Source organism: Streptomyces sp. NPDC034086 (assembly GCF_055575515.1).
In genome coordinates this window covers 1,033,531-1,141,131 of the sequence record NZ_JBVISM010000001.1, presented here as the reverse complement: position 1 = coordinate 1,141,131, position 107,601 = coordinate 1,033,531, and the positions used below count along the sequence as shown (strand labels likewise).

General features: G+C 73.2%; 116 protein-coding genes and 5 pseudogenes (1 of these 121 only partly in view). 47 read left to right on the top strand and 74 right to left on the bottom strand.

The window, feature by feature from the left end; all coding sequences use genetic code 11:
* Nucleotides 1–180 precede the first annotated feature (180 nt).
* On the bottom strand, nt 181–582 hold the full coding sequence (locus ACZ514_RS05195) for a RidA family protein (protein WP_468173612.1): 402 nt from the start codon (nt 580–582) through the stop codon (nt 181–183).
* 98 nt (nt 583–680) lie between these two features.
* Here ACZ514_RS05195 and ACZ514_RS05190 point away from each other — a divergent pair, with 98 nt between their 5' ends.
* Nucleotides 681–1,781 carry a helix-turn-helix transcriptional regulator gene (locus ACZ514_RS05190; protein WP_469124153.1) on the top strand — a complete coding sequence of 367 codons (1,101 nt, stop codon included), beginning with the start codon at nt 681–683 and terminating at the stop codon, nt 1,779–1,781.
* A gap of 25 nt (nt 1,782–1,806) precedes the next feature.
* On the opposite strand, the gene ACZ514_RS05185 is transcribed toward ACZ514_RS05190, so the two are convergent.
* Entirely contained in the window at nt 1,807–3,057 is a 1,251-nt protein-coding gene (locus ACZ514_RS05185; protein ID WP_469124152.1) for an outer membrane protein assembly factor BamB family protein, read from the bottom strand.
* 1,237 nt (nt 3,058–4,294) lie between these two features.
* Between ACZ514_RS05185 and ACZ514_RS05180 the strand changes: the two genes are divergently transcribed.
* The 3 genes from ACZ514_RS05180 (at nt 4,295) to ACZ514_RS05170 (ending at nt 6,497) form a co-directional block, all read left to right on the top strand.
* On the top strand, nt 4,295–4,600 hold the full coding sequence (locus ACZ514_RS05180; RefSeq protein ID WP_469124151.1) for a hypothetical protein: 306 nt from the start codon (nt 4,295–4,297) through the stop codon (nt 4,598–4,600).
* 266 nt (nt 4,601–4,866) lie between these two features.
* Complete coding sequence (locus ACZ514_RS05175; protein ID WP_469124150.1) at nt 4,867–5,490, top strand: hypothetical protein; 624 nt, start codon at nt 4,867–4,869, stop codon at nt 5,488–5,490.
* Nucleotides 5,487–6,497, top strand: coding sequence for a hypothetical protein (locus tag ACZ514_RS05170; protein ID WP_469124149.1), 1,011 nt, complete (start codon nt 5,487–5,489; stop codon nt 6,495–6,497). The genes ACZ514_RS05175 and ACZ514_RS05170 overlap by 4 nt, the downstream gene beginning before the upstream one ends.
* 393 nt (nt 6,498–6,890) lie before the next feature.
* Here the strand turns inward: ACZ514_RS05170 and ACZ514_RS05165 are convergent, their stop codons facing one another.
* Complete coding sequence (locus ACZ514_RS05165; RefSeq protein ID WP_468173624.1) at nt 6,891–7,286, bottom strand: hypothetical protein; 396 nt, start codon at nt 7,284–7,286, stop codon at nt 6,891–6,893.
* An 886-nt stretch (nt 7,287–8,172) separates the two neighbouring features.
* Between ACZ514_RS05165 and ACZ514_RS05160 the strand changes: the two genes are divergently transcribed.
* The 4 genes from ACZ514_RS05160 to ACZ514_RS05145 all read left to right on the top strand — a co-directional run bounded on the left by ACZ514_RS05160 (nt 8,173) and on the right by ACZ514_RS05145 (nt 10,643).
* Entirely contained in the window at nt 8,173–8,805 is a 633-nt protein-coding gene (locus ACZ514_RS05160; protein ID WP_468173626.1) for a hypothetical protein, read from the top strand.
* 168 nt (nt 8,806–8,973) lie between these two features.
* Complete coding sequence (locus ACZ514_RS05155; protein WP_469124148.1) at nt 8,974–9,165, top strand: hypothetical protein; 192 nt, start codon at nt 8,974–8,976, stop codon at nt 9,163–9,165.
* A 113-nt stretch (nt 9,166–9,278) separates the two neighbouring features.
* Nucleotides 9,279–9,929 (top strand): TOPRIM nucleotidyl transferase/hydrolase domain-containing protein, encoded by a 651-nt coding sequence (locus ACZ514_RS05150; protein ID WP_469124147.1) that lies wholly within the window; start codon nt 9,279–9,281, stop codon nt 9,927–9,929.
* 189 nt (nt 9,930–10,118) lie between these two features.
* Entirely contained in the window at nt 10,119–10,643 is a 525-nt protein-coding gene (locus tag ACZ514_RS05145) for an isochorismatase family protein (RefSeq protein ID WP_469124146.1), read from the top strand.
* A 327-nt stretch (nt 10,644–10,970) separates the two neighbouring features.
* On the opposite strand, the gene ACZ514_RS05140 is transcribed toward ACZ514_RS05145, so the two are convergent.
* The 4 genes from ACZ514_RS05140 to ACZ514_RS05125 all read right to left on the bottom strand — a co-directional run bounded on the left by ACZ514_RS05140 (nt 10,971) and on the right by ACZ514_RS05125 (nt 14,107).
* Nucleotides 10,971–12,050, bottom strand: a complete 1,080-nt coding sequence (locus tag ACZ514_RS05140) for a serine hydrolase domain-containing protein (RefSeq protein WP_469124145.1) — start codon at nt 12,048–12,050, stop codon at nt 10,971–10,973.
* Complete coding sequence (locus ACZ514_RS05135; RefSeq protein ID WP_468173636.1) at nt 12,047–12,985, bottom strand: DUF6895 family protein; 939 nt, start codon at nt 12,983–12,985, stop codon at nt 12,047–12,049. Before ACZ514_RS05135 ends, ACZ514_RS05140 begins: the two co-directional genes overlap by 4 nt.
* Nucleotides 12,982–13,848 carry a hypothetical protein gene (locus ACZ514_RS05130; protein WP_469124144.1) on the bottom strand — a complete coding sequence of 289 codons (867 nt, stop codon included), beginning with the start codon at nt 13,846–13,848 and terminating at the stop codon, nt 12,982–12,984. Before ACZ514_RS05130 ends, ACZ514_RS05135 begins: the two co-directional genes overlap by 4 nt.
* Before the next feature lie 79 nt (nt 13,849–13,927).
* Complete coding sequence (locus ACZ514_RS05125) at nt 13,928–14,107, bottom strand: hypothetical protein (RefSeq protein ID WP_468173640.1); 180 nt, start codon at nt 14,105–14,107, stop codon at nt 13,928–13,930.
* A 450-nt stretch (nt 14,108–14,557) separates the two neighbouring features.
* On the opposite strand from ACZ514_RS05125, the gene ACZ514_RS05120 reads away from it, so the two are divergent.
* A complete protein-coding gene (locus ACZ514_RS05120; protein ID WP_468694336.1) occupies nt 14,558–14,788 on the top strand; it encodes a hypothetical protein in 231 nt (76 codons plus the stop codon).
* Nucleotides 14,789–14,813: 25 nt separating this feature from the next.
* Here ACZ514_RS05120 and ACZ514_RS05115 read toward each other — a convergent pair whose 3' ends face one another.
* The 3 genes and pseudogenes from ACZ514_RS05115 to ACZ514_RS05105 form a co-directional block, all read right to left on the bottom strand.
* Nucleotides 14,814–15,371 (bottom strand): SMI1/KNR4 family protein, encoded by a 558-nt coding sequence (locus ACZ514_RS05115; RefSeq protein ID WP_469124143.1) that lies wholly within the window; start codon nt 15,369–15,371, stop codon nt 14,814–14,816.
* A 205-nt stretch (nt 15,372–15,576) separates the two neighbouring features.
* Nucleotides 15,577–15,675, bottom strand: a pseudogene (locus ACZ514_RS05110) (IS5/IS1182 family transposase); the annotation flags it as partial.
* Nucleotides 15,672–15,969, bottom strand: a pseudogene (locus ACZ514_RS05105) (transposase); the annotation flags it as partial. The pseudogenes ACZ514_RS05105 and ACZ514_RS05110, both read right to left, overlap by 4 nt.
* A gap of 136 nt (nt 15,970–16,105) precedes the next feature.
* Between ACZ514_RS05105 and ACZ514_RS05100 the strand changes: the two are divergent.
* Complete coding sequence (locus ACZ514_RS05100) at nt 16,106–16,627, top strand: cupin domain-containing protein (protein WP_469124142.1); 522 nt, start codon at nt 16,106–16,108, stop codon at nt 16,625–16,627.
* A 208-nt stretch (nt 16,628–16,835) separates the two neighbouring features.
* On the opposite strand, the gene ACZ514_RS05095 is transcribed toward ACZ514_RS05100, so the two are convergent.
* A complete protein-coding gene (locus tag ACZ514_RS05095; RefSeq protein WP_469124141.1) occupies nt 16,836–17,816 on the bottom strand; it encodes an MBL fold metallo-hydrolase in 981 nt (326 codons plus the stop codon).
* Nucleotides 17,817–17,958: 142 nt separating this feature from the next.
* On the opposite strand from ACZ514_RS05095, the gene ACZ514_RS05090 reads away from it, so the two are divergent.
* Nucleotides 17,959–18,771 (top strand): helix-turn-helix domain-containing protein, encoded by an 813-nt coding sequence (locus ACZ514_RS05090; RefSeq protein WP_468694345.1) that lies wholly within the window; start codon nt 17,959–17,961, stop codon nt 18,769–18,771.
* A 179-nt stretch (nt 18,772–18,950) separates the two neighbouring features.
* Here the strand turns inward: ACZ514_RS05090 and ACZ514_RS05085 are convergent.
* From ACZ514_RS05085 to ACZ514_RS05070, 4 genes and pseudogenes are all read right to left on the bottom strand, one after another.
* Nucleotides 18,951–19,282, bottom strand: a pseudogene (locus ACZ514_RS05085) (GNAT family N-acetyltransferase); the annotation flags it as partial.
* A gap of 157 nt (nt 19,283–19,439) precedes the next feature.
* Nucleotides 19,440–19,589 (bottom strand): hypothetical protein, encoded by a 150-nt coding sequence (locus ACZ514_RS05080; protein WP_468173869.1) that lies wholly within the window; start codon nt 19,587–19,589, stop codon nt 19,440–19,442.
* A 204-nt stretch (nt 19,590–19,793) separates the two neighbouring features.
* Nucleotides 19,794–20,068 (bottom strand): annotated as a pseudogene (locus ACZ514_RS05075) (TetR/AcrR family transcriptional regulator C-terminal domain-containing protein); the annotation flags it as partial.
* Nucleotides 20,069–20,159: 91 nt separating this feature from the next.
* Nucleotides 20,160–20,882, bottom strand: coding sequence for an adenosylcobinamide amidohydrolase (locus ACZ514_RS05070; protein ID WP_469124140.1), 723 nt, complete (start codon nt 20,880–20,882; stop codon nt 20,160–20,162).
* Between the two features lie 184 nt (nt 20,883–21,066).
* On the opposite strand from ACZ514_RS05070, the gene ACZ514_RS05065 reads away from it, so the two are divergent.
* Complete coding sequence (locus ACZ514_RS05065; protein WP_468173654.1) at nt 21,067–21,588, top strand: hypothetical protein; 522 nt, start codon at nt 21,067–21,069, stop codon at nt 21,586–21,588.
* Nucleotides 21,589–21,841: 253 nt separating this feature from the next.
* Here ACZ514_RS05065 and ACZ514_RS05060 read toward each other — a convergent pair whose 3' ends face one another.
* The 3 genes from ACZ514_RS05060 to ACZ514_RS05050 form a co-directional block, all read right to left on the bottom strand.
* A complete protein-coding gene (locus ACZ514_RS05060) occupies nt 21,842–22,876 on the bottom strand; it encodes a YncE family protein (RefSeq protein WP_468173656.1) in 1,035 nt (344 codons plus the stop codon).
* Nucleotides 22,877–23,115: 239 nt separating this feature from the next.
* Nucleotides 23,116–25,164 (bottom strand): NAD-dependent DNA ligase LigA, encoded by a 2,049-nt coding sequence (ligA, locus tag ACZ514_RS05055; RefSeq protein WP_469124139.1) that lies wholly within the window; start codon nt 25,162–25,164, stop codon nt 23,116–23,118.
* Between the two features lie 173 nt (nt 25,165–25,337).
* Nucleotides 25,338–26,558, bottom strand: a complete 1,221-nt coding sequence (locus tag ACZ514_RS05050) for an alpha/beta hydrolase family protein (protein WP_469124138.1) — start codon at nt 26,556–26,558, stop codon at nt 25,338–25,340.
* A 408-nt stretch (nt 26,559–26,966) separates the two neighbouring features.
* Here ACZ514_RS05050 and ACZ514_RS05045 point away from each other — a divergent pair, with 408 nt between their 5' ends.
* The 6 genes from ACZ514_RS05045 to ACZ514_RS05020 all read left to right on the top strand — a co-directional run bounded on the left by ACZ514_RS05045 (nt 26,967) and on the right by ACZ514_RS05020 (nt 30,035).
* A complete protein-coding gene (locus tag ACZ514_RS05045; RefSeq protein ID WP_469124137.1) occupies nt 26,967–27,278 on the top strand; it encodes a hypothetical protein in 312 nt (103 codons plus the stop codon).
* Between the two features lie 330 nt (nt 27,279–27,608).
* Nucleotides 27,609–28,130, top strand: coding sequence for an NUDIX hydrolase (locus ACZ514_RS05040; RefSeq protein WP_469124136.1), 522 nt, complete (start codon nt 27,609–27,611; stop codon nt 28,128–28,130).
* Between the two features lie 103 nt (nt 28,131–28,233).
* On the top strand, nt 28,234–28,830 hold the full coding sequence (locus ACZ514_RS05035) for a barstar family protein (protein WP_469124135.1): 597 nt from the start codon (nt 28,234–28,236) through the stop codon (nt 28,828–28,830).
* A 48-nt stretch (nt 28,831–28,878) separates the two neighbouring features.
* Nucleotides 28,879–29,094 carry a matrixin family metalloprotease gene (locus ACZ514_RS05030; RefSeq protein WP_469124134.1) on the top strand — a complete coding sequence of 72 codons (216 nt, stop codon included), beginning with the start codon at nt 28,879–28,881 and terminating at the stop codon, nt 29,092–29,094.
* The gene (locus tag ACZ514_RS05025) at nt 29,091–29,561 is read left to right on the top strand and encodes a hypothetical protein (RefSeq protein WP_469124133.1); all 471 of its coding nucleotides are present in this window, start codon (nt 29,091–29,093) and stop codon (nt 29,559–29,561) included. Before ACZ514_RS05030 ends, ACZ514_RS05025 begins: the two co-directional genes overlap by 4 nt.
* A 117-nt stretch (nt 29,562–29,678) precedes the next feature.
* On the top strand, nt 29,679–30,035 hold the full coding sequence (locus ACZ514_RS05020) for a hypothetical protein (protein WP_468173670.1): 357 nt from the start codon (nt 29,679–29,681) through the stop codon (nt 30,033–30,035).
* 107 nt (nt 30,036–30,142) lie between these two features.
* On the opposite strand, the gene ACZ514_RS05015 is transcribed toward ACZ514_RS05020, so the two are convergent.
* A complete protein-coding gene (locus ACZ514_RS05015; protein ID WP_469124132.1) occupies nt 30,143–30,643 on the bottom strand; it encodes a hypothetical protein in 501 nt (166 codons plus the stop codon).
* A 384-nt stretch (nt 30,644–31,027) separates the two neighbouring features.
* Here ACZ514_RS05015 and ACZ514_RS05010 point away from each other — a divergent pair, with 384 nt between their 5' ends.
* Both ACZ514_RS05010 and glgX read left to right on the top strand, forming a co-directional pair.
* The gene (locus ACZ514_RS05010; RefSeq protein WP_468173675.1) at nt 31,028–31,174 is read left to right on the top strand and encodes a hypothetical protein; all 147 of its coding nucleotides are present in this window, start codon (nt 31,028–31,030) and stop codon (nt 31,172–31,174) included.
* Nucleotides 31,175–31,342: 168 nt separating this feature from the next.
* Nucleotides 31,343–33,481 carry a glycogen debranching protein GlgX gene (gene glgX / locus ACZ514_RS05005; protein WP_468173677.1) on the top strand — a complete coding sequence of 713 codons (2,139 nt, stop codon included), beginning with the start codon at nt 31,343–31,345 and terminating at the stop codon, nt 33,479–33,481.
* 136 nt (nt 33,482–33,617) lie between these two features.
* On the opposite strand, the gene ACZ514_RS05000 is transcribed toward glgX, so the two are convergent.
* Both ACZ514_RS05000 and ACZ514_RS04995 read right to left on the bottom strand, forming a co-directional pair.
* Nucleotides 33,618–33,986 (bottom strand): PRC-barrel domain-containing protein, encoded by a 369-nt coding sequence (locus ACZ514_RS05000; protein WP_468173679.1) that lies wholly within the window; start codon nt 33,984–33,986, stop codon nt 33,618–33,620.
* A gap of 102 nt (nt 33,987–34,088) precedes the next feature.
* Nucleotides 34,089–34,250 carry a DUF5670 family protein gene (locus ACZ514_RS04995; RefSeq protein WP_467893176.1) on the bottom strand — a complete coding sequence of 54 codons (162 nt, stop codon included), beginning with the start codon at nt 34,248–34,250 and terminating at the stop codon, nt 34,089–34,091.
* Between the two features lie 171 nt (nt 34,251–34,421).
* On the opposite strand from ACZ514_RS04995, the gene ACZ514_RS04990 reads away from it, so the two are divergent.
* Entirely contained in the window at nt 34,422–34,595 is a 174-nt protein-coding gene (locus ACZ514_RS04990) for a CsbD family protein (RefSeq protein WP_468173681.1), read from the top strand.
* A gap of 72 nt (nt 34,596–34,667) precedes the next feature.
* Here ACZ514_RS04990 and ACZ514_RS04985 read toward each other — a convergent pair whose 3' ends face one another.
* A complete protein-coding gene (locus ACZ514_RS04985; protein WP_468173683.1) occupies nt 34,668–34,922 on the bottom strand; it encodes a WhiB family transcriptional regulator in 255 nt (84 codons plus the stop codon).
* 183 nt (nt 34,923–35,105) lie between these two features.
* On the opposite strand from ACZ514_RS04985, the gene ACZ514_RS04980 reads away from it, so the two are divergent.
* Nucleotides 35,106–35,426, top strand: coding sequence for a hypothetical protein (locus ACZ514_RS04980; RefSeq protein WP_469124131.1), 321 nt, complete (start codon nt 35,106–35,108; stop codon nt 35,424–35,426).
* 37 nt (nt 35,427–35,463) lie between these two features.
* On the opposite strand, the gene ACZ514_RS04975 is transcribed toward ACZ514_RS04980, so the two are convergent.
* On the bottom strand, nt 35,464–35,967 hold the full coding sequence (locus tag ACZ514_RS04975) for a DUF5709 domain-containing protein (RefSeq protein WP_469124130.1): 504 nt from the start codon (nt 35,965–35,967) through the stop codon (nt 35,464–35,466).
* A gap of 140 nt (nt 35,968–36,107) precedes the next feature.
* Here ACZ514_RS04975 and ACZ514_RS04970 point away from each other — a divergent pair, with 140 nt between their 5' ends.
* Nucleotides 36,108–36,845, top strand: a complete 738-nt coding sequence (locus tag ACZ514_RS04970) for an alpha/beta fold hydrolase (protein WP_468173689.1) — start codon at nt 36,108–36,110, stop codon at nt 36,843–36,845.
* Nucleotides 36,846–36,853: 8 nt separating this feature from the next.
* Here the strand turns inward: ACZ514_RS04970 and ACZ514_RS04965 are convergent, their stop codons facing one another.
* The 3 genes from ACZ514_RS04965 to ACZ514_RS04955 all read right to left on the bottom strand — a co-directional run bounded on the left by ACZ514_RS04965 (nt 36,854) and on the right by ACZ514_RS04955 (nt 39,482).
* Complete coding sequence (locus ACZ514_RS04965; RefSeq protein ID WP_468173691.1) at nt 36,854–37,201, bottom strand: hypothetical protein; 348 nt, start codon at nt 37,199–37,201, stop codon at nt 36,854–36,856.
* A 4-nt stretch (nt 37,202–37,205) separates the two neighbouring features.
* Nucleotides 37,206–38,936: an aa3-type cytochrome oxidase subunit I gene (gene ctaD / locus ACZ514_RS04960; RefSeq protein ID WP_468173693.1), complete on the bottom strand. Its 1,731-nt coding sequence runs from the start codon at nt 38,934–38,936 to the stop codon at nt 37,206–37,208.
* A gap of 171 nt (nt 38,937–39,107) precedes the next feature.
* Nucleotides 39,108–39,482 (bottom strand): hypothetical protein, encoded by a 375-nt coding sequence (locus tag ACZ514_RS04955; protein WP_469124129.1) that lies wholly within the window; start codon nt 39,480–39,482, stop codon nt 39,108–39,110.
* A 429-nt stretch (nt 39,483–39,911) separates the two neighbouring features.
* Between ACZ514_RS04955 and ACZ514_RS04950 the strand changes: the two genes are divergently transcribed.
* Nucleotides 39,912–40,394, top strand: coding sequence for a DedA family protein (locus ACZ514_RS04950; RefSeq protein WP_468173697.1), 483 nt, complete (start codon nt 39,912–39,914; stop codon nt 40,392–40,394).
* A 32-nt stretch (nt 40,395–40,426) separates the two neighbouring features.
* On the opposite strand, the gene ACZ514_RS04945 is transcribed toward ACZ514_RS04950, so the two are convergent.
* From ACZ514_RS04945 to ACZ514_RS04925, 5 genes and pseudogenes are all read right to left on the bottom strand, one after another.
* Nucleotides 40,427–40,807 carry a hypothetical protein gene (locus ACZ514_RS04945; protein ID WP_468173699.1) on the bottom strand — a complete coding sequence of 127 codons (381 nt, stop codon included), beginning with the start codon at nt 40,805–40,807 and terminating at the stop codon, nt 40,427–40,429.
* Nucleotides 40,804–41,391, bottom strand: a complete 588-nt coding sequence (locus tag ACZ514_RS04940) for a TetR/AcrR family transcriptional regulator (protein WP_469124128.1) — start codon at nt 41,389–41,391, stop codon at nt 40,804–40,806. Before ACZ514_RS04940 ends, ACZ514_RS04945 begins: the two co-directional genes overlap by 4 nt.
* Before the next feature lie 53 nt (nt 41,392–41,444).
* Nucleotides 41,445–41,995 (bottom strand): annotated as a pseudogene (locus ACZ514_RS04935) (SDR family NAD(P)-dependent oxidoreductase); the annotation flags it as partial.
* 86 nt (nt 41,996–42,081) lie between these two features.
* Nucleotides 42,082–43,047, bottom strand: coding sequence for an aminoglycoside phosphotransferase family protein (locus ACZ514_RS04930; RefSeq protein ID WP_469124127.1), 966 nt, complete (start codon nt 43,045–43,047; stop codon nt 42,082–42,084).
* 126 nt (nt 43,048–43,173) lie between these two features.
* Nucleotides 43,174–43,404 (bottom strand): DUF5133 domain-containing protein, encoded by a 231-nt coding sequence (locus ACZ514_RS04925; RefSeq protein WP_469124126.1) that lies wholly within the window; start codon nt 43,402–43,404, stop codon nt 43,174–43,176.
* Between the two features lie 227 nt (nt 43,405–43,631).
* Here ACZ514_RS04925 and ACZ514_RS04920 point away from each other — a divergent pair, with 227 nt between their 5' ends.
* On the top strand, nt 43,632–44,426 hold the full coding sequence (locus ACZ514_RS04920; RefSeq protein ID WP_468173707.1) for a bestrophin-like domain: 795 nt from the start codon (nt 43,632–43,634) through the stop codon (nt 44,424–44,426).
* A 7-nt stretch (nt 44,427–44,433) separates the two neighbouring features.
* On the opposite strand, the gene ACZ514_RS04915 is transcribed toward ACZ514_RS04920, so the two are convergent.
* Complete coding sequence (locus ACZ514_RS04915; RefSeq protein WP_468173711.1) at nt 44,434–45,285, bottom strand: caspase family protein; 852 nt, start codon at nt 45,283–45,285, stop codon at nt 44,434–44,436.
* Between the two features lie 386 nt (nt 45,286–45,671).
* Between ACZ514_RS04915 and ACZ514_RS04910 the strand changes: the two genes are divergently transcribed.
* Both ACZ514_RS04910 and ACZ514_RS04905 read left to right on the top strand, forming a co-directional pair.
* A complete protein-coding gene (locus ACZ514_RS04910) occupies nt 45,672–46,223 on the top strand; it encodes an RlpA-like double-psi beta-barrel domain-containing protein (RefSeq protein ID WP_469124125.1) in 552 nt (183 codons plus the stop codon).
* Between the two features lie 140 nt (nt 46,224–46,363).
* Nucleotides 46,364–49,084 carry an ATP-binding protein gene (locus ACZ514_RS04905; RefSeq protein WP_469124124.1) on the top strand — a complete coding sequence of 907 codons (2,721 nt, stop codon included), beginning with the start codon at nt 46,364–46,366 and terminating at the stop codon, nt 49,082–49,084.
* A gap of 68 nt (nt 49,085–49,152) precedes the next feature.
* Here ACZ514_RS04905 and ACZ514_RS04900 read toward each other — a convergent pair whose 3' ends face one another.
* The gene (locus ACZ514_RS04900; RefSeq protein ID WP_469124123.1) at nt 49,153–50,220 is read right to left on the bottom strand and encodes an alpha/beta fold hydrolase; all 1,068 of its coding nucleotides are present in this window, start codon (nt 50,218–50,220) and stop codon (nt 49,153–49,155) included.
* Between the two features lie 85 nt (nt 50,221–50,305).
* Complete coding sequence (locus ACZ514_RS04895) at nt 50,306–53,116, bottom strand: helix-turn-helix transcriptional regulator (protein WP_469124122.1); 2,811 nt, start codon at nt 53,114–53,116, stop codon at nt 50,306–50,308.
* Between the two features lie 381 nt (nt 53,117–53,497).
* On the opposite strand from ACZ514_RS04895, the gene ACZ514_RS04890 reads away from it, so the two are divergent.
* Nucleotides 53,498–53,941 (top strand): peptidase inhibitor family I36 protein, encoded by a 444-nt coding sequence (locus tag ACZ514_RS04890; RefSeq protein WP_468173721.1) that lies wholly within the window; start codon nt 53,498–53,500, stop codon nt 53,939–53,941.
* Between the two features lie 104 nt (nt 53,942–54,045).
* On the top strand, nt 54,046–54,483 hold the full coding sequence (locus ACZ514_RS04885; protein WP_468173723.1) for a peptidase inhibitor family I36 protein: 438 nt from the start codon (nt 54,046–54,048) through the stop codon (nt 54,481–54,483).
* 103 nt (nt 54,484–54,586) lie between these two features.
* Here ACZ514_RS04885 and ACZ514_RS04880 read toward each other — a convergent pair whose 3' ends face one another.
* The 12 genes from ACZ514_RS04880 to ACZ514_RS04825 form a co-directional block, all read right to left on the bottom strand.
* Nucleotides 54,587–56,011, bottom strand: coding sequence for an FAD-dependent oxidoreductase (locus tag ACZ514_RS04880; protein WP_469124121.1), 1,425 nt, complete (start codon nt 56,009–56,011; stop codon nt 54,587–54,589).
* On the bottom strand, nt 56,008–57,216 hold the full coding sequence (locus ACZ514_RS04875; protein WP_469124120.1) for an MAB_1171c family putative transporter: 1,209 nt from the start codon (nt 57,214–57,216) through the stop codon (nt 56,008–56,010). Before ACZ514_RS04875 ends, ACZ514_RS04880 begins: the two co-directional genes overlap by 4 nt.
* Nucleotides 57,217–57,361: 145 nt before the next feature.
* A complete protein-coding gene (locus ACZ514_RS04870) occupies nt 57,362–58,534 on the bottom strand; it encodes an MAB_1171c family putative transporter (protein ID WP_469124119.1) in 1,173 nt (390 codons plus the stop codon).
* A gap of 2 nt (nt 58,535–58,536) precedes the next feature.
* Nucleotides 58,537–59,136 carry a toxin-antitoxin system, toxin component gene (locus ACZ514_RS04865; RefSeq protein ID WP_468173731.1) on the bottom strand — a complete coding sequence of 200 codons (600 nt, stop codon included), beginning with the start codon at nt 59,134–59,136 and terminating at the stop codon, nt 58,537–58,539.
* 170 nt (nt 59,137–59,306) lie between these two features.
* Nucleotides 59,307–59,981 (bottom strand): helix-turn-helix domain-containing protein, encoded by a 675-nt coding sequence (locus ACZ514_RS04860; RefSeq protein WP_468173733.1) that lies wholly within the window; start codon nt 59,979–59,981, stop codon nt 59,307–59,309.
* Between the two features lie 171 nt (nt 59,982–60,152).
* Nucleotides 60,153–61,325, bottom strand: coding sequence for an MAB_1171c family putative transporter (locus ACZ514_RS04855; RefSeq protein ID WP_468694409.1), 1,173 nt, complete (start codon nt 61,323–61,325; stop codon nt 60,153–60,155).
* The gene (locus ACZ514_RS04850) at nt 61,322–61,495 is read right to left on the bottom strand and encodes a hypothetical protein (protein ID WP_469124118.1); all 174 of its coding nucleotides are present in this window, start codon (nt 61,493–61,495) and stop codon (nt 61,322–61,324) included. The genes ACZ514_RS04855 and ACZ514_RS04850 overlap by 4 nt, the downstream gene beginning before the upstream one ends.
* 204 nt (nt 61,496–61,699) lie before the next feature.
* Nucleotides 61,700–63,124 carry an FAD-dependent oxidoreductase gene (locus ACZ514_RS04845; RefSeq protein WP_469124117.1) on the bottom strand — a complete coding sequence of 475 codons (1,425 nt, stop codon included), beginning with the start codon at nt 63,122–63,124 and terminating at the stop codon, nt 61,700–61,702.
* A gap of 207 nt (nt 63,125–63,331) precedes the next feature.
* Nucleotides 63,332–64,408 carry a DUF8094 domain-containing protein gene (locus ACZ514_RS04840; RefSeq protein ID WP_469124116.1) on the bottom strand — a complete coding sequence of 359 codons (1,077 nt, stop codon included), beginning with the start codon at nt 64,406–64,408 and terminating at the stop codon, nt 63,332–63,334.
* A gap of 146 nt (nt 64,409–64,554) precedes the next feature.
* A complete protein-coding gene (locus tag ACZ514_RS04835; RefSeq protein ID WP_468173743.1) occupies nt 64,555–65,124 on the bottom strand; it encodes a GNAT family N-acetyltransferase in 570 nt (189 codons plus the stop codon).
* A 187-nt stretch (nt 65,125–65,311) separates the two neighbouring features.
* On the bottom strand, nt 65,312–65,743 hold the full coding sequence (locus ACZ514_RS04830) for an ankyrin repeat domain-containing protein (RefSeq protein WP_468173745.1): 432 nt from the start codon (nt 65,741–65,743) through the stop codon (nt 65,312–65,314).
* 79 nt (nt 65,744–65,822) lie between these two features.
* The gene (locus tag ACZ514_RS04825; protein WP_468173747.1) at nt 65,823–66,284 is read right to left on the bottom strand and encodes a hypothetical protein; all 462 of its coding nucleotides are present in this window, start codon (nt 66,282–66,284) and stop codon (nt 65,823–65,825) included.
* A 262-nt stretch (nt 66,285–66,546) separates the two neighbouring features.
* Here ACZ514_RS04825 and ACZ514_RS04820 point away from each other — a divergent pair, with 262 nt between their 5' ends.
* Nucleotides 66,547–66,771, top strand: a complete 225-nt coding sequence (locus ACZ514_RS04820) for a hypothetical protein (RefSeq protein WP_469124115.1) — start codon at nt 66,547–66,549, stop codon at nt 66,769–66,771.
* Between the two features lie 143 nt (nt 66,772–66,914).
* Here the strand turns inward: ACZ514_RS04820 and ACZ514_RS04815 are convergent, their stop codons facing one another.
* The 3 genes from ACZ514_RS04815 to ACZ514_RS04805 all read right to left on the bottom strand — a co-directional run bounded on the left by ACZ514_RS04815 (nt 66,915) and on the right by ACZ514_RS04805 (nt 68,394).
* On the bottom strand, nt 66,915–67,355 hold the full coding sequence (locus ACZ514_RS04815; protein ID WP_469124195.1) for a DUF2267 domain-containing protein: 441 nt from the start codon (nt 67,353–67,355) through the stop codon (nt 66,915–66,917).
* 60 nt (nt 67,356–67,415) lie between these two features.
* Complete coding sequence (locus tag ACZ514_RS04810; RefSeq protein ID WP_468173751.1) at nt 67,416–67,811, bottom strand: DUF2267 domain-containing protein; 396 nt, start codon at nt 67,809–67,811, stop codon at nt 67,416–67,418.
* A gap of 148 nt (nt 67,812–67,959) precedes the next feature.
* Nucleotides 67,960–68,394 carry an Hsp20/alpha crystallin family protein gene (locus ACZ514_RS04805; RefSeq protein ID WP_468173753.1) on the bottom strand — a complete coding sequence of 145 codons (435 nt, stop codon included), beginning with the start codon at nt 68,392–68,394 and terminating at the stop codon, nt 67,960–67,962.
* A 102-nt stretch (nt 68,395–68,496) separates the two neighbouring features.
* Between ACZ514_RS04805 and ACZ514_RS04800 the strand changes: the two genes are divergently transcribed.
* From ACZ514_RS04800 to ACZ514_RS04790, 3 genes are all read left to right on the top strand, one after another.
* Nucleotides 68,497–69,207 carry a type III effector protein gene (locus ACZ514_RS04800; RefSeq protein WP_468694426.1) on the top strand — a complete coding sequence of 237 codons (711 nt, stop codon included), beginning with the start codon at nt 68,497–68,499 and terminating at the stop codon, nt 69,205–69,207.
* 236 nt (nt 69,208–69,443) lie between these two features.
* Nucleotides 69,444–69,719, top strand: a complete 276-nt coding sequence (locus ACZ514_RS04795; RefSeq protein ID WP_468173757.1) for an isoamylase early set domain-containing protein — start codon at nt 69,444–69,446, stop codon at nt 69,717–69,719.
* 386 nt (nt 69,720–70,105) lie between these two features.
* Entirely contained in the window at nt 70,106–71,491 is a 1,386-nt protein-coding gene (locus ACZ514_RS04790) for a M20/M25/M40 family metallo-hydrolase (RefSeq protein ID WP_468173759.1), read from the top strand.
* A gap of 45 nt (nt 71,492–71,536) precedes the next feature.
* Here ACZ514_RS04790 and ACZ514_RS04785 read toward each other — a convergent pair whose 3' ends face one another.
* Entirely contained in the window at nt 71,537–72,808 is a 1,272-nt protein-coding gene (locus ACZ514_RS04785) for a preATP grasp domain-containing protein (RefSeq protein WP_469124114.1), read from the bottom strand.
* Nucleotides 72,809–73,035: 227 nt separating this feature from the next.
* Here ACZ514_RS04785 and ACZ514_RS04780 point away from each other — a divergent pair, with 227 nt between their 5' ends.
* From ACZ514_RS04780 to ACZ514_RS04770, 3 genes are read left to right on the top strand one after another with little or no spacing between them, the layout of a single operon-like run.
* Nucleotides 73,036–74,712: an NAD(P)/FAD-dependent oxidoreductase gene (locus tag ACZ514_RS04780; protein WP_469124113.1), complete on the top strand. Its 1,677-nt coding sequence runs from the start codon at nt 73,036–73,038 to the stop codon at nt 74,710–74,712.
* A 23-nt stretch (nt 74,713–74,735) separates the two neighbouring features.
* Entirely contained in the window at nt 74,736–76,199 is a 1,464-nt protein-coding gene (locus tag ACZ514_RS04775) for an ATP-binding protein (protein ID WP_468173864.1), read from the top strand.
* Entirely contained in the window at nt 76,196–76,549 is a 354-nt protein-coding gene (locus ACZ514_RS04770) for a UBP-type zinc finger domain-containing protein (RefSeq protein WP_468173765.1), read from the top strand. Before ACZ514_RS04775 ends, ACZ514_RS04770 begins: the two co-directional genes overlap by 4 nt.
* A gap of 297 nt (nt 76,550–76,846) precedes the next feature.
* On the opposite strand, the gene ACZ514_RS04765 is transcribed toward ACZ514_RS04770, so the two are convergent.
* Entirely contained in the window at nt 76,847–77,329 is a 483-nt protein-coding gene (locus tag ACZ514_RS04765; RefSeq protein ID WP_469124112.1) for a cupin domain-containing protein, read from the bottom strand.
* A 146-nt stretch (nt 77,330–77,475) separates the two neighbouring features.
* Here ACZ514_RS04765 and ACZ514_RS04760 point away from each other — a divergent pair, with 146 nt between their 5' ends.
* The gene (locus ACZ514_RS04760) at nt 77,476–78,357 is read left to right on the top strand and encodes a LysR family transcriptional regulator (protein WP_469124111.1); all 882 of its coding nucleotides are present in this window, start codon (nt 77,476–77,478) and stop codon (nt 78,355–78,357) included.
* A 7-nt stretch (nt 78,358–78,364) separates the two neighbouring features.
* Here the strand turns inward: ACZ514_RS04760 and ACZ514_RS04755 are convergent, their stop codons facing one another.
* Together ACZ514_RS04755 and ACZ514_RS04750 are read right to left on the bottom strand one after the other, a co-directional pair.
* Nucleotides 78,365–79,069, bottom strand: coding sequence for a VanZ family protein (locus ACZ514_RS04755; RefSeq protein ID WP_469124110.1), 705 nt, complete (start codon nt 79,067–79,069; stop codon nt 78,365–78,367).
* Between the two features lie 88 nt (nt 79,070–79,157).
* Nucleotides 79,158–79,850, bottom strand: a complete 693-nt coding sequence (locus ACZ514_RS04750; protein WP_469124109.1) for a hypothetical protein — start codon at nt 79,848–79,850, stop codon at nt 79,158–79,160.
* A gap of 151 nt (nt 79,851–80,001) precedes the next feature.
* Here ACZ514_RS04750 and ACZ514_RS04745 point away from each other — a divergent pair, with 151 nt between their 5' ends.
* Complete coding sequence (locus ACZ514_RS04745; RefSeq protein WP_469124108.1) at nt 80,002–80,385, top strand: hypothetical protein; 384 nt, start codon at nt 80,002–80,004, stop codon at nt 80,383–80,385.
* On the opposite strand, the gene ACZ514_RS04740 is transcribed toward ACZ514_RS04745, so the two are convergent.
* Genes ACZ514_RS04740 through ACZ514_RS04725 form a run of 4 tightly spaced genes read right to left on the bottom strand, consistent with a single transcriptional unit; the run spans nt 80,351 to nt 84,054 of the window.
* Complete coding sequence (locus tag ACZ514_RS04740; RefSeq protein ID WP_469124107.1) at nt 80,351–80,953, bottom strand: GTP-binding protein; 603 nt, start codon at nt 80,951–80,953, stop codon at nt 80,351–80,353. The genes ACZ514_RS04745 and ACZ514_RS04740 overlap by 35 nt on opposite strands.
* Complete coding sequence (locus ACZ514_RS04735) at nt 80,940–81,353, bottom strand: DUF742 domain-containing protein (protein ID WP_468173779.1); 414 nt, start codon at nt 81,351–81,353, stop codon at nt 80,940–80,942. Before ACZ514_RS04735 ends, ACZ514_RS04740 begins: the two co-directional genes overlap by 14 nt.
* Complete coding sequence (locus ACZ514_RS04730; RefSeq protein ID WP_468173781.1) at nt 81,311–81,715, bottom strand: roadblock/LC7 domain-containing protein; 405 nt, start codon at nt 81,713–81,715, stop codon at nt 81,311–81,313. The genes ACZ514_RS04735 and ACZ514_RS04730 overlap by 43 nt, the downstream gene beginning before the upstream one ends.
* Complete coding sequence (locus ACZ514_RS04725; protein ID WP_469124106.1) at nt 81,712–84,054, bottom strand: sensor histidine kinase; 2,343 nt, start codon at nt 84,052–84,054, stop codon at nt 81,712–81,714. Before ACZ514_RS04725 ends, ACZ514_RS04730 begins: the two co-directional genes overlap by 4 nt.
* Nucleotides 84,055–84,308: 254 nt before the next feature.
* On the opposite strand from ACZ514_RS04725, the gene ACZ514_RS04720 reads away from it, so the two are divergent.
* The gene (locus tag ACZ514_RS04720; RefSeq protein WP_469124105.1) at nt 84,309–85,340 is read left to right on the top strand and encodes a sulfotransferase; all 1,032 of its coding nucleotides are present in this window, start codon (nt 84,309–84,311) and stop codon (nt 85,338–85,340) included.
* Between the two features lie 28 nt (nt 85,341–85,368).
* Here ACZ514_RS04720 and ACZ514_RS04715 read toward each other — a convergent pair whose 3' ends face one another.
* Nucleotides 85,369–85,872, bottom strand: coding sequence for a metallophosphoesterase family protein (locus ACZ514_RS04715; protein WP_468173787.1), 504 nt, complete (start codon nt 85,870–85,872; stop codon nt 85,369–85,371).
* Between the two features lie 147 nt (nt 85,873–86,019).
* On the bottom strand, nt 86,020–86,625 hold the full coding sequence (locus ACZ514_RS04710) for a TIGR03086 family metal-binding protein (RefSeq protein ID WP_468173789.1): 606 nt from the start codon (nt 86,623–86,625) through the stop codon (nt 86,020–86,022).
* A 417-nt stretch (nt 86,626–87,042) separates the two neighbouring features.
* Between ACZ514_RS04710 and ACZ514_RS04705 the strand changes: the two genes are divergently transcribed.
* From ACZ514_RS04705 to ACZ514_RS04695, 3 genes are all read left to right on the top strand, one after another.
* On the top strand, nt 87,043–87,807 hold the full coding sequence (locus ACZ514_RS04705; protein ID WP_469124104.1) for a GNAT family N-acetyltransferase: 765 nt from the start codon (nt 87,043–87,045) through the stop codon (nt 87,805–87,807).
* Nucleotides 87,808–87,887: 80 nt separating this feature from the next.
* The gene (gene infA / locus ACZ514_RS04700) at nt 87,888–88,112 is read left to right on the top strand and encodes a translation initiation factor IF-1 (RefSeq protein ID WP_467893112.1); all 225 of its coding nucleotides are present in this window, start codon (nt 87,888–87,890) and stop codon (nt 88,110–88,112) included.
* A 243-nt stretch (nt 88,113–88,355) separates the two neighbouring features.
* Entirely contained in the window at nt 88,356–89,138 is a 783-nt protein-coding gene (locus ACZ514_RS04695) for an NPP1 family protein (RefSeq protein WP_469124103.1), read from the top strand.
* A gap of 103 nt (nt 89,139–89,241) precedes the next feature.
* Here the strand turns inward: ACZ514_RS04695 and ACZ514_RS04690 are convergent, their stop codons facing one another.
* Entirely contained in the window at nt 89,242–89,550 is a 309-nt protein-coding gene (locus tag ACZ514_RS04690; RefSeq protein WP_468173795.1) for a hypothetical protein, read from the bottom strand.
* 272 nt (nt 89,551–89,822) lie between these two features.
* On the opposite strand from ACZ514_RS04690, the gene ACZ514_RS04685 reads away from it, so the two are divergent.
* Nucleotides 89,823–91,412 (top strand): SDR family oxidoreductase, encoded by a 1,590-nt coding sequence (locus tag ACZ514_RS04685; protein WP_468694455.1) that lies wholly within the window; start codon nt 89,823–89,825, stop codon nt 91,410–91,412.
* A gap of 63 nt (nt 91,413–91,475) precedes the next feature.
* Here the strand turns inward: ACZ514_RS04685 and ACZ514_RS04680 are convergent, their stop codons facing one another.
* From ACZ514_RS04680 to ACZ514_RS04665, 4 genes are all read right to left on the bottom strand, one after another.
* Nucleotides 91,476–91,817, bottom strand: coding sequence for a hypothetical protein (locus ACZ514_RS04680; protein ID WP_468173799.1), 342 nt, complete (start codon nt 91,815–91,817; stop codon nt 91,476–91,478).
* Between the two features lie 411 nt (nt 91,818–92,228).
* Entirely contained in the window at nt 92,229–92,678 is a 450-nt protein-coding gene (locus tag ACZ514_RS04675; protein ID WP_469124102.1) for a PRC-barrel domain-containing protein, read from the bottom strand.
* A gap of 111 nt (nt 92,679–92,789) precedes the next feature.
* Nucleotides 92,790–93,770, bottom strand: a complete 981-nt coding sequence (ppk2, locus tag ACZ514_RS04670) for a polyphosphate kinase 2 (RefSeq protein ID WP_468173803.1) — start codon at nt 93,768–93,770, stop codon at nt 92,790–92,792.
* A 118-nt stretch (nt 93,771–93,888) separates the two neighbouring features.
* Nucleotides 93,889–94,362: a DUF2809 domain-containing protein gene (locus ACZ514_RS04665; RefSeq protein WP_469124101.1), complete on the bottom strand. Its 474-nt coding sequence runs from the start codon at nt 94,360–94,362 to the stop codon at nt 93,889–93,891.
* Nucleotides 94,363–94,528: 166 nt separating this feature from the next.
* Between ACZ514_RS04665 and ACZ514_RS04660 the strand changes: the two genes are divergently transcribed.
* Complete coding sequence (locus tag ACZ514_RS04660) at nt 94,529–95,755, top strand: FUSC family protein (RefSeq protein ID WP_469124100.1); 1,227 nt, start codon at nt 94,529–94,531, stop codon at nt 95,753–95,755.
* 55 nt (nt 95,756–95,810) lie between these two features.
* On the opposite strand, the gene ACZ514_RS04655 is transcribed toward ACZ514_RS04660, so the two are convergent.
* Together ACZ514_RS04655 and ACZ514_RS04650 are read right to left on the bottom strand one after the other, a co-directional pair.
* On the bottom strand, nt 95,811–96,464 hold the full coding sequence (locus tag ACZ514_RS04655; protein ID WP_468694459.1) for a CE1759 family FMN reductase: 654 nt from the start codon (nt 96,462–96,464) through the stop codon (nt 95,811–95,813).
* Nucleotides 96,461–97,564, bottom strand: coding sequence for an LLM class flavin-dependent oxidoreductase (locus tag ACZ514_RS04650; protein WP_468173808.1), 1,104 nt, complete (start codon nt 97,562–97,564; stop codon nt 96,461–96,463). Before ACZ514_RS04650 ends, ACZ514_RS04655 begins: the two co-directional genes overlap by 4 nt.
* Nucleotides 97,565–97,715: 151 nt before the next feature.
* Between ACZ514_RS04650 and ACZ514_RS04645 the strand changes: the two genes are divergently transcribed.
* Entirely contained in the window at nt 97,716–97,910 is a 195-nt protein-coding gene (locus ACZ514_RS04645) for a hypothetical protein (protein ID WP_468173810.1), read from the top strand.
* A gap of 165 nt (nt 97,911–98,075) precedes the next feature.
* Here ACZ514_RS04645 and ACZ514_RS04640 read toward each other — a convergent pair whose 3' ends face one another.
* The 6 genes from ACZ514_RS04640 to ACZ514_RS04615 form a co-directional block, all read right to left on the bottom strand.
* A complete protein-coding gene (locus ACZ514_RS04640; RefSeq protein ID WP_469124099.1) occupies nt 98,076–99,671 on the bottom strand; it encodes an NAD(P)/FAD-dependent oxidoreductase in 1,596 nt (531 codons plus the stop codon).
* Between the two features lie 156 nt (nt 99,672–99,827).
* Nucleotides 99,828–100,367, bottom strand: a complete 540-nt coding sequence (locus tag ACZ514_RS04635; RefSeq protein ID WP_468173814.1) for an EF-hand domain-containing protein — start codon at nt 100,365–100,367, stop codon at nt 99,828–99,830.
* A 142-nt stretch (nt 100,368–100,509) separates the two neighbouring features.
* A complete protein-coding gene (locus ACZ514_RS04630; RefSeq protein ID WP_469124098.1) occupies nt 100,510–101,193 on the bottom strand; it encodes a hypothetical protein in 684 nt (227 codons plus the stop codon).
* Between the two features lie 160 nt (nt 101,194–101,353).
* The gene (locus ACZ514_RS04625) at nt 101,354–101,701 is read right to left on the bottom strand and encodes an ArsR/SmtB family transcription factor (RefSeq protein ID WP_468173818.1); all 348 of its coding nucleotides are present in this window, start codon (nt 101,699–101,701) and stop codon (nt 101,354–101,356) included.
* Nucleotides 101,702–101,875: 174 nt separating this feature from the next.
* Nucleotides 101,876–102,250, bottom strand: a complete 375-nt coding sequence (locus tag ACZ514_RS04620; protein ID WP_468173820.1) for a hypothetical protein — start codon at nt 102,248–102,250, stop codon at nt 101,876–101,878.
* A gap of 118 nt (nt 102,251–102,368) precedes the next feature.
* Nucleotides 102,369–103,031, bottom strand: a complete 663-nt coding sequence (locus ACZ514_RS04615; RefSeq protein WP_469124097.1) for a lysophospholipid acyltransferase family protein — start codon at nt 103,029–103,031, stop codon at nt 102,369–102,371.
* Between the two features lie 636 nt (nt 103,032–103,667).
* On the opposite strand from ACZ514_RS04615, the gene ACZ514_RS04610 reads away from it, so the two are divergent.
* Nucleotides 103,668–104,138 carry a peptidoglycan-binding domain-containing protein gene (locus ACZ514_RS04610; protein WP_468694471.1) on the top strand — a complete coding sequence of 157 codons (471 nt, stop codon included), beginning with the start codon at nt 103,668–103,670 and terminating at the stop codon, nt 104,136–104,138.
* Between the two features lie 14 nt (nt 104,139–104,152).
* On the opposite strand, the gene ACZ514_RS04605 is transcribed toward ACZ514_RS04610, so the two are convergent.
* Nucleotides 104,153–105,184 carry a phosphotransferase family protein gene (locus ACZ514_RS04605; RefSeq protein WP_469124096.1) on the bottom strand — a complete coding sequence of 344 codons (1,032 nt, stop codon included), beginning with the start codon at nt 105,182–105,184 and terminating at the stop codon, nt 104,153–104,155.
* Between the two features lie 79 nt (nt 105,185–105,263).
* Nucleotides 105,264–106,163 carry an NAD-dependent protein deacetylase gene (locus ACZ514_RS04600; protein ID WP_469124095.1) on the bottom strand — a complete coding sequence of 300 codons (900 nt, stop codon included), beginning with the start codon at nt 106,161–106,163 and terminating at the stop codon, nt 105,264–105,266.
* 429 nt (nt 106,164–106,592) lie between these two features.
* On the opposite strand from ACZ514_RS04600, the gene ACZ514_RS04595 reads away from it, so the two are divergent.
* Nucleotides 106,593–107,601, top strand: the 5' portion of a protein-coding gene (locus tag ACZ514_RS04595) for an ABC transporter ATP-binding protein (RefSeq protein WP_469124094.1). 1,001 nt of this gene lie beyond the right edge of the window; 1,009 of the gene's 2,010 nt are visible here — the first part of the coding sequence; the start codon lies at nt 106,593–106,595; its stop codon lies off the right edge, out of view.

Below are 107,601 nucleotides of genomic sequence, written 5' to 3'. Positions count from 1 at the left end.
GAGCGGACATCCCGTCCCTCGCGGCCGCGATCGCCACCGGTGCTCCGTGGACGCCTCTGCCGACGCCGCCCTGCACCGGTCGCGATGACGTCGCGCTCGCCCTCGCCCCGGAGGACTGCCGCGAGGGTTGCACCGGCCGCCCCTCACGCCTGGACGGCCGCTGCCCGCGCACACCCGCCCTCAGCTCCGGACGGCGACCGCCTCGACCTCGAACAGCACGTCCGGCGCGGCCAGGCTCGCCACCCCGAGCAGGGTCTGCGTGGGCGGCTTCCCACCCCAGCCCTCCCGCACCGCCGCCGCGATCGGCCCGAGCTTGCCGAGGTCGTGGTCCACCACGTACGTCCTGAGCTGGACGACGTCACCGAGGCCGAGCCCGTGGGCGGCGAGAGCGGTGCCGATGTTGCGGAACGTCTGCTTCACCTGCTCCGCGAAGTCGGTCGAGACGACCGCGCCGTCCGGGCCTGACCCGTACTGACCCGCCACCAGCACCAGTTCCGAGCCGCCGGGAACGCTGACGGTGTGGCTGTAACCGAACGGGACCGGGTCGTGCAGGCCTTCCGGGTTGACCAATTCGTATGCCATGTCGCTGCACCTCTCCTACGGGAAGGGTCGTTTTCCGTGGCCCAACCCTCCCAACGCATCACGACATCCTCTGTCATGTATTCCGATAGGCTTTCCATATGCGTGCCGACCGGCTGGTGTCCGTGGTCCTGCTGCTGCGGCAGCACGGGCGGCTGTCCGCCGCCGAGTTGGCCCGCGAGCTGGAGGTGTCCACCCGTACGGTGCTCCGCGACATGGATGCCCTTGCGGCGGCCGGCGTACCGGTCTACGCAGAACGCGGCCGGCACGGGGGCTTCGCCCTGCTGCCCGGCTTCCGTACCGAGCTCACCGGGCTCAACCACGACGAGGCACTCGCCCTGCTGGTCGCCGGATCCCGACGCGGCGCGCAGGCGTTCGGCCTCGGGGCGGCTCTCGCCTCCGCCATGCGCAAGGTGGTCGACGCGCTCCCCCACAGTTCCCGGGCCACCGCGGCCGGGGCCGCCCAGCGCCTGCTTCTCGAGCCGGAAACAGACCTCCTCGCGCGCCGCTCGCCCACCGAGGAGGTACCCGAGGCCGTCCTGACCGAGGTCCGGCGCGCGGTGTTCGCGGGACACAAGCTGCGCATCCACTACGCGGCCACGGACAGCATCCCGGTCTGGCGTACGGTCGACCCGGTCGGGCTGGTCACCGCACGCGGCCACGGCTACCTGCTCGCGACGAGGTCCGGCGCGGACCGCACGTACCGGCTGTCCAGGATTCTGGCCGCCGAGGAACTCGCCGAGCCGGCACAGCGCCCCGACCGGGTCGACCTCAACCAGGCCTGGCAGGAACGCAGCGCACGGTTCCGGACCGGCGGTGATCAGGTCACCGTACTGCTCCGACTGGACCCGGCGCGGCGCGAGGAACTGCTCGACACGGCGCTGGCCGTCCGCGCCGACGGCGAGGAGCCGGACGCGGACGCGGACGGCCCACTGCGTTTGGAGGCCACCTTCCAGGACGCCAGACACGCCGAATGGGCACTGTGGCAGCTCGGCACGAGCGCGGAGGCCTTGGCGCCGCAGTGGCTGCGCGACTCCCTGCGGGACCGGGCCACCGCGATCGCCACCCGCTACGGGGCACCGCCGGGCGCAGGCAGCCCTACGGACGACGGGCCGGCAGAGCCGCGCGCACTGCCCGCAGGGCTTTCACTGGATCCGCTCCCGGGCGGGGAGGCGCTGGGGCGTCGGCCATCCGTGGGGTGACGGCGCGGGCCGGGCGGGGGCCCCTTCAGGACCGGGGGAAGGCGGTGGCGAAGGCGACGATCACGCTCTTGCCGTCCGAGGCGCGCGTGCCGACGGACATCACCTTGTCGCTGTCGTACGCGTACAGGGCGCCGGAGCGGTGGAGGTACCCGCCGTCCGGCATGACCATGGTGCCGGCGTAAGCGAGTTTCCCGGTCTCGGGATCGAGGGCGCCCACGCGCGTCCAGTACGACTTCTGCGGGTCGTCCTCGGCAATGACCACGCGCTTGCCGAGTGAGTCGTAGCCGACGAAGGACGCACGCTGCGCCCTCGCCTCCCAGACCGCCTTGCCGGACTTCAGGTCGGCCACGAGGGTGGACCCGTCACGGACCTTGCCGAAGAAGAGCCCCTGGTCGGTGTAGGCGTCCTCCTTGTCGTTGAAGACGAGGTCGGCCGCCTTGCCGGTCAGTTCCACGGAGGTGGCCTTCGCGCCCGCCGTGTCGAAGTGCAGCACGCGGGGCGGGCCGGAGTCGTCCGTGCCGCTGTGCACGGCGATGGTGAGCGGGTGGTCGTTGAGGATCTGGATCGCCTTGCCCGCCTGGTCGGACACGGTGATCGGTGTGGCGCCGGACTGGGTGTCGATGACGACCAGTTCGTTGCGGCACTCCGGCTTGACCGCGATGTGCTGCGCGCTGAAGACGTACGAGTAGCGGCAGCCGACGGTCGTCGCGGCCAGTGGGTCGCCCACCGCGCCGTTCTGCACGTCGAAGGTCTGGATGCGCTCGGTTCCGTTGATCCCGACCGTGATGCTCTTCATGCCGACGTGCAGCTCCGGCGCGTGGGACCCGTGTTCCGTGGTGATCTTCTTCGCCCACAGGACCGAGCCGGTGTCGATGTCGATCGCCGCCAGGTAGGAGCAGTCGTTGCCCCCTGCGTCGAACAGGACCGCGCCCACCCCCTCGAGGCCGGCCGACGGTGACATGGCGCAGGGTTCGCCCGCCCCCTTGGGCGGTTCGACCTGCCACTTCTGGTTGCCGGTGGCCGTGTCGTACCCGCGTACGCCGTGCTCGTCGCCGTAGGCCAGCACCGAACTGTGCATCCAGCGGCCGGGCCAGCGGGTGGCCCGGGTGGACGAGGCGGTGGACCGGGGAATCTGATCGATCTGCCAGGCGACCGGCAGGGCGTCCGACGGCGCCTCCCGAGCGTTCGAGGAGGAGCCGTTGGAGGCCGAGCCGGCGGTGAGGGCGAAGACGATGCCGCCGCCGATGAGCGCCACGACGAGGAGCACCCCGATCACGATCGCGGCGATCTTCCCGCCCGGTCCGCGGGAGGGGGCGGGGACCGGCGCGGGGCCGGGATGTCCCCACGGCGTGGGGCCCCGGGCGGGGCGAGGGGGACGGGCCCGCCGGAGTGCGGCAAGGCGGGCGCGCCGTAGCCGGGCGGGGCGGACGGTCCGTAGCTGGGCGGTGTGGACGGTCCGTAGCTGGGCGGTGTGGACGGTCCGTAGCTGGGCGGGGCGGACGGTCCGCGGTCGGCGTACGGTGGCGGGACGGGTGCGCCTGCGGGTGGACCGTAGGCCGGCGCCGGTGGCTGCGGCGATCCTGGTGCACCGGGTGGCAGGCCGCTCTCGCCGGGCCCGGTCCCCTGCCGGCCTCCGGCCCCCGGCGCGTCGGCGCCCTTGCCTCCAGGCATGCTGCCCTCAGCCACTTGCTGTCCCCCTGCTCGTTCTCTCGTGGTCGGCATACCGCTGGGCCGGTGGCCGTCGGCGCCGCTGGTCGGCGGTCCTCTTGGACTGCGACGGGATCGGACGGTGGCGTCGGCAGCCGAAGCAGCCGGCCGCCTGGCGCGGCTGCCGCTCGGGCCGCGCCACCGACAGGGTCATGCCAAGCGCAGCCAGGGTCTTTCGTACGTGCGTCAGTGGTCCTTTCACAGTCGCCGGCAGGTGGGGTGCCGCACCGGTCGCGGCATGAAAGGGCGAACGGGTCAAACCGGGCGTGCGGGCCTGGTGGCCCGCACGCGTCCTCGTCACTCACGTCTTGCTCAGCCCGCTCATCCGCTGTCCCCTTTCCGGCCGCCTTTCCGTCAGGCCGGCCAGGACGAGAGACTGCCGGGCGGTGACACCGCGCCGCTTGTACGTTCATGCTCATTTCCCGCCCCGCGCCTCAAGGCGGAGAACCAGCCACGAGGGGTGCCGGACATGCCGTGGAGCGCCACGTCCTCCCGCGCACCGACGACGTCCTCCTCGCCGACGAGCGCACTGTTGTGCCGGCCGCGCACGGAAGGTCCGGCTGAGGTGGTGCGGTGAGCAGCCGACGGCCGTGGCGAGACTCCAGGCTCGGTTGACGCCGCACCATGACCAGGCCGAAGGCCGTCGCCTCCCGCGCGGCCGTCCAGCCGCGCGGCGGGCAGCCGCACAGCACGTCGGGCCGGGCGGATCCGTTGGCACCGCGTGGAGGGCCGGACTGGCCCACGGCCTGCACGGCCTGGGCGTCGGTCTGGCCGGGGCGGATCTGACCGTCGGAACGCCGGCCGGTGTGATCGTGGGCGCCGCGTCGCTCAGCGGTCAGGACCTCTCGCGCTTCGCCGGCCCCGCCGCCGGTGGTGAGAACCCCCGGACTCCGGAGGCCGACTCGCAGCTCATGAGCGAGGTCTTCGTGATCCTCGGTGCCGGTCTGCCGCCGGAGGAGGCCCGCTGCCGGGTCGGGTGGATCGCCCTCGACTCCACCGCCCTGGAGGTACTGCGTGCTGGCACCAACCTGGACCGCGCGGCAGGCGCGCGTACGGCGGTGGTCGTGGAGCCGATGGCGCGGGAGGCGACGGAGGTGACGGGCGTGGAGTAGGTGGTGTCTCTGTACCCCGACGATGGCATCGGTGGTGGCACTGCGTTCCGGATCCGTCGGACCAGTCGGCGTGGGTGCCCGCGTTCTGGGCGGGGCCGCGACAAGCCGACACCGCGCGGGAGCAGTTGGCCGGAGCCGGGGCCCGGGGCGATCAATCCCTCAGCTGATCCTGGCCCGGTGGTCGTCTGCCTGCTGATACGGGCGATCGCCCGGCACTGATGACATGTCATGATGCCAGCTCATCACCGGTTTAGGAGCTTGAGACGATGCTGACGGAGACGTCGGGCCGCACGGCCCAGGACCTGGCCGCCGAGCTGGAGGGCCTGCGGGGGGTGGACTGGGCGTCGGTTTGGGCGGGCCCGCCGCAGGGCGGCTCCCCCGAATGCCGCACGTGGTGCGAGCGCTACGGCTGGGAGCCCCTGACGGCCGACCGCAACCTGGCGGTGCGCAGCAGGGCCGGCGGCAGGTGGACCTTCGAAGCAGGGGGCAACTGGCATCCCGTACGCCGCCTGACCCACTGGGCGTGGCACCTCAAGGCGGACGAGGCGTCCGAGAACCCCGGTCTCTTGACCTGCGCGGCCGACGAATGGCCCGAGTTCGTCAAGGCGGCCGAAAGTGTTCTGGGGCCTGCGGTATGGACCGGCCCCTGGGATGCACCAGACTTCCCGGAGCCGATGGAACCGGCGTTCTGGGAGAGCCGTGAATACCGCCTCGAGACCCGCACCCCTTATCGGATGGCGTACTGGAAGCCGGTGGGTGACCACCCCGGGCAGGCCTTCATCGTGCTGGCGCAGTCGGTGTCGTTCGCAGCGTGGGCCACCGACACGCCGGGCGGTTCGCGGATCCAGCTGACCGTGCATGCCCCTGAAGGTTCACGGAGGACCCCGTGAACCCCGACGCTCCTCCGGCCCCGGAGGAGATAGCCCGGGCCTTTGCCCTCCAGCAGGAACATGCCGCGGCGGAACCACGTGACAGGCAGTCCGGGGCCGCGATCGCCCGCAGGCTGTACGGCGACTACCTGTCGACGCTCGATCCGGAGGCGGAAGGTCCCAAGCCCGGTCTTGTGGACTTCATCGAGAACCTCGCGGCGGAGGAGTCGGTCACCAACGAGGACCGCGGCCCCCATCGCGCCTTCTGGTCCTACCAGTCCGAGCTCGAGGGCGTGGACACACCCGTGCCCAACCGCTTTCTGGCCAGGGCATGCGGCCAGTCGCGCGGCCTGCAGGTGCTGGAGGACACGCCCGCCGGGCACCGGCTCAACGGCTACTTCCTCGGCAACGAATTCGTGGTGGATGCGCTCGCCCGGCACTTCGACTTCGATCCGGAGGAACTGGACGCCGCTCACGGTGCCGCCTGGGACACCCTCTCAGACCGCTACGCCATCGCAACCGAGGGACTCGTGATCGGGTTCGCCGCCGACATCACCGCGGACTCGGTCCTCGGCAAGACCGAGATGCCGGCGCTCCTCAAGAACACCGACGTCGGGAAGGAGGGCATCAGGTTCGCGACGCCGTTGCCTCAGCACGCGCACCTTCCGCCCGACATCAACGCGTTCATGGCCGATCCCCCCATCCGCTGCCAACTGCGGATGGGGGACGACGACCCCGGGAAGTCCCCCGAGGTATTCGCCATGAAGCTGCACGCCATCGACGTCCCCGAGGACCAGAAGGAGACCCATGCGGCGATCGTCGACCGGCTGTCGGCGGCCAACTCCTACGAGGAACTGAACCCGACGACGGCCGAGGCGAAGCGGAGGGAGCACATGAGTGCCTTCCTACCCGGTGTGAACCTGGGCCACGGAATCATCCGCGCGCCCCGCAGTGCCCTCACCGGCCACGGAGTCAGCGAGCCCGCACCCCCGCAAATCACGCCGAAGTCCTCCGGAATCGAGCACTGAGCTCGTTCAGAGTGGCCACTGATCGGGTGACGGGCCGGTGTCCCGCAGCACACGAGGCAAGGTGCGGAGTTGGGGGGCGTTGGTGTGTCCTTCGGCCCAGTGTTTGTCCAGGTGGGGCTTGTAGGGGTCGAGCTTGGCGGAACACCGCTGATCGTTCTCACAGAATGTGTGCTGGTCCGAGAACGGACGGCAGATGTTCACGGCTTTGGGAGGCACCGAAGCACACTGAGGGTTTGAACGATGCTTGAGTTTCGACCCGAGAGTCGACTGCCTAGGCACGGCTGGCGGTGTGCGGCGGCCTGTCTGCCGACACCCGTCCGAGCGTAGCCGCGACGTCCCTCGGTCTCGTGTGTGCGGCGCCGACTGCTTCGGGGTCGCGGCGGCCTGGGCGGCTCAGCGGTCGCCCGTGTGCGGGCGGACGGGAGGTGGCAGTGGCCGGCGCCAGTCGCCCAGTGTCGTGAGGAGGAACTGGCGGGCGAGAGAACGTATGTCGTCCCACACGGGATCCGTGGTCAAGGCGTTGTCCCACAGGCCGTCGCGGCCGTCGGCATCGATCTCGCCGAGGCGACGGCCGATGGCCTGAAGGTTGTGCAGATCCTCAGGCTTGAAGACTCCGCGCTCGACGAGTCCTTCTGAGACGCGGCAAAGTAGCTCTGCCTCTTCGACGACGCCCTTCGTGTCCTCCTCACGCTTGCCCAACCAGGCGAGTTGATCCTGGGTGTCGGCTGCCAGGAGGGTCATGAAGCGCATGGTCCAGCCGCGTAGGCGCTCGTCACCGAGATGGTTCACACGTGCAGGATCTCACTGTGTTCGAGGGCACGGAGGGAGGGGGCAGCGGCCGGGCGCGGTGCCCCGTGGAGGTTGAAGCTCGATTGCTGCTGCCGTGGTCGAACAGCACCGGACGGAGGCGCCTCCCGAAGTCGTGCAATCTGCCGTCCGTTCTCATGGACAATGCCAGCGGCGTCAGGACACCTCGTGGACCCGGGCCAGCTCCGGTCCCAGGGCAGACCCGCGCGCTCGCCCGCGGTCACATGACGGCCTACCGCACGCGAAATCGACAATGACGCGCCAGTACCGGCAAAGGGACACCCCGCTCCAGCGGTGCGCCAGCCGGGACCGCGTTGGCCGGCTCACCGGCCGCCGCCGTCCGGGCGCGGGCTCACTGTGGGCAGACCGCCGAGCGTTGCCATGCCAGTGTGCGAGCACCGCCCGGATCTCCGGCGTTACCTCGAAGCGGTCCGCCGACCGGGCGCCTGGTCGGCCCCTTCGCCAGGGAAGGGACTCAGCCTGCCCTGAGCCACCGCGACACCGTCCGCTCCGACGCCTGCCCGCACTCCCCCGCCAGGCGCGGATGCTCTCGCGACAGCGAGCATCCGCCAGCCCTCGCAGCGCAGCCGAAGCCGGGCCGGAAGCAATCAACACAGAGCCAGCTGTGCGAGCTCACCAGCCCGGCTCGCGGCTGTCTGGCACCGTCGGCCGCGACGGCGCGACCGGATGATCTCGAGGCCTGGGGCAGCCCTAACTCGATTCGGATCGACATCAGTTGACCTAGGCCAAGGAATCCAAGGACGAGATCGCGCACATCCGCACCGAGCAGCCGAACGCGGCCGCCGCGGCACTCGCCGCCCAGCGCGGGCTGGGCAATGGGGTCGACACGATCGCGACCGAGCAGGGCTTGGGGTTCAAGAACCGGGACTGGCGGCTCTATTTCTTCGACGGCGGCATAGTCGTGACCGCGCCGGATGGCTACGCAGCCGCGTACGACTGGGGCACCCTGCGCATCCTGCAGTACCGACGCACCGTCAACGGCGGCGATATCGGGTTCGGCAGGCCCCCACTGACCAAGGGCCAGAGGGCGGCTCTCGGGATCACCTCGTGGGTGATCGGCCCCTCGTTTCTCTACCCGCACGCCTGGGGTGACAACTTCCAGACATGGGTCACGCGCACCCAGTTGTCCCGAACGATCGTGCGCGTCCAACAGGGCGAGACGGTCGACTTCGGCGCCTACACAGTTGACCGGCACGGCATCTCGGGCGTGAAAAGGCCGGCGATCCGGGAGGGGTCGGCCGCCTGGTCAGAAATCGCCGAATTCCGCTTCGTCGAAGGGATCGGCGGTCTTCAACGGCTCCTGGGCTCTGAGGAAGGCACCGAACCCCGGCAGCGCGAACGCGTACACCATCCCCAGCCTCGACCTCTTCGTGAAGTTGTGCCACCACCTGAGCCCCAACCTGAACGGCTGACCTCGCCGCTGCCGACCCCGGCCGGGGCAAGGCCCCCTCCCGCACATCAACCCGTACCGCCTCATTGATGAACTCGGATGAGTCGGTGCCTCAGGAGTGGTACATGGCAGGTGCCCCGTGGCTCGCCGTCTCCCCCGTGTGGGGGAGACGGCCGCGACCTTTGGACGATACCCGGGCACCAGATCGCGGCGACGATTGAGGCACATGCCCTCACACGTCAGGAACGGAGCACTATCGTGCTGAAGTGGACCATGCGCGCTGCCGCCGTCCTCGCCATCGCCGCCGCGATCGCGACCCCGGTGGCTGCGCCGCCCCCCGAAGCCGCCCTTGCGGCCCCGGCTGTCACCGCCCTCGCGCCCGCCGCTGGCCCCAACGCCTCGGAGGCCACGCTCGTCTCCACCGTCAAGGAAAGGACGAAGTGGGATTAGCCGTCTCATCGACGGATGCTTACTCAGACCCGGCATGCACAGCGAGGGGAAAGGCACGTCGGAGCCGGGAAAAATGGGTGCCGACCGGGGCCCTGGTGCAGCAGGATCACCGCATGGCAGACATGGGGATGTTCCGGAACGCGGTGACGGACTGGGCGGCGGGCGGTCCCGGCGAGGTTGCCGGGGGGCTGGCCTCGGAACTGGGTGTCGCGGCGGTGGTGCTGGTGGAAGGACCCAGCGACCTCGCCGCCGTCGAGACCCTGGCGGCACGCCTGAACCGGGACCTGGCCGACGAGGGCGTCTGCGTCATATCCATGGGCGGAGCGATGAACGTCGGCCGCTACGTCCGGCTCCTGGGGCCGCCCGGACTGGGACTGCGCGTCACCGGGCTGTGTGACGAACAGGAGCAGCCGTTCTACGACCGTGCCTTCCGCCAGGCCGGTGCTGCCGGCCACGAGGTATTCGTCTGTGTGAAGGACCTCGAGGAAGAGCTCATCCGCTCGCTGGGCGTGCCTGCGGTCGAGGAGATCATCGAAGCCGAGGGCGATCTCGTCCCGTGGCAGACCTTCATCCGCCAGCCCGCGCAGCGGGGCCGCGACCCGCACCACCGGATGCGGCGCTTCCTCGGGACGAAGAAGGGCCGCAAGATCCGCTACGGACACCTCCTCGCCCAGGCCGTCGACCTCGACTTCGTTCCCGCGCCCCTCGACGCCCTGTTGACCGCCTTGCGTCACGTGGAAGGCGCCGACCACGGGAAGCATTGAGTGCTGCGGTCGATGATGGGGTGAGACCCAGTTGGCTCGGCCTTCTGCCCTGCACGGAGCCGGTCCCCGTGCTGCCCGTGCCGCTCGAGGTGGTCGTCGCGATCGACGGCAGCGACTGCCTGGGGTTCGGCCGCTACCAGCGATCGGAAGTCGGCCCCAACGGTGATCACTTCCGGGTACGGTCGGCCCATGCCAGCATTCAGCGCCCAGCGCACCGCCCTGGTCCTCGTCGACCTGATGGAGCGCATCGCCGCCCTGCCGCTCGCCCCGCGGACCGGAGCGGAGGTGGTGGCCGCCTCCGGGCGCCTCGCCGAAGCGTTCCGGGCGGCCGGAGCACCGGTGGTCCTGGTCCGGGCCGAGCGCCCGGGCGTCGATGTCCAGCCGCCCGGCAGCGGGCTGGTTCCCGGCCTGGTCCGCGATGGGGACCATGTACTGGTCAAGCGGACGATCGGTGCTTTCCAGGACACCGGACTGCACCCGCTCCTCGCTCGGCTGGGAATCGACACGCTGGTCTGCGCAGGCATCGCCACCAACCTCGGCGTGGAGTCCACCGCACGCGCCGCCGTCGACCTCGGCTACGAGGTGGTCTTCGCCGAGGACGCCATGACCGGCCTCACTGCCGAGGAGCACCGTGGCGCGGTGGATTTGGACTTCCCACGCCTCGGCACGGTCCTGCCGGCGGCTGCGGTGACCTTCGACGCCTCCCTCGTCTGACACGGCATGCCGTAAGGGACTGAGCAGAAAGATCCGCCACGGGGTGACGCTCCGCAGTCGCGACCCTCCTGGAAACGGACGGAGTGCCGGGGCTCCGTGCCGGTACGGGTGCGCGATCGGCTGGCGCGTCCTGTGGCGGGCGGCGGGTGTCCCGAGCCGTGGCCGCAGGTCCGGCCACCGGCGCTGCGGCGCCGTGTGACCGGATACGGCGCCTGTCGGTTGTCGGGGGCGCCCTTCGCCGGCGTCGTCGTCCAGGCTGACGTCACCCGTGTCCTGCCCGGCCGCAGAACGGCTGTCGCGTCCGGAGGGGACGCCGGTCGGTCGGGGTCAGCAGGTGAGGCGTTTCAAGATCTCGTAGGCGCTCTGGACGAAGCGACTGTGGAGGCTGGGGCCGGTGTTGGCCAAGGCTGCGACGCCGGTGCCGGTGCCGGGGGCGAAGCCGAGGAAGGTGGTGAACCCGCGGGTGCCGCCCGAGTGGAAGAGGTACGTGCGTTCGCCCACCTGGCGCGAGTTCCAGGCCAGGCAGACGTGGTCGCCGGAGCCCCGGGCGCGCAGGCGGGGTGTCTGCACGTCCCGCAGGGCCCGCGCCAGGGGGGTGCCGTCGGGGTGGAGGTGGGCGTGGAGGTAGCGGAGGAGGTCACCGGCGGTGGAGCGCAGCGCGCCCGCCGCGGGCAGGGCCGGCACGGCGAACGGCGGCAGGGGCCTGCCGGCGCGGTGACCGGTCGCCTGGCCCTCGGGTGAAGGGCCGCAATGGGTGGCGCGCAGGCCGAGGGGACGGCAGACGCGCTCGGCGAGGAGCGTCGGGTAGGCGGTCGCGGTGGTTGCGGCCAGGGCTCGGCCGAGGAGCGCCATGCCGTAGTTGGAGTAGGCCAGGCGGGTGCCGGGGCGGTGGCGGGTGCGGGTTCGCCGTAGGGCGGCGAGGAGGTGCTCCTCGCCGAAGGCCGAGTAGGGATTGGTGAACCAGACGGGCAGGGCCCGGGCGATCAGGCCGGGCGGCAGGCGCGGGAGGCCGGAGGTGTGGGTGGCCAGGTGGAGGAGGGTGATGGGCGTGCCGTCCTTCGTCCGCGGCCGGTGGGCCGGCGGAAGGTGGGCGTCGAGCGGGTCGTGGAGGGTGATCCGGCCCTCCGCGGCCAGTTGCGCCAGGAGCAGCGCGGTGAACGTCTTGGTGACGGAGCCGATCTCGTAGGCGGTTGCCGGGGTGATGGGGCGGCCGCCCCGGGATTCACTGCCGTGGCACCGCACGTGGTGGCGTCCGCCCTGGATGACGGCGAGGGTGACCCCGGTGGCACCGGGGACCGCGTCCACGAGGGTGGCCAGGTCGGAGTCGGAAGCCGCCATGGGGGTGCCCGGGCCGGAGTGGGTGAGGCCGAGGTCGACGCCGGTCGCGCCGTGGCCGGAACCGGTCATGCCGCGGTGTGCGCGGTGGTGCCGAGCGCGCGGGACAGGGTGAGGGTGCCGGCGATCGTGGCGACGACGGCGGTGTGTTCGTTGTCCTTGAAGGCGCGGTCGGGATCGTCCGCCACCGGGTCGCTGTCGCGGGGCGTCAGTCCGTCGTCGTGCTGGACCGCGAGGAGTTGGCGCCAAGGCTCGGTTCCGCACACCGGGTGGGTGAGGCACGCGTCGACGATGAGCAGTTCGGCGACGAGGTCCCATTGCCCGACTTCGAGCCAGACATCCACCCATACCGGCAGCCAGTCCCTCAGGTAGGAGGCCATGTGGGCGGGCAGCCCTTCGGGTGCGGCTCCCCAGTCGGTGAGGTGGAAGACGGTGTGGGTGATGTCGTAGCCGGTGCTCCAGTCCACGGCCCAGGGTTCGGGCGTGGCGCCGAGCCAGGTCCGGGCGGCGAGCGCTGTCCAGTCGGTTCGCCCGCCGATGCCGGCGATGCGGCGGGCGTTGGCCACGGCCAGCCGGCGGTTGGGCACCAGCTCCACGGCGTCCGGGGCCCGCAGTGCCGCGTATTCGGTGAGGAGTTGGTCCAGAAGCCGGTGGCGGTATCCGGCGCGGGTGAAGTGGGCGTACAGCTCCAGCGGGTCGGTGATCGTCATGTAGCGCAACTGCCGCTCGTAGAGGAGGTTGCCGTGGTGCAGTTGCTGCCAGCAGGAGTCGATCAGGTCGCGTGCCGCCTGGATGTCGTGGGAGCCTGCGACCCCCTCGCGCAGGACCAGGGAGGCGGCGAGGGCGTTTTCCCCGAGCGGCTTGTAGACGCCGTTCGGGTCGCTGAGGTCGATCGTGGCGTCTGCCGGGAGGTGCCCGTGGCCCTGCTGGTGGGCGGTGTGCAGCCAGTGCAGGGCCCGGGAGGACCAGCGCTGCACGGTGGTGAGGTGGTCGGGGGTGTCGCTCATCGGGGATCCGTCTCCAGCAGGCGTTCGGCGACCGCCAGGTCGAGGGCGGTGCGGGCGCTGCCGTCACCGACCTGCTTCAGGCGGGTGATCAGGGGTCCGATTTCCAGGGGGGTGGTGGAGGGCATCGCGGGTGTGACCGGTGGGAGGGCGCTGGGCGGCGCGGCCGGGCGGGCGGTCCCGGCCGCCCGGGGCGGTTGTGCCGTCCGGGACGTACGGAGGTGAAGGTCCAGCCAGGCCAGCCAGCGGACCAGGCGTGCGGCGGTGCGGTGGTCGCGGCGCAGCATGGCGCGGACGGTTCCGCGGGCGACGGCGAGCGGGTCGGCGCGTACGGCGTGGTGGAGCGGGCCGTCGAGGCCGGGAAGAGCCAGTGGGGCGAGCCGAGCGAGGACCAATGACCGGGGGCGCCAGCCGTCGGCGAACGGAAGACGGTCAGGGACCGGCAGGGGCACCGGTGCTTCGCCCGCCGGTGCCGAGGGGGGTCGCGTCCCTGACCGGGGTCTGGCGGCATCGGGGGAACGGGTACGGGACGCGAGCGCCCAGGTGGCCCAGTCGAGCCACTGGGCCGCCACGTCGCCGCCTTCGGCCGGGGGGAAGACCCGGTACGCCTCCGGCACGGCCGTCGCCGTGTCCTGGGCGGGCATCGTGGTTCCGGGGACCCCCGGGGCGTCTGGCCATGCGGATGGCTGGGCCGCGAAGGCGTCCGGGCCCAGAACGCGCAGGGCGGCCAGGTCCGCTCTGGACAGGGGCTGGGCAAAGCCGCCGCACGTGTCCTCGACGCCCTTCAGGGCGTCGAGGACACGCCCCGCCATCCGCTCGACCGCGGCGCCGTACTCGGCACGCAGCGTCGCATCGGTAACTGACATGCGTGGTGAACTCTCCTGTCACGGCCGGTCGGCGGGCGGGTCGTGCGTCACGGGCGGCGGTGTGGGGCCGCGGCCGCTGTCAGACGGTGTTCTTCGGTTCCTTGGGGGCGAGGAGGATGAGGATGAGGCTGGCCGCGGCCGGGCTGAACACCGGCGCGTCGCTGACCGGTGCCTCGCCTTCGCTGAGCAGGGCGGTCAGAGCGGCCTCTTCGGCGGGAGAGGCGGTCGGCGCGAGCGCCGGGAGAAGTGCGGTGTGCATCAGCTGTCTCCTAGTCGGTCGGACGGCGCTGCGGAAGCAGCACCAAGCTCACTGAACGTTGCCGATAGTGACATTCCGCGATCAATCGGGGTCAACGAACCACTTGGTACCCACACTGGTGGACGACGACAGTCACCCGTTCCGCGCTGCCGTCGGCGGCGAGCGCCGCGTGACCTGCCCCGCGCGCGGGCGTGTGCGACGGGTCGCCCGGGCTGCCCGTGCGCGACGCCAGAACGCGGCCGGACCGGCGCGAAAACGGATACCGCTTACAGCATTTCGAGTTGCCCCAATGCAGCGGCAACCTTACCTTGAAAGGGGAATTCAGGCGCAGCTGCGCGTTCTCTACGCCTCGCCGTTCCTTTTCATTGGTTGCGCGTCGAACATCCGAAATGGCGAGGTTATTGCAGGACCGATTCCCTCTACGCCGAAAGGCAGGAAGGATATTCGATCATGGCAGAATCTCACGGGCGGGAGGAAGCGGCCGAACGTCCCCACCGTCACGGGCCCATCTGGGCAGTGTTCTGCCCCCAAGAACCCGATGCTCCGCTCATCACCGTCTGCCCCTTCAAAAATGAGGCGGAACAGGCAGCAGAAGAGCACAACGCCGAATTCTCTCCCCCGCACTACAGCTCGGCGCAGAAATACATCCCTGACGATCCCAGACCTGACCTCGATGTCTGACCGGAGACGCTGAGCGGCGAGCGGTTCAACAGCGGCCAATTTGGTGACGTGATCCCCTACCGGCACCTGAGGACAGCAGGACGTTCGGCTGATCGCGCAAGTCGGCAGGTGGTGACGAGTCGCGCCAGCTCACGAACCCGTGCGGCCCTGATCCCGCGATCGGCTCGCTGAACGGATCCACCACACCGGTCAGGACGGCCAGGCAGAACGCGGCCATGCCGCCATCGAAGACCGTCCAGCGGTTCGCCCCCCACGGCGCCTGCCTCCGAAAAGTGACCACCCTCCAGCTGTCGGGTGCGCCCTCTCGCAGCCAGAAGGCGACATCGCTGCTCGCCGAGTCCGCGAAGGGCAACAGGCGCGGCAAGCCTTGCCTTCCAAGGAGGGCGCCCAGTCCCTGCCAGTCCCGGTCCGAGAGTGCGGGATCGACTCTGTCGAGGAGATCCCCATACGGCGATCCCGGCACGGGAGGCGTACTGACGGACAGGTACTCGTCGATCTCTCCCCCGCCGTACGACTCCACGAACTCGCGGTAGTCCGCCGGGAGTTCCAACTCCGCCGTGCCGGCGAGCCCTTCCCAGTCCACCGCGTCCCCTCCGGAGACAGGTGGCGGGAGCAGCTGACGCAGGCGAGCGACAGCAGGTTGAGACATGTCAGAGTTCCTTCCTCGTCCCCGTGGGTCGCCGGTTTCGGCGACTGCCAAGAGGTCAGGTCACACATGGCCACCGGTGCGGTTGTCGGCTGCGGTCCGGGGCCCATGAGCGCCGTCCAGCAGCGCACAACAGCCAACACGAGGATTGCACTCGTCGGAAGGTGGTGAGGCAGCAGGCCAGTCTGAGGAAGGCTCATTGGATGTCGGCCCGACGTTCCCAGCGGATCCTCAGGCGTCGGCCAGAAGCACCTCGTGCGGTTGCTGCCACACGCCGGCCTCGTTCCCGTCCCGTAGTCTGCGCCGGCCCGTCATGCCCGAGCCGAAGCCAGCTCCTTCGGCAGGGCACCCGGGTGTGCAGCACGTACAGGATCCCGCACAGACCTGCCGGTCCGGCAGCGGCGTGCGGCCCGGATACCGGAAGCGCCCGCTCGCGTTGAGGCAGGAGCGGCTTCAGGCGGTCCCACAGCTCATCCGACACGGTCCACGGCAAGGTCCCCGTGCCGCGGTGACCGCTCAACTTCCACCCGGGCACTCATGTCAGGGCCGATCCACCTCATTGCACCGGGCGCGGCACTCCGGTGGTACGCCCCGCCTTGACCGTCGGATGAGACTTGTCGTCCGCACCGCACACGGGTGGCGGCGCGACGACGTCGACCGAGGAGCATCGCGTGCACACGGCACAGCAGTGGATCAGCGTTCTGGGGCTCGAGCCGCACGTGGAGGGCGGCTACTTCCGGCGGACGTTCCAGGCCGATCACCGGCCCCCGGTACCGACTCCGGGAGGTGAGCGGCTTCTGCTCACCTCCATCTACTACTTGCTCACCGAGGAGTCGCCCGTAGGCCACTGGCACCTCAACCAGTCCGACGTACTCCACTTCCACCACTCCGGCGGCCCTCTCACCTACCACTTGATCCACCCGGACGGAGAAGCACACACCGTCACCCTCGGCCCCCGTCCCGAACAGGGGCACGTGCTGACCCTCGCCGTTCGCGGCGGGGTATGGAAGGCAACCCACCTCAGCGGCGGTGACCACGCCCTGATCAGTGAAGCCGTGGCGCCCGGCTTCGACTACGCCGATATGACGCTGGGCCGCCCCGACGACCTGACGGCCCGCTTCCCCCACCATGCGGCCCTGATCCGCCGCTACTGCCGTCCGCCCGTCACGCCCCCCGAGCAGCCGGGCGGGTAGGTGCATTCCGGCGCGCATGAAGGTGGGAGGGGCTGGCGGAGATGCCGGGCGGCCTGCGCCGGGGCGCGTGCGCGGGGAGGCGCCCCTCCAGGCGCAGGCCGTGCTTGAAGCCGGACGTCCGGCGAGCACCGCTCCGCGCAACGCCGGGCTGGTGCGGACCCTCCGCCACCGCACGGCCACCTCCCACGCCCTCACCACGGCGGCGGGACTAACGCGCGTGCACGAAGGGGAGGTTGAGGTGGGAGGTGGCCAGCAGCGAACGGTGGCGCCGCGCCTCGGCCAGCAGCCGCTCGCGGGTTTCCCGGGCGGCCGCCGGGTCGTGTTCGAAGCGGTAGGCCACCGCCGGGTTCGCCCACTGCACGGCGTGCACCAGGACGTCTCCCGTGACCAGGATCCGCCGGGAGCCACCCTCGACGAGGACCGACTGGTGCCCTGCCGTGTGGCCCGGGGTCGGGACGAGGGTGATCGCGCGGCCCTGCCCGTGACCGCCGCCCACCAGCCGGGTGCGGCCGTCGACCTCCTGGAGCAGACCGGCCGCCCTCAGCGGCGCCACCACGTACGACAGGGAGGTGTCGTCGGGGTCGAGGGACGCCACCTCGGCGTGCTGGACGACGTGGCGGGCCTCGGGGAACATCGGCGTCCCGTCGGGCCCCACGACCCACCCGTAGTGGTCGCTGTGCAGATGCGTCAGTACGACCGAGTCCACGTCCGCGACGCTGATGCCCGCCTCCGTCAGGACCCTCGGCAGCCGGCCCGGTACGGGTGCCCACCCCGAGGCCGGGCTGCCGACGGGCCCGATCCCGGTGTCGACCAGGGTGACACGTCCGCCCGGCCGCCGGACGGCGTAGCAGCGGAAGTCCAGTTCCCATGTGCCGTGCGGGCCGAACGCCGCCGGGTCGAGCCGCTCCGCCCGCTCCCAGTCGCACTCGGCGGCGCCGGTGAAGTGGTCGCGGGCCCTTCCGGGGAACCGGCCGTGCGCGTCGAGCAGCGCCAGCACCTCGAACGGCCCGGCCTGCCGCGCGACCACCCGCCACCGCTCCGCCCCGCCCGCCGTAGCGCCGGACGTGGCGTCGCCCGAGGTGCCCTCCCCCGCGGCGTACCCCCGGCCCGTCAGGGCGGGGCCCCATGCCGCCAGGGCGACGGCCCCCACGGCGCCCCTCGCCAGGTCTCGTCTGCTCAGCCCGCTCATCCGCTCTCTCCTCCCGGCCGGCCTTTCCGTAAGGCCGGCCCGGAAGAGAGACTGCCGGGGGGCGGCACCGCGCCGCTTGTACGTTCATGCTCACTTCGTGACCCCGCCTCAGGGCGGAGAACCAGCCAGGAGGGTGCCGGACATGCCCGTGGAGCGCCGCGTCTTTCTCCGCACCGACGACGTCCTCCTCGCCGACGTGCTGTGCGGCTGCCCGCCGCGCGGCTGGACGGCCGCGCGGGAGGCGACGGTCTTCGGCCTGGTCATGGTGCGGCGCGGCCTGGTCAGGGGACGGATCCGCGGGCGCGAGCAGCTCCTCGACCCGGCCACCGTGTACGTGGAACGGCTCGGCGCCGAGCAGCAGTTCGCCCATCCCTGCGGTGACGACGTCTACACCGAGATCGTCCTGTCCGAGCCGGTGGTCGCCGCCCTCCTCGGCGGTGATCCGCAGGTCCCGGAGGGCCTCGTGTTCACCACGCCCCAACTCGCTCTGAGCCACCGTCTGTTGCTCACCCGCGCCCGCGCGGGCGCCGACGCCTTCGAACTCGCCGAGCACACCGCCCTGGTCGCCGCCCGGATATTCGGCCAGCTGGCGCCGGACCGGGTGGCGAGCGGCCGCCCCCGCACCGCCGAGGCCCGCCGCCGCCTGGCCGATGACGCCCGCGCCGCGCTGGGCGCCGACGTCAACCAGAGCCTGGACGCTCTCGCCACGGCGGTCGGCTGCTCACCGCACCACCTCAGCCGGGTCTTCCGTACGCAGACCGGTACGACCCTCACCGGCTACCGGGACCGGCTCCGCCTCGCCCGCGCCCTCGACCGGCTCGCCGAGGGAGAGCGTGACCTCGCCGGGCTCGCCCACGAGCTGGGCTTCACCGACCAGTCCCACCTCACGCGCGCCCTGCGCCGCACGACCGGCCGACCCCCGGGCCGGCTGCGCGCCTTGCTGAACCCGGGGTGACGCCCCTCGCGCGGCCGTCCTCGCACCGCCGCCGGTCGCGGCGCGAGGGCGCCGCCGTGTTCCGTTGCAGGTGAGCTTGAAGGCCGCCTGGCTGGACCTCTTGCCCACATTGGGCTCAGGATCTCGATCTTCTCCCAGCCGTCCACGACGGTCCCCGGCGCGTGCGGCCCCCGGCTCCACGTGGCCCGGTACAGCACGCACCGGCGTAGCGGCCCTTCGGGCACGCTCGGGTCCTCGAAGTCGTCCGCCGGGTCCCAGGACATACCGATCCGGCGCATCACCGCCTGGGAACGCGGGGTGTCGACGGTCGTCGAGGCCACCGCCTCCGGCAGCCCGAGGACCTCGAAGGCGGAGTCGAGGCACGACGTCCGGGCGGCCTCGGTGGCGTACCCGTGGCCCCACGCCGAACGCCTCAAGCGCCATCGGAATCGGCGTTCATCGCCGCCCACGGCTCGAGGTCGTACTCCCGCCACCGGCGGAACTGGACACGATCGGTGCACAGTTCAGGCATGCCCCCCAGCTCACGCGATCAGGAGCCGGCTGGCGACCGCTTGTGCCGAGCCGTGCGTTCCTGGCCGACGCCAGACCCTCTGCGGAGATCTTCACCGGCCCCACCACCCGCCGGGACGCCGTCGCCGTCATGCCGAAGCACGCGACCTGCCACAAGATCAACGACCGGACTGCTCGTGCTCGCAGTCCTGCACGGGGTTCGTCACGAAGCGGCTCAGCCGGTAGGTGGTCGGCAGCCCCAGACGCCCGCACAGCGTCTCGATCCGGATCATCGAATCGTCGACGCCCGCCTCGCGAAGACGGCGCAACCGCGTGCGCGTCTCCGTCTGGTCCGCAGTCTCCACGACCACTTGCCACTGCCCCGCGTCCGGCGCGGTACGCGCGGCAAGCCGGTGCCACGCGTCCTCCTGGCGCCGCCTTCTCTTCCCCTGTCCTGGCACCTGCCCAGAATCACCGGCCGGTGCCAGAACGGCAAGAACGGCAAGAACGGCAAGGCAGAGCGCCTGCCGGGCACCGGCCCGCCCCGCCCGCGTACTCGCCGGGAAGCGGCCTGTCGCCAGCATCTTCGTCCCGTGCGGGCCGCGGGCGCGCTGCCAGTCCTGCTTGGACAGGCCCGTGGCGCGCGCTCGGCCCGCAGGTTCGCGATCTCGCGCCTGAGCGCGCCGATGACGTAGGCGCTGACGGTCTCCACGGCGCGCATGACGATGTCGACATGGGTATGGCCGTCGAGGGAGGCCAGCGTGGCCTCGGTCACGGCGAGGCCGTTCGGGCCGAGGGCCGGCCGGCCGAGGCGTTCGACCTCGTGATCGGCGCGGACGGCGCCTGGTCCCGGACCTGCCCGGCCGTCTCGTCGGCGATGCCGCGCTACACCGGCACCATCACCTCGCCACAGTGGCGCCGGGGTTCGCCGGTGACGGTGCGGGTCCGGGTGCGGGCACGGCTTCGCGGACGGCACGGTGGACGGCGCGCGCCAGGCGGGCGCCCCACCGGGACCGCGGACCGGCGAACTCATGGACCTCGGAGCCGGGCCGAGGGGTGCGTGCGGCGATGCACACCGCGTCGGTGGGTGTGCCGGAGCAGTCGTATCCCGCGTCCAGCAGCGCCTGGACCTTGGCTTCGGTGGCGGTGGCGACCGCGTTGACCAGAGCGGCATCCGACAAGGCGACGGGGAGCGCGGCGATGATGTTGACCGTTCCGGGCCCGGCGGGCAGCAGGGTGCCTTCTGCCGGGGAGGCGGCCCAGCCGCGCACCGTGACGCCCGCGGTCGCGACGGCCTCGACGCCTTCGTCGCGGGCGTGGGCGTACGCCGAGACGTCCGCGGCCGTCATCAGCCCCACCCCGCTTCCGTGCGCGCTCACCGCACCGGCCAGCTCGGCCAGGTGCCGGCCGGGGTCCGTGCGCCGGTAGCCGTGGGACACCTGGGCGTTGAGCACCCAGCACCGCTCGCCGAGGCCACCGCCCACCACCGCGCTGCTGATCATCCGCCAGCCCGGACCGGCCGGCCACAGCAGGGCGCGCAGTTCCTCACCGTCCTCGATCCGCGTCGACTGCCGCACGTCGAGCAGGGGAGCGGTGCGGGGCCGGGGTGGCGCGGAGGTCATCGGGAAGGGCTCCTTCAGGGGGCGGCGGACCGGCTGATCGTACGCGGGCCGCGCGACGCGAGGGCGGCGCCGGCCAGAAGCTCAGATTCTGATCAAGAGCGTTGTAGCGCCGATCGCACCGTGGCTAGTTTTGGGAACCGCTCCGCTACTGACCAAGCCGGAGCCTCACAATGGGGGAATCAACATGGGCACTTCTGTCCGCACGTTCATGACGGCCACCACCGCGTCGGCCGTGTTCGCCGGCGGGCTGATCGGGCTGTCGGCGACGCCCGCGTCCGCAGCCGAGATCTGTGACGACGTCTACAAGCGCAAGTACACGGAGATCTCGTCCACGTGGCACAAGGTGGTCGCGCAAGGGGTCATCGACAACCGCCGCAGCGCCGCCACCACGCGCGAGTCCATCACCGGACAGGTGAGCGCCAGCCTGACGGGCAGCGTCAGCGGCGAGATCGGAGGCACGCTCAACCTGGCCGCGGCGGAGATCAGTTCCAAGCTCGGAGTGTCCGTCGAAGCAAGCGCCTCCATCGCGAAGGGCAAGACGGTGATGATCGAAGTGCCCGCCCGCAAGCGGGTGAGCTACAAGATCGGCATCAAGAAGCGGGAATACCAGGTGTTCGTCACGCACCAGTCCCGGAACTGCCGCGTCACCAACTCCTGGGCGAAGGTCACGGTCGCGGACTCGTACTCCGAGACCTGGAACAGCTGAGGCTCGCGCGAGGGCGGCATGGAACGCCGGTTCTCACCTGATGCCGGCGTGACCGGACCGGGTCGGCGCGAGCCATGATGACCGCTCCTCGAGGCGCTTCCGCTTCGTGGGCGACTCCACAGCCCGCTGGAAGACCGCCGCTGCTGCCCGGACCCGTCCGTCCGGGCAGCGGCGGCGGACGCACCATGCGTCGCGCTCCTCCGCCGGCAGGAAGCGGCGTGCCGCCGGGTCTGCCGGGGGGCTCGTGGCGCCGTCACAGCCGGCCGACGGCCACTCCCATGGTGTCGCCGGCGCCGACGGTGATGGGGGTCACCGCGGCGGTCTCGGTGTTGATGGCGAACACCGTTCCCTGGGGTGTCCCGTGGCCGTAGGAGCCGACCACGTAGGCGCTCTTCCCGTCGGGGGTGAGGGCCACCTTCGCGGGGAGGAAGTACCGGCCCGACCCGGTGCTCGGCGGGATGTCGCCGATCGGGACGGTCTTGATGACCTTGTTGGTGTTCAGGTTGATGACGGACACCTTGCCCTGCCTGATCTTGGTGTCGACGCCGACCACGTAGGCCCGGTTGCCGTTGGGGCTGATCGCCAGCCCGCCCGTCCCGACACCGGGAATGGTGCGGACGATCTCCCGCTTCGTGAGGTTGACCACCGAGACGGTGCCGCTGTCCCCGGTCACGTAGAGGCGCTTGCCGTCGGGGGTGACCGCCATGCCGTTGGCCGGTTCGTCGAGGCTCATGGTGGCGATGACCTGGTTGTCGACGGTGTTGATCACGGACAGGCCGCCCTTGCTGTCGGACACGAAGAGCCGCTTGCCACCGGGGTTGATCACCACCTGGTCGGGCCTGTTGACCTTGATGGTGGCGGAGGCCTGGTTGGTGGCGGTGTCGATCACCGACACCTTGTCCCCGTGGAAGGGGTTCTGGACGGCCACGTAGGCGTGCTTGCCGTCGGGGGCGATCGCTTCTCCGTAGAGGATGTCCGGAGAGAGTTCGCTCTTGTCGTAGGGGATGTCCGTGACGGTCTTCTTGGCGATGTTGACCGCCGACACGTACTTGAAGGCGTTGGTGACGTAGAGACTGGCGCCGTCAGGGGTGACCACCACCTCCTCGGGGCCACCGCCGACGGCGGTGGTCCCGATCCCGAGGACGCTGTTGCTCCTCGTGTCGATCACGTACACGTGGCCGTCGAGGCTGGTGACGTAGGCGTAGACCTGCTGCTGTGGCTTCGGCGGGTGCGGGGCGGCCGTGACAGGGGCGGGGGCCAGCAGCGCCAGCCCTGCCGCGATGGCCACCGCTGCGATGGTTCGCCGTACAGCGGATCGCTGAACGTGCACATGGACCTCCGGATCGACGTGATGATCTCTCGTGTCACCCGGTGTACCGCCGCGGCTGACCGCCCGTCAGCGGATCCGTACGTCCGTCACCCGGAAGTGTCGGGGCGGCACGGACGCGTCGACCGGCAGCCTGATCGCCTCGAGGGAGATCCGGCCCCTGGGGCCGGGCCGGGGCCGGGGCCGGCGGACTACGACGGTCAGGCGGGGAGGAGGTCGGCGACGAGGGCGGCGAATTCCTCGGGGCCGAGGACGCGGATTCCCCATTCCTCGGCCTTGGTGCGCTTGGAGCCGGCCTTCTCCCCCGCCACCAGGAGGGTGGTGCGCCTGGACACCGACGAGGACGCCTTTCCGCCGGCCCGCTCGATCAGCTCGTTCACCTCGTTGCGTGACAGCGCCGCGAGGGGACCGGTCATGGAACCGGTCACCACGACCGCCTGTCCGGCCAGCGGACCGCCCACCGGGGTCCGGCCGTCGTTCGCCCCGGTCGCGGGCTCGTGCCGCGGTTCGGTGACCTGCGTGCCGACCCGCTGCGCCTGGAGCTTGTCGAGGAGCGGGGCGAGTTCGGCGAGTTCGGCCGCGATGACGCGGGCCTTCTCCGTGCCGATGCCGTCCACCGTGGCCAGCGCGTCCGCGTCCGCGGCCCGGATCGCGGCCAGCGAGCCGAAGTGCGCGGCGATCCGGCGTGACATCGTACGCCCGGTGCCGCGGACGCCGAGGGCGCAGAACACGCGGTGCAGTGCGGCCCCGCGGGCGGTCTCGATCGCGGCCAGCAGGTTGGTGGCACTGGTCTCGCCCATCCGCTCCAGGCCGAGAAGCCGCTCACGGTTCAGGGTGAAGAGGTCGGCGACGTCCTTGACCAGGCCGGCCTCCACCAGCTGGACCGCCCGCGTGCCGCCGAGGCCTTCGATGTCGAGCTGGTCGCGGCCGGCGGCGTAGATCACCGAGGCCACGGCCTGGCAGCTCCTGCCGCGTACGCACCGCCATCTCTGCTCGGAGGTGTCGATCGCGTCGCCGCAGCGGGGGCACGCCTCGGGGAAGACGATCGGGCTCTCCGCGCCGGTGCGCTGGTCGGGCAGCGGTGCCTCGACCCGGGGGATCACGTCCCCGGCCCGGTACACGAACACCTGGTCGCCGATCATGAGCCCGCGGCGGGTGATGTCGGACGGGTTGTGGAGCGTGGCGTAGGTGACCGTCACCCCGTCGATGACCACGGGATCCAGGACCGCACGCGGGGCGATGATCCCGGTCCGGCCCACGTTCCACTCCACCGCCAGCAGACGTGTCACCTTGTGCTCGGCCGCCAGTTTCCTGGCCACCGCCCACCTCGGGGCGCGGGAGCCGTTGCCGGCCTGCCGCTGGTCCTCTGCCGTGTCGGCCTTGAGGACGACACCGTCGATCCCGAAGGGCAGCTCTGAGCGCAGGCCGGCGATCACGCCGATACGTTCCTGCACCTGCTCCAGGGTCTCGCAGCGCGTCGGGGCGGCGGCCGTGCCGGCGGCCGTGTGGGCACCGAGCGCGGCCAGCGTCTCCAGCAGGGCGAGGTGACCGAGGTCGCCCAGGCCGATCGCGCCGTAGGCGAAGAAGGTCAGCTCGATCCGGTAGGGGCGGTCCTTGGCCCGCAGGGTGCCGGCCGCTCCGCTGCGCGGGTGCGCGAAGGGCGTGGCCTCGTGGGCGAGCCGGACCCGGTTGGCCTCCTCGAACTGTGCGGTCGTCAGCAGCACCTCACCGCGCAGTTCGACGTCGAGCGGCTCGGTGAGCACCGGCGGCAGTCCGAGGACGGCGTCCGCGGCGTGGGTGATGTCCTCGCCGGCCAGCCCGTCTCCGCGGGTGAGGACCTGGACGAGCCGGCCGCCCCGGTATCGGGCCGCCACGGCGAGGCCGTCGAGCTTGGGCTCCACGCACCACCCGGCCACCGGGTGCCCGAGACGCCGCTCCAGTCCGGCGGCCCATTCGGTGAGCTCGTCGGCGTCGAAGACGTTGTCGAGGGAGAGCATCGGCACCGCATGCGGTACGTCCCCCCGTACGGCCCCGCCCGCCACCTTCCCGGTCGGCGACTCGGCGAGCGCGTCGCCCGGGTGGGCCTCCTCGTAGGCCGTGATGGCCCGCAGGAGCCCGTCGTACTCGTCGTCACCGAGCGGGGTGGTCCCGTCGCCGTAGTACGCGGCCGACGCCGCCACGGCGGTGGTCACTGCCTCGGCGTAGGCGGCAGGGGAAAGCAGGGCACTGGTTTCGGTCATGCGGGTCATCATGCTGCCCGCCACTGACAACGGCTCCGCACCGCCCGCCCCGCCGCGGGATCGGCAGAACGGCGGGGTGGGCGTACGCGGTTGTCCGTGCCGGTGCGGCCGACCCGAAGCCGGGGCGGGGCGAAGGCATGCGGGGACCGGACGCGGTGGACGGCCGCTTGGGTCTCGGGGCCTCAGGGGAGGAACGTCACGGCGGGGAAGGCCGGGGACGGCCCGTCGAGCAGGTGTCCGCGGCGGTGACGCAGGTGCTCGTCGAAGAACGCCAGCGGGTACGCCTGTTGGATCGTGACCGCCTGATCGGGGTCGAGGGTGCCGATCACGTCCTGGAGCTGCTGCCCGCTCCATCCGAGCAGCTTCGCCACCTGGGGGAACAGCGCCTCGTTGTCGCCGTACGAGATGTGGGCGGCGCCCTGGGCCTGGATGTCCAGCCGCCAGCCCCGAAGCCGCGACCAGAACGCGGCGGCAGCGGGAGCCGTGGCCCGGGTGAACTCGGCGGACATCATCATGAACGGCCGGTCCAGGTCACCGGAGAGCGGCGGGTTCATCTGCATCGGGCCGTCGAGGCTCAGACCGGCCCGGACGCGGTCGTCCGCGAGCGCGGCGCAGGCGGTGGCCGTCCCGCCCTTCGACCAGCCGAACGCGCCCGTGCGCCGCGGGTCGAGGGAGCCGAGCAGCCCGGCCGGAAGCGCCCGCTGGTCGACGTCCGGATTGCGCCCGGCGGCGAGCTGCTCGACGCAGTCGAGGACGAAGCGCAGGTCGGCCGCGAAGTCCCCGGGCAGCGTCGGTGCCTTCCGGTCGTAGAGCGGGACGGCGACCCGGCCGTCGGGGAACTCGGTGTACGTGTCGTACTGGTGGGCTGTCGTCACGACCGCGTAGCCGTGGCTGGCGAGCTCCTGGACCATGACGGTGTGGTCGCCCTGGTGGCTGTGCGCGCCGTGCGAGAAGACGACGACGGGGAGCCGTCGGCCCGACCGCCGCACCGGAGCGCCCACGCGACCGGCGGTGAGCGGTGCGAGGGGAACCAGGCCGCTGAGCCCGGCGTCGGTGAGGAACGCCTGAAGGGCGCCGGCCGGCATCCAGGGCGCAACCGGGTAGTGCTCGACGTCCCGGGCGGGGTACCAGACGGTGGCCATCAGCTCCCGGAAGCGCCCGGGGCCCGCTATGCCGTCCGGGCGTGACCGGTCGACGAGGTGCAGTGAGCACGTGCCCACCGGGTGCGGGCCGGTGGGCACGGGCAGCGTGAGCCGCGCCGGGCCGGGGCCGGGACGGCGCTGCTCCGCCCGCGCGGGGCCCGCGATGGCGGCCAGGGGCACGGCGGCCCCGGCGGCCAGCGCGGCTCCCAGCAGGCGGCGGCGTGTCGTGCTCCTGTGGGCGGCGAACGGCAGGACGGTCATGGTGCCTCCGGTGTCACGGACGGATCGTCAATCGCGGCGCCACGGCCGGTCCGTGGGCACGACCGAACGCTGTCACATGCCCCTCCCGCGGGGCATCGCCCCATGGGTTTACATCCCAGGGCTGACGCGCTCGACGGTGCCGCCCTCCCCGTCGTCCCGCTCCGGTGGCCCGGCCGCTCGTGCACGGCGGACGTCAAGCGGGGACGGGCCCCTCGGCGGAAATCGGGTACAGGCCGCGGACACGGGGCCTGCGGGCAGTGGTGGAACTGCCGAGCATCCCGTTGAAACAGACGCCGCAGAGCCTGCATGTGCCCCGTCGAGCGTGGTTCCCCTCGCGGCTCCGGGCATGACACACGGGCCGATCCCCTGATGTGCTGTCATTCGCACACGTACGGAAGAGGAGAAACGATGACCGATCCCGAGAACAGCATCTCGGTCACCCACCGGTTGGAGCAGCACGACTGGTCGAACGAGGAAACGGCCGCGTACGAGGCAGCGATCGAAGCGGTCCACGGGGCCGTCGGCGCCTACAGCGCGCTGATCGCTGCCGAGCGGAGCAAGCCGGTGCCTGACGAGGAAGCCATCCGGAACGCCCACGCCGCAAGGGCACGGCTGGCGAAGGAGCGGGAAGGCCTGCGCTCCACCGACCAGGAGCAGATCGCCGCCGCCCGGCAGCGCTACGCGCGACTCGCCCGTGAAGTCCGCGCGGGCATCGACTGAGCGGTCGGACCGGGGTGGAGCGGTACCGCTTGTCCGGAGCCGAGAGCCGGTGGGCCGTCGAGGAACAGGTCGTCCCTGAGCCGCCGCTGCAATGCCACACGGCCGCGGCGACGGCCCCGACACCGGCATCCCTCGTGGCAGCCTCCCCGCTCTGATGGCTCTCCAAGCCGATGACCGTGGCCTTCGGCGTCCGGTCACCTCTCCCCCGCCCCGGCCGGGACCGCCCACGCGACCTGCAGGACTGCTGCGAAGATCGTCCGAGGACTCACGTTCACCCCCGGCAGGCACGAGTCATCGGGCATGCCGGCACCCCCAAGGAGGCGATGACAGATGACGGACAGCGAAGCAGCCCCGTTCCACCAGATCAAGATCCGGGTCGCGGGCGTGGTCCTGGACGGTCAGGACGTGGCGTTGATCCGCCGGACCAACGGCCAAGGGGCGGCTCACCACTCCCTGCCGGGCGGCAACGTGGAACCCGCCGAACCGCTGTCCGACGCTCTGCGGCGGGAGCTTCGTGAGGAGCTCGGCCTCGGACCGCAGGACATCGCGCAAGCGCCGCGTTTCATGTGGCTGCTGGACGCCATGGTCAGCCGGCCCGGCTCCACACCGCCTCGCAAACTGCATCTCGTCTACCTGGTCAAGCTCAATCCAGGAGTCCGGCCGAAGCTGAAGGCATTCGAGGACGACGACGCGATGGGCCGCGGGCAGATCGTCTGGCTTCCGTGCGAGCAGACGCGGGACCTCGCCCTCTTCCCACCCGTTCCCCTCGCCGACCTCAGACCCGACGCTTCCGTTGTCGCCGCACCAGCCATGCTTCCCGCCATCGACGACACCACTTTCCGATGGATCTGAACAGGGAGCGACCGTGCGGAACCACACCTGCGGGGGCACGCGGCGGAGGAGCGCCGAAACCGCCCACTTCTGTCCGCGGACGAATGACGCACCCCGCAGTGGCATGGTCCTGACGCCGACGTTGACGGAACGCCGCTCCCCCTGGCTGGTGTTCACCTCACCCGCCGATTCCTGGCTGGCTTCTGAGTCGGAGACCCTCGCCCGGAACGACGGGCTGGTCCTGCGCGTCGACGGCCGTGAGATCCTCGACGCCCCGTCGGTCTTCCGCGTCTTCGCCCGGGAGTTGTCCTTCCCGGGCTACTTCGGCCACAACTGGGACGCGCTCGTGGATTGCCTGCACGACTGGCACGGCCCGGGCTGTGGGCGTCAGGATCTCGCGATCCTGATCGAGCACGCCGATCACTTGCGCGAGGTCGACTTCCTGGGGTTGTTCGTTTCCGTCCTCGCCCAGGCGGCCTGGCATTCCAACCTCCGTCTGGACGCCGACGGCCACCTCGACGAGTGGCGGCCGCGGATCGCCCAGCACTTCGTCTTCCTCCTGGACCACACCGCACCAACCGCCTTCGCCGAGGGCGCAGCTGATGACGCCGATGTCGTGGCGACTCTCGCCGATGGACGCCTGCTCGCCAGCCTCAGCGACGTCGACTGGCCGGAGGGGCGTTCCGGCTGTTGCCCGGACACGCCCTTCGGTGGGGCATAGCGCCCAGTCCGGTGTCTCAACGCCCGGCCCGGCACCGACAGCATCACCATGAACCGCTTCTACCTCGACGACGGAGCCGCCCGGGGAACAGCCACGCACCGGCGCCGCGTCGCCACCCACGAACTCGGCCACGCCCTCGGCTTCTGCCACAAGAGCACACGAGTGGCCTCCATCATGTGGACCGACAACGCCGAGGCCGCGCGCGCCGGCATCAACGAGATCACCAGAACCGACCGCACCGCCTACCACCAGTTGGGGGGATGACCGTGAAGAAGCCGCTCGTCGTTGTCGTCTCGGCTGGTGCCGCCGCAGCCCTGGCCGGCGGGGCGTGGGTCGGCTGGGACCAGTACCGCACCGCGCACACCACGCGGAGCGAGGCCGTCCACGCCTTCGACACCACCGACCCGCATCTGGTGGCGCCCGAGGCCACGGCGGTCTTCACCGCCACGGTCCTGGAAGACCTGGGCCGACGGACCGTCGAAGGGCTGCCCTCCGACGCCTACCGCGTACGCGTCGACCGCGTCCTCAAGGGCACCGCGTCAGGGGAGATCCTGGTCAGCCAGAGCGACGAGACCGAGCACAAGTACCTCGTGGGCCAGACGTACGTGTGGGCCGCCAATCCCGCCACCCGCCCCGAAGAAGGGGTGGCACAGCTCTACGACGCCGAGCCGCGCCCGGCGCGCGAGGCGGACATCGCCACCTGGACGGCCGCCCTGGATTTCGCGCGGTGAGCCGCCCCGGGGACCGCCACGCCAAGGGATCGCGGAGGATCGATTCGCCTGTCGGTGCCCCTCTAGGGTCGTGCCCGCAATGCCCGACCCGCCCTCCCGGAAAGGGGCCTCTCCCCCATGAAGCTCCGCACCACCGCCGCCGCTGCCCTCGCGGCTTTCGCCCTCGTCCTGTCGCTGCCCGGATCGGCCCTCGCCGCCGAAGGCCACTTCCACTACAAGTACGTCGACGGGTTCGGGCAGGAGCAGCACGTCACCCTGCACGACCCGCACAGCGGCAAGTGCGTCAACCTCTACGCCGTCAGCGACGACGACGAGCAGCCCGGCTACGGCCCGCACAACGACACGGACTCCGCGGTGGTCGTCTACGCCGGAGCCAACTGCGAGGGCCCGGAGTGGAAGCTGCGCGCGCACGGCAGCCCGGCGCGCGACGACCTCCTGGTCCGGTCCGTGCGCTTCGCGGTCAACCCCGGCTAACGGCACCGCATGCGCATCCGGTGAGGCCCCGGGCGGCCGGCCGCCCCGGGGTCACTGACCCGGCCCGAGGCCGGCCGGCCGCGGCCGCAGAAGGACTCGCCGTGGGGTCAGGGGTTGTCGTCGTAGCCCCGGTCGAGGATCGCGCCGATGTGCTTGATGGTCCCGTCCGCCGCGAGGGCCATGTTCACGATGAGGGGCTGGATCGGGTGTGGCGGCACGATCGGGATCACCGGGTCCGGCGGGTAACGGGGGTTGAAGATCAGCGGGGTGATCGGGTCGGGCGGGTGGGCGGCCACGTGGGTGTCACTGCCGACGAAGCGGTGGAGGCCGCCGCTGACCCGGCCGACACCGGTGGTGCGCAGAAGGGTGCTCGTCATGCGTGCGGTGCCCCCGCCCTGCGGACCGGATTCGGTGTCGACCCGGATGCGGACGTTGCCCGTGACGTCGATCGGCTCCGGGCCGAAGGGGCGGAGGGTGCCGCTGAGGGGCAGCACCACGGTCCGGCGGTCGTCCGCCACAGCGGGCGCCGAGAGGGCGGAGAGAGTCAGGCCCAGCACGGCCAGGACGAGGCAGAGCGTGGCGGTGGCGCGCGCGAGACGACCGCGCATGCACGCTCCCCTCAGTGAGGCGGGACCGGGTGCACACGCCCCGCAGACGGAACACCACCCTGTCCGGCCCGCCGAACGGCTGTCGAGCCGGGCCCGACCGGACGAGGAGAACTTCCCTCGGCCGGCCGCATACGGGGCGACGAGCCGGCGCGCGTCAGGTGACGGTGCGGGTCCGGATTCCGTTCGGCCAGGCAGGTGACAGGTGACCCCGCCCTCTTCCCGTACGTGCCCGTCGCTCGTGTCGGGTCGTCCGGCCCGGCGTGGCGACGCCGGACCGGTCATGCCCCCGCCATGGACGGCGCCGGGGGCGATCCGGGCCCGCGGTTTCGGGGGCGGGGGGCGGGGCACACGACGGGGCATCAGGAGGCTACATCGGGAGGGTTCATGTCCGGACTGTTCGCGAAGATCAAGCAGTTCAGCCGCAGCCCGCAGGGGCAGCGGACGATCGCCTCGGTGCGGCGCGCGGCTTCCGACCCGCGCAAGCGGGAGCAGGCCCGCGGGATGTTCCGGCGCCTCCGCGGCAGCCGCTGACCGCCGGAATCCGGTCGGGCACGGGCGATGGTGCCCCGTCCGCGACGGTCCCGGAGCCGGTACGGCGCCGGGACCGTGGGGGGGCGGACCGCCCGGCCGCCCGGCGTGGCGCCGGCCCGGGTGAGGGTCCGGCGGGCGCCGGGGCCGCGCCGACAGTAGCGTGACGGCATGCGTACATGGACGGGCAAACCGTACCCCCTGGGAGCGACGTACGACGGCTCCGGAACCAACTTCGCACTGTTCTCCGAGGTCGCCACCGGCGTGGACCTGGTCCTGCTCGACGACGCGGGGCACGAGACCCGGGTACCGATGACCGAGATCGACCGGTCCGCCTGGCACATCTACCTCCCCGACGTGGGCCCCGGCCAGCGGTACGGCTACCGCGTCAGCGGCCCCTTCGACCCGGCCGCCGGGCACCGCTGCAATCCGGCCAAGCTCCTGCTGGATCCGTACGCGACCGCGATCGACGGCCGCCTCGACCACCACGAGTCCCTCTACGGCCACCACTTCGCGGACGGCGCCGAGCCCAACGAGCTGGACAGCGCGGGCCACACCATGCTGTCGGTGGTCACCGACCCCAGCTTCGACTGGGGCGACGACAAGCCGCCCGGTCACACGTACGCGGACAGCGTCATCTACGAGGGCCACGTGCGCGGTCTCACGCGCACCCACCCCGCCCTGCCCGAGGAACTGCGCGGCACCTACGCGGGCATCGCCCACCCCGCCGTCCTCGAGCACCTCACCGGTCTCGGGGTGACCGCGCTGGAACTGATGCCGGTGCACCAGTTCGTCCAGGACGGCCACCTGGCGGAAAAGGGCCTGTCGAACTACTGGGGTTACAACACCATCGGTTTCTTCGCCCCGCACAACGCCTACGCGGCCACTGGGGGCCGCGGAGCGCAGGTCACCGAGTTCAAGCAGATGGTGAAGGCGCTGCACGCGGCGGGCATCGAGGTGATCCTCGACGTCGTCTACAACCACACCGCCGAGGGAAACCACAACGGGCCCGTGCTGGCGTTCAAGGGGATCGACAACGCCGCCTACTACCGTCTGTCCGACGAGGACCGCTCCCGCTACTACGACACCACGGGCACCGGCAACAGCCTGCTGATGCGCCACCCCAACGTGCTGCAGCTCATCATGGACTCCCTGCGCTACTGGGTCCAGGAGATGCACGTCGACGGCTTCCGTTTCGACCTGGCCGCCACCCTCGCCCGCCAGTTCCACGAGGTCGACCGGCTCTCCGCCTTCTTCGACGTCATCCAGCAGGACCCGGTGATCAGCCGGCGCGTGAAGCTCATCGCCGAGCCCTGGGACCTGGGCGAGGGCGGCTACCAGGTGGGCAACTTCCCGCCGCTGTGGTCCGAGTGGAACGGACGCTACCGCGACACCGTCCGGGACTACTGGCGCGGCGCCGACGGCACCCTCGGCGAGTTCGCCTCGCGCATCACCGGTTCCGCCGACCTGTACGAACACGACCGGCGCCGCCCCCTCGCCAGCGTCAACTTCGTCACGGCCCATGACGGGTTCACCTTGCGCGACCTGGTGTCGTACGACCACAAGCACAACGAGGAGAACGGCGAGGACGGCCGGGACGGCGAGGACCACAACCGGTCCTGGAACTGCGGGGTGGAGGGGGAGACCGACGACCCCGGGGTTCTGGCGCTGCGGGAGAGGCAGCAGCGCAACCTGATGACCACGCTGATCCTCTCCCAGGGCATTCCGATGATCAGCCACGGGGACGAGCTGGGCCGTACCCAGGGCGGCAACAACAACGCGTACTGCCAGGACAACCCGACGACCTGGATCGACTGGAACCTCGACGAACGCGGGCGTCGGCTCCTCGACTTCACCTCGGGGCTGATCCGGCTCCGCCGCCGGCACCCCGTGCTGCGGCGCAGGCGCTTCTTCTCGGGGCGGGCGGTCGGACACACGGGCCGCCCGCCCGCGGACGTCGAATGGCTGCGTCCCGATGCCACGCCGATGCAGGACGAGGACTGGGCGGCTCCGTGGGCCTCCGCGCTGACCGTGTTCCTGAACGGTGAGGCGATCACCGAGCCGGACCCCTACGGGAACCGGGTCACCGACGACTCCTTCCTGCTGATGTTCAACAGCTCGGACAGGGCCGTCGACTTCCGCCTTCCGGGTGACCGGTTCGCGGTCCGCTGGGCGCTGCTCGTGGACACCGCGAGCACGGACGCCCCGGACGAGCAGGAGCTGAAGGCGGGCAGCACCCTGCGCCTGGAGTCGTACAGCACCGTGGTCCTGCGCAGTGCCCGGGAGGACTCGGTGCCCGAGGAGATCTGACCGGGGGCGTACGTGCGCCCGGCCAAGGCCTGGCCCCGGGCGCACCGCGGACGCACGGCGGGCGCACGGCAAGGCCGGCCGGGTCGTGACCCGGCCGGCCTTGGCACCGTGCTCCGCCCCTTCCGCCACGGGGGCGTCAGGCGGGGCGGCCCCCGAAGGGAGCGCCGGTGCCGTAGTACGTTCCCAGTTCCTCGCGGTAGCCCGCGTCACCGAGGTGCTTGTCGCGGTGGAACTCCGGCGCGTTCTTGATCTGCTCCTTCGTCCGTTCGACGAAGATCTTGCGCTCGTCCGGGTCGATCCGGGTCACGGTGCCCGCCGGCAGCAGGACTTCCTTGCCGAAGATCCACACGCCCGTGTCCACGACCAGGTAGGCGTCACCGACTTCGTCGGAGTGCTTGTCGACCTTGCCGATGGCGCCGTCCGTCGCCTCGACCTTGTATCCGGTCAGGTCGGTACCCGCCAGGTGCCCTGCGGTCGACTGGTAAGCCCACACATGCTCAGTCACGCGGAAACAACTCCTCAGATTTCAGAGACGAAGCGGCCTGAGCCGCGACTCTTTTCACGCGCCGTGCGGGAATTCGCCCGTACGGCTTTCTTTCCGGTGCCGCTACCAGCGGTACCAGCGGCCACTGCTGCCCTTCGGGCGGGCGACGAATCCGATCAGCCAGATCACCAGGACGATGACGGCGATCCACCACAGCGCCTTCAGGGCGAAACCCGCGCCGAAGAGGACGAGGGCCAGAAGAAGTACGAGAAGCAGGGGAACCATTGTTATCAACCTCCGCAGCACCGCATGCCCGGCCATGCCGAACTCACACCCCCTGCCGTGCGACTTCCTGGATGAGCGGTTCCGGGTGCGGACGGCCCGTTTGAAATCCGCCGGAGCGACCATAAGAGGCCGGGTAAGGCTTTTGAACTAGTACACAGGGAGTGATCAGCTGTGTCGGGTGAGCAGAAGACCGAAGCCAAGACCGAGCAGGCCAAGGGCAAGCTCAAGGAGGCCGCCGGCCGCGTGACGGGCAATGAGCGGATGACCGCCGAGGGCCGGGCGGACCAGGCCAAGGGTGATGCGCGCGAGGCCAAGGAGAAGGCCAAGGACGCTTTCAAGCACTGACGCACGGAAGAACGAGTCGGGGCCGGTACCGCGATCGCGGTACCGGCCCCGACTCGACTCGCGAGACGCTCGTCAGCCTGTCGACCGGGCACGGGAACGGGCGGCCCGCCGCTTCGCGGCCCGTCGTTCCTCCTCGCTCATGCCGCCGCACACACCGACGTCCTGGCCTGCTTCGAGGGCCCACCGGAGGCACTCCTCCATGACGGGACAACGGTGGCACACCGCTTTGGCCTCCTGGACCTGGAGCAGGGCCGGACCGCTGGATCCCACGGGGAAGAACAGATCGGGGTCTTCCCACCGACAGGCGGCCTCGTGGCGCCAGTTCATCGCGTTTCCTCCATCCTTTTCGCCCGAATCCCTATCCCCCACGCTCCTGGCCGGTATCGGCCCGTCTATGCAGGGCGGGGGCGGGCGCTCGCCTGTTCGGCACCGAACGCGTGACGCGTCGGGACGGAGGGGTTCGACGTCCGGTATCGGGGCAGTCCCCAACGAGACCCGCCTTTTCCAGCGATGGGAGCAGCAGTGACCACCTACGTCATCACCGTGCCCGGCACGTTCCTGAAGGACGTCGACGAGGCGGCCCGCTCGGCGCTGGCGAGGAGCCTGGCCTCCCACCACACCGACTTGAGCGAGACCGAGGACGTGGAGCTGCTGACGGTCCACGAAGACGGGACCTTCTCGGTCCGTCTCGAGATCGAGGCCGCGGACCGGGCGGCAGCCGAGGAGGGCGCCGTCCGTCTGGCGGGAGGCGCCCTCCGGGAACTGGGCTACTCGCAGGAGGACGCCCCCCTGGGGCCGCCGGCCGTGACCGGCATCGAAGGTGAGTTCTGAGACGATCCTGCCGGTCCCTCACGGGCCCGGCCCGAGGCTACGGCTCCTCCGGGGCGCCTTCCGGCTCTTCCGATACGTCCAGTTCTTCCGGCTCGACGACGTGGACGGCCGCTTCCTCGGCGCTCGCCGCGCCACCGTCGATGCCCACGTCCTCGGCGGTGAGTTCGGCGACGGTGTCGGGGTGGGCGCCCTCGTCGGGCGCCACCATCCGGCCGGCGCGCCCGGCGCCGACCTCGCGGTCGAGCGCTTCGCCCTCACCGCCCGGCAGGTCGCCGATCCCGTCGCCCTCGGCCTCCCCCACGTCGGGCACCTCCTGGGCCAGCCTCTGGTCGAGGCTTTCGCCTTCCCGCTGCTCCGCGGCCGTGGTGCCCGGCTTGGTGACCCCCAGCGGCCGTTCCGGGGGCGAGTAGCCCTCGTCCAGTATCGCGTCGTACGTGCGCTCGTCCACGGCGTTCTGGAGGTCCAGCGGCGCCGCGTCCTCCTGCTCCTCGTTGGTGCCGGTCGGCTGGTAGACGTCGTCGGCCTGGGGTGTCTCACTCATCGGGATCTCCTCGCGTCGGCATGACCTCTCTACGCGCTGCTGTCCCTCCTACCCCACCCAAAACATGCCATGCCGGGACGGACCCGGCAGCGATCACCGGCCACGGGCCTGGCCCTGACGCGCGCCGCTATGCTCGCCCCGTGGGCGGGATCGTGGTGGTGCGCGACGGCTCCGGACCGGAGGTCCTGACGGTGCACGGCGGAGCCGGCCCGCGGACGACGTGGGGCGCTCTGGCGCCGCTGGCCGGCCGGTGGACGCTGGCGCACGTCCACCGCCGTGGATACCCGCCGAGTCCGCCACCGCGGGGGCGTCAGGACTTCGAGACGGACGCGCGGGACCTGGCGCCGCTGCTCGTCGGCCGGCCGCACGTCGTCGCCCACTCCTACGGCGTCCTCGGGACCCTGCTCGCGGCCGCGGCCGCGCCGGAAGGCGTACGCTCGCTGACCCTGCTCGAGCCGCCGCTCACCTTCCTCGCCGCCGACGACCCCGAGGTGGCGCGGCTCGAGCGCATCGGCGACGCGGTCCTGGACCGCGGTATGGACGCCGACCCGACGGAGCTCCGGGAGTTCCTGCGTCTGTCGGGCGCGCCCGTCGGTGACGGCCCGCTCCCCGAGGGCGTGGCCGCCGGCGTCCGGCGGGCGCACGGCAGCCGGCCGGCGAGCGAGGCGCGCCCACGGCTCGACGTGATCCGGGACGCGGGCATCCCGGTGCTCGTCGCGTCCGGAGCGCACGCGGCCGCGCACGAGCGGATCTGCGACGCCCTCGCGGCTGCGCTGGGCGGCCAGCGCGGCGTCCATCCCGGCGCCGGTCACTTCGTCGCCGCGGCGCCGGGCTTCGCGCGACGGCTCGAGGCCTTCCTGCGCGAGAACCACGCGTGACGGGCGGCTCACCGTACGCGTGACAGGCCGATCGCGAGGAGGCCCACGGCGGTGGCGCTGCCGAGGAGGGCGGTCGCCAGGACGCGGCGGCACAGGGCCTGGTAGCGGCGGGAGTACTCGTCCCTCAGTTCCTGGCTGCGGCCGGTGACCTCGTGCAGCACCTGGCGCGTGCGGGCGAGGTGGCGGGCGGTGTAGAGGCGGACGACGTCCTCCCGCTCGGCTCCTCCGAGCCAGGGCAGGCAGTCGGCGAAGGCTTCCGCTTCGCGGGCGGCGCGGTGGTGGGCCGCGCTGCTCATCAGGTACCCCTCCAGCCGGGCCAGGCCGGCGCTCACGTCGTCCCCGTGCATGTCGCTCATCCCTTCAGCCCACGGAAGGGCCTCGGTCCGATCCCGGGGGCTTGCGGTTGCGGGGGTCGTCGAGGACGTCGCGCTGGGCGCGGTTGGCCTCGTCGAGCGCGGCGATCTCGGGATGGTGCAGGTCGAAGGCGGGGGATTCCGACCGGATGCGGGGCATGGTCAGGAAGTTGTGGCGCGGAGGCGGGCAGGAGGTGGCCCATTCCAGGGAGCGGCTAAAGCCCCAGGGGTCGTCAACGGTGACGCGGGGGGCGTAGTGGGCGGTCTTCCACACGTTGTAGAGGAACGGCAGGGTGGAGAGGCCGAGGAGGAAGGCGCCGATGGAGGAGAGGGTGTTGAGTGCGGTGAAACCGTCGGCGGCGAGGTAGTCGGCGTAGCGGCGGGGCATGCCCTGGGCGCCGAGCCAGTGCTGGACGAGGAAGGTGGTGTGGAAGCCGATGAACAGCGTCCAGAAGTGGATCCTGCCGAGGCGTTCGTCGAGCATCGTGCCGGTCATCTTCGGCCACCAGAAGTAGAAGCCCGCGAACATGGCGAAGACGACCGTGCCGAAGACCACGTAGTGGAAGTGGGCGACGACGAAGTAGGTGTCGGTGACGTGGAAATCCATCGGGGGCGAGGCCAGGATGACGCCCGTCAGCCCTCCGAACACGAAGGTGACGAGGAAGCCGATCGACCACAGCATCGGTGTCTCGAAGGAGAGGGACCCCTTCCACATGGTTCCGATCCAGTTGAAGAACTTCACCCCGGTCGGCACCGCGATCAGGAACGTCAGGAAGGAGAAGAACGGCAGCAGGACCGCTCCGGTGGCGAACATGTGGTGCGCCCACACCGTGAGGGAGAGTCCTGAGATCGCGATCGTCGCGCCGATCAGACCGAGGTAGCCGAAGAGGGGTTTGCGGGAGAAGACGGGGACGATCTCGGTGACGATCCCGAAGAACGGCAGGGCGATGATGTACACCTCGGGGTGCCCGAAGAACCAGAACAGGTGCTGCCACAGCAGCGCACCGCCGTTGGCCGGGTCGAAGACGTGCGCGTGGAAGCGCCGGTCCGCCTCCAGCGCCAGCAGCGCGGCCGCCAGCACGGGGAACGCGAACAGGACGAGGACCGATGTGAGGAGGATGTTCCAGGTGAAGACCGGCATCCGGAACATCGTCATTCCCGGCGCGCGCAGGCAGATGATCGTGGTCGCGAAGTTGACGGACCCCAGGATGGTGCCGAAGCCGGACAGGGCCAGCCCCATGATCCACATGTCGCCGCCGACGTAGGGGGTGCGTTCACCGCCGCTGAGCGGCGTGTAGCCGGTCCAGCCGAAGTCCGCGGCCCCCTGGGGGGTGAACAGGCTCGCCACCACGATGATGCCGCCGAACAGGAACAGCCAGAAGGACAGCATGTTCAGACGTGGGAACGCGACGTCCGGGGCACCGATCTGCAGGGGCATGATGGCGTTGGCGAACCCGGCGAAGGTCGGCGTCGCGAAGAACAGCAGCATGATCGTGCCGTGCAGGGTGAAGACCTGGTTGTACTGCTCGCTCGAGACGATCTGCATCCCGGGCCGGGCCAGCTCGGCGCGCAGCAGCAGCGCCATGACGCCGCCGACCAGGAAGAACCCGAAGGACGCGATCAGGTAGAGGTGCCCGATCTTCTTGTGGTCGGTCGTCGTCAGCCACGACACGATCACCTGGCCCGGTGTCCGCCCGGGCGTCGGAACGGGAGCGATCGGCTCGGTCATCGTCACCATGACAAGCCCTTACGGCAGAGGGGTGCGGAGAGCGCGCCGGCGGCCGTTCGCGTCCAGCACCCGCACGCTCCCGCCCTGTCTACCGTGAACCGTGGATCCCCGCGTCACTGCCACGCGGACGCGTCCAGGTGAAGGGGAGGACCCTGCCCCGCGTCGGCACGCACAGCCGGGTCAGCCGCCGCCCCCCACGGCGCGGCCGACCCTGCGCAGCAGGCCGCGCAGGCGCCGGAGGGGATGGGGGGACGGGCTTCGCCACGTCGGCGGCTTCTCCGGGAGCAGCGGTACGCGCGGCATGAGGGAGCGCACGCCGTCGAGTTCCATCTCGCACAGGTACGCGCCGCCCGTCTCCGCCAGCGTGACGCTCAGCGGGCGCGGTGGGAGGCCGGGGAGTTCGGTGCGCCACACGGTGCGGTCCTCGCGGGGTGCGGGGCCCTGGGCGACGACCTTCCCGTCGACCAGTACCTCGACCGGGCGGGAGGCTCCGGCCGTCCGCACGGTGACCGAGTGGCCGTCCCGGTCCAGGTGGAAGCGGGGGTGGTCAGCCATGTCTCCAGCGTACGGGCGTACCGGCGCGCCCGGCGGCCCACGCCGTACGCCGGGAGCCGCGGCCGGGGGTGGCAGGGGCGCGGCGTCGGCGCGGTGGGCGACTGCGCCGGCGAGAACCGGGAAGGATGGGCCCGTGCCCCGGTTCCCGTGCCCTGGTTCCCTCGACGCGCCGCGACCGTCAAGACGCACAGGGGCATGTCCGCCGCATGGATGTTCGGTTAGGCTTGCCTTGCCTGGTGTACGTACCCGGGCGCATGGTTCGTGTTCCGGGCCGCAGGTGGCACCGCGGGACGGAACGGGCGGAAGCGGGGGTACAGGTGACAGACGGTGATCGGGTTCGTGTGCGTCCGTCCGGCGCCCGCTCGGAGGGGACGTCGACGCGGGTGACCGCGGGGGCGGCCGCCGGCCCGGTGCCGGGGGCGGGGCGCCGTGCATAAGATCGCGCTGACGGCCGGCGTCCTGTACCTCATCGTGCTGCTCCGCGCCGGAGGGACGTTCGCCCTCGGGTGGCTCGCCGGTGCGGGTGCCCGGCGCAGCAGGTTCGGCGGGCGGATCACGTCGTCGAAGTTCCGGCGCGCCGAGCGGGCGATCCAGCGGTGGGGGGCGCCGGTGGTGGCCGTGTCGTTCCTGACCGTCGGCTTCCAGACGGCCGTCAACTTCCTCGCGGGCAGCATGCGCATGCCGCTGCCCCGCTATCTCCCCGCCCTGTTCGTGGGCGGAGCGGTCTGGGCGCTGATCTACGCGACGGCGGGGCTCGGCGTGCTCGAAGTACTGGGGAGGCTGTTCGCCGAGCAGACGGCCCTCGGGGTGTCCGCCGTGGCCGTCCTCCTCCTCGCGGTGTGCGCGGTGGTTTTGCACCGCAGGAGGAGGCCGGCCCCGTCCGGGCGTGACGCCATGCCCGACGGTTCGTGAGCGCTACGGCTCCGTTACCCGCCGGCGCCTGGTCACGCGGCGCCCGCCGCCGTCAGGAACGCGACCGGCAGGAGCAGGATCCACTGAGGCAGGCGCAGCAGTGGTCGGGTCCAGCCGACGGACAGCGTGACGGCCAGGAAGGCCGCCGCGTACGCCACGAAGTGCGCGGCCACGAACCACGCCACCAGGCCGGTGCCGGGCGTGCCGTTCGTCAGGGCGAGGCAGAGCAGGCCGAGGCCGGACAGCACCAGGTCGACGCTCACCATGTGCCACACGGCGTGCAGGACGCGCTGGGGCTCGTCCGCGAGACCGCAGGACAGCAGCGGGCGTACGACGTCGCGGTGCCCGGCGACGACGTGCACCGCGCCCACGGCGAGAGCGGTGATCCCCGCCGCGAGGAGCCAGCCGTTCACCGGACCTCGATTCCCCGGGCCACGACGGCGGCCAGCCGTGCGGGCAGTCGGGGGTCGGGGTGTTCCCCCACCAGCCCGATGTGGAAGAACACGGCTCCCGCCAGCGTGTCCAGCACCAGGTCCACGGGCGTTTCGCGTGCGATCTCGCCGCGCAGCACGGCGCGTTCGAAGACGACCAGCAGCCCCTGCTTCGCCGGAGCCAGGAAGTCGCCGCGGATGCGCGCCTTGAGCTCCGGGTCGGCGGCGAAGTCGGCCAGCAGCCCCGGGAGGGCCGCCGCGGCGGCGGGTGCGCGGAACTCGTCGACCAGGCCCTGCACCAGCACGGTCAGGTCCCCGGCCAGCGTTCCGGTGTCCGGGGGCGGCACATCGTCCGTGGTCGCGAAGACGGCTTCGAAGACCAGCTCCGGTTTGCCCGTCCACCGCCGGTAGATCGTGTCCTTGCCGACGCCGGCCCGCGCGGCCACCGCGCCGATCGACGTCGCCGCGTAGCCGGTCTCGGCCACCAGTTCCGCCGTCGCGCCGATGATCGCCTCGTGCGATCGGGGATCCCTGGGACGCCCCCGGGAGGGCGGAGAGGAGTTCATGGCATTTACCTTACGGGTCGACCCGTAAGGTAACAAGGGGTCGGCACCTCCCGTCAGCACGCGCGGAGGGCGGGGTCCTTGCCGGTCAGCGCACAGCTCGCCTCCCGCAGCCGCGCCGCGGGGCGAGGGTCGGCGAGGTGGTTCCACACCGGCTCGCGCCGGGGCTCGCCGCGCGGGCCGAAGACGGGCGGGCCCCACAGTTCCCCGCCGCGCTCGGCCGGGTCGAGCACCGCCCGGACCGCGGGCCCCGCACCGGCGTGCTTGCCCTGGAGGAGGAGCGCCGCGGGCGCCGCGCTCAGCCGTGCGGCGGCCGTCCGCACGTGGACCGGCGGCCGTGACGGCGTGAGGGAGGTCCAGCGCACCGCCGGGCGTCGAGGGCGACGCCGGCGTTGAGGACGACCGCAACGAGCGGCTCCCCCTCCAGAGAGTGCACGGCCGTCGCGAGCGAGGAGAGGTGGGCGAGGTCCAGCCGTACGGCCCGCACGCGCGCCTTGGGAACGCGCGCGAGGATCGGGGCGCGGGCGGCCCCGGCCTTGCCCGGGTCCCGGGTGCCGAGTACGACCGTGGCCCCGGTCGCCGGCAACTGCTCCGCGACGAAGTTCCCGGCCCACGGGGGCGCCTGATGGGCCGGCTCGTCCCTTCCGGATCCTGCCGGTCAGACCCGCGTCGTCCGGTGCCGGGCAGCGCGGGTCAGGCAGGATCCGGCAGGGACGGGCCACGGAGCTGAGGGCGTTCGAGGAGTGACCGGGCCAGGTGGTCGGCGAACTCCGTGAGCCCGGTTGGCCGTGGACCGTTGCGGGCCGGGCGGAAACCGTGGCGGCGGCCCCAGTAGGCTGCCTGTACGGCGTGGAACTGGGCCCACCGCCGGACGCGTTCACGGTCGAGTTCCGCGGCCTCGGTGAAGACGTCCAGGACGCGGTGGACCGCCCCGCGCGGGTCGTCCGCTTCGAGGAGGGTCAGCACGCGGGACTTCAGCAGGGTTCCGGCGTCGTAGGCGGGATCCCCCGCGTACCCCTTCGGGTCGACGGCCAGCCATGGTTCCCGTCCGGCTCGCAGGATGTTCCGGGGATGGAGGTCGCCGTGGACGAGGACGTCCGGGCCGGCCACCGTCAGCTCGCGAACGGTCGCCACGGCGGCGTCCCGCACCCGCCGCGGCAGTGCGTGCGGCAGCTCCTCGGCGTCCTCGCGCAGTTGCTCCTCCCATGCGCGGGCCAGCTCCCGCAGCCGGGGCAGGCCGGGCGGAGCGGGGACGGCCAGGCGGCGGTTGAGCCGCCCGGCGACCGCCACCACCTCGTCGCCGTCCTCGAGCTCCGCCAGGGCCGACGGCTGGACCCGCTCCAGCAGCATCGCGAAGCGTTCGTCGTCGCGCTCGTGCAGCCGGACCGCGCCGCGCCCGTCCCACGCGGCGAACGCGTCCGGCTCGTGGACGTTGCCCGGGTGCGGAAACGACACCTTCAGCACGGCGCTCTCCTCGCCCCGTCGGCGTACCGGGACGACGATGCCGACGCCACCGTGCATGACGTCGCCGTCCGGCACGCACTCCCAGCGCCCCAGTAACTCCTCGACCGCGCCGGGCAGACGGGCGAGCCAGGCCGCCCCGGCCTCCCCCTCGCGGTCGACGGTGCTCTGTACGAACTCTTCCGGCAGCAGGATCATCCCGGCACCCTACGCGCGGGCCGGTCCGGGGCCGGGGGACGGGGCACCCGCCCGGCCTCCGCGCGTTTCCGCCCCGTGGCCGTCGCCGCGCGGCGTGCGGCGCGCGGCGCGCGGCGCGCGGCCCGGTCAGGAGGGGGTGAGGACGGAGTCGTCGAAGGTGTCGGCGCCCGGCAGATGGTGACGGGCGGCTATCAGGGCGGCGTGGACGTCGGTCGTCCCCGTCGCCACGCACAGTGCCTGCTCGACGTCCTCGAGCTCGGTCCGTACGTGCGGCTCGCAGTCCCCTTCCGCCAGAACGGCCAGGGCCCAATAGCGGTCGACGAGACCGGGAAGCACCGCCGGGTGAGCCATCAGCATGGACGCGTCCTCTCCTCAGTGATCATTTCTGGCTGGCCATCGGCTACCCGGTCGCCGGCCGACCATGCGCCCCGTTCCCTCCCCTGACGCGGCGCCCGGCACCGGGAGGGCCTTCCGCCACCTCCACGGGCTGCCCTCCCCCACGCGGCGGATCGCTCACACCTCCGGAAACGCCCCGTGCGGGTGGACACGTGCACACGTACGGGCGGCTCATCGTTGAGCAGCGCATGATCCTCTGGCTCCTGAATCACCTCAGTACGTTCTTCCTCGGCGTCCTCATCGTCGGCGGTTTCGTCGCCCTGGCCCTCGGGGGAAGCCTGGCGGCCCGCCGCCGGTTCCCGCACCTCGCGAGCGGCGAGCACAACGAGATGGTCGGCGTCGCCCTCGGGATGTTCGGCGCGATCTACGGCATCATCCTCGCCTTCGTCGTCGTCACCCTCTGGACGCAGCTGGAGAACACCCAGAACATCGTCGCCGACGAAGCCACCGGCCTGGCGCTCGTCGTCCGCAGCGCCGAAGCCTTCCCTCCCGCCGACCGTGCCCGTGTGGAACGGGCGGTCGGGGACTACGTGCACGCCGTGGTCGAGGTCCAGTGGCCCCTGATGCGGCAGGGGAAGCCGAGCTTCGAGGCGACCTCCGCGCAGACGCACGGCATGTACACCGCGCTCCAGGCCTACGAGCCGGCCGGCACGCGCAGCGAGACCTTCTACGCGGAGGCGGCCGCCCGCCTCAACGAGGTGGCCGGCCGGCGCCGGGCGCGGGTCACGATGGCCGAGACCTCGCTGCCGGGGCTGCTGCAAGTGCTCGTGTACGGCGGCGCCCTGGTGATCCTCCCGCTCACGTTCCTGTTCGGGCTGCGCAGTCTGAGGATGCAGCTGCTGTTCGTGTCGGCGGTCGCCGGGCTGATCGGCTTCAGCCTGCTGCTGGTGATGGTGCTGGACCGCCCCTTCGCCGGAGAGCTCAGCGTGAGCCCCGCGCCCTACAAGGAGGCTGCCCTGGCCCAGTTCTGGCCGGACCGGTGACCGGCCCCTAGACGGCGAACGGTGACTGGGAGAGGAATTCCTGGGTGGCCTTGCCCGTCCGGAACATGTTGGGCGTCTGGTAGAAGGGCATCGCCTCGACGATCTGGCGGTGGAGGGTCGCGTACGTTCCCCGGAACGCTCCGTTCTTCCAGGTCTTGAGCAGCGTTTCGGTGAACAGGCCGTTGGCTCCCGCGCCGTCGCTGGAGGTCTGGTTGTCCTGGCAGCCGGAGATCAGCAGGACGTCGGCCAGGATGTCCTGCTGGTCCAGCGCGGGCACGGAGCGCTGGATCGCGTCGTACCGCTCCTGGTCGCGCTGGTAGTCGCGGAACTGGACGTCCTGCGGCAGGACGCGGATGCGGGCGCGGACCTCGGACGGTTCGCTGGTGTCGAAGGTGCGCACCAGTTCCGCGTCGTCGAGGAAGAGCGAGACGTCTCGCGCGACGGTGCCGCTGTGACAGCTGTCGGAGAGCAGGAGGACGCGTACGTCCTCGGCGAAGGAGCCGAGGAGGGCGTACAGCTCGTCGTCGATGAACTGCCGGTCGTACAGCACCCACGTCTCGTCGCGGCGGTCCGGCTCGTCCCCGTTCTTGTCGGGGACCTGGGCTCCGTGGCCGGCGTAGGTGAGCAGCAGGAGGTCGCCGGCGGTGAGCCGGGCGGCGGCCTCCTGCAGTACGGAGGTGACCTTCTCGCTCGTGGCGTCCTTGGTGAGGAGGGTGGCGAGGGGGGCGAAGCCGTTGGTTTCGGCGACGTTCCTCATGGCCAGGGCGTCGTTCTCCGGGTTCTTCAGCTCGCCCTTGGTTCCGTAGCGGGTCTCGTCGATCTCGTTGAGGCCGATGTGGATGGACAGTCCTTGGGGCATGGCCCTTCCTCCGTGACTCTTCGATGGCCCGCTCGAATCAGGGACCCGAGCTCCTTGAGGTTACGGAAAGTGACGGGTCGTTGCCATGCCGCCGCGCGAGGGCCACACGATCAGGGGAGCGCGTTCAGGTACGGCGGGGGCGCGCGGTCCCGTCCCGCGGCCGTGGTCCTCGGGGCACCCATGGTGGGGCCTGACGCTTTCGGGCCACATCCGGAGGGCACGCGAGGGGCGCTCAGGACAGCGCGCAGGGGGCGCGCCGCGGTGCGTTAGGGAAGTGTTAGCGCGATTCCTGATCATGGGCCGCCGGGACGGCCGCCCTCGGCCGCGGGGCGTGGACCCGGCCGGGTCCACGCCCGGAAAGCGCGAGACGCACAAGAGAGAGCACGATGAGAGCAAGAACCGCCGAAACCGCGATAGCCGTACTGCTCGCCGTCGGTTCCGCTGCCGTGGTCGCGTCCGCCTCCGCCTCGGAGCACACCGGCATCGCCGTCTCGACAGCGAGCGGTCCGGAGCAACCGGGCGAGCCCGCCGTCGGGGAACCCGATGCGCCGCGGTCCGCTCCGGCTCCGGATGCGGGCGGCACCGCGGCCCCTCCCCCGGCGCCGGGCGGAAAGGCGGAAGGGTCTGCGGAACGCCACGAGGGGAGGGCCGCCCACTACCACTCCGCCGACGGCAGGGAGGGTGCGTGCGGGGAGGCCGTCGGCGACGGCGACTTCGCCGTCGCGCTCGACCCCGGCGCGTTCGGACCGGTACGCACCGCCGCGCACTGCGGGAGGAAGGTCGTCGTCACGTACGGGGGAAAGTCCGTGACGGTGACGGTCCTTGACGCGGCCCCCGGCGCGGGAAGAAACGGCATCGCCCTCACGCGGGCAGCGTTCACCGCGCTCGCGCCCCTCGACCGGGGGAACGTCGACGTCACCTGGTCCTTCGCGCCGTAGCCGGGCGGCGGCGCCGCACGACCCGGTGTGGCCGGATCGCGGCCCGGAAGGATCTTGGTCCGGTGCGGTGTCCGTAGGATGGGAGAACTCCCCCGCGGGGAGGGGACCCGCTCGGGAGACGCGCCGGAGGACAGCACACCGTGGGAGACGTGAAGGGCCGGCTTCCCGGGCGCTACCGGGAGACGGAGGCGCTGGAGCGCCTGCTGCGCGCGGTGCGTGACGGGCACAGCAGGGTGCTGGTGCTGCGCGGACAGGCGGGCATCGGCAAGTCGGCACTGCTCGACCACGCGGCGGCCCGGGCGGGGCTGATGCGCGTCGTCCGTACCGAGGGCGCCCAGGCCGAGTCCGACTTCGCGTATTCGGGTCTGCAACGCCTGTGCGCTCCGCTGCTGTCGCATCTCGGCGGGCTGCCGCACGTACAGCAGGACGCGCTGCGGACCGCCTTCGGGCTGAGTGCCGGCCCGCCACCGGAGCTGCTGCTGGTCGGGATGGCGGTCCTCGGCCTGCTCGCCGAGGCTGCGGCCGAGTCCCCGCTGCTGTGCCTGGTCGACGACGCGCAGTGGCTGGACCTGATGTCCCTGCGGATCCTGGCGTTCGCCGGCCGTCGGCTGGGCGCCGAGTCGGTGGCGCTGGTCTTCGCCGAACGCGCCGACGATGGCGGTGAAGCCGGCGGGGTGCTTTCCGGTCTGCCGGAGCTTCGCGTGCGGGGGCTGGCCGACGCCGACGCCCGGGCCGTGCTCGACGCCGCGCTGCCCGGGCCGGTCGACGCGCGGGTGCGGGACCGGATCGTCGCCGAGACCGGCGGAAATCCTCTGGCGCTGATGGAACTGCCGCGCGGACTGTCGCCGGCGGAGCTGGCGTTCGGCTTCGGCGGGCCCGGAGCCGCTCCGCTGGCGACCCGGGTCGAGGCGGGATTCCGGCGCCGTGTCGACGAACTCCCCGCGGACACCCGCACCCTGCTGCTGCTCGCCGCCGTCGAGCCGGTCGGTGACGAACCGCTGCTGCGGCGTGCCCTGGGCCTGCTCGGCATCGAGCCCGGCGCCGCGGCCCCCGCCGAGGCCGCGGGGCTGCTCGCCTGGGGTGCCCCGGTCCGCTTCCGGCACCCGCTGGTGCGCTCGGCCGTCTGGCGCACCGCCGACGGCGCCGCCCTGCGCGCGGTCCACCGGGCGCTGGCCGGGGCCACCGACGCCGGGCGTGACCCCGACCGGGAGGCCTGGCACCGGGCGCATGCGACGGTCGGGCCCGACGAGCGGGTGGCCGCCGCTCTGGAGCGGTCGGCCGGGCGCGCCCTGGCACGGGGCGGCAGGGCCGCGGCCGCCGGGTTCCTGGAACGGGCCGCGGCGCTCAGCCCCGACCCGGGGGAACGGGCCCGACGGGCCCTGGCGGCCGCGGGGGCGCACCTCGACGCGGCCGCGCCGGCCCGCGTGCCCGAACTGCTCGCCGCCGCCGAGCTGGGGCCGCTGGACCGGCGGCGGCAGGCCGAGTCGGCCCGGTTGCGGGCCAGGGCCTCGTACATGGCCGACCCGGGGCGCGGCGCGGTGCGGCCGCTGCTGGCGGCGGCGGGCAGGTTGGCGGAGCTCGACCCGGCCGCCGCTCGGGAGACCTGCCTCTGGGCGTTCGGCGCGGCCATGTGGGCCGGCCGGCTCGACGAGGGCGGGCTGCGGCGCGCCGCCGAGGCCGCCCGTGGCCTCCCGCCCGGGGACGACACGGCGGGCGCCTTCCTGCGCGCGCTGGTCGCGTGGACCCTCGACGGGCCCGTCGCGGCCTTCCCCCTGATGGCGCGTGCGCTGCGCTCCTTCACCGACGACGACTGCCTGGCCGGCCTGTGGCCGGCCGCGAACGCGGCCGTGGAGCTGGGCGACCTCCGGGCGTGGCTGGACATCACCGACCGCGCCGTCCGCTTCGCCCGGACGACGGGCGCGCTGTCGGTCCTCTCCACGGCGTTGCCCTACCAGGCCGCCTCCCTGTGCTATGCGGGGCGTCTGCCGGAGGCCCGGGAGCTGCTGGCCGGGGCCGTGCCCGCCGAGGAGGCCACGGGCCTGGCGACACGCGCGGCGACCACCGCCCTGACCGGCGCGTACGAGGGGCGGGAGGGTCCGGCGCTGGAGCTGGCCGAGGCCGCGGAGCGCGACGGCGAGCAGCGCGGCCTGGGCCGGCTGATCGGCATGGCGGCGTGCGCGAAGGCGGTGCTCCACAACGGCCTGGGCAACCATCCGGCGGCGCAGGAGGCCGCGCTGCGCGGTCTGGAGTACCAGGACCTCGTCGTGCACCACTGGACCTCCATCGAGCTGGTCGAGGCGGCGAGCCGGTCGGGCGACGCGGCCGTGGCGGCCCGGGCCCGGGAGCGGCTGGCCGAGTGGAGCCGGGCGGGCACGCCCTGGGCGCTCGGCGCGTACGCGCTCGCCGACGCGCTCGCCGGAGCACCCGCGCGGGCCGAGGACCGGTACCGCGAGGCGGTCGACCACTTCGGCCGGGGCGGGCTCGGCGTGTACGAGGCCCGGAGCCGGCTGCTGTTCGGAGAATGGCTGCGCCGTCGGAACCGGCGGACCGAGGCCCGCGCCGAACTGCGGGCGGCGCACGAGGCGTCCGCGACGATGGGCATGGAGGCGTTCGCGGAACGGGCCCGGCGTGAACTCCTCGCCACCGGCGAGACGGTGCGCAGACGGACCGCCGGCGCGCCGGTCCTGACGCCGCAGGAGACGCGGATCGCCCGGCTCGTGGTGGGCGGGCATTCGAACGCGGAGATCGGCGCGCAGCTCTTCCTCAGCCCGCGCACGGTGGAGTGGCACCTGCGGAAGATGTTCGCCAAGCTCGGTGTCTCGTCGCGCCGGCAGCTCGACGCCGCCCTCCCCGGCCGGTGACCGGCGGGGGCGCCGCCGGAGCCGCCGGAGCCGCCGGGAACCGTCGAGGGGGGCTTGCGGAGCGCGCGTCACAGGTGGTCGGCGTCGACGACGGCTTGGGCGAACGCGGCCGGCGCCTCCTGCGGAGCGTCGTGTCCGGTGCCGGCGAGCACGCGGTGTTCGTACGGGCCGGTGAAGAACTTCCGGTAGGCGGCGCCGTCGGTCGAGGCCAGGAACGGGTCGAGGGCGGGGTCCAGGGTGAGGGCCGGGACCGTGATCGGAGGCCGGGCCGCAAGGTCCCGCTCGTAGCGGTCGTAGCGGCGCTCGCCGTCGGCCAGGCCGAGCCGCCAGCGGTAGTTGTGGATCACGATGGCGGCGTAGTCCGGGTTGTCGAAGGCCGCGGCCGTGCGTGCGAAGGTGGCGTCGTCGAAGTCCCAGGTCGGTGACGCCTGGTCCCACACCAGCCGGCACAGGTCGTACCGGTTCTGCCGGGTTTCCATCGCGGCGCGGCCGCGGTCGGTGGCGAAGTAGTACTGGTACCACCAGGTGTGTTCCGCCTTCGGTGGCAGCGGGGTGCGCTGTGCCCGGACGTCGGTGACGAGGTATCCGCTCACCGCCACCAGGGCCTTGACCCGTTCCGGCCACAGCGCCGCGATGACGCCGGCCGTGCGCGAGCCCCAGTCGAACCCGGCCAGCACCGCCTCGGGGATCCTCAGGGCGTCCATCAGGGCGATGACGTCGAGCGCGATCGCGGACTGCTGCGCGTTGCGGACCGTGGCCGGCGACCGGAAGCGCGTGGTGCCGTGGCCCCGCAGGTACGGCACGATCACCCGGTACCCGGCGGCGGCCAGGAGCGGGGCCACGTCGACGTAGCTGTGGATGTCGTACGGCCAGCCGTGCAGGCAGATGACCACCGGGCCGTCGCCGGGGCCCTCGTCGGCGTAGCCGACGTCGAGGACACCGGCGCGGGTCTGCCTGAGGCCGGTGAAGGCGGTGTGCGCACCCGGCGGGACGGCCGGGATGACCGGGGCGGGGCGGCCGCGCCGCCGCGGCCCGCCGGGGGCGGCCCCGGCGGCCGCGGGTGCGGCGCCGAGGAGCATGGCCGCGGCCCCCGTGCCCAGACCGGCCGCCTTGGTGAACGTACGCCTGCTGATCACGTCTGGTCCTCCTGGAATCCTGCTGACGCCCCACGGTCGTCCGGGCCCCGCCGGAGCGCATCCGTCATATGACGCCGTGTCCCGGTCATCCGTGCGTGACTTCCTCGGCCCGGCTCAGCGCGTCGCGGAGGGCCGCCCTGGTGGTGATGCCCAGCTTGGGGAAGACGCGGTACAGGTGCGAGCTCACCGTGCGCGGCGACAGCTGCGTCCGCCTGCCGATCTCCTTGTTGGTCAGACCGCCGGCCGCCAGATCGGCGATGCGGCGTTCCTGCCAGGTCAGCGGGGCGGGGTTCAGGGTCGACGTACGCGGCGCGGCCCCGGCGGCTCGCAGTTCGGCGCGGGCCCGCTCGGCCCAGCCGGCGGCGCCGAGCCGCTCGAACGCCTCGGCCGCCGGGGCGAGGAACGTCCGGGCCGCCGCCCGGCCTTGGACACGGCGCACCCGGGTGCCGTGCGCCAGCCGGATCCGGGCCAGCTCGAACGGGAAACGGGCGGCGTCGGGCTGCGACGCGGCGCGCGCGAACATCTCGGCCGCCTCAGGCTCGCCGTCGGCGGTCATCGCCAGGGCGCCGTAGGTGACCAGCGCCAGGCGGGGTGAGAGTTCCGGCAGCCCGGCGTCGAGCGCGGCGAGGGCGTGGGCCCGCGCCTGCTCGGCGCGCCCGGTGTGCCGGGCGGCCTCGACCAGGTCGAGCAGGGTGCGCGGGGCCTGGTACGTACAGGGTTTGAAGGTGCCCGGCGGGGTGATGCCGATGGCGTACAGGTACGCGGTCTCGTGGTCGCCGGCGCTCAAGGCGGCGGCCGCGCCGGCGGCGTCGGCGAGCTGGGTGAGGAATCCCAGTCCGCGCGGCCGCGCCCAGGCGTCCACCTCGGCCTGCAGCTCCCTCGCCCGCGCGGTCTGGCCGCGCACCGCCGCGAGCTGGGCCAGGTAGGCGCGGCTCTGGACGGCGAACAGGTGGTGTCCGTGCCCGGCCGCCAGGTCCAGGACGCGCTGTCCGGTGTGCTCGGCCTCGTCCCAGTCGCCGGCCGCCATCTGGTCGAGCATGATCAGGTGCAGCATGACCATGCCGCTGGCCACGGCGCCGGTGTCCAGCTCGCGGTCCACCGCGCGCCGCAGGTGCGGGCCGTAGCCGTTCAGGACGTCGAGGTGGTACGCGGTCACGGCCAGGCGCGTGACCTCCCACGGTTCCTGGCCCGGCAGGTTCGCGGTGGCCCGTTCGACCGTCCCGGCGCAGCCGGCTCCGTGCCGGACCACGTCGCTCCAGACGGCGCTGTAGAGCCGTGCGCGTGCGGGGACGAGATCGCCCAGGGAGGCGAGGAGTTCGTGGGTGCGTTCCCAGGTGGCGTGGTCGCCGGTGTACTGGCTGATCGCCAGCAGGAGGGTCACCAGCCGGGTGAGGATTCCGTCGGGCCCGGTGGTGCCGCCACAGGGCCCGGTGGTGCCGCTCCCGGGCCCGGTGGTGCCGCTGCCGCTCCCCCGCAGCCGCTCGATGGCGGCCGTGACCTGCCGGTGGGCGGAGCGGACCTCGCCGTCCTGGTAGAACGCCTGGTAGGCGGAGGCCAGGACGGCGGCCGGCGAACCCGCCTCGCCGGGGTGGAGGCCGGGCAGGACGAGCCGCTGCGCCTGGCCGAGACGGGCGGCGTGGCCCGCGACGAACGCCGCGTCCGCCAGGCGCCGGGACCGTTCGCGGTGGCTCTCGCTCAGCTCCGCGGCACGCGTCAGCCAGGTCACGGCCGCCAGCGCGCCGCCGCGCCGGGTGGCCGACCCGGCCGCCGCCTCGAGGACGCCGGCCACGGCCTCGTCGGGGTCGACGGTGGCCGCCGCCAGGTGCGTCGCCCGGCGTTCGAGGTGCTCGCGGTGGTGCTCCGCCAGTGCCCGGTGCGCGGCGCGGCGCTGGTCGGGGGCGGCCAGCCGCACGACGGCGGAGCGCACGAGCGGATGCCGGAAGACGAAGTCGCCGCCGTTCGGCTCGACGTCGAGCAGTCCGGCCGCCAGCGCCTCGTCGGCGTCGCGCATGCGGTAGGGCGCGCCGGGTGCCGGACCCCCGGCGGGCCCGGTGCCGGCGCCGTCGAGGGCGCCCTTGAGCAGTTCGCCGCGCACGTGCTCGCCGAGGGCCGTGATCCGGGCGCCGTACAGCTTGTGGAGCCGCCGGGGCAGCGGTACGTCGGGCTGACCGGCGAGGTCGTCGAAGCAGGGGCCGTCCGGCCGGCCGCCGAGGTCCAGGGGCAGTTCCACCAGGGCCAGCGGGTTGCCGCGGGCCTGTTCCAGGACCGCGCGGCGCAGCCGTCCGTCCAGCCCGGGATGCCGTCGGTCCAGGAGGCGCGCCGCGTCCTCGTCGGCCAGGGCGGCGACCGGCAGTTCGGGCAGCTCGGCGGTGTCGAAGGGCGACCCGATGTCGGTGCGGACTGCGACCAGGAGCTTCGCCGGGCCGCCCGCCAGGCGGCGGCCCACGAAGCCGCAGACGTCGGCGCTGGCGTCGTCCAGCCATTGCCCGTCGTCCAGTACCAGAAGCAGCGGCCGCTCGGTGGCGGCCCGGGACAGCAGGCCGAGTGCGGCGATGCCGAGGGCCATCACCGACGGCGGGTCCCCGCCGGCCCGGCCGAACGCGGCGTCGAGCACCGCCCGGGTCCCGTCGTGCGGCCGCGAGGCGTCGGTCAGCAGCGGGTGGAGCAGCTGGTGCAGCCCGGCGTAGGGCAGTGCGGACTCCGCCTCGACACCGGCGGCCCTGATGACGGCGTGGCCTTCCGCTTCCGCGAGCGCTGCGGCGTGACCCAGCAGGGAGGTCTTGCCGACTCCCGTCTCCCCGCGCAGTACGAGGGCACCCGCCGCGTCCGTCACGAACGCCGCCAGCTCGGCCCGCTCGCGCTGCCGGCCCACCATCGCCGTGCTGATGGATCCCATCCCTGTCCCACTCCTTCGACGGTACGGCGGCGGGGGTCCGGCGGGACCGCGGCTCTCCGTCCCGCGTCCCGCCCCCGTCGACCCCCGCCCGCCACGGGTGCCGGTCGGCGCCCGTCGCCGGCAACGATCCCCGGATCCCCGCGCGCTCGCCCCAGGGGCGGACCCTGGTGCCGACCCGGGCCCGTGTGCCGGGGTGCGGGTGCGGACGTTCCGGCAGTCATGTGACCGATGACCGCGCGTCGGTTTCTGCCGCAGTCTCGTTGTGCGGCGGCCGGTCCCGGGGCCGGCCGCGCACGAGCACGGTCACCCGGCCCTGCCGGAGGTGCGGGGCCGGGACGTGATCCGGATCGCTCCCGTACGAAGGAAGCAGAGGAAACCATGATGAACCTGCGGAGAACGGTGCTGCGCGTCGCGGTGGGCGCCGCCACGCTGACCGGCGTGGTCGCCGCCACGACGACGAGCGCGAGCGCCTACATCCTGACCGACATCCAGAGCGGATCCGGCAAGTGCCCGGCCAACTGGGTGTGCCTGTGGAGCGAGAACGACTTCGTCCGGGGAAATCCCCACAGCGGGTACGACTACGGAGCCGTCGGCTCGGACGAGAACGTGCCCGACCTGGGGAAGTTCAAGTTCGAGAGCAAGCTCTGGCGCTGGAAGGGCATGCAGGACTCCGCCTCCTCCGTCGTGAACAACACCGGTAGCGGCATCTGCTTCTACGAGCACAACGGGTACGGCGGCCTGCAGTTCAGGATCGGCCCCCACGAGCAGTGGCGCTCCGTCCCGTCGTGGATCAACGACAGGATCAGTTCCTACAAGTTCTGCTGACCGGACCCTGCTCCGCGCCCCGGGGCGCACCCGGGGCGCCCCGCCCCCACCCACACGCGAGGCCGGCAGCGAGCGGGCCGGCGTCCGCAAGGAGAAGGAACACGATGTTCTCGACGAGGAAGACCGTACGGCTCGGACTGTGCGCCGCGGCCGTCACCGGGCTGATCATCACCACGGCGACGACAGCGAGCGCCGCCACCGCCTTCGACATCGGCCACGGTGCCGGGTCGTGCCCCGACAACTACGTCTGCCTGTGGTCGGAAGGCAATTTCATCCAGGGCCGTTTCACCTACGACCGCAAGTTCGGCTCCGTCGCGTCGAACCAGAACATCGGCGACATGGGCAAGCTGGCGCGCACGTCCACCGGTGACAAGGGCATGCAGGACGTCGCGTCGTCGGTGCTGAACAACACGGGAAGGGCCGTCTGCTTCTACGAGCACAACGGGTACGGCGGCCTCCAGTTCAGGATCGGCCCCCGGGAGCAGTGGCCCTCCCTCCCGTCGTGGATCAACGACAAGATCAGCTCCTTCACGTACTGCTGACCTGAACCCCGACGACCCGCGGTCCGTCATCCCGGGCACGTCCTCCCGGGATGACGGATCCCCCCTCGTGGCCGCCGGAGGTGGGCCTCGCGGACCACCGCGGTCATCTGAGGGCATCGGCGTGTACGAGCGACAGTTCCCGCGCGGTCAGGGGCGGGCCGCTCAGCGGCGGGCGCCGGGGGCCCCGTACGGCTGCCAGCAGGACGCGCGGCCTGACCAGCGTGCTCAGCGGGGCCTGGAGCGAGGTGACGTCCGTCAGGGCCTTCACCATGTCGAAGTCGCCGCAGCTCGTCCTCACCAGGCGGTCCACATATCCGGCCAGGATCCTGTCCCGGTGGTTCGGGACGGCGCCGCGGACTTCCGGGTAGAACACGTCCTGTCCCACGGCCAGGTCCCAGGCCGCGTCGACCGGTCTCGCCATGGCCCGCTGGACGCGCCGTGCGAGACGTGGGGCTTCCACACCGTGCGCCCGCGCCGCGTCCCGGAGGACGACCGCCGTCTGCGCGGCGACCGACATGCCGTGCCCGTACAGAGGGTTGAAGGCGGCGAGGGCGTCGCCGAGGACCACGAAGCGCTCCGGCCAGTCCCTCACCCTTTCGAAGTACCGGCGGGTGTTGCGGGTACTCCGGCTGACCGTCACGTCGGTGAGGGGGGCGAGGCGCGAGATGATGTCGCCGACGACAGGATGGCGCAGGCCCCGGGCGAAGGCCTCGAAGTCCTCGGCCCTGCCCGTCGGCTCGCCCGCCCTGCTGCCCGTCTCCGTGACCATCCACCGGCCGTCCTCGATCGGGAGGATGCTGGCGCTCTGCCCGGGGCGCCCGCCGCGTGGGTCCGACTGGACGCTGACGATGGGGAAGTCCACGGCTCCTTCCGGCGCCCGGAAGACGCGGGTCGCGTACACCAGGCCGAGGTCGAGCGAACGTTCGGGAGCGGGGCGCACGCCCAGCTCTGCCAGGAACTGCGGGGCTCTCGAACCCCTGCCGCTCGCGTCGACGACGAAGTCCGCCACCAGGGTCTCCTGGCGACCGTCCGCCCCGCGCACGCGTACCCCGGTGACACGTGAGGCGCTTCCGGTGAGGCCCTCCACCCTGGTGTGCCGGAGGGCGCTCACCCCCTCGCCGGTCAGGACGCGGTCGCGTACGACGTGGTCCAGGAGATCGCGGCTGCACCCGAGCACGAAGTGGGTCTCGGACTCCCAACGCCTGAACCAGCCCTGGGAGCTGAGTGCGACCATGCCCGTGGGGACCGGGATGCGGTGGGCACCGGCCGCCAGCCAGCGATCGGTGATCCCGGGCAGGAGGGCTTCGGCGGAGCGCACTCCGCCGCTCCAGAACATGTGCGCGTGGCCCGCCTGGGGAAGCCCTCTGCGCGGAAGCGGCCCGTCAGGCAGCTCGTCGTTCTCGACGACGAGGACCTCGTCCACCATGCCGCGCAGCGCCGCCGCAGCGAGCATCCCGGCCAGTCCCCCGCCGATGACGAGGGCCCGCCGATGGACCGCTCGGGGGGACGTGGTGCTCAGGCCGGTCATCTCTCCGCCTTCTCGGGCCGCTTGCGGGCGGCACCCGTGGGGCCGGCCATCGGCACCGCCGAAGCGGTCGTCGCCGCCGGCGTGACCGCCGCGGGAGACGTCATGTGCCGCAGCGCGTCGGAGAGGCTCGCGAGGCCGGCGTCGGACTCGAACAGGGTCTCGACGCCGCTGCGGCCGTGGCTGGGATCACCGCACAGGGAACGGAAGGCGGTGATGACCAGCACCGCGCGCTCCGCCGCCCCCGGCCGCAGCCGGCCGGGGCCCGCGACGAGGTCCGGCCGGTCCGCGCCCGTACCGCTTTCGAGGTAGGGAGCCAGGAGCCGGAGGCCGTCACGGATGTCGCACGTCCGCCGCAGGTGGCGCCTGCCCAGTGAGGACCACCAAGGAATGCGCACCAGTTCGTACGGGATCACTTCGCGCATGATCCGCCACAGCGGACCCAGCCGTCTGTACTGCGCGTGCCGGCGCCACCGTACGACGAGGCCCTGGCCGACGGAGGGCAGGGCGAAACCGACGCACTGGAGCAGCGAGGCCAGGGCGACCAGGGTGGGAGCCAGGGTCGTACTGACGGCGTCCCAGTCGTGACCGGCCCATCGGGCGCCGATGGCCAGGAGCTTGCACGTGACGTATCCCAGGCTCAGGACCCCGCCGGCGACGATGAGGACGAGCCCGGCGCGGAGCAGGCCGGCGACCTCGCGTGACCAGCGGCGGCACAGGGTCGCCAGCACGACGGTCGACACCGCGTGGCCCAGCACGTAGAGGACGATCATCTCCCGCAGGTAGGGCGCGGTGGCGTAGTAGGTGTCGAAGTCCCGGAGCCGTTCGTCGGGCGCGTCCCCGAGCGCGAAGAGCGTGAGCAGCGCCACGATGACCGCCCCGTAGACGCCCGCGCACCAGCGGGCCGCCGCACGGCGCTGTTCCTCCGGGCCTCCCCGCCACGTGAGCATCAGGTTGATGACGCCCGCGCTCCCGGCGGTGATGACGACATGGACCAGCGGAGCGGAGAAGTTGGGGATCCCGGTGAGCGCGTTGACCTTGGAGACCGTCGGCGGCGCGGCGAAGAAGAAGACCACGGTGCCCAGGGGCAGCACCGCGGCCACTGAACGGACCAGCGGATCGTGCCACTGCCGAACGAACCCGGGCACCCTCAGCGCGAAGGCGACGAGCAGGACGAGGGCAGGAAGGTAGTAGTACACGTTGCTCATCCCGAGTCCCCACCGGCCCGGCCCCCGCGGGGCGCACCGCCGGGGAGGACAACGGCGGCCCGTGCGTGCGCGGTGGGGCGGGAGGGGATCCGGACGGTGGGCGTGGTCCTCGGCGCCGTGCCGAGGGGTGGTGTGAGGGCGAGTGTCACGCGTGGGCCCCCTCGGCGCTCGGCCTGGGGACGCCCTGCCGGGAGGGGCGGGACAGTGCCTGAGAGATGCGGACGAGGTCGCGGTCCTCGCCCGCCGTTTCCTGCAGGCCCCGCGAGGACGCGAGGACCCTGCGCTCGGGGTCGGCGCGCAGTGCCTCCACGGCGGCAGCGACCATGGCCGCGTCCGCGACCGCCGACGCGCGGTCGGAGCCGGCACCGTCGGCGACCGCCGCGGCCAGCGCGCGGGCCCGGAGGGCGAGGTCGAAGTAGGGATTGAGGGTGAGCAGTCCGTCGTGGATCCGCGATTCACGCTGCAGGCGCCTCACCCCCACGGACGAGAGCAGGGGCACCTTGACGGCGGTCGAAGCCGGCGTCAGCCCGCCCACCAGCCGTGACAGCGGCCCCAGTTCCCGGTAGCGGGTCCATTCCCGCCAGGGCCCTTTGATGCTCTGCACCACGAGCGGGAACCCCATGCCGAGCGCGATGGTGGGGGCGGCCGCCGAGGTGAAGCGGAGCGCGACGTCGGTGCTGAGGAAGTCCCAGTCCTTGCCCGACCACCGCGCGCCCAGAGCGGCGAACTTGAGCATTCCGTAGCCGACGGTGAGGAGGTATCCCGTCACCATGAGGGTGAGACCCACCCTGAGCTCCCCCTTCACGTGCCGGCGCCAGCGCCAGCACAAGGCGGCCATGACGAGGGCCGCCGTGGTGTGGCCCACCAGATAGAGCACGATCATCTCGCGGATGTACGGGGTGTCGGCGTAATACGTGTCCAGGTCCCGCAGCCGTTCGACCGGTGCCTCACCGAGAGCGAACAGAACGCAGAGGGCGACGCTGAAGGCTCCGTACGTTCCGACGCACCAGCGGGTGGCCTGCCGGATGCGTTCTCGGGAGCCGCCTCGCCAGTTGATGATCAGCACGATGCCGGATGCGGAACACGCCATCACCCATGAGTAGACGAAGGGCGCCGCGGAGTTCGGTACGCCCGTGAGCGCGTTGACCTTCGCGGTCATCGAAGTGGATCCGAAGAAGAACACGCCCACGGCGGTGACCAGCATCGCCATGACCGCACGCAGGAGCGGGTCGCGCGGACTCCTCAGCAGGCCGGGAAGTCTGAGCAGCGCGGCCCCTCCCCCCAGCGCCGCGGGAAGGAAGAAAGTCGCGTCGGACATCGTCAGCCCCTCGTCCCGTCGTGGTGGCCGAGCGCCGCCCCTATCCGGCCGGAGCGCGTGCCCCGGTCGAGCGTGTGATCACCGCCGGTCCGCAGTAAGTGCCGTACCGCGTGAGCCAGTTCGAGGCCGTAGCGCTCCGCTGCCTGCTCCTCCCTCCGGTGCTTCCTGGCGGCGGACCCGTCTCGCTCCAGCAGCAGTACGGGGCTCTGGCGTCCGGCGGCCGCCAGCACCGACTCGACGGCATGCCGTGAACCGGCGTCGTGACGCAGCAGGCGGGTGGCCACGGAGCCGTCGGTGACGTGCTGGTGGCAGTGCCCCAGTTCCAGGTGGCGCAGCTCGTGCCCGGTGATGACGATCTGGTGCTCGGCCGCGGTTCCGCGCTCCACGATGACGAGGTCCTGTGTCCCGAGGTTCAGCGCGAGCCCGCTGGCCGTACCCGGAGGGAAGGACGTCATGCGGAAGTCGATCCTCCGCCCCCGGCGCCGCCCCATCGCGTCGCAGAGCGCGCGGCAGATCACCTCGGCCGGCTTGGGAGCCTCCAGGTGACTGACGGCCCTCATCAGGCCGTCGACCGACTTGCGCATCTCCCGCTGCTTGAACACGGATCTCCCCGGTATCCCTGGTCCATGGAGGGGAAGAGGGCGGCCCGTGCACCCGGCCGCACGGTCCGGACGCGTACGCATGGCGAACCCTCCGGCGCGGTCGGGCGGCCGTGCCGTCTTCCCGTCGAACGCCTTGACTCGTGCCGGGGATCAGCCCCGGGCAGGCGGGCTCAGGGCGGGTCCCCGGCCGCGTCCGGCTTGTGTTCCGAGGCGTATGCGTCCATGTAGTCGTCCAGCCACTGGAGCAGCTTCGTACGCCCCTGGTCGGGCAGCAGGGCCGCGCGCAGGGCGATGCCGTCGACGCCGTGCCGGGCGTACAGGCTCGGACCGGCGGCACCGGCGGCGGCCGCCGCGGGGACGTTCCGTTCGCTGTACTCGTGGAGCAGCGTCTTCTCGATGGCGGTCAGGGCGCAGTGGAGGGCGTCGGCGTCCTCGGACTGGAGGAAGCCGGCCGGTCTCTGGAAGAACCTCTCCAGGCGGGCGCAGTGGTCCATGGTGGGCCGGCGGTCGCCGCCGAGCAGCGCCTGCACCTGCTGGCGGGAGATCCCGCTCGCCCGGGCGATCTCGCCGTGCGAGTACTTGCGGCCGTTCTCCTTCAGGTACGTCGAGTGGAGCAGGTCCAGCCGCTGGCGGAAGCGCTCGTGGATGTCCGGCTCCCCCGCCTCCCTCCCGGCGAGGAGCTCCCGGACCACGTCGAGGGGTACCCCGGAGGCGTGGCTCAGCCGCCCGGGGTCCAGGACCTCGTCGCGGCCGCGGCCGAGCTTGGCTCCCAGGTCCGCGACCCGTTCGATGACGGAGGCCAGTCGCGCGGCGGCCGTGGGTGGCAGGGCTGTCGGTTCTGTCACCGGTTGGTCTCCCCGAAGTCACGCAGGACGAGTCATCCCGGCGCCACCGGGAGGCAGGGCCACGGCGGTGGCGGCTACGCCCCCGAGCCTGCCACAACCGTGGCTGCACGACCACGAGTCTCCGGCCAACCTGCCACAGCCGTGGCAGGAAAGCGACGATGACGGGCGGGCTCAGCGCAGGCCTGGCCCAGGCACCGGCGAGGGTGCCGGTTCCTGCGCCACTCCGGAGAGCACGCCCATGACCCGGACCGCGTCGGAGAGGCGTACGAGCCCGTCGTCACTGTCGATCAGGGTTTCGACGCTGCCGCCGCCTTCGCCGGGCTCGGTCCGCAGGGAGTCGAACGCCGCGATGACCAGCGCCGCGTGCCGGGCCGCCTCCGGCTTCAGCGCGCCGGGGCTCGCCGCGAGGGCCCGCTCGGCCGCCGGACCCGTGCCGTGGCCGAGGTAGGGCGCCAGCAGCCGCAGGCCGTCGCGGATGTCGCAGGTCCGCCGCAGGTGACGCCTGCTCAGCGACGACCAGCGGGGCAGGGGCACCAGTTCGTACGGGATCACCGCGCGCATGGTCTCCCACAGCGGACCGAGCCGCCTGTAGCGCGCCCGCCGGTGCCACCACTCCAGCAGGCCCTGGCCGGCGGCGGGCAGGGCGAAGCCGACGCACTGGAGCAGCGAGGCCAGGGCGGCCAGGGAGGGAGCGGCCGTCGTACTGGCGGCGTCCCAGTCGTGGCCCGTCCACCGGGCACCGACGGCGAGGAGCTTGAACGCGGCGTAGCCCAGGTTCAGCACCCCTCCGGCGACGATGAGGAGGAGCCCGGCACGCAGCAGGCCGGCCACCTCGCGGGCCCAGCGCAGGCACAGGGACGACAGGACGACGGTCGCCACCGCGTGCCCCAGCACGTAGAGGAGGATCATCTCCCGGAGGTAGGGGCTGGTGGCGTAGTACGTGTCGAAGTCCCGCGGGCGTTCGTCGGGCGCGTCCCCGAGCGCGAACAGCGTCAGCAGCAGCACGATGACCACGGCGTAGGCCCCGGCGCACCAGCGGGTCGCCGCCAGCCGCCGGTCCTCCGGTCCGCCCCGCCAGGTCAGCATCAGGTTGATGATGCTGGCGCTCCCGGCCGTGACCACGGCGTGGACGAGCGGAGCCGCGAAGTTGGCGACGCCGGTGAGCCGGTTCACCTCGGAGACCGTCGGCGGCGCGGCTAACAGGAAGACGACGGCGCCCAGGGCGAGCACCGCGGCCACGGAACGGACCAGGGGCTCGCGCCAGTGCCGTACGAGTCCCGGCACCCTCATCGCGAAGGAGACGAGGAAGAGGAGGGCGGGTATGTAGTAGTACATGCTGCTCATCGGGCGTCCCCGTGACCGTCGTCGGGCGACCGGAGCGGCTCGGCGCGCCCCTGACCGGGCAGCGGGGCCGCGCGCGGCACGATGCCGTCGACGCCGTGGTGCTCGTACGGACTCGGCCGGGCGGCACCCCCGGCCGAGGCCGCCGGCGGTACGGAGGATGCTTCTGTCACGGGTGGGTCTCCCGAGATCACACAGGACGGATGATCCCGGTGCCACCGGGATGCAGGCCACAGCAGCGGCAGCTGCGACCGTCATCCTGCCACAGTAGTGGCAGCGCATCCATGCCCCTCCCCCTCAACTGCCACAGTCGTGGCAGCGAGTTGCCGGCCCCTCCAGCGCTCACCGGACGCCTGCGGATCACCGGAGGGACCGGATCACCGGACCGGGCCGGGCGCCGTCCCGGCGATGGCCTTCCGCTCGTCCTCGGTCAGGGGCGGGCCCTGCAGGTGCGGCTTCTTGGGGCCCAGGAACATCGGCACCAGCATGTCGCGGGAGAACAGCCGCGTCGCGGGCCTCTCGAGGCTGATGACGTCCAGCAGGGCGCCGAGGGCCCGGGGGCTGCGCGCGCCGGTCTCGACGGCCCGGTCGACGAAACGCGCGAGGAACCTCTCGACGGCCGTCGGCGGCGTCTCGGTGGCGCCGGGGTAGAAGGCGTCCTGGCCGACGGCGAGGTCCCAGGCACCGGATACGGGCCGGGCCGCGGCGCGCTGGATGCGGCGGGCCGTACCGGAGGCGGATATTCCGGCGGACCCCAGGACGTCCCTCAGGGCGAGGGCGCACTGGGCGGCCACGGTGAGCCCGTGCCCGTACACGGGGTTGTAGCCGGCGACGGCGTCGCCGAGGACGGCGAACCCGTCGGGCCAGTGCTTCGTCTTCTCGTAGTAGCGGCGCTGGTTGGCGGTGCTGCGCGTGGTCACGACCTCCCCCAGCGGCTCGGCCGCTCGGAGGAGCTCTCCTATGACCGGGTCGCCCAGCCCCAGGGCGAAGGCGGCGAAGGCAGCGGGATCCTTCGTCGGCTCGCCGCCCCGGGTACCGGAGAGGGTGACGATCCACCGGCCGTCCTCGACGGGCAGGACGATGCCGCCCCGGCCTGGCGTCCTGGCCGGGTTCGCCTGGACGTTGACGAGGGGGAAGCCGGCGGCGGCCGCGGCCGGGGCCCGGTAGGAGCGGGTGGCGTAGGCGACGCCGGCGTCGACCTGCCGCTCGGTGACGCGGGGCAGGCCGAGGGCCTCCAGCCACTGGGGGGCGCGCGACCCGCGCCCCGAGGCGTCGATGACGAGGTCGGCGTGGAGGGTCCGGGTCCGGGTCCCGGTGCCGGTCCGCACGCGGACACCGGTGACCCGGCCGGGTCCGCCGTCGAGGCACTCGACGGTGGAGTCCTCGTGGAGGGTGACGCGGGGGTCTCCGAGGACGCGTTCGCGCAGCGCGTGGTCGAGGAGGTCGCGCGAGCACACCAGGTTGCGGTGGCGGCTCCCCTCGAAGCGGCGGAACCAGACCTCGTTGGGCGCCCGGGACACCATGTCACCCATGATGTGGACCAGCCGGCCGCCCTGGGCGACGACGGCGTCGACGAAGCCGGGGAGGAGCTCGTCGAAGGCCCGTACTCCGCCGCTCCAGACCAGATGGGCGTGGCGGGCCTGCGGAACGCCCTTGCGGCCGTGCGGACCGTCGGGCAGCCTGTCGCGTTCGACGACCACCACTTCGGCGAACCCGGCGAGGACGGAGGCGGCGAGGAGCCCCGTGGCGCTGGCGCCGATCACCAGTGCGGTGGGCCGGCCCGAGTGGGCTGTCTGCGGCATGGGGCGCTCTCCGTTCTGGCCGTCCGGCGGCGGTCCCCGCGGCGGCCCGGTGCGGCGGACCGTTCGCGAGATCGCGTCGCCGTGACGTGGCGGCGTCGGTGCCGATCGGGGCGGGACCGGCGCTCGGCCGGCCACGCTCGACCGCAAGTTACGTGTAAGTAGCATACGGCCGGTCGATCAAGCGGTGCTCCGCCCGGCGGCCGCCGGTCAGCCGGTGTACTTCGTGCCTTCGAAGGAGTACGGCAGGTGGGACTCGGCCGCGACGGAGACCTCCCCCGAAGCGCCCGCCGACACCTTCAGCACGGTCAGGGCCATGATCCGCTGGGTGTACGAGGCCCAGGGAATACCCGTCGTGCCGGACCAGCCGCTGCTGCTGAAGGTCGTCGACCGCCCCGGGCCCAGCTCCGTGTACACCGTGCTGACGGCGGTGCAGGCCACGAGCGCCCCGCCGTCCGTCGTGCGCCAGACGGGGCCGTGCGCGGTGCGGTTGACGTCGAGGCCGAACTCGGCCTTGGCGCCCTTCCCGAGCGACGTGCGCATGCCCTCCAGCCCTTCGGCGGAGGCCGCCTTCCGCTCGGTGACGTCCCGGCTCCACTTCACCCCACCCGTACCGGCGTCGGTGCGCAGGTAGTCGCCGTACTGCCCGCAGACCTTCGAGGGGTCGGCGCCGAGCCCCGTCGTGTCCCCGCCGGTGACCGCCCGGCCATCGGGCCCGACGGCTATGTGGGGAAGGTCCGTCGGCTCGGGAGCGCGGGCGACGAACGCCGCGAGCCACGGCTCGCCGGCCCGCCGCTGATGGAACAGCGACCAGCGCAGCACCGCCTCTTTCCCGGCGGCGCCGACGGTGTGGCCCTGGACCTCGTGGGCTGCCAGGATCCACCGGTCGCTGCCGTCGTCGTCGCCGGTGGTCCACGTGTGCACCGCGGGGTCCGTCTCGGGAGCGCCGGCGGGACCCGGCTCCCGGCCGGTGCCGTACTTCTTGGCGGTCTCCACGACGGCGAGCTGCTGCTCCAGCAGCGGGCCCTCGGTGACGCCCTTCCAGTACGCGGCGTCGAAGTTGTCGGCCTCGACCTTCAGGGTGAGGTCCTTGACCACGCCCCGTGCCTCCTCCGCCGAGAGCGGGGGCGCCTTGACGGGGGCCGGCGGGCTGCTCGTCGCGGGGCCGGCGGCGGGCTTCGCCGCGGCCCCGGCGCTCGCCTTCGCGGCCTGCCCGCCGCAGCCGGCCGTGGCGGCGAGTGCGAGCAGGGCGGCCATGGTGGCGGGTACGGGTGCGGAGCGTCTCATCGGAATCCCCCTCGGGAACGGTGCAAAGGCCCCTGATCATGCACGGTGCCTCCGACAGCCGTCGCACCGCCCGCCCCGTGACGTCGTCGCCGGGGATCCCTGGGGGGCCGGCGGCGGTCCGCCTCGACCGCCGCCGGCCGCACTTCTCACTGCCGGCGGTGCTCCGGCGCCGAGGTCATCCGGTAGCGGGCCGACTCGCCGCCGTCCTCGGCGCGCGAGGTCTCGTACCGTTCGAAACCGGCCTTCTCCAGGACGCGGACGGAGGCCGGGTTCGCGGTCTCCACCGCCGCGGCCACCGTGTGGACGCCGGGCGCGGCCAGGGCGTGCGCGGCGAGCGCCCGGGTGGCCTCCGTGGCGTAGCCCCGTCCCCGGCGGGAGGGGACCACGCCGTAACCGAGCTCCAGGACGCCCTCGTCCGGCGGCCAGAACAGGCCGATCGAGCCCACCACGAGGCCGCTGTCCCGTTCGGCGATCAGCCGGTGGCCGTACGGGCCGAGCCAGTCGGGGTGGTCGCCCAGGAGTCCCGCGATGACGCGGTCGCCGTCGGCGGGGAAGTCCTCGGCCCAGCCGGCCGGCCGGGAGCCGGCCCGCGCCTCGGTCCTGGTGCCGGTGCCGGTGCCGGTGAGAACGGCGGCGATGGTCTCGGGCGTCCAGCCGCGGAGCACCAGCCGCTCGGTGGTCAGATCGGTGAGGTCGTTCGAAGGTGCGTGACGCACGGTTGTCTCCAGGTCGTTCGGAACGACCGGACCGCGTCGCGTCAGCGCACGGTCCGGAAAAGGGCATGCCGAGAAAGGCCGTCGACGGCCATATTCATCAACCTCCCTGTTCCCGGTCCGTGTCGGCGCGCGTCCCGCGTGCCCGGAAGACCGTAGCAGGCTCCCCGACATCACCCCTCGCGGGCGCTCATCCAGCCGGTGCGTGCGGGTGTGCTCCTGCCGCGAGGAGCGCCTCGGCCGTCTCCTGGTGCGGGCCCGCCAGCGCCCAGCCGAGCGGGGTACGCCCCGTGCCGTGGTCCTCCCGGAGGTTCGGGTCGGCGCCCCGGGCGAGGAGTTCGCGCACCACGTCGGTGTGGCCCCAGCACGCGGCCGCGCACAGGGGGGTGCCCTCGGTGCCGCGTCCGCTTTCGGCGTTCGGGGAGGCGCCGGCCGTCAGGAGGGAGCGGACGGCGTCGAGAGCCCCGTGCACGGATGCCGCGTACAGAGGGGTGGTGCCCTCCGCGTCGGCCGTCTCCGGGTGAGCGCCGGCCCGCAGGAGGGCTCGGACACGGTCGGTCCGTCCGAACATCGCAGCTGCGACGAGTTGCCTCGTCAGTTTCTTCTGCCGTCTTCGGTTCACAGGGGCCCAGGTTAGTCCGCGGCAGGTCCGACCTGGCGGCGGAACGGAGCCGGTTCCTCCCGTCCGGCCGTCGGTCTGCTCATCCGCCGGCGCTCGCGGACGGCCCGCGGGGTGTGCCGTCCGGACTCGGTCCGAAGGCGGCCGAGAGGACAGTGGGGAGGTCCGCTTCCGGAAGTGCTGCCCGTATCTCGGCCAGGACCTGGGGGAAGTCCTCGTCGTCGACGAAACCCCTGTGTTCCTGGCGCAGTCGGTGAATGACCTCGACGAGTTCGGGCCGTAGGCGCATCCAGGCACGGGAGGAACGGATCTCCGCGTCGACCTGGTCCATGAACCAGCGCATGACGTCGTGGGGGACTTCCAGGTGCCGCCCGCGAGGGTGGAAACGCACCGTCGGTTCCCGTGCCGGGTCCTCGTCGGGGACGATCGCGGTCGCCAGGTGGAGTTGCTCGGCGGCACGCTCCAGTTCGAGGTACCAGGCGTCATCGGCCACGGAGTACACCGTGGTGACGGCGTAGTGGCCGGCGGGGTGTCGGAGGGGCATGGCCTCATGCTTTCACGCTCGGCGGGGCGCGGCGTCGCCCCCTGGCCGGCGGCCGGGCCGTGGGTGCGGCCGGGCGCCGGGATGGTGCCGGCCGGGCCCGGGGCGGGGCGGGCCGCCTCGGTGCCGGCCGTGCGGTGGGAGGAGGCGGTGTCGCCGAGGGTGCGGCGCAGCAGACGGGTCGGGGCGGCGCCGCCGGGCGGGGCGGGGCGGGGCCGGTGGAGGGGAGCAGCCCGTCGGCGAGGTCGAGGAGGAGGCGGGGCTGTTGCTGCCAGCCGTAGGCGAAGAACGCGGTTCCGTGCTCGTGGAGGCGGCGGGCGAGCCCGAGGAGCCCGTGCAGGCCCGGGACGTCGAGGAAGTCGAGGCCGTGCATGTCGCAGGCGACGACGGCCGGCGTGTCGTCCTCCAGGCCGGCGACGGTCTCCCGGAGGCGGGCCAGGTGTCCGCGTCGAGCTCGCCCACCAGGGTCAGGTGCACGGTGGGTCCGTAGCGTCGCGCGGTGACCCGGAAGCCGCGGTCCATGGCGTTCACCTCGCCGCCGTTCGTGCAGGGGGTGCTGTGTCCGGGAGTGCGGGGCTCCTCGGCCCGCCCTGTGCCGCTCCGCCGCCACCGGGACGTTCCGGTGGCGGTCCGTCAGGCCGCCTGGCCGCGGCGGAGTTCGGCCTGTCCGAAGAGGAGGGCCCAGCCCTCCGGCAGGCGGTCGATGAGGCGGTTCAGGAGGGCGGGACCGGCGAGGCGGGCCACGACGGTCAGGACGGCGCCGGTCTCCCAGCGGGCGACGGCGGGAGTACGGCCGGTCCGCGTCGCGAGGTCCTTGACGAAGTTCCAGCCCGTGAGCGGGGCGGCCTGCGGGACTTCCGCGCCGAGCGCCAGCGCGGCCTCGAGCGGGAGACACCGGGCGAGGTCGTCCCGTTCGTCCTCGCCGAGCTGCCGGCCGAGGGCGGTCATGACCCGCTGTACGGCTTCCGCGGCCCGCTCCGTGGTGGGGTAGGCGCCGTCGTATCGGACCTGCTCCAGCATCTGCTCGTACGTCGTGCCGGGCGTCTGCGAGGTGAGGACGGGCTGGTCGAGCACGGCTGTCACGCCTTTCTCGTGTGAGGGTCGGGGTGGGCTGGGTGGCCGTGCGGCCCGCCGTCAGGCGGGCTGCGGGCGGCCGAAGAGGGTGTCGTACCCGGCGGGGAGCTGGAACAGGACGCGTCGGGTGAGTTCCTCGCCCGCGGCGTCGGCGACGACGCTGAGGACGGCGGAGACGTCCCAGGTCGCGGTGGCCTGGGACGCGCCCTCGATCCATGCCGCCGTGGCACGGACGAAACGTTCCGGGCTGAGGGGCTCCGCCGCGGGGAGCGGGTTGAGCAGGATCAGGGCGTACGACTCGGGCAGGCGCGCGGCGAGTTCGCTCCGTTCCGCCCCGAGGAGGTGGGCGCCGAGCAGGGCCAGTACGACGCGGGCCGCCCGGTCCGCCTCCTGGCGGGTGTTGTATTCACCGCGTTCCTGGACGTGGTCGAGGAACGCGTCCCATCGCAGGGTCATCGCCTGAGACCTCCACGGAAACGGTCTGTGATCCGGGGGTGGAGGGGGCGAAGGACGGGTGCCGAGGGGGAGGGAAGGATGGTCCCGTCCTTCGCCGGCTCCGCGGGGCGGCCGGTCGCCCGCCGCGGCGGGCCGGGGCCCCTGGGCGTCAGCCGCTGATCTGCTTGCGGCCGCCTTCCGCGTTGATGCTGATCTTGCGGGGCTTGGCTCGCTCGGCGATCGGGATGCGCAGGGTCAGGACACCCGCGTCGTAGTCGGCGGCGATGTGCTCGGTGTCGAGGGTGTCGGCGAGCACGATCTGCCGGGAGAAGACGCCCAGGGGCCGCTCGGACAGCTCCATCTGCACGTCGTCCGACTTCACGGCGGGCCGGCGCTCGGCCTTGACGGTCAGCATGTTCCGCTCGACGTCGATGTCGATCGCATCCGGGCTCACGCCGGGGAGGTCGAAGGCGATGACGTACTCCTCGCCCTCGCGGTAGGCGTCCATCGGCATCACGGACGGCTTCGACCACGTCCCGGACGCACCCGACAGCTGCTGGACGATCCGGTCCATCTCGCGGAACGGGTCAGTGCGCATCAACATCGCGAAACACCTCCAGTCGGTTCAGGCAGGAACTGCCAATGCGCTTCCATCTCCCCCTGTTGTAGCATGTCATCGGAACGATGACAACAACGGTGTCATCCGATGGACGACAACAGGCTGGAGTGCCCCATGTCCCCCTCTGGTGAAGACGCCCAGGCCGGCCCGCCCGCCCCCCGAAGGCCGTCCCCGGCCTCCTTCTGGGCCGCGGCGAGCGCCTTGGAAGCCATCCGGACGGCGATCCACGAGGTGCACACGGCCGGGGCCGACGGCGCCCTCGACCCGTCGGACGGCCCGGACCGCGCCCTGGACTCCCTCAGGCTCCTGCGCGAGACGCGCGAGGAACTCGCCGGATGGGAGAGCGCGCTGATCGAGACCGCCCGGGCGGCCGGTGCCAGCTGGGCCGACCTGGCCGGCCCGCTCGGCGTGGCCAGCAGGCAGGCAGCCGAACGCCGCTACCTGCGGCTCCGTCCCGGGGCCGCCGACACCACCGGCGACCAGCGCGTCCAGGCCGTCCGGGACCGGCGCGCCGCGGACCGCACCGTCACCACCTGGGCACGGGAGAACGCGGGCACGCTGCGGCAGCTGGCCGGGCAGATCATCGGACTGACCGACCTGCCCGCCGGCTCGCACGGCAGGATCGACGAACTCAACAAGGCCCTCGCGCACCATGACGCGGCCCGCCTGGTGGAACCGCTGTCCGCCACGCAGGACGATCTGCACGGCGCGCACGGCGATCTCGCCCGGCGCGTCGAAGCCGTCAAGGACCACACCCGCCGGCTGCGCAGCCACAGCAACAGGCAGCGCGGCGCCTGAGGACCCGGCGCTCGCCGGGTGCGGTCGGCCCGTCGTCGAGGGGCTGCGGAGCGGCCGCCTCCGTGGGCGCGCCCTGCGCGCGGGCATGACGGCCGCGGTGCTCCGGCGGCGCCGGACGGGCAGGCGACTGCCCGGGTGACGCCGCCGCCGCCGGCGGCCCCGTCCGCGTACGCCCGGTGGGCGCCGGGGCGAGGATGCACGGGCGCATTCCTCCCACTTCGCCGCTGGAGACACCCGTGCTCGAACGCAAGCAGGTCAAGGGCCGCACCCAGGTCACCTTCGTCCTCCCGGCCCACACTCCCGACGGGCCGGTCAGCGTGGTCGGCGACTTCAACCACTGGAACCCCGCCGCCCACCCCCTCGAGCCCCGTGGCGACGGCACCCGAGCCGCCACCGTCGCGCTCCCCCGCCACAGCGCGCACTCCTTCCGCTACCTCGCCGCCGGGGACTACTGGTTCAACGACGAGACGGCCGACAGCCACGACGGCCCGAACAGCCGCTTGCACACCTGAACGCCCGCGCGGGCCGGCGGCCGTGCGGCGCCCCGGGTGGGCCGCGCGGTCCGCAAGGCCCCGTACGCAAGGGCCCCGACCAGCCGGGGGGGGTGGGCTGGCCGGGGCGGGCCCCGGCCGGCGGGGGGGGGATGCCGACCGGGGGCACAGGGGGCGGGGGCCACGGGAGCGGCCGCTTGCGGCGGTCACGCGACCCCAGCCCCTCGATCCTCGCAGGAAAACGCCCGTCAGGCCCGCCGGACACGCACGCCCATCCGTACCGCCCCGGCGGACCGCGGCGCAGCGCGGCCCTCGCCGGCGGGGCGGGCCCGAGGGACCGCGAGGGCCCGCACCCGGTCCCGAGTCCGCGGGCGGTTGGGCGGACGCGGGCGGGGCAGGCGCCCGCCATGAGCCGTGACCTGCGAGGGCATGGGCCAGTACCGGGGCCGGAGGCCCTCGCGGCACTGGCGGAGTGGGTCGCCGTCGAGTCGGTCTCCTCGGACCCCGGCCGGGCGGCCCGGGTACGCCGTTCCGCCCACTGGCTGGTGGACGCGCTGCACGGGGCGGGCTGGCCCCGGGCCGAAGTGTGGGAGACCGACGGGTTGCCGGCCGTGTACGGCTGCTGGCCGGCGGCCGATCCCGGCGCCCCGGTGCTGCTGGTGTACAGCCACCACGACGTCCACCCCGCCGATCCGTCCGAGTGGCGGGTGACCGCGCCGTTCACCCCCCGGCTCCGTGCGGGCCGGCTGTACGGGCGCGGCGCCTCCGACGCCAAGGGCCAGGTCATGTGCCACCTGTGGGCGCTGCGCGCCCACCTGGGGCAACGTCCGGCGCCCGCCGTGACCGTGAAGTACCTGGTCGAGGGCGAGGAGGAGATCGGCTCCGGGCACCTCGCCCAGCTGCTGTCGGAGCACGCCGGCGAGCTCGCCGCCGATGTGGTCATGGTCTCCGACACCATGCTCTGGTCACTGGAGGAGCCGACCGTCTGCACCCTGGTCCGCGGCTCCGTCACCGCCTCCCTCACCGTCCGGGGTGCCCGGCGGGACCTCCACAGCGGTGCCTTCTCCGGCGCGGCCGCGAACCCGGTCTTCGAACTGTGCAGGCTGGTGGACCTGCTGCGCGACGCCCGCGGGCGCGTCGCCCTGCCCGGGTTCTACGACGCGGTGCCGGATCCCCCACCCGCCCTGCGGGCCTCGCTGGACACCCTGCCCTTCCGCCTGTCCGACTGGCTCGCCGAGACGGGCACGTTCCGGGCCGACGGCGAGGCCGGGTTCGGGGTGCCGCGGCGCCTGTGGACGCGGCCCTCCGTGGAGGTCGCCCGCCTCACGACCGGCGCGGGGGGTGTCCCCTCGCTCGGGCTGATCCCGGCGGAGGCCGCTGCCGACGTCCTGCTCCGGCTGGTCCCCGGGCAGCGGGCCGAGGAGGTGGCGGGGCAGCTGCGCACCTGGCTGGACGGGAACCGGCAGCCGGACTTCCACTACGGCCTCGACGTCTCCCCGACCATCTCCGACCCCTACGCGACGCCCGAGGACCATCCCGCGCTCGGGGTGCTGCTGCGGGCGGTGGGCGATGCGTACGGCGCGCCGGCGCGGCGCATCGGCAACGGCGGCGCCGCCCCCGCCGCGCAGCTCTCGCGCGCCTGTGACGCTCCGGTGCTCTTCTTCGGGACGGGGCTGCCGGGGGACCACTGGCACGGCCCGGACGAGCGGGTCGAGGTACGGGCCCTCGAGCTGGGCGTCCGGGCGCTGGCCGGGTTCCTCGACGGGCTCGCGTCCTTGCCCCGGCCGTGGTGACGGGGTTTTCCGGGCGCCCGTGGTGCCGGGCTTCCGGACGCGCGGTCACCATGCCGCGTGCAGGTCCTCCTCGTACCGGGCCAGCCGGTCGTGTCCGTCGGCGATCACCGCGTACCGCCAGCGGAGCCCGTCCCTGGGCGCGCCCGCGTAGAGCACGATGCCCCCGGCGCGTTCCGGGTCGTAGGCGAGACGGTGGGACCGGAGCCGGTCCAGGGCTTCGGCGAAGCCGTACGGACGGCCGGCGCGGACGGTGCCCGTGGCCCAGGCCGGTTCCCCGGCCCCGGCGCGGCGGGCGAGGCGGGTCACCATGACGTGCGGGGTGGTGGTGGCGGTACGGCGGACGTTGCTCTCCCCGGCGAAGAGTTCACCGTCGGCGGACACCATGGCGTCCAGGCTGAAGGGGCCCGCGTACCCGTGCCCCGCGAGACGGTCGCCGAGCGCACGGCCCCATGCCTCCAGCGCGGGCCGCACCGCGGGAGGGACGGAGGCGGGCAGCGGGGAGACGTAGCCCGTGAAGGAACCGGACGCCGTGCGCATCTCGCCGCTGAACACCGGGCGGGACCCGTGCGGCCCCGTCTCCATCTGGATGCTCACCGACCGCGCGACGTCGATCCACTCCTCGACCACCCACAGCCCCCGTTCCCCGCCGACCGCGGCGAGGTCACCGGCCGTCCAGGTCCCGGCGGCGGCCGGGAGGAAGAGCAGGCCGTGGCCTCCGGCGGACCGGTCCGGTTTGACGACGACCCGCCCGTGCGAGCGCAGCAGCCCGGCCACGGCCGCGGCCACGCCGTCCCGGCGGCACACCAGGCCGTCGGGCAGCCGCATGCCGAGCTCCCGCGCCGCCCGGCGGAAACCGGCCTTGGTGTTGAGCAGGGCCGTCACCTCCAGCGCTGCCTCGGCCTCCTCGATGCCGGCGTACGGGGCCACGGGAACCCCCAGCTCACGCGCGAGGGCCACCGCCGAGCCGTCCAGCGCGGTCGCGACGACCGCTTCCAGCGGCCGCCGGCCGGCCGCCGCGCGCACCGCGGCGGCGTCCTCGGCGCGCGTCCGGGCCTCGGTGAGCACCGTCACCGATCCGCGGGGCACGGCCGTCAGGTCACAGGCGTAGCGGAGGAACTCCTCCGCGACCGGTACGGGGGACAGCAGTACGTCGCCCTCGCGCAGGGTCCACACCTCGCGCGGCGCCTGCTCCGCCCAGGCACGCAGCACGTCCCGTTCGGCGGGGTCGACGGCCAGGTCCGACACGAGGTTCGCGTACACGACCAGGGCGCCGGATCCGGTCGTGGCCGCGCCGGGGACGCGCGCGGGTCCGGTCATCATCCCTCCCGGGGGGCGGTTCGGCGGGAACGGCGGCGGGACACCCCGTCCACCGGCTGGACCCCGCCTACCCCGTGTGCGGGGGCGCACCCCGCGCGCCGGGTGCCGGGGCCGCCGGCGAGGGCCGTCCCGGAGCGGTCCCGGCCGGCCGAACATACGATGGGCGGGAACCGGCGCGTACGGCGGCTCGCCGTACCGCCTCCCGGCGCACTCGGGGCGGAGACCGTATGGCGCAGCCCGTCGAGACCGCGCGGACCGTCATCCTGACCGTGGACGACGATCCGGGCGTCTCCCGTGCCATCGCGCGTGACCTGCGCCGCCGCTACGGCTCCGGTCACCGGATCGTGCGCGCGGAGTCCGGCGAGTCGGCGCTGGAGGCGCTGCGCGAGCTCAAGCTGCGGGGCGATCCGGTCGCGGTGATCCTCGCCGACTACCGCATGCCCCGCATGAACGGCATCGAGTTCCTCGAACAGGCGATGCACGTGTATCCGGGCGCGCGGCGCGTGCTGCTGACCGCGTACGCCGACACGAACGCCGCCATCGACGCGATCAACGTGGTCGACCTCGACCACTACCTCCTCAAGCCCTGGGACCCGCCGGAGGAGAAGCTGTACCCGGTCCTGGACGACCTGCTCACGGCCTGGCGTTCCAGCGACCACCGCCCGGTCCCCGCCACCAAGGTGGTCGGACACCGCTGGTCGGCCCGCTCCTCGCTGGTGCGGGAGTTCCTGGCCCGCAACCAGGTGCCGTACCGCTGGTACGCGTCCGACGAGCCGGAGGGGCGGCGGCTGCTGGAGGCGGCCGGCGCCGACGGCCGGCGGCTGCCCCTGGTGATCACCCCGGAGGGCACCGCGCTGATCGAACCGGAGGCCGCCGAGCTGGCCGCCCGCGTGGGGCTGGCGACGACGCCGGCCGCCGAGTTCTACGACCTGGTGGTCATCGGCGGCGGCCCGGCCGGGCTGGGCGCGGCGGTGTACGGGGCCTCCGAGGGGCTGCGTACCGTCCTGGTCGAGCGGTCGGCGACCGGCGGACAGGCGGGGCAGAGCTCCCGCATCGAGAACTACCTGGGTTTCCCGGACGGTGTGTCGGGGGCGCAGCTCACGGAACGCGCCCGCCGCCAGGCCGCCCGTTTCGGCGCCGAGCTCCTCACGGCGCGCGAGGTCACGGGCCTGGAGGTCAGCGGTCCGGCGCGGGTGGTCCGCTTCTCCGACGGCTCGGCGGTCGCCGCGCACAGCGTCATCCTGGCGACCGGTGTCACGTACCGGCAGCTGGGCGCGCCGGGCTGCGAGGGCCTGACCGGCTGCGGGGTGTACTACGGGTCCTCGCTGACGGAGGCGTCCTCCTGCCTGGGGCAGGACGTGTACGTGGTCGGCGGCGCGAACTCGGCGGGACAGGCGGCGGTGTACCTGGCGCGCGGCGCGAAGTCGGTGACGCTGCTGGTCCGCGGGGAGTCGCTGACGGCCTCCATGTCGTACTACCTGGTCCAGCAGATCGAGGAGACGCCGAACATCACGGTGCGGACCCGGACCGTCGTCGAGGAGGCGCACGGCGACGGGCACCTGGAGCGGCTGACGCTGCGGGACGTGGGCAGCGGAGCGAGCGAACTCGTCGACTGCCTGTGGCTGTTCGTGTTCATCGGCGCGGCCCCGCTGACCGACTGGCTGGAGGGCACGGTGCTGCGTGACGAGCACGGCTTCATCCTGGCCGGACCGGACCTCACACCGGACGGCCGGCCGCCGGCGGAGTGGGGACTGGACCGCCCGCCCTACCACCTGGAGACCAACGTTCCCGGGGTGTTCGTGGCCGGTGACGCGCGCGCCCGGTCGGCGAAGCGCGTCGCGTCCGCCGTCGGAGAGGGTGCCATGGCCGTGATGCTGGTCCACCGGTATCTGGAGCAGTCGTGAACGGGCCGGGCGGCGGGCTGGTGATGCCGTGCGCACCGCACGAGATCGCGTCCCTGTTCCTGTTCGAGGAACTGTCGCCGGAGCAGCTCGGCCGGCTGTGCCGCGAGGGGCGGGTGGAGCGGTTCGAAGCCGGCCCGGTGTACGCCGAGGGTGAGCCCGCGACCTGTTTCTACGTGATGATCGAGGGCACCGTCGTGCTGTCGCGGCGGGTGGGCGGTGACGACGTCGAAGTGAGCCGCACCTCGCAGCGCGGGGTGTACGCGGGTGCGATGCAGGCCTATCTGGGTGACCGGGTGCCCCAGACGTACGTCAACTCGCTGCGGGTGACGGAGCCGACGCGGTTCTTCGTCCTGCCCGCGCAGTCGTTCGCGGACATCATGCGGGAGTGGTTCCCGATGGCGGCGCACCTGCTGGAGGGCCTGTTCTTCGGTTCGCGGAACACGCAGCGGGCCATCGGGCAGCGTGAACGGCTGCTGGCGCTCGGCTCGTTGTCCGCCGGACTGACCCACGAGCTGAACAACCCCGCCGCGGCGGCCGTGCGGGCCACGGCGGCGCTGCGGGAACGGGTCGGCAAGATGCGGCACAAGCTGGCCCACATCTCGCAGGGCCAGTACGCGCGGGAGGCGATCGCCGATCTCATCGGGATCCAGGAGCGGACGGTCGAACGCGTCGCGAAGGCACCGGTGCTGAGCCCGATGGAGGCCTCCGACCGGGAGGAGGAGCTGGCCGACTGGCTGGAGGACCACGGCTTCCCGGAAGGGTGGCGGGTGGCACCGGTCTTCGTACAGGCCGGGCTGGACACCGACTGGCTGGAGCAGGTCGCGGCGGCCGTGGCCGGGGACCTGCTGCCGGCGGCGATCGGCTGGCTCAACTACACGGTCGAGACCGAACTGCTGATGGACGAGATCGACGACTCCGTGACCCGCATCTCCCACCTCGTGGACGCGGCCAAGCAGTACGCGCAGCTCGACCGGGCCCCGTACCGGGTGGTGGACGTCCACGAACTCCTCGACAGCACCCTGCTGATGCTGTCCGGCAAGATCGGGCCCGGGGTGCGGGTGGTCAAGGAGTACGACCGCTCCGTGCCGGCCGTGCCCGCCTACCCGGCGGAACTCAACCAGGTGTGGACCAACCTGATCGACAACGCCGTGTCCGCCATCGCTGAGACCGGCGGCGACGGGACCCTGACGGTCCGTACGGCGCGGGAGGGCGACCGGCTGCTGGTGGAGTTCCGCGACACCGGCCCGGGGATCCCTCCGGAGATCCGCGGCCGCATCTACGACCCCTTCTTCACCACCAAACCGGTCGGCGAGGGCACCGGGCTCGGCCTGGACATCTCCTGGCGGATCGTGGTCAACAAGCACCACGGCAGCCTCCAGGTCGAATCCGTCCCCGGCGACACCCGTTTCCAGGTGCTGCTGCCGCTGACCGCGCCCGGCACACCCCACTCACCCGACACACCCGACTCACCCGAGGAGACCGCATGACCGGGATCGACGGAATCGACCCTGCCGTCCCGCCCTCCGGCACCGGCTGCGTCGAATGCCAGGCCGTGGACGGCTGGTGGTTCCATCTGCGCCGCTGCGCCCAGTGCGGGCACATCGGCTGCTGCGACTCCTCGCCGGCGCAGCACGCCACCGCCCACTGGAAGGCCACCGGCCATCCGCTGGTGCAGAGCTTCGAGCCGGGCGAGGACTGGTTCTGGAACTACGCCACGGACTCCCTGTACGAGGGCGGTCCCGCGCTGGCCCCTCCGACGGAGCACCCGCCCACCCAGCCGGTCCCGGGGCCGGCCGAGCGTCTCCCCGAGGACTGGACGAGACGGCTCCACCAGTGACCGGCTCCGGGGGAGGCGGGGTCGGGGGACGGTCGTCGTCCCGCCGACGGGCCCGGGGACCGCTGGGGGGCCAGTGGGCGCCGGGGGCTTGGGCCGGGCCGGGTCCGCGGGGAGGCATGGACGCGGCCGCGGGCCGTGCCTGCGGCGGGACGACGGAGCGGTGCCGTCTCGGCGGCCCGCAGGCGGTGGCCCCGGGAGGGGGGCCGCCTGCGGTCGCCAGCCGCGGTGTCGCCGGTCTGGCGAGACGTGCCGCCGTCACGGACGCGTGTGTCCCCGATCGGCGGGCCCAAACCCCCGCTAGGGGCGGGCAGTTCCGGGACGGGCGCCGGCGAAGTGCACGTCGTACCGGTCCTGCGCGTCCAGCAGCGTCTCGCAGGGCTCCTCCCCCCGTCGCACCCGTCCCAGCGCCCGGAAGTAGCCGAAGCGGTCGGTACTCGGCGTCAGGAGCACCAGCAGCTCCGCCCCCTGCCCCGGGGCGGCGCCGAAGGCGTGGACGGTGCCCGGCGGGACCACCACCAGTCCGCCTTCCGGCACGGTCTCGGCGCGTTCCGCGCCGGTGCCGTGGAGCAGGAAGCGTGCGGTGCCGCCCATGACGAAGAACGCCTCCGTCGAGCGGCTGTGGTGATGGGGGCCGGCGCCCTCGGCTCCGGCGGGCAGGGTCAGCCGGTTGACGCCCAGGGCGCCCCCCGTGTCGGAGGCGTCGGCGAGCAGCCGGAAGCCGCCCCCGCCGGGCAGTGCGATGTGCTCGGCCTCCTCGGGCCGTATGACGAACGGGTTCACGGTCGCTGCTCCTCGCATCGACGGGTGGGGTGGTCGCCCCCATTCGACCGCGGGAACAAGGCACGGACCAGAACCGGTTGACGATCACGGCCATCCCGGATCGAGATGGCCCTGGAGCGGCAGCGGGCGTCACACGGGGGGTGAAGGTGGAACTGCGGCAACTGGGGTACTTCGTCGCGGTGGCCGAGGAGGGGGGTTTCGGCCGGGCCGCCGACAGCCTGGGCATCGTCCAGTCCGCCGTCAGCACCCAGGTGGCCCGGCTGGAACGGCAGCTCGGGGTGGTGCTCTTCCACCGGGGCGGGCGGCGGACCGTCCTGACGGGCGCGGGCGAGGCCCTGCTGCCGCAGGCCCGGGCCGTGCTGGAGGCGGCCGGCCGTACGCGGGCCCTGGCCGCCCGCATCGCCGACGGAACCGCCGGCCTGCTGCGGCTGGGTGCCGTACGCGGCCCGGGCGAGCGCACCCACCGGCTGCTCCACCGCCTCGCGGGGGGCACGGGCTCCTTCCGCGTCGCCCTGCGCCACCTCCCGGCGGCGCAGCGGCTGCGCTGTCTGCGCGACGGCGAGCTCGACGCCGCGTTCGTACGCGGTGCACCGGCCGCCGCTCCCGGCATCGCCCTGCTGGAGGCCTGGCGGGACCCCTTGTACGCGGCCCTGCCGGCCGGCCACCCGCTGGCAGCCCGCCGCGTCCTCGGCCTGGAGGATCTGGCGGGACTACCGCTGCGGCTGGCGGAACGGCCGGCGAACCCGCCCTTCCACGACCTGGTCACCGGGATGCTGCGGGCGGCCGGGGTCCAGCGTCCCGCGCTGGGGCCCCGGTTCACTACCCTGTCCGAGACCCTCGCGTGCATCGCCTCGGCCACCGAGCCCTCGTGGACGGTGTTCTACGAGGTGACCGGCCTGCCCGACTTCCCCGGGGTCACGGTACTGCCCCTGGCCGGACCCGGGCTGACCACCTGGCTGGCGGTCCCGGACGGCCTGCCCGCGCCGGCGCTGCGCGGACTGCTCGCGGCGCTGGACCCACCGGGCTGAGCCGGCGTCAGCCGCGTCCGTCGCTCGGGCCGGGGTGCGGGGCGGGACCGTGGGCCGGGGCGGGGGCCGGGGCGGCCCGGCGGCGGGTCAGGCGGTGCCACCAGTGACGGCGGCGCGGGTGTACGGCCCGGCCCATCCGGCGGCCCAGGAGGAGGTAACCCAGCAGGGCTCCCGCGGTGTTGAGGAGGAGGTCGTCCACGTCGAAGGCGCGGCCGGTGACCAGGGCGCCCTGGATGAGTTCCACGAGGGTCATCACGACGGCCGTCACCGCAGCCACCCGCAGCAGCCCGCGCGCCTGGGGAAGCAGGACGGGGAGCAGCACCCCGAAGGGAACGCCCAGCAGGACGTTGCCCCCGAGCTGCTGGACGGCCTCCTTGAAGGAGGCGCTCTCGAGGTACGGGCCGATCGAGGCGCCCGGGTGGGTGTTGCTGTGCGCGATCCCGGCCGAGGCCGCCGAGGGCTCCAGGGTGACGTGCGCCAGGGCCAGGCTGAACAGGACGGTCCCGGCGAAGGCGGCCAGCATCGCGAGGGCCCGTAACACCGGGCGGGCGGGGGGCCGGAGCGGGGGAACGGGCTCCCGCGTCCCTGCCGCCCGTTCGGCCCGCTCCACACGTTCGGCCCGTTCCGCCCGCTCGGCCCTGCGCTCCGCCCGTTCCGGCCGCTGCATCCGCTTCGGCCGGCGCAACGCGGCGAGCCTTCCGCCTATGTCCATGGACCGCTCCCTCCTCCGTGACCCGCTCCTGCCGTGCAGGCCCGTGTACCCCGGCGCGGGGTGCCGACGCGGGTGAGGCGGATGCCCGTCAGCCGCGGGGCCGGCCGGGGTGGGGCTGGGCGTGCGGGTGGGGCTGGCGGGGCGGGGATCCCTGCCAGGGCTGGCACCCCGCGGGCTGCTGAGGGGGCGGCGCGGTGGGACGGGCGCCGCGCAGCAGGGCGTCGAAGCGGTCGTGGAGGTCGCGTGCGCTGTCGGGCGGGGGGACGAAGGCGGTGACGGTCCCGTCGGTGTGCCGGACCGTCACCACGCTGCCCGCGCGGGGGTCGTGCTGGTGCCACACCCCGGCGACGGCCGCGGCGGGTACCCACCCCTGCTCGGTCTCCGGGCCGCCGCCGCCCCACCGGCGGCGCAGCGCCCGCCGGTAGCCCGGGAACACGAGCGCCGGGAACGTCGCGACGGCGAACAGGAACAGCACCGCTCCGGCGATCACCCCGCTCGTCCAGTGCAGCAGCACGAGGAGCGTGCCGTAGCAGAGGGAGACGATGCCCGCCCACAGGCAGGCCGTGACGGCGGCCTCCGGCGCTCCGGCCTTGCGGAGCAGGCCGTAGAGCCCCACCGACGCGAGCAGCACCACCAGGGTGACGCATCCGGCCCCCTCGCCGGAGAACGCGTCCGCGACGCGGCCGGCGCGCCGGTCCGGCCGGACGGCGTAGCCGTGGTCATGGAACCGGACCGATATCCGCCCGCCGGGGGCGGCGCTCACGCCCTTGATCTCGTACATGATGATCACGCTAGCGTCGGCGGCCGCCCCCGGGCGGACCGCCCCCCGGGTTCGCCGTTCCGCTCATGTTGGCCGAAACCCGGGCTCCCTGCCGCCCGCCGCCCTGACCTAGCCTGCGGACCGGACCGGGACCGATATCGGGGGGACCCACGTGACGCGGGAGCCGCAGGCGCACGGGCAGGACGGGGCGGACGCCGGCCTCGACACGGTGGTCTGGGGTCGTTGCCGCGCCGGGACCGGCTGGTTCTGGATGGCCCGCCACACCGCGTGGGACGGCAGCGTGCGGCGCGCCGCGCACGGGTGGAGCGGGAACCAGGACGACGCGATGCGCGCGGGTGCCGCCGCGGCGCGGGACCTGGCGGCCGGCACCCGCGCGCAGGTGTTCCTGCGGCACCGGGCCGCCGAGTGCGCGTTGCAGGTGCTGCTGGAGGACGGCGCGCCGGCCGACCGCGATCCGGCGTGCGCCCGGCTCGCCGTGCCGCCCGCGGCCCGGTGTCCCGTCAGGTGCCGGCCGGGGCCGCCGCCCGGGAGATGACCACGTCGAGCAGGGCCAGCAGCGCGTCGCGGGCCTCCGCGCGGGAGCGGGCGTCCAGCAGGAGGACGGGGGTGGCGGGGTCCCTCAGGTGCAGTGCGGCGGCGATCTCCGCGGGGGTGTAGGGCTGTTCGCCGTGGAAGCAGTTCGCGCCGACGACGAACGGCAGCCCCCGGCTCTCGAAGAAGTCGATCGCCGGGAAGCCCCGGTCGAGGCGCCGGGTGTCGACGAGCACCAGTGCCCCGAGGGCCCCGTGGAGCAGGTCGTCCCACATGAACCAGAACCGCTCCTGGCCGGGCGTGCCGAACAGGTAGAGGACGACTCCGGCGTCGGCGAGGGTGATCCGGCCGAAGTCCATCGCGACGGTGGTCAGTGTCTTGGACTCGATGCCCTCGAGGTCGTCCACGCCGATTCCCGCACTCGTGAGGCGTTCCTCCGTGCGCAGCGGCTCGATCTCGGAGACCGATGCGACCAGGGTCGTCTTGCCGACTCCGAACCCACCGGCGACGAGGATCTTGACGGGGGACGCTCCTGGGGTGGCGAAGGCGTCGGGAGAGTCATATCCGGGCAAGGTTGTCCCTGATTTTCATGAGCAGGTGGACGTTGGTGGTCTCGGCGCCCTCCAGGGGCGGCCGGTGGTGGACCAGCCCGCGGTCCACGAGCTCGCCCAGGAGGAGCGTCATCGGTGTGAGGCGCATGTGCATGCGGGCGGCGATCTCGGCGACCGCCAGTCCGCCCGGCCGCGCGCACAGGGTGAGGACGGCCCGCCATTCGGTGGCCAGTCCGGTGTGGGCGCCGTCCTCCGCGACCGCCGCCACGATGGTGGTGTCCATCGTGAGGGCGGTCTGCGGGGCGGCGGACGTGCGGCCGTCGGTCAGCGCGTACAGCCGTGTCCGGCGGGGGCTTCGGCGCTGCGGCTCCTCGGGCATTACGCGGTCGGCGGGGACGTGCGCCCGGGGGTTCCCAGCCACTCGCCGAGCGCCTGGGCGGTCCGTACGGCCTCGCCGCCCAGTTCGCCGAGCCGTGCCTTGCGGGAGGTCACCACGATGAGCGTGCTGCCTTCTCCGCATCCGACGACGCAGAGGTACCGGTCGTCCATCTCCACCAGCTGCCGGATGACCCGGCCGCCGTCGATCTCCCTGGATATCGCCTTCATGGTGGCGGCTATGCCGGAGGACGCGGCCGCGATGCGCTCGGCCCGGTCCCGGTCCAGCAGGTAGGCGCTGAGTTTGATCCCGTCGTTGGAGAGGAGCACGGCTCCTTCGATGCCGGCGATCCTGCTCAGGTTGTTGTCCAGGATGCCGTAGATCATCTCACTGGCTGTCGTCGTCATGGCTGATCCGCTCCGAGCTCTGCTTCCACTTTCCTGGTCCCCTCTTCGTAGTCCGCCCAGGCGTCGGCCACCTCTTCGGGTGTCGCCGTGTCCCGGCCGGTGTCGGGCTCCGGGGCGCGGGGCCCTCGGAGCTGCCGGGTGAGGTGGGTCTGCGGGACGCGCTCGGGCAGGGCGGGCCGGGCGTCGGCCGGACCTGCGGAGCGAGCGGGCCGCGGGGGTACGGGCACCGGGGCCGGGGCCGGCGGGGCGCCGGCGTCCGGCGCGGGCTCGCGTACCGGGAGGCGTACGGGGACGGGCGCGGCGGCCGCCTCGGGGTGCCGCTCGGGCCGCGTCGCGGGCTCCCCCGGTGCGGCGGCGCTCCCGTGCCGCTCGTTCCCCGGGGCGGCGGGCTCGAGCAGGGCGCTCGGCAGGATCACCACGGCCGCGGTCCCCCCGTACACCGAGCGCCGCAGCGTGACCCGGGCCTGGAGCTGGTCGGCCAGGTGGCCCACGACGAAGAGGCCGAGCCGGTGCGCGTTCTCGGCGAGTACGGAGTACGGCGGCGCGGAGTACAGGCGTTCGTTCATGGCCTCGTAGCCGGCCGGCGAGACGCGTGGGCCGCGGTCCTCGATCTCGACGGAGAGTCCGTCCGCCACGAGTTCGGCGCGGACCACCACCTTCGACCGCGGCGGCGAGAACCTGGTCGCGTTGTCCAGGAGTTCCGCCAGCAGGTGGCTGATCTGGCTGATCGCGTGCGGCCGCACGCTCGCCTCGTCCAGTGCCTGGCGTTCGATGCGACGGAAGTCCTCGACCTCCGCGGCGGCTTCGCGCAGCAGGTCGGCGACGCGCATGGGTTCGGTGTGCGGGTCGGGGACCTCGCCGCCGGCGAGGATGAGCAGGTTCTCGATCTGGCGCCGTATGCCCACGGTCAGCTGGTCGGACCGCATCAACTGGGCCAGGAGCGCCTCGTCGTGGCCGAAGGTGTCCTGGATGTCCTCGGTCAGGCTCAGCTGCCTGCTGACGAGGTTGCCGGCGCGCGCGGCGATGCCGGAGGCGAACAGTCCGAAGCCGTGGCGTTCGGCGGCGAGCTGCCGGTGCCCGTCGACGGACACGGCGACCACCCGGGCGAAGGCGTCGGCGATCTGCCCGACCTCGTCCTCGCGCCCGCGCACCGCCGGAAGCGCCCGCGTCCCGACGGTCTCCCCGCGCTGGAGCCGGGCCACCACCTCGGGCAGCGTCTCCTCGGCGATGGCGACCGTACGGGTGTGCAGGCGGCTGAGCCGCCGCAGGACGGACCGCGTGGTGAGGACGAGGACCGCGGTGACGAACAGCAGGGTGGCGCCGCTGGCGCCGACCAGCCAGTAGACCTCGGTCTCCAGCGCGGTGGCCTTGGCGTCGGCGCGGGCGAGCACGCTCCGGGCCCGGTCGGTGTTGAGCGCGGCCAGCCGCGGTGCGAACGCGTGGTGCGCGGCGGGCCAGTCGTCGACGTCGGCGGGCAGCTTGGCGCCGGTCGCGGTGTCCTTGTGGTTGGCGATGACGGCGTTCTCGACCCGGAGCTTGGTCTGCCAGGCCTCGGAGGCGGTGAGCTTGTGGAACGAGGTGAGTTCGGCGGGCGGGAGGTACGGCACGATCCAGGTGTCGTACAGGTACCGGTGGGTGCCGACGGCGTTGAGGAAGTCGGAGAAGCCGGTGGCCGCCAGCTCGCGGGAGGGTCCCGCCAACGCGAGGGCGGTGTCCTCGCGCGCGACCATCTCGGTGGCGGAGAACAGGGCGACGGCGGGCCGGCTCTCCTGGGCGAGTTCGGCGTCCTCGGCGTGGCTGAATTCCTCCTGGTAGGCGCGGATGATGTCGTCGATCACACCGGTGTAGTAGCCGACCGCCTGTTCGGCACTGCCGTTGTGGGCGTCGACGCGTTTGCGGTAGGAGGCCAGGAGGTCGAGCCGCCCGGTCACGGCGGCGAGGTGTCCGCCGCCCGGCCCGGGCCGCTGCGCCGCGTCCGCGCCGGCGCCGCCCGAGAGCCGTCGGAGCTCCGCCGCGGCACGGTCCGTCGCGGCCCGCCTCTCGCGCAGGGCCTCATCGGCCACGGACGAGCCCGCCCAGCGCGCCGCCGTCACCGCGCGCTCGGCCTGGAGCTCGGTCATCAGCGTGACCAGCGGCATTCCGGTCCGCTGGCCGGCCTTCACGTCGGCGCGCAGGTGCTGCGACTGGGCCAGCAGCCGCTCGGCGGTGACGGTGACCTGGGCGCCCATCGCCACGGTCGGTACGACGGCCATGCAGACCAGCAGCGTGCGCAGGCGTACGGTGCGGCGGCGCCGGAGGGGCGACGGGCTCGGTGGTCCTTCGGGTGCCATCGCAGACATCGGTCCTCGGGAGCGGCGGAGAGGGGGACGGGCCTGAACGAGGGCGTGCGGGAACTGCCCGCACGGCCCCGCGGGGTGAGGGTGCCGATCATATCCAGCCAGTCGGAATAAACGGAGACCTTACGTCCAGGCCTTCGCGTGGTAGGAGCGCGGGCAGCGGCGTGCGCGGCGTCCGCCGTCGTGGCATCGGGTGACGGTCCCCGGGGAAGGCTGGTCGCGATCGGTACGGGTCGTCTCCGGAGGAGCGTGGTGGCATGCGCGGTCTGACGTTCGTCGTGGGTACGGGCCGCAGCGGGTCGACCGCGCTGTCGGGCATCGTCAACGCGCATCCGGACGTGCTCAGTCTGAACGAGCTGCTGTCGTCCGTGCAGAGCCGGGGCTTCCCCGAAGGCGTCCTCGGCGGTGGCGCGTTCTGGCGGCTGCTGGCCGACCCGAATCCGCTGTTCGAGCGGATGATCCGCAGCGGGGTGCCGATGCCGGAGTTCCTCTACACGCGCCGTCCCGGGCGCTTCGCGACCGGGACCACCGGTATCCCCGCGCTGTCGCTGATGGTGCTCCCGCACCTGACCGACGACCCGGACGGCCTGTTCGACGAGCTGGAGGAGGAGGTGCGCGGCTGGCCGGAGCGCACCGCCGCCGGCCACTACGAGGCCCTGTTCGGCCTGCTGTGCGCCCGGACCGGGGCCACGGCCGTGGTGGAACGGTCGGGCTACTCCTCGGACCGGGTTCCGCTGCTGCGCCGGGTCTTCCCGCGGGCCCGCTTCGTCCATCTGTTCCGGGACGGGCCGGACTGCGCGCTGTCCATGAGCAGGCACACGGGCTACCGGCTGATCTTCCTGCTGCGGGAGATCCTCGCCCGGACGGGCGCAGCGCGCGTGGAGGACCTGACGGAGGAACAGGTCCGGTCCCTGCCGCCCGAACTGTCGCGGCTGCTGGCCGAGCGTTTCGATTCGGCGCTGGTGCTGGACCGCGACCTGCCGTCGGCGGGGTTCGCGCGGCTGTGGTCCGAGATCGTCGTCCGGGGCGTCGCGCACCTCGGCGAGGTGCCCGCGCCCCTGCGGACCACCCTCGCCTACGAGGACCTGCTCGACCGGCCCCGCGAGGAGCTGACGCGACTGGCCCGCTTCATCGGCGTCGAGCCGCTCCCCCAGTGGCTCGACGCGGGCGCCGCGCGGCTGGACGCCGGCCGGCGGGGCGCCTCGCTGCGCCTGCCCGCGGCCGAACTCGCGGCGCTGCGGGAGGGCTGCGCTCCGGGCACCCGCGCGCTGGAGGGCAGCCGGGGGTAGCGGGGCGGGGGTGTGGCCGGCCGCCGGGTCAGGGGCGGGTGGGCAGGCGGTGGAGGACGACGTCGCGCAACGTCCCGTCCTCGGCGGTGAGGGTCAGGAAGGTGTGGTGCGGCTGGCGCCGGCGGTCGGTCGGCGAGCCGGGATTGAGCAGGCGCAGCCCGCCCGGGGCCGTGGAGTCCCACGGGATGTGGCTGTGGCCGAACACCAGGACGTCGGCGTCGGGGAAGCGGGCGGCGCAGCGCCGCTCCCGCCCGGTCGCGGGGCCGGTCTCGTGGACGACCGCGAAGCGCAGGCCGCCGAGTTCGGCGCGGGCGATCTCGGGGAGCCTGGCGCGCAGCGCGGGGCCGTCGTTGTTGCCGTGGACGGCGATCAGGCGGCGCGCCCTCGACTCCAGCAGGTCGAGGGTGGCCTCGTCGGTCCAGTCCCCGGCGTGGATCACCGCGTCGGCGTCGTCGACGGCTGTCAGGAGGGCTTCGGGCAGGCGTTTGGCCCGCGCCGGTACGTGCGTGTCCGAGGTCAGCAGGAGCCTCACGCGCCCACGGTACGCGCCGCACCGCCCGGCGTCCGCGTCGTCGGCGCGGCCGTGCGGGTGGTTCCGGCCGGCCGGAGCCGGACGGCGGGGCCTGACCGCCGCGCCGTGGGGCCGCCGGTGGCGGGGGCCGGCGTACCCGCGGGGCGGTCAGGGCCGCGGCGCCGGCGGTGTCCAGCCCGGGTCTCGTCCGCTCAGGCCGACCGTCCGGTCCAGCAGCGGCGCGTCGTCCGGTACGGCCACGACCGGGCCGAAGATGCCGTCGCCGCGGTCGCCCTCCTGGGCGGCCGCCAGCAGGAAGGCGTACGAGGCCCGCAGCGCGGCCTGGTCGGGGGCGTACTCCTGGCCGGTGGCCCGGGCCAGGTCCCAGCCGTGGACGACCAGTTCGTCGGCCGCCACGGCGGCCGCGACGGCGCCGGGCAGGTCCACGCCGCCCGCGCGGGTCGCCCCGGTCCACGCGCCGGGATCCCGCCAGGCCCGTGCCAGTTCGTCCAGATCCCGCGGCAGCCGCTCCCGCCAGTCGGCGGGGAGCACCGGCGCGGAGGCGTCCGGGGGCGTGTCGGTCGTCGGACCGAGGTCCTTGCGGGCGGCGTCGCGAAAGGCCACGGCGAGGCCCGCGAGGTGGCCGAGCAGGTCCCGGACCGCGTACCCGGGGCACGGGGTGGGGCCGGTGAGCCGGGCGTCGGGGACACCGGTGACGAGACGGGCCACGACGGCCGCCTGCGGTCCGAGATCGAGCATTTCCGTGCCGGTCATCCTGCGCTCCCTCTTCCGGGACGATCACGTGGGAAGGGTAGACCCGCGCCCCGGCGGCGGCTGGTCGGACATGCCCGCGCGACCGGCCGTGTCCGTACGGCGGAAGGCGGCCCGGTAGGTGCTCGGGCGGTGGCCGGTGTGGCGGGCGAAGAGGGCGGTGACTCCTTCGACGGGCGCGTCCTCCGGACGCCGCCGCCCGCCCCGCCCCGCCGCCCTCCGGCCGGCCCGGGCAGGAAAACCGGTAGGAGGGTCGCCGCCGGTTGGCTAGGGTGGGGCGCACCGTGACAGGACGTGAGGAGGTGACACCCATGAAGGCCGTATCGATGTGGGTGCTCCCACCTTCCGTCACGGTGGACGACTGACTCAGGTGTCGTCGGGAGCGCCCGTGCAACCAGGCACTCCTGAAAGGCGACACCTATGAACTCAGTGATGGTCGACCGGGTGACCGAGTCCCAGTGGCGGGCGGTGGCCGACGGCCGGACCGTGGGCCACGGCGATGTCTCGCGGCGGCCCGACGGGCGGCTCTTCGTCAGCATCGACGTCTGGCAGGACGCCGCCTTCGGCCGGCTCGCCTCCGCGATGCTGGAGGACCTGCCGGCCCCTCTCCACACGCTGGTCGGCGAGGCCGACTCCGGTCTGCGGTCCCGGTGGGAGCGGGCGGGCTTCACCGCCGCACGCCGCGAGGGGGAGTACGTCCTGCCCACCGATCCGCGCGCAACGGGGCTCGACCCCCTGCGGGCTCCTGACGGTGTGACGATCCTGCCCGGTGAGGAAGCGGAGGAGGCCCTGCTGGTGGCGCTGGACCTGGCCGTCCGCGAGGAAGTCGAGGCCGGGGCGGGATGGCGGACCATGCCGGCCGAGGTGGTGCCCCTGGCGGCCGGGCCGGTACCGCTGGACCCGTCGCGGTGCACGGTGGCGGTCCGCGACGGCGCGTACGTGGGGTACGTGCGGGTCGCCCCGGTTCCCCGCCGGGCGCGGATCGGGCTGGTCGCGGTACGGGCCGGTCAGCACCGGCGAGGCGTCGGCCTTGCCTTGCTGGCGCACGCGCTGGGCGCGTTGCACCGCGCCGGGACGGGCTCGGCCTGGGCCGAGGCAGACGCGTCCAACACCGCCGCGCTCGCGCTGCTCGGGCGGGTCGGGGCCCGACGCACCGGCGGCATCGTGGAGTTGGTGCGCACCTGACGCCCTGCCGGAGCCCACCGGCCCCCGTCCAGATCAGGACCCCCTCCAGACACGCATCACGACCCGAGGAAAGAGGAACATTGGCTCGTACGTCCAAAGGCCTGGAAGTCGAGGGCACCGTCATGGAGTGCCTGCGCAACGCCACCTTCAAGGTGGAGCTGCAGAACGGGCACCAGGTGCTCGCGCACATCAGCGGGAAGATCCGGAAGAACTACATCAGGATCCTCCCCTTCGACCGGGTGCTCGTCGAGGTCAGCACGTATGACCTGACCCGCGGCAGGATCCTGTACCGGTACCGGACCTGAGCGGTGTGAGGCGTGCGCCCGGGCCCGCCCCGGGCGCACGCCCGCCTCCCCGGCCGGCGCCGCGCGAGCGATTGCGGCCCAACTCCTGCTGCTTTCAGGCGGGTTGCGGGGTGGTGTCACGGTGAAGTGCCGGGGCCGCGGCTCTTGTCGTCCCGTCCGTGTTCCCCAATGATGCTTCCGGCGCACCCGCCGGCCCGGCCGGGATCCGCGCTCCGCCGAACCCCGACCCGCCGGAGGCCCGCTGTGCGGACGAGTCGTCACGTCCGGAGATCGTTCGTCACCGTCGGCGCCGCCCTCGCGCTGGTCGTCGCCGTGCCCCAGGTGGCCTTCGCGGCTCCGCCCCCGGCGCTGCCGGCCAACGCCGAGGCCATGGAGCTGGCCTTCCAGCCGGCGTACGACTACGACACGGACGGCTGCTACCCGACGCCCGCCATAGGTCCGACCGGGGTGCTGAACGGCGGCCTCAGCCCCACGGGCGCGCTCAACGGCAACTGTCACGACGCCTCGGACCTCGCCAACACCAACGGCTACTCCCGGTCGGCGTGCAACAACGGCTGGTGCGTCGTGGTGTACGCGCTGTACTTCGAGAAGGACCAGGCCATCCCCGGCATCAGCCTCGGCGGCCACCGCCACGACTGGGAACACGTGGCGGTGTGGATCCAGGACGGCGAGGCGAAGTACGTCGCCACCTCCGCCCACGGCGACTTCGACATCCACACGCGCGACCAGATCCGCTGGGACGGCACCCATCCCAAGATCGTCTACCACAAGGACGGCGCCGGTACGCACTGCTTCCGCCCGGCGAACTCCAACGACGAGCCGCCGGAGAACCACCTGCGGGCCTGGCAGTTCCCCGCGCTGGTCGGCTGGTCGGGTTACCCGGCGACGCTCCGGGACAAGCTCAGCCAGGCCGACTTCGGCAGTGCCCACTTCGGCCTGAAGGACGGTTCCTTCTCCTCCCACCTCGCGGAGGCCAAACCGGCGGGCATCCCCTTCGACCCCAACCAGGGGGCGGGGAGCCGGTGACGACGGTGCGGCCGTCCGTTCAGCGGGAGGAGAAGTCCTCCCGGCCCGGGCGTAGGCCTGCGGGCCGGGACCGGCTCCGCGGCGGTCGGCGGGGACGGGAGGGTCAGCCGGCGCCCTGCTGGTCGACGACGTCGCAGTCGGTGTAGGCGGTCGGCCGGGTCATCAGTGCCGAAAGCGCCTGGGCCAGTTCGCCGGTCTCGGGGGCGTCGCTGTTCGCCATGGCCTCCTCATGGGAGGCGAAGTGGACCACCGCGAGGTAGCGGTTGGGGTTGGCGCGGTCCTTGAGCAGGGTGCGGGCGACGGGCGCTCCGCCGCGCCCCTGCTCGCGGGCCCGCTCCTCGTAGGCGCGCAGCAGGTCGCGCACCTCGTCGATGCGTTCCGTCTCGAAGTCGATGATCTGCGCGAACTTCATGTCTGCGGTTCCTCCCGGTAAGGGGCCTCTCGGGTGGCCTCCTGCCCCCAGCAAACACCGTCCCGCGCGGGGCCCCCGGTGCACACGCTCGGCGCCGCGGCGAATACACGAGATCGGCGGGTGCGGCGGGGGCGCCCTCGGGCTGCCGAACGCCGGACGCCGGACGCCGAAACGACGCGGAACCGCTGCGTTTTGCGCCCCGGCGGCGTCCGGTCCAGGCTCGGAAGGGTGCGGTGCCGCCGCGCGCGGCCACCCGAGGGAGGAGCCATCCGATGGCAGGTGACGAGCGGGCACACGGGGACGCACCGGGCGGCCCGCCGCGTCGGGAGGGTGACGCGGCCGTCCCGGGTGACCTGTGCCTGGTGACCGGTGCCACCGGCTACATCGGCGGCCGTCTGGTCCCCGAACTCCTCGACGCCGGATACCGGGTCCGGGCGCTGGCCCGTTCACCCGAACGGCTGCGCGACCATCCGTGGGCCGGCCGCGCCCACGTGGTGCGGGGCGATGTGACCGACCCGGACTCGCTGGACGCCGCGCTGCGGGGGGTGCGCGTCGCCTACTACCTGGTGCACGCCCTCAGCGCCGGCCCCGGTTTCGAGGAACGCGACCGGGCCGCGGCCCGGCTCTTCGCCGAGCGGGCCCGGCTGGCCGGCGTACGGCGCATCGTCTACCTCGGCGGCCTCACCCCCGCCGGGCCGTCCCCCGAACGGCTCTCGCCGCACCTTCGCTCCCGTGCCGAGGTGGGACGGATCCTGCTGGACTCCGGTGTCCCGTGCACCGTGCTGCGGGCCGCCGTGGTCATCGGCTCGGGGTCGGCCTCCTTCGAGATGCTGCGGTACCTGACGGAACGGCTGCCGGTCATGATCACGCCGAGCTGGGTGGGCACGCGGGTGCAGCCCATCGCCATCCGCGACGTGCTCCGCTACCTCGTCGGGAGCGCCGGCATGCCGCCGGAGGTCAGCCGGACGTTCGACATCGGCGGCCCGGACGTCCTCACGTACGAGGAGATGATGCAGCGGTACGCCGCTGTCGCCGCGCTCCCCCACCGGCGGATCCTGCGCGTGCCCATGCTCAGCCCGGGCCTCTCGAGCCTCTGGATCGGCCTGGTGACACCGGTCCCCCGGGCTCTGGCCCGTCCGCTGGCGGAGTCCCTGCGCCACGAGGTGGTGTGCGGGGAGCACGACATCGCCCGCTGGGTACCGGACCCGCCCGGCGCCCCGCTCGCCTTCGACCGGGCGCTGGCCTTCGCCCTCCAGCGGGTCCAGGAGGCGCAGGTGAGCACCCGGTGGTCCTCCGCCTCCCTGCCCGGCGCCCCCAGCGATCCGCTGCCCACCGACCCCGACTGGGCCGGCGGCAGCCTGTACACCGACCACCGCGAGGCCGAGGTGGCGGCCCCGCCCGCCACGCTGTGGCGGGTGGTGGAGGGCATCGGCGGTGAGCACGGCTGGTACTCCTTCCCGCTGGCCTGGGCCGTCCGCGGCTGGCTGGACCGGCTCGCCGGCGGTGCCGGGATCCGCCGCGGCCGCCGCGACGCCGCCCGGCTCCGGGTGGGCGACGCGCTCGACTTCTGGCGGGTCGAGGAGATCGAGCCGGGCCGGCTGCTGCGGCTGCGCGCCGAGATGCGGGTGCCCGGCCTGGCCTGGCTGGAGATGTACGCGGAACCCGACCCGGTGCACGAGGGCCGGTCCCGCTACCGGCAGCGCGCCCTCTTCCACCCGCACGGTCTGCTGGGCCACCTGTACTGGTGGGCCGTGAGCCCCTTCCACGCGGCGGTGTTCGGCGGGATGGCCCGCAACATCGCCCGTGCGGCCGAACAGTCCCGCGCCCCTGCCGGGACGCCCGCCGGGCCGCCCCGCGGGTAGCCGCGACATCGCCGCGGTGCGGTCGGTCCGCGGCAGGGGCGGCCGGGCGGGACGGCCCGGGCGTCACCTGCCGCCCAGGAAGGAACGGGCGGGGACGAAGACCTCGTGCCCGGTCGGGAAACGGACCCGTACCCCGGACTCCGTCCAGGTCGTGGATTCGACGCCCTTGGCGCCCAGGACGGTGTCGACGTCCAGCCAGTGCCCGTAGGACGCACCGGGAGACCTGCCGATCACCATCCTGTACGACTCCCGTCCGGACAGGCTGTGCCGGTGCACCAGGGTCAGGAAGTGGGGCGACTCGTCGGAGTAGACGACGTTCGAGGGGGCGGTACTGCGGTACGTGACCTCGGTCCGGGGCCACCACAGGACCGTCAGGACGGTGGCGGTCAGCAGGACGCCCGCCACGGCGCCCAGCAGCAGCGTGCCGGGGGCGGGCGTGCGGCGGGCCGGCGTGGCCGGGCCGGGCCGGTCGGGGAGGGACGTGGTGATGGCGCTCTCCAGGTTCGACGCTGCTCCGCACCGGTCGGCCGGAGACGGTTCGGCCAGGAGGACGCGAAACCGGGGGCGTTCGGTTGTGGCCGGGCGGGCGGGAACGCCGCAATGCGGTGGCAGCGGGCGGACCGGGGCTCCGCTCCGGCCGGCGCGGGGCGGCGGGCCGGGCCCCGGCCCCGCGGCGGCCCCCGCAGGCCGGCACCGGACCGCCCCGTGGGCCGTACCGCCGCCGGCCGCCCCCGCCCGCCTCCCGACGATGACCGGCGCTTCACCGGCCGTGCTTCACCGGCCGTGGCTCACCAGCCGTGGCTCACCAGCCGTGCCTCACCGCCCGGGCTGCGCCGGCCGGAGCCGGGACACGAGCGCCTCCTGCCCGGCCGTGCCTTCCTTGATGGCCGCCGCCCGGTCCATCCGCCCCCAGCCCGCGCCGCTCTCGGCGTTCACCTCTTCCCGGGCGTCCCGGATCCCGTAGTGCGCGAACAGCTGCTGCTCCTCGGCCACCGAGAGGACGTTGCCGCAGTCCAGCGCCGCGCAGGGAGCCCGTTCGATGAGGGAGACGGCGTACGGCAGCACCAGACGCTGGTCCTCCAGTTCCGCGTGGCGCAGCGGGACGAAGACGCCTCCCAGCCCGGAGGCCCGGTCGGTGATCCGGACCCACTCGGGCCTGCCGGTGGTGTCGTCCACCAGGACGTAGTCCACCCCGCCCACCCGCTGTCCCTGGTCCGTGTACGCGGTACATCCGGCCATGGCCGTCAGCTGCTCCTGCGTGATCATCGTTTCCCCTCGCCTTCGTGCCGTGCCTGTTGTCACCGCCCGGCTACCCGCACTCGGCCGGGCGAAGCGGACGAACCTGCTCCGTCCCGTGTCCGCGCCCCGCCGACCGCCTCAGGCACGTCCCTGCGGAGGAGCGGGGTGCAGGCCGCGGCCCGCGGCCGGGCCGGCCAGGGAGGTGGGGGAAAGGGTGGCGGGTTCCTCGCCCGGCTCCAGCAGGGTGTCGGCGGCACCGACGATCAGGGGGTCGGGCCGGCCGACGGCCCGCTCGTCCTTGTTGTCGTAGTCGACGCGCCACAGCAGGTAGCGCATCGCCTCCAGCCGGGCCCGGCGCTTGTCGTTGCTCTTGACCACGGTCCACGGCGCCGCGGCGGTGTCGGTCGCGCGGAACATCTCCACCTTGGCGACGGTGTACGCGTCCCACAGGTCCAGCGAGGCGAGGTCGGTGGGGGACAGTTTCCACTGGCGCACCGGATCGACCTGCCTGATCGCGAAACGGGTGCGCTGCTCCGCGCGGGAGACCGAGAACCAGAACTTGACCAGCAGCGTGCCGTCCTCGACCAGCATGGCCTCGAATTCCGGGCACTGCCGCAGGAAGAGGGCGTGCTCCTCCTCGGTGCAGAAGCCCATGACCTTCTCGACGCCCGAGCGGTTGTACCAGGAGCGGTCGAAGAAGACGATCTCTCCCTTGGCCGGGAGGTGGGCGATGTACCGCTGGAAGTACCACTGCCCCGCCTCCCGCTCGGTCGGCTTGTCGAGGGCGACGATCCGGGCGCCCCGGGGGTTGAGCCGTTCGGTGAACCGCTGGATGGTCCCGCCCTTGCCCGCGGCGTCCCTGCCCTCGCAGATCACCACCAGCCGGACCCCCGTGGCCTTCACCCAGCGTTGCAGCTTGAGCAGCTCGATCTGCAGGACCCGCTTCGTCCTTTCGTACTCCTTCCGGCCGATCTTGCGGTCGTAGGGGTAGTTCTCGCGCCATGTGCGGATGGGAGCGCCGTCCGCCTCCAGCAGCACGGGCTGTTCCGGCTGGCTCGTGTCCACCCGCAGGCCCGCGAGCAGGTCATCGGCCTTCGGTTCGTTCCGCGTTCCGTCCATGCCCCGTACCTACCCGGCGACGGGCCCCTCACGTGCACCGCCGGCAAAGCGGCGCGCTCCTGCCGGCGCGGCCCTGCCCGCCTCCCCCGATCCAGTGGTCACGAGGCGCAGTCCCGGCTCACGGGTGATCAGCGCGGGCGGGTCCCCTCGCCCTCCGGTCCGCCCGTACGACGGCCCTGCGGCTCGCCGCCGCGTGGAGCAGCAGGCCGGCTGCCGCCCCGACGGCGTACCAGAGGAGATCGGGTGCGTTGAAGGTGGACCCGAGTACCACCGGGGCGACGGTGCTGCGCTGCGCGAGTTCCGCGGGCAGGGTGGTGAGCTGGAGGAATTCGACGGCCCAGCTCGCGGCCAGCGCTGACGCGGCGGCCCTCACGGGCGGTGTCCGGGGGGCGGCCAGGACGACGAGGGTGAGCAGCAGGACGGTGTACAGCGCGTCTCCGCCGTACTTGGCCACGCTGCCCGCAGCCAGGGCCCGCAGCCCCAGCCCCGCGCCGACGGTCACCACCGCGGCCGCGGCGGCGGCCCGACGGATCCGTACCGCGTCCGGGGCGGGTCCGGCGGCGCGGTCACGGGTTCGGGTGAGGGGCTCCACGGGGTCATCCTGCCGCAGCCGCGCGGGGGCCCGGCACCGGGCCGGACCCCCGGCGGTGTCCCCGGGGCGCGGCGGAGGACGGCGAGGCCGCAGGCCGGGATCGGCGCCCGCGTGATCACGGCCACCCGGGCGTGATCATCTCGGCCGACGGGGAACAGGCGAAGGTATGCCCCGAATCGCACGTCCCTTCCCTCCCTCCCGTCACCTCCTGCGCCGGCTGCTGTCCCGGCGGCGCGACCCCGTGGTGGTGCAGAGCGTCCGTTCCACCGGGGCCGCCGTGGTGTCGTACGTCGTCGCGCTCCAGCTCAGCCACGAGCCTGCGCCGCTGACGGCCCCTCTCACCGCCCTGCTCGTGGTGCAGGTGACCCTGTACTCCACCCTCACCACCGGGGTGCGCCGGGTGAACTCGGTCGTGGCCGGGGTCCTGATCGCGATCGGCTTCAGCGCGCTCGTGGGCCTGACCTGGTGGAGCCTCGGGCTGGTCATCCTCGCCTCGCTGGTGGTCGGACACCTGGTCCGGGTGGACGAGTTCGTCCCCGAGGTGGCGATCAGCGCGATGCTGGTCCTCGGCGTCACACGGGTGGCCGACACCGCCTGGGACAGGGTGCTGGAAACGCTGATCGGCGCGGTGGTCGGGCTGGGCTTCAACGTGCTGTTCGCCCCGCCGGTCTGGGTGGAGCCCGCCAGCCGGGCGATCGACGACCTCGCTTCCCGCATGGCCGCGCTCATGACCGGTATGTCGGACGAGCTCACCGGGCGCACCAGCGTCGCGGGGGCCGCACTGCGGCTGTACGAGGCGCGCCGGCTCGACAACGACATCGCCGAGGTGGACGCCGCCCTGCGCCAGGCGGAGGACAGCCTGCGCATGAACCCGCGCGTGCGGGAAGGGCTGATGTTCCGGCTGGTCCTGCGTACGGGCCTGGACACGCTCGAGATCTGCGCGGTGGTCCTGCGCGTCTCGGCGCGGGCGCTCACCGACCTGGCGAAGGCCCGCACCGACGAGCCGCTGTTCACCCCCGCGGTGACCGCGGCCCTCCAGGACCTCTTCGGGCACATGGCACTCGCCGTGCACAGCTTCTCGCGGCTGATCACCGCCCAGGTCACCACGAACGCCGAGCAGCAGGAGGAGCGGCTCACGCGCGAGCTGGGGATGGCGCGGGAGAGCCGGGACCTGCTGGCACGCCTGCTGCTGGAGCAGCTGCACACCTCACCGGCGCAGTGGCAGCTGCACGGCGCCCTGCTCGCCGACGTCGACCGGGTGCTGGACGAACTCGACGTGGACAAGCGGTCCCAGCGGCTCATGGAGGAACTGGACCGGCACTCCCGGCTGCGTCACGAGCGCGGCAGCCGGGTCCACCGCGCGGTACGCCGGGTGGGCCTCCGCCGCCCTTAGGCCCCTTGGGCCCGTCGTCGAAGTCCCGCCCGGTCCGCGCTGCTTCGACGACGGCCTAGCGTGCCCGCAGCGCGGCCAGTCGCTGTTCGAAGGGCACCACCGTGAAGCCGTCGGCCGGGTCCACCGAGGTGACCGCCCCCGTCGCGGAACGGGGCGCGACCGCGGCGGCGGTGTCGGCGTCCGGGGCGTTCCCCGCGGCGGTGGTCGTCATGGACCGCGCGAGTTCCGCGCCGGCACGGGTGATCCGCTGCGCCAGCCCCTCCCCGCCCCAGTCCTCGGAGGCCGCGTACACGGCGGTCGGTACGACGAGCGCGCGCAGGTGGGTGAAGAGCGGGCGCAGGGCGTGCTCGGTGACCAGGGAGTGCCGGGCGGTGCCGCCCGTCGCCCCGAGGAGCGCCGGCTTCCCCGTCAGGGCGTCCTTGTGGATGAGGTCGAAGAACGACTTGAACAGGCCGCTGTACGAGGCCGCGAACACCGGTGTCACGGCGATCAGGCCGTCCGCGGCGGCGACCGCGTCGAGAGCGGCGGCCAGCCGCGCGGGCGGGAACCCGGTGACGAGGTGCTGGGCGATGTCCGTCGCCAGGTCCCTGAGTTCGATCACCTCGGAGTCGGCCCGTACCCGGCCGAGGGTCTCGGCAGCGAGGCGGTCGGCGAGCAGCCGGGTGGAGGAGGGCGAGCTCAGCCCCGACGATACGACGACGAGCTTCATGCCCGTCCCTCCCCCGTCGTGGTGGTCCTCCGGGCCTCCGCCACGCGGGCCGCGTGCGTCGGGGCGTCCGGCACACCGGCCGGGCGCAGGTTCGCGAACTCCTTGCGGAGTACCGGGACGACCTCCTCGCCCAGCAGGTCGAGCTGCTCCAGCACGGTCTTCAGGGGCAGGCCCGCGTGGTCGAGCAGGAACAGCTGGCGCTGGTAGTCGCCGGCGTAGTCCCTGAAGGAGAGGGTCCGCTCGATGACCTGCCGGGGCGAGCCGACGGTCAGCGGGGTCTGGGAGGTGAACTCCTCGAGGGAGGGGCCGTGGCCGTACACCGGCGCGTTGTCGAAGTACGGGCGGAACTCGCGCACCGCGTCCTGCGAGTTCCTTCGCATGAACACCTGGCCGCCGAGCCCGACGACGGCCTGCTCGGGGGTGCCGTGCCCGTAGTGGGCGTACCGCTCGCGGTAGAGGTTGACCATCTGCCGGGTGTGGGAGGCCGGCCAGAAGATGTTGTTGTGGAAGAACCCGTCGCCGTAGTACGCGGCCTGCTCGGCGATCTCCGGCGAGCGGATGGATCCGTGCCACACGAAGGGGGCGACGCCGTCGAGCGGGCGCGGGGTCGAGGTGAAGGACTGGAGCGGCGTACGGAACGTGCCGTTCCAGGTGACCACGTCCTCGTCCCACAGGCGGCGCAGCAGCGCGTAGTTCTCGATGGCGAGGTCGATGCCGTCGCGGATGTCCTTGCCGAACCAGGGATAGACGGGTCCGGTGTTGCCGCGTCCCGTCATCAGGTCGACGCGTCCGTCGGCGATGTGCTGGAGCATCGCGAAGTCCTCGGCGATCTTCACCGGGTCGTTCGTGGTGATGAGCGTCGTCGAGGTGGACAGGATCAGCTTCTCGGTGCGTGCGGCGATGTAGCCGAGCATCGTCGTCGGCGAGGAGGGGACGAACGGCGGGTTGTGGTGCTCGCCGGTGGCGAAGACGTCGAGGCCGACCTCCTCGGCCTTCTGCGCGATCGCGAGCATCGCCTTGATCCGCTCGTGCTCGGTGGGCGCACGTCCGGTCGTCGGATCGGGCGTGACGTCACCGACGGTGAAGATCCCGAACTGCATGGCTCCCCTTCCCAAGGTTGTTTACTATTCAACCATACGGGGGAACCGAAGTCGGGACCGCACTGTTCCCCGGTCCCGCCGGAGCGCCGGTGCACCGCCGAGGGCCGCGCTTCTCAGGCCTGCATGACCGCACGGCGGGTAGACGCGGTGCATGACCGACGAGAAGACCTCCTGGCACCCGGGCGAGATCGTTCCGGTCAGCGGGATCTACGAGTGCGACTGCGGCGGTGAGCACCACTGGAGCACCGATGTGAAGGGGCACCGCTTCCCGCCGCTGCAGGACGTGTGCCTGGGCGAGTACTGGACGCTGAAGACGCAGGCGCATCCGGAGGACGAGTCCCGCTGATCGCCGTTCGCCAGTCCACACTCCCGGCGCGACCGACCGTCGCGCCCGACCGGCCGCGCCCGGGCGCCGTACGCGCGCCCCGCGCCCGTACGCGGCCGCCGGGCCGCGCGCGGCCCACCGGCCGCCGTGACCGGACGGGCGGTCACGGCGGCCGGCCGGCCCCGGTCAGAAGCCGCAGGCCGCTCGCGCGTCCCGGAAGCGGTCGGGGTGGCGGCGCCGGTACTCGACCAGGGACTGGGCGACCGCGGCGCCCTCGCCGACCGCGGCGCCGACCCGCTTGACGGATCCGGACCGTACGTCACCCACCGCGAACACCCCGGGCACGCTGGTCTCCATCTGCAGCGCGTCCGCGCCGGCTCCGCCGCTCCCGGTCAGGACGTAGCCGCGCTCGTCCAGCTTCAGCGCGCCGCCGAGCCACTCGGTCGAGGGGCGGCCGCCGATGAGGACGTACAGGCAGTGCGCGGTGACGGTCCGCTCGCCGCCGTCGCGTGCGCGGAGCCGGAGCCCGGTGAGCGTGGCCCCGCCGAGGCATTCGGCCACCTCGGTGCCCAGCAGCACCCTCAGGCCTGGGGTCCGCTCGATGCGCTGCACCAGGTAGCTCGACATGGAGGCGCCGAGGTCGGTGCCCCGTACCAGCAGGGTGACGGAGCGGGCGTAGCGCGCGAAGTAGAGGGCGGCCTGTCCGGCGGAGTTGCCCGCGCCCACCATGTACACGTCCTCCCCGACGGTGGAGGGGGCGTCGGACAGGCACGAGCCGTAGTACACCCCCGAGTGGAGGAGGCGGTCGACGCCGGGAGCGGTCAGGCGGTTCCAGTCCACTCCGGTGGCGACCACCACCGCGGCGGCGGTGACGGAGGCCGTCTCGTCCGTGCCGGCCTTGACGAACTCGACGCGGTGGTCGCCCGTGCCCGTGGGGGTCACCCGGCTCGCCACCCGGGTCGGCTGCCACTCGACGCGCGCCCTGCGGGCCTGCTGCAGCGCGCGCTGGGCCAGGTCGCCGCCGGTCAGGCCCACGGGGAACCCGAGGTAGTTCTCGATCCGCGAGGTCGTTCCCGCCTGTCCGCCGGGCGCGTCGTCCTCGATCACGACGACGCTCATGCCCTCCGCCGCGGCGTACACGGCCGCGGACAGGCCTCCGGGACCGCCGCCGATCACGGCGACGTCGTAGTGGTCCTGCTCGGCCGGCCGGATGAGGCCCAGCCGCTCGGCCAGTTCGCTGATCGAGGGGTCCGTCATCCGGGTGCCGTCACCGAGCCGGACGGTCACCGGGGCTTCCCGCCCGTCCTCCTCGGGCAGCCAGCGGAAGATCACGCCGCTGCGGCCGAGGAAGTCGCGCACCGCGTAGGCGGCGGGCGAGAAGCGGCTTCCGCGCACCTCGGCGGTCGGCAGGTCACCGTGGCAGTCGGCGTTCCAGGTGCACAGGGAGTCGTCGAGCGCGCCGCGGAGCCGCTCGGCCCGGTCCTCGTCGCTCCCGGACTCGCCGCGGGCGCCGGGCACCGCCCCGGGGTGCCCGGCCAGGGGCAGCCAGCGCACGCCGGGGTGGGCGGCGCCGGGCTCGGGGGCCTCGTCGGCGAGCACGGCCGCGACGGGCACGTTCCGGTCGGCCAGCGAGTGCAGCGCCCGGACCACCTCCGCCGGTCCGCCGACCTGCAGCACCCGGAACTGCGTCCGGTACCAGCTTTGCACCAGCTCGGCCGTCTCGTGCCGGCGGAGCGGATCGGAGTCGGAGAGAACGATCACCGGCAGTGCGGCATCGGCCATCACGAGGTCCTCCAGAGGGTTCGAAGATCGGCTTCCCTCCGGTCAACGAGCGGGGACGCCATACGAACCGGCCGCGGAGCGGCCACCGCGGGCCGGCGGGAACGCCCCCGGAGGGGGGCGGGAGCCGCAGCGGCCGCTCCCGCCCCCGCGCACCTCTCAGAGACGGCCGAAGAACTGGTTCCCGCGGGCCGCGTGGTTCTCGCTCGTGTAGTACTCCTTCATCGCGGAGCTGATCTCCTCACGGCTCAGCTGCCCGTCGCCGTCGGAGTCCAGCCGGTCGAAGGCCTCGTGGCAGGTCTGGTGGGGCAGACGGAACATGCCGTGCAGCAGGGAGGTGTACTCGTCGCGGCTCAGCATGCCGTCGCCGTCACGGTCGCCGAGTTCCGTCCAGGCGTTGCTCATGTTCCGGATCCGCTCCCAGATCCGGTTCTGGTCCGTGACGATCCGCGCCCGGAACGCCGCCCGGAACTCCTGCCGGTCGACTCCGCCGTCGTCGTTCCGGTCCATCCGCTGGAAGACGGTGTCCCAGAGTTCCGCCAGCGCGTCGCGGAGTCCGGCCACGGCGTCCGGGGCGAGGCCGAGCGACTCGGCGAGCCGGTCCGAGAGGCCGATGACGTCCGACTTGTCCAGCCGCCCGTCGCGGTCCGAGTCGAAGACGTCGAACGACCGGTCCAGCTTCATGTCCAGAACGCTCACGACACATCCCCTTCACTGTACGTATCCGCACCGCCACGGTGCGAGGCGGGCCCAGGAAACCACAGGCCGTGGCCCGCCCGCAGGGAAGGAACGGGCTGAAGGGGCATTCGGGTGACGGCGGCCGCCCGGGAGCGGAGTCGGTTCACCTCGCGCCGGCCTCCGGCCCGGGTCGCCGCTGGTGGCGCAGCCAGGCCGTCAGGGCGGCCTGGAGTTCGGCGACTTCGCGGTGGGTGAGGTCCTCGCCGACGGCACCGGCGTGCAGGCGCACGCCGGTGCCCGTGACGGTCCAGCCGGCGCCGCGCCTGGGTCGGGAGGCGAGGGCGCGGCCGTCGGCGAGGGTGGTCAGGGCCCGGCGGACCGCCGGTGGGGTACCGGCCGGGCCGGGTGCCAGGGCGGTGCGGGGCCGGGACAGGAGCCCGATCGCGGCGTAGAAGGCGGTCAGGGCGTCGTCGAGCGTTCCGGGGCCGGCGGGGGCGGCGCCGGTGAAGTCGGCGATCAGCTCGGGATGCGCCCGGGGTGCGTGCTCGCCCCGCGGGCGGGGGTGCAGCGGGTGCTCGTCGGTGTCGAGGCGGACGCACACCGGCGGGATCAGCTCCCGGCCGTACCCCTGGTGCACCAGTCCCGCGTACACCCGGCGCAGCGTCGCGGCCTGGCGCGGCACCGGATGCGGGTCCGGCCCTGCCGGGGCCTGCGGCCGTGAAGGGCGCGGCGGCAGCCCGAGGAGGCCGCTGCTGTGGTGCAGGACACCGGCCTGCGTGAGCACCACCGTGGCCTGCCGGCCCTTCCTGTCCCAGCCGAGCCGGAACCCCACCACCACGGTCCCCATCCACCCGCTCCTCCCCGGCCGCCTCCGGGGGCCGGCCGTCCCGCAGCACGCTAGCCATGCCCGCGTGCCGCCCGGGCGGGCATGCGCGAGGTCCTCCCCCGGCGGGCCCGGGTGTGCTACGGCCCGACGCCCCGGGAGCGGGCTCGGCCCGGCGGGTGTGTCACGTGCGGAGGGGGGTGGGTTCCGGTTCGTTCAGCTCGGCGATCAGGGCGTTGCGGCCGGCCAGCATCTCCGTGAGGATCCTGCGGGCCGCGCGCAGCAGTTCGGCGACGTCGCCGCCGGCGAGGGCGTAGGTGACGGTCGACCCCTCGCGGGTGGAGACGACGATGCCCGAGCGCCGCAGGACGCCCAGTTGCTGCGAGAGGTTGGATGCCTCGACGTCGATCCGGGCCAGCAGGTCCCGTACGGGCATCGGGCCGTCCTGCAGGAGCTCCAGGACGCGGATGCGGACCGGGTGGCCGAGCATCCGGAAGAACTCGGCCTTGGCCTGGTACAGAGGGACCTGCATGCCCACGACGCTCCTGTTCCCCTTCGGACGGGCTCCGGCTCGGGTGGGGATCACCACCTCACCCATCGTCGCGTCCTGCCGGCCCACGCGGAACCGATGTTGACCGGTTTCACATGTGCCGAGTTGAAGAGTTCTTCAACTCATGGGCGTGCGTGGGCCCGACGGACACGGCGGCTAGACCTCCAGATCGGCTTCGATGCGGCTCAGCTGGTGGCGGGCCATCGCCAGGTTCGACCTGCCCCGGTCCAGCACGAGGTAGAGGAACAGGCCGCCGCCCGAGCGGCTGCGCCGGATCCGGATCAGGTGGTACTGGCTCCCGAGGGTGATCAGTACGTCCTCGATCTCGTCCTGCATGCCGAGCATCTCCATCGTGCGGAGCTTGGCCCGGATGACGTCGGTGTTCCCCGCCGCCGCCACCGTCAGGTCCAGGTCCTTGCCCCCGCCGAGCGTGCCCAGGGCCATCCCGCTGGCGTAGTCCACCAGCGCCACTCCCAGGGCCCCCTCGATCGAGGTCATCGCTTCCTTCAGTGACACTTCCACGTTCGCCACGGCTGTCCTCCGTCGGTGTCATGTGCCGCGACCGGCACGGGCCTTCCGTACGGGGACGCTACCGAGCGCGGGGCTGCGTACGGCCGGATCAACGGAAATGGCGTGATTCCACCGCTCGTCACCCGGCGTGCGCGGCCGGCTCGCTCAGACGCGCGGCCGCCGTGCGCCAGGCGTCGGTGACGGCCGCGTGCGCCTGGAGGGTGCGGGCGGCGGTGTCGCCGGCCAGTTCCAGCGGGTGTCCGACGTGGACGTGCAGCCTCGGCCGCCGCAGCGGGGCGGTGACGAGCCCCGCGATCTGCTTGGCGGCGCCGCCGGAGGTGACGCGTCTGGCCCCGGCCTGGCCCACCGGGACGACGGGCGCTCCGGTGAGCGTGACGAGCCGGGCGAGCCCGCTGCGGAAGGCGAGGGGTGCGGCTTCGGCCGCGTCGCGGCGGGCGGGCAGCCCGCCCTCGGCGTACATGAGGACCGAGCGGCCCGCCGCCAGCGCCGACGCGGCGTGCTCGAGGGCTTCGGCGGCCCGCCGGTCCCCCCGGTGGACGGGTATGTGGCCCTCCCGGACGAGCAGCCGGCCCAGGAGCGGGGTGCGCCACAGCCCGGCGGCGGCCATGACGACGGGCTCGACGCCACAGTGGCGCAGCGCGGCGAGGACCACGGCCGGATCGGCGAGGGAGGTGTGGTTGGCGACGATGACGCTGCCGGGCGGCAGGTGGACGCCCGGCGCCGTGGTGACGCCGACGCGTCCGAAGGCGGGGACCAGGAGCTGGGCGAGGCGGCTGAGCATGGCGTTCTGTCCCGTTCGTGACGGCGGCTGTGCGGACCGCCCCCAGCGTCGTCGCTGACGTGCCAGGCCGCCTGAGTCCTCGTACTCAGACCCGCCGGTCTTCCTACTCGCAGGACGCGCGGGCTCCGGTAGCCGGGTGGGGGTGGCCCGGAGGGCGCACGTCCTCGCCCTCGGGGCCACCGGTGTCCCCCTGGGGGAAGCCCGACGGTCCGGCGGGCGCGGCGTCCAGACGTCCCAGGGCGTCTCCTCGGCGTGCCCGGCAGGGCGGTGAGCACCTTCGCGGCCCGCGGCGAGCGTGCGCATGCCGGTCCGTGCGGGCCCGTTCGCGGTCGCGCGTCCGCCGGCGATCGGGCGGAACCGGTCATCCCGCGGTCGCGGAGCGCCGGTCCCTGGGCGACAAGTGGCCACGGGACTCCGCGACCGTGGGAACGCGGCCGTGCCGCCGGGGGCGTTGAGGTGGCCGAACGCCCCGGCCGGGCTGCCGGAGCGGGTGACTCTCGGTCAGGTCCACGGCGGGCCGGTTCGACGGGCAACCCCCCGCGCCTCCCTCGCCCCGCTCCCGGCGGTGCTGATAGATCCCTCCCGTACGCGGTCTGCCCCGGGCGGCCACCTCATCGGAAGAACGGGACCAACCACATGCTCACACGCGTGAAGGCCGCCGCCCGCATCACGGCCGCCGGTGTGGCCCTCGGTCTGGCCGGCGTCCTCGCCGGTGCGACCGCGGCCACCGCGGCACCGGCAGCGTTACCGGAACCGCAGGCCGCCGTCCGGACCGTCGCCGTCCAGGCCGTCGACAGCCTCGGCCTCAGCACCGGCGAGGCCAAGAGCGTGCAGTGTTACGTCCGCATCGCCGGATTCAGCCCCGGACCCATCGACGGCCGGCTCGGCTCCGTCAGCTGGAAGGCCTGGCAGCGCTTCCTCAACGACCGGGGCTACCCGGCCGGGCCCGTCGACGGCGAGGTCGGACCCCGCACCATCCGCGGCCTCCAGAAGTTCCTCACCTACGTGGGCTACGACACCGGCGGCGTGGACGGCGTCGCCGGACCGAGGACCAGGGCCGCCTGGAAGGCGTTCTCGCACATCGGCGACAACGGGACGTGGTGCTGACACCCGGCCGGCCGCTACGGCCGCGCCGTCGGGAGCGGCCGGATGCCGGGCCGGCGGGCGAGCAGGCGTCCGCGCATACCGGTGCTGAGGCGGCTCACGCTGCCGAGCGCGGCATGACCGTCCGTCATGGCGCCGACCACGCCGAGCCGGTGGACGAGCCGCTGCCTGGCCGTGGCGGTGCCCCACGTCCAGTCCTCGTGCGGGATCCGGGCCAGGTGATCGGTGCTCTGGCGGCGGGCCCGTTCCACCAGTGCGTCGCCGCGGAGCAGCCAGCCGGCGCACGCGTCGGTGAGGTCGGTCGGGGCTCTGGAGCCGGTCGCGGCGCGCCACGCGTCGCGGTACGCGTCCTCCGCCCGTTCCAGCAGCCGCCGCGGTGCCGAAGTGACGCACCAGCAGGTCGGGAAGCCGATGCGCAGGTAGGCGAGTTCCATCGCGCCGCTGCCCAGCGAGGCCTGCTCGAAGTCCACGAATCTGACCCCCGTACCGGTATGGAGATCGTTTCCGGGACAGGGGTCCCCGTGGAGCAGGGCGTGCCCACTCGTCCGCGCGAGCCGCTCCACCAGCTCGTGGAGTTCGCCGGGCGCGCTGGGCGGCACGGGAACCTCCAGGGCGGCGGCCAGCCGCAGGAAGGCGTCGGCGTCGGCGTGGTCCGGGCCCTGCCACCGGGGGAGCTTTCCGGCGTCCTCCGGGCGGCCGGCGGCATGCAGCTGTGCCAGGGCCTCCGCATGGCCGACGATCCAGTCGCCGGCCGGGCGCCGGTGATCCAGGTGTTCCAGTACCAGGACCCGTTCTCCGGGATCGGTGGCCAGCAGCGCGGGCACCACGGCGGCTTCCCCCCGGGCGGCAAGCCGCAGGGCCGTCACCTCGCGGACGTACCGCTCGTCGGCGTCGGCACCGCCGACGATCTGCTTCAGCACCACCGTCGCCCCCGGCAGCACGACGCGCCACACCCGCGAGCGCGGGCTGCTGCCCAGCCTGCGCCAGCGTAGCGGCGGTCCCAGCTCGGCCCGTAACGCGTGCCCGTAGGGCAGCAGTCGCAACCACATGCGCCCACCCTCCCACGGGACCGCCGGCCCGTCCCGGGTGGAGGAGTGGAGGCCGTTCGATCCGGCCGGCACCCGGTCCTCAGCCCGTCGGCCGGCCGTCCACGGGGAGGTGCAGCCGCTCGGCGACGGCGGTGAGGGCGGCCCCCAGGGGGAGTGCGATCCGCGTGGCGGCATACCGGTCGCCGCGGGTCGGGTCCTGGTTGACGATCAGTACGGGCTTTCCGGCGCGGGCCGCCTCGCGGACGAACCGGAGTCCGGACATCACCGTCAGGGAGGAGCCGAGGACCAGCAGCGCGGTGGCCTCGCCGACCAGTGCGCGGCAGTGTTCGACCCGCCGCGCGGGGACGGATTCGCCGAAGAAGACCACGTCCGGTTTGAGGACGCCGCCGCATCTGGTGCAGGGCACCACACGGAAGTCGCCGACCTGCCGGTCGGTGAGGTCGGCGTCCCCGTCCGGGTTCATCGCCGCGGCCACGGGCGCGAAGCCCTGGTTGGCCTGCTCCAGCCGGCGCGCGAGTCCGTCTCGCGAGCCGGTGTCCCCGCAGTCCAGGCAGACGACCCGCGACAGGTTGCCGTGGAGCTCCACCACGCCGTCGCTGCCGGCCGCCTGGTGCAGCCCGTCGACGTTCTGGGTGATCACACCGGCCAGCAGGCCGTGCCGCCCGAAGGCCGCCACCGCCCGGTGCCCGGCGTTGGGCCGGGCCCGGCCGAAGGTGCGCCAGCCGAGGTGGCTGCGCGCCCAGTACCGGCGGCGGGCCTGGGCGTCGGCGGTGAAGTCCTGGTAGGTCATCGGGGTGTGCCTGGTCAGGCTCCCGCCCTCGCCGCGGTAGGCGGGGATCCCGGACTCGGTGGAAATGCCCGCGCCGGTGAGCACCAGCACCCCTCCGGTGCCGAGCGCGTCGGCGACCGGGCCCAGGTCCGTGGTGGCCGGCGGCGGGTCCTCGCTCGGGGTCCAGCTCAGGGTGGGGCGCATGCGCATGCTGCCAGCGTACGGAAGCGGCGGGGCCCGGGCACCCGGCAGGCTCCGTCGTGCCCGCGCGCCCGTGCGGCGGCCGTTCCCGGCAGAGCCGGCAATCCCCCGTGCGGGCGACCCGGCCCTGTTCGAGCGAGTTTCAACGCCGTCCGCCCAGGCCGCGCACGCCCGGCGGCCCCGTCCGGAACATGTGTCCACCGGCTGCCCCCGGATCCGCCGTTACGGACCCGGTCGAGAGCCGTTTCTAGAGCACCAGTACCAGTCGTGAGCCCGTCCGGAGGTTGCCGTGCCCCCTGCGCCCACCCGCCCCGCCGACCCCGCCGCATTCGAACATCCCCGCCCTCCGGCCCGCCTCCGCGCCCGCCACGGGCGCCGCGTTGACGGCCCCGCGGGCTTCGGGGGTCACCCCTCACGTCCGGGTACGAGGAGGGCCGCGTGAGCGGCGCACCGGCGTCCGGGACGGCTGCCGCCGGGGTGTCGGAGTCGGAGCGGCTGCTGTTCGGCGGACCCCTGGCGTACGACATCGGCTGGGACCAGCACGAGGGGGCCTGGCTGAAGCTCGGGCTGTGGACCATGGCCCGGCGCCTGCCCGCCATGGTGGGCACCGCGTTACGGCTGGCCCGTCGGGCCGACGCCCCGGCGCTGCGGACGGTCCTGGGCGCCGAGCTGGGACGGGGCATCGGCCAGGCCGCCGGGCTGGTCGCGGTGAACTCGGTCCTCGGCCACCTCATGGCCCCCGGCCCGACCACGGCCCGGCTCACGGCAGCGGTCCCCGCACTGGTCCTCGTAGCGGTGACCGGGGTGCTCGGGTCGCTGCTGCGCTCGGCTTCCACGGCGGCGACGGGAGCGCTGGAGCCGAAGGTGCAGCGGCTGGCCACCGAGCAGTACCTGGCCCTGGGGCACCGGGTGGAGCTGACGGCGATCGAGGACGACGAGTTCCACCGGCTGATGGACGCCGCCCGCTACGGCGCCGACTCGGCCCGCCGCATGATCCGGTACTGCACCGACGTGCTCAACTCGGCGGTGTCCCTGATCGCCGCGGCCGGCGTGCTGACCGTGCTGCACCCGCTGCTGCTGCCCCTGCTGGTCCTGATGACGTTCCCGAGCGCCTGGGGGGCCCTCGTCATCAGCCGTCAGCGCTACGTCTCCTTCCACTCCTTCCTCCAGCACGCCCGCGCCGGGCACCTCCTCGGCCAGCTCCTCACCCAGCAGCAGGCGGCCGCCGAGGTCCGGGTCCACGACGTCGGGCCGTTCCTGCTCACCCACTTCCGCGGCATGGCCGAGACCAACGAACGCGAGCAGACCCGGCTGGCCCGCCGGGCCGCCCGGACCGGTCTGATCGCCGACGCCGCCGGGGGGCTCGCCGCCCTGGCCACGTACGGGACGCTGGGCGTCCTGCTGTGGGCCGGCCGGATGGACCTCGCGGTGGCGGGGACGGCGGTCC

Bases quoted from the DNA above. Each gene is read 5' to 3' on its own strand.
- ACZ514_RS05070 (WP_469124140.1), bottom strand. From the start codon at position 20,882: ATGACCTCCGCGCCACCCCGGCCCCGCACCGCTCCCCTGCTCGACGTG.
- ACZ514_RS04645 (WP_468173810.1), top strand. From the start codon at position 97,716: ATGACCGACGAGAAGACCTCCTGGCACCCGGGCGAGATCGTTCCGGTC.
- ACZ514_RS04890 (WP_468173721.1), top strand. From the start codon at position 53,498: ATGAACCTGCGGAGAACGGTGCTGCGCGTCGCGGTGGGCGCCGCCACG.
- ACZ514_RS05065 (WP_468173654.1), top strand. From the start codon at position 21,067: ATGGGCACTTCTGTCCGCACGTTCATGACGGCCACCACCGCGTCGGCC.
- ACZ514_RS05050 (WP_469124138.1), bottom strand. From the start codon at position 26,558: ATGACCGTCCTGCCGTTCGCCGCCCACAGGAGCACGACACGCCGCCGC.
- ACZ514_RS04720 (WP_469124105.1), top strand. From the start codon at position 84,309: ATGCGCGGTCTGACGTTCGTCGTGGGTACGGGCCGCAGCGGGTCGACC.
- ACZ514_RS04690 (WP_468173795.1), bottom strand. From the start codon at position 89,550: ATGAAGTTCGCGCAGATCATCGACTTCGAGACGGAACGCATCGACGAG.
- ACZ514_RS04920 (WP_468173707.1), top strand. From the start codon at position 43,632: ATGATCCTCTGGCTCCTGAATCACCTCAGTACGTTCTTCCTCGGCGTC.
- ACZ514_RS04880 (WP_469124121.1), bottom strand. From the start codon at position 56,011: ATGACCGGCCTGAGCACCACGTCCCCCCGAGCGGTCCATCGGCGGGCC.
- ACZ514_RS04845 (WP_469124117.1), bottom strand. From the start codon at position 63,124: ATGCCGCAGACAGCCCACTCGGGCCGGCCCACCGCACTGGTGATCGGC.
- ACZ514_RS05125 (WP_468173640.1), bottom strand. From the start codon at position 14,107: ATGCACACCGCACTTCTCCCGGCGCTCGCGCCGACCGCCTCTCCCGCC.
- ACZ514_RS05015 (WP_469124132.1), bottom strand. From the start codon at position 30,643: ATGCGCGGTCGTCTCGCGCGCGCCACCGCCACGCTCTGCCTCGTCCTG.
- ACZ514_RS04885 (WP_468173723.1), top strand. From the start codon at position 54,046: ATGTTCTCGACGAGGAAGACCGTACGGCTCGGACTGTGCGCCGCGGCC.
- ACZ514_RS04870 (WP_469124119.1), bottom strand. From the start codon at position 58,534: ATGTCCGACGCGACTTTCTTCCTTCCCGCGGCGCTGGGGGGAGGGGCC.
- ACZ514_RS04800 (WP_468694426.1), top strand. From the start codon at position 68,497: ATGGACGACAACAGGCTGGAGTGCCCCATGTCCCCCTCTGGTGAAGAC.
- ACZ514_RS04940 (WP_469124128.1), bottom strand. From the start codon at position 41,391: ATGAACTCCTCTCCGCCCTCCCGGGGGCGTCCCAGGGATCCCCGATCG.
- ligA (WP_469124139.1), bottom strand. From the start codon at position 25,164: ATGACCCGCATGACCGAAACCAGTGCCCTGCTTTCCCCTGCCGCCTAC.
- ACZ514_RS05095 (WP_469124141.1), bottom strand. From the start codon at position 17,816: ATGAGCGGGCTGAGCAGACGAGACCTGGCGAGGGGCGCCGTGGGGGCC.
- ctaD (WP_468173693.1), bottom strand. From the start codon at position 38,936: ATGGTGACGATGACCGAGCCGATCGCTCCCGTTCCGACGCCCGGGCGG.
- ACZ514_RS04655 (WP_468694459.1), bottom strand. From the start codon at position 96,464: ATGAAGCTCGTCGTCGTATCGTCGGGGCTGAGCTCGCCCTCCTCCACC.
- ACZ514_RS05145 (WP_469124146.1), top strand. From the start codon at position 10,119: ATGCCAGCATTCAGCGCCCAGCGCACCGCCCTGGTCCTCGTCGACCTG.
- ACZ514_RS04810 (WP_468173751.1), bottom strand. From the start codon at position 67,811: ATGACCCTGCGATGGGACGCGTTCCTCGACCACGTCCAGGAACGCGGT.
- ACZ514_RS05195 (WP_468173612.1), bottom strand. From the start codon at position 582: ATGGCATACGAATTGGTCAACCCGGAAGGCCTGCACGACCCGGTCCCG.
- ACZ514_RS05175 (WP_469124150.1), top strand. From the start codon at position 4,867: ATGCTGACGGAGACGTCGGGCCGCACGGCCCAGGACCTGGCCGCCGAG.
- ACZ514_RS04625 (WP_468173818.1), bottom strand. From the start codon at position 101,701: ATGCAGGTCCCTCTGTACCAGGCCAAGGCCGAGTTCTTCCGGATGCTC.
- ACZ514_RS05020 (WP_468173670.1), top strand. From the start codon at position 29,679: ATGAAGCTCCGCACCACCGCCGCCGCTGCCCTCGCGGCTTTCGCCCTC.
- ACZ514_RS04965 (WP_468173691.1), bottom strand. From the start codon at position 37,201: ATGAGCGACATGCACGGGGACGACGTGAGCGCCGGCCTGGCCCGGCTG.
- ACZ514_RS04980 (WP_469124131.1), top strand. From the start codon at position 35,106: ATGGGAGCAGCAGTGACCACCTACGTCATCACCGTGCCCGGCACGTTC.
- ACZ514_RS05025 (WP_469124133.1), top strand. From the start codon at position 29,091: ATGACCGTGAAGAAGCCGCTCGTCGTTGTCGTCTCGGCTGGTGCCGCC.
- ppk2 (WP_468173803.1), bottom strand. From the start codon at position 93,770: ATGGACGGAACGCGGAACGAACCGAAGGCCGATGACCTGCTCGCGGGC.
- ACZ514_RS04985 (WP_468173683.1), bottom strand. From the start codon at position 34,922: ATGAACTGGCGCCACGAGGCCGCCTGTCGGTGGGAAGACCCCGATCTG.
- ACZ514_RS04785 (WP_469124114.1), bottom strand. From the start codon at position 72,808: ATGACCGGACCCGCGCGCGTCCCCGGCGCGGCCACGACCGGATCCGGC.
- ACZ514_RS04730 (WP_468173781.1), bottom strand. From the start codon at position 81,715: ATGACGACGACAGCCAGTGAGATGATCTACGGCATCCTGGACAACAAC.
- ACZ514_RS04775 (WP_468173864.1), top strand. From the start codon at position 74,736: ATGCCGTGCGCACCGCACGAGATCGCGTCCCTGTTCCTGTTCGAGGAA.
- ACZ514_RS04605 (WP_469124096.1), bottom strand. From the start codon at position 105,184: ATGTGGTTGCGACTGCTGCCCTACGGGCACGCGTTACGGGCCGAGCTG.
- ACZ514_RS04955 (WP_469124129.1), bottom strand. From the start codon at position 39,482: ATGGCTGACCACCCCCGCTTCCACCTGGACCGGGACGGCCACTCGGTC.
- ACZ514_RS05035 (WP_469124135.1), top strand. From the start codon at position 28,234: ATGGTCCTGACGCCGACGTTGACGGAACGCCGCTCCCCCTGGCTGGTG.
- ACZ514_RS04925 (WP_469124126.1), bottom strand. From the start codon at position 43,404: ATGCTGATGGCTCACCCGGCGGTGCTTCCCGGTCTCGTCGACCGCTAT.
- ACZ514_RS04705 (WP_469124104.1), top strand. From the start codon at position 87,043: ATGAACTCAGTGATGGTCGACCGGGTGACCGAGTCCCAGTGGCGGGCG.
- ACZ514_RS05135 (WP_468173636.1), bottom strand. From the start codon at position 12,985: ATGAGCGACACCCCCGACCACCTCACCACCGTGCAGCGCTGGTCCTCC.
- ACZ514_RS05150 (WP_469124147.1), top strand. From the start codon at position 9,279: ATGGCAGACATGGGGATGTTCCGGAACGCGGTGACGGACTGGGCGGCG.
- ACZ514_RS04875 (WP_469124120.1), bottom strand. From the start codon at position 57,216: ATGAGCAACGTGTACTACTACCTTCCTGCCCTCGTCCTGCTCGTCGCC.
- ACZ514_RS04725 (WP_469124106.1), bottom strand. From the start codon at position 84,054: ATGTCTGCGATGGCACCCGAAGGACCACCGAGCCCGTCGCCCCTCCGG.
- ACZ514_RS04840 (WP_469124116.1), bottom strand. From the start codon at position 64,408: ATGAGACGCTCCGCACCCGTACCCGCCACCATGGCCGCCCTGCTCGCA.
- ACZ514_RS04975 (WP_469124130.1), bottom strand. From the start codon at position 35,967: ATGAGTGAGACACCCCAGGCCGACGACGTCTACCAGCCGACCGGCACC.
- ACZ514_RS04790 (WP_468173759.1), top strand. From the start codon at position 70,106: ATGAGCCGTGACCTGCGAGGGCATGGGCCAGTACCGGGGCCGGAGGCC.
- ACZ514_RS04660 (WP_469124100.1), top strand. From the start codon at position 94,529: ATGCCCCGAATCGCACGTCCCTTCCCTCCCTCCCGTCACCTCCTGCGC.
- ACZ514_RS04615 (WP_469124097.1), bottom strand. From the start codon at position 103,031: ATGCTCAGCCGCCTCGCCCAGCTCCTGGTCCCCGCCTTCGGACGCGTC.
- ACZ514_RS04930 (WP_469124127.1), bottom strand. From the start codon at position 43,047: ATGATCCTGCTGCCGGAAGAGTTCGTACAGAGCACCGTCGACCGCGAG.
- ACZ514_RS05190 (WP_469124153.1), top strand. From the start codon at position 681: ATGCGTGCCGACCGGCTGGTGTCCGTGGTCCTGCTGCTGCGGCAGCAC.
- ACZ514_RS05030 (WP_469124134.1), top strand. From the start codon at position 28,879: ATGAACCGCTTCTACCTCGACGACGGAGCCGCCCGGGGAACAGCCACG.
- ACZ514_RS04600 (WP_469124095.1), bottom strand. From the start codon at position 106,163: ATGCGCATGCGCCCCACCCTGAGCTGGACCCCGAGCGAGGACCCGCCG.
- ACZ514_RS04995 (WP_467893176.1), bottom strand. From the start codon at position 34,250: ATGGTTCCCCTGCTTCTCGTACTTCTTCTGGCCCTCGTCCTCTTCGGC.
- ACZ514_RS04895 (WP_469124122.1), bottom strand. From the start codon at position 53,116: ATGGGATCCATCAGCACGGCGATGGTGGGCCGGCAGCGCGAGCGGGCC.
- ACZ514_RS04750 (WP_469124109.1), bottom strand. From the start codon at position 79,850: ATGTACGAGATCAAGGGCGTGAGCGCCGCCCCCGGCGGGCGGATATCG.
- ACZ514_RS04780 (WP_469124113.1), top strand. From the start codon at position 73,036: ATGGCGCAGCCCGTCGAGACCGCGCGGACCGTCATCCTGACCGTGGAC.
- ACZ514_RS05120 (WP_468694336.1), top strand. From the start codon at position 14,558: ATGGCAGAATCTCACGGGCGGGAGGAAGCGGCCGAACGTCCCCACCGT.
- ACZ514_RS05140 (WP_469124145.1), bottom strand. From the start codon at position 12,050: ATGACCGGTTCCGGCCACGGCGCGACCGGCGTCGACCTCGGCCTCACC.
- ACZ514_RS04675 (WP_469124102.1), bottom strand. From the start codon at position 92,678: ATGATCACGCAGGAGCAGCTGACGGCCATGGCCGGATGTACCGCGTAC.
- ACZ514_RS05045 (WP_469124137.1), top strand. From the start codon at position 26,967: ATGACCGATCCCGAGAACAGCATCTCGGTCACCCACCGGTTGGAGCAG.
- ACZ514_RS04825 (WP_468173747.1), bottom strand. From the start codon at position 66,284: ATGCCCCTCCGACACCCCGCCGGCCACTACGCCGTCACCACGGTGTAC.
- ACZ514_RS05010 (WP_468173675.1), top strand. From the start codon at position 31,028: ATGTCCGGACTGTTCGCGAAGATCAAGCAGTTCAGCCGCAGCCCGCAG.
- ACZ514_RS04915 (WP_468173711.1), bottom strand. From the start codon at position 45,285: ATGCCCCAAGGACTGTCCATCCACATCGGCCTCAACGAGATCGACGAG.
- ACZ514_RS04685 (WP_468694455.1), top strand. From the start codon at position 89,823: ATGGCAGGTGACGAGCGGGCACACGGGGACGCACCGGGCGGCCCGCCG.
- ACZ514_RS04805 (WP_468173753.1), bottom strand. From the start codon at position 68,394: ATGTTGATGCGCACTGACCCGTTCCGCGAGATGGACCGGATCGTCCAG.
- ACZ514_RS04650 (WP_468173808.1), bottom strand. From the start codon at position 97,564: ATGCAGTTCGGGATCTTCACCGTCGGTGACGTCACGCCCGATCCGACG.
- ACZ514_RS05040 (WP_469124136.1), top strand. From the start codon at position 27,609: ATGACGGACAGCGAAGCAGCCCCGTTCCACCAGATCAAGATCCGGGTC.
- ACZ514_RS04755 (WP_469124110.1), bottom strand. From the start codon at position 79,069: ATGGACATAGGCGGAAGGCTCGCCGCGTTGCGCCGGCCGAAGCGGATG.
- ACZ514_RS04640 (WP_469124099.1), bottom strand. From the start codon at position 99,671: ATGGCCGATGCCGCACTGCCGGTGATCGTTCTCTCCGACTCCGATCCG.
- ACZ514_RS04910 (WP_469124125.1), top strand. From the start codon at position 45,672: ATGAGAGCAAGAACCGCCGAAACCGCGATAGCCGTACTGCTCGCCGTC.
- ACZ514_RS04770 (WP_468173765.1), top strand. From the start codon at position 76,196: ATGACCGGGATCGACGGAATCGACCCTGCCGTCCCGCCCTCCGGCACC.
- ACZ514_RS05130 (WP_469124144.1), bottom strand. From the start codon at position 13,848: ATGTCAGTTACCGATGCGACGCTGCGTGCCGAGTACGGCGCCGCGGTC.
- ACZ514_RS04710 (WP_468173789.1), bottom strand. From the start codon at position 86,625: ATGACCGGCACGGAAATGCTCGATCTCGGACCGCAGGCGGCCGTCGTG.
- ACZ514_RS04855 (WP_468694409.1), bottom strand. From the start codon at position 61,325: ATGAGCAGCATGTACTACTACATACCCGCCCTCCTCTTCCTCGTCTCC.
- ACZ514_RS05090 (WP_468694345.1), top strand. From the start codon at position 17,959: ATGCCCGTGGAGCGCCGCGTCTTTCTCCGCACCGACGACGTCCTCCTC.
- ACZ514_RS04630 (WP_469124098.1), bottom strand. From the start codon at position 101,193: ATGGGGACCGTGGTGGTGGGGTTCCGGCTCGGCTGGGACAGGAAGGGC.
- glgX (WP_468173677.1), top strand. From the start codon at position 31,343: ATGCGTACATGGACGGGCAAACCGTACCCCCTGGGAGCGACGTACGAC.
- ACZ514_RS04610 (WP_468694471.1), top strand. From the start codon at position 103,668: ATGCTCACACGCGTGAAGGCCGCCGCCCGCATCACGGCCGCCGGTGTG.